Origin of the sequence: Gilvimarinus polysaccharolyticus, assembly GCF_001187555.1 — a bacterium.
In the GTDB taxonomy this organism is placed as follows: domain Bacteria; phylum Pseudomonadota; class Gammaproteobacteria; order Pseudomonadales; family Cellvibrionaceae; genus Gilvimarinus; species Gilvimarinus polysaccharolyticus.
Window position 1 is genome coordinate 624,526 of record NZ_LFIJ01000001.1, and the last position, 115,343, is coordinate 739,868.

At 49.1% G+C, this 115,343-nt stretch carries 105 protein-coding genes and 1 riboswitch (2 of these 106 only partly in view); of the genes, 78 read left to right on the top strand and 27 right to left on the bottom strand.

Features of this window, described 5'->3' with window-relative positions:
* The 15 genes from sbcB to GILYN3_RS02585 form a co-directional block, all read left to right on the top strand.
* Positions 1 to 894, top strand: partial view of an exodeoxyribonuclease I gene (gene sbcB / locus GILYN3_RS02515; protein WP_049721392.1) — the 3' portion only. The gene continues 585 nt to the left of window position 1, outside the view; only the last 894 of its 1,479 coding nucleotides appear in the window; the start codon falls outside the window, past its left edge; its stop codon occupies positions 892 to 894.
* A gap of 113 nt (positions 895 to 1,007) precedes the next feature.
* Positions 1,008 to 2,900, top strand: a complete 1,893-nt coding sequence (locus GILYN3_RS02520; RefSeq protein WP_049721393.1) for a methyl-accepting chemotaxis protein — start codon at positions 1,008 to 1,010, stop codon at positions 2,898 to 2,900.
* Between the two features lie 194 nt (positions 2,901 to 3,094).
* Positions 3,095 to 4,315, top strand: coding sequence for an argininosuccinate synthase (locus GILYN3_RS02525; RefSeq protein ID WP_049721394.1), 1,221 nt, complete (start codon positions 3,095 to 3,097; stop codon positions 4,313 to 4,315).
* Between the two features lie 276 nt (positions 4,316 to 4,591).
* Positions 4,592 to 6,040 carry a cytochrome-c oxidase, cbb3-type subunit I gene (ccoN, locus tag GILYN3_RS02530; RefSeq protein WP_049721395.1) on the top strand — a complete coding sequence of 483 codons (1,449 nt, stop codon included), beginning with the start codon at positions 4,592 to 4,594 and terminating at the stop codon, positions 6,038 to 6,040.
* A gap of 12 nt (positions 6,041 to 6,052) precedes the next feature.
* Positions 6,053 to 6,664 carry a cytochrome-c oxidase, cbb3-type subunit II gene (ccoO, locus tag GILYN3_RS02535; RefSeq protein WP_049721396.1) on the top strand — a complete coding sequence of 204 codons (612 nt, stop codon included), beginning with the start codon at positions 6,053 to 6,055 and terminating at the stop codon, positions 6,662 to 6,664.
* Between the two features lie 4 nt (positions 6,665 to 6,668).
* A complete protein-coding gene (locus GILYN3_RS02540; protein ID WP_049721397.1) occupies positions 6,669 to 6,839 on the top strand; it encodes a CcoQ/FixQ family Cbb3-type cytochrome c oxidase assembly chaperone in 171 nt (56 codons plus the stop codon).
* A gap of 38 nt (positions 6,840 to 6,877) precedes the next feature.
* Positions 6,878 to 7,783, top strand: coding sequence for a cytochrome-c oxidase, cbb3-type subunit III (gene ccoP / locus GILYN3_RS02545; protein WP_157484839.1), 906 nt, complete (start codon positions 6,878 to 6,880; stop codon positions 7,781 to 7,783).
* Positions 7,784 to 7,915: 132 nt separating this feature from the next.
* Positions 7,916 to 9,337 carry a cytochrome c oxidase accessory protein CcoG gene (gene ccoG / locus GILYN3_RS02550; RefSeq protein ID WP_049721398.1) on the top strand — a complete coding sequence of 474 codons (1,422 nt, stop codon included), beginning with the start codon at positions 7,916 to 7,918 and terminating at the stop codon, positions 9,335 to 9,337.
* Between the two features lie 58 nt (positions 9,338 to 9,395).
* A complete protein-coding gene (locus tag GILYN3_RS02555) occupies positions 9,396 to 9,926 on the top strand; it encodes a FixH family protein (protein ID WP_049721399.1) in 531 nt (176 codons plus the stop codon).
* Positions 9,927 to 9,935: 9 nt separating this feature from the next.
* Positions 9,936 to 12,329 carry a heavy metal translocating P-type ATPase gene (locus tag GILYN3_RS02560; RefSeq protein ID WP_049721400.1) on the top strand — a complete coding sequence of 798 codons (2,394 nt, stop codon included), beginning with the start codon at positions 9,936 to 9,938 and terminating at the stop codon, positions 12,327 to 12,329.
* A gap of 19 nt (positions 12,330 to 12,348) precedes the next feature.
* Positions 12,349 to 12,594, top strand: coding sequence for a cbb3-type cytochrome oxidase assembly protein CcoS (gene ccoS / locus GILYN3_RS02565; RefSeq protein ID WP_049721401.1), 246 nt, complete (start codon positions 12,349 to 12,351; stop codon positions 12,592 to 12,594).
* Entirely contained in the window at positions 12,587 to 13,324 is a 738-nt protein-coding gene (locus tag GILYN3_RS02570; protein WP_049721402.1) for a sulfite exporter TauE/SafE family protein, read from the top strand. The genes ccoS and GILYN3_RS02570 overlap by 8 nt, the downstream gene beginning before the upstream one ends.
* Before the next feature lie 289 nt (positions 13,325 to 13,613).
* A complete protein-coding gene (locus GILYN3_RS02575; RefSeq protein WP_157484840.1) occupies positions 13,614 to 15,314 on the top strand; it encodes a BamA/TamA family outer membrane protein in 1,701 nt (566 codons plus the stop codon).
* 93 nt (positions 15,315 to 15,407) lie between these two features.
* On the top strand, positions 15,408 to 16,724 hold the full coding sequence (locus GILYN3_RS02580) for a DUF945 family protein (protein WP_049721404.1): 1,317 nt from the start codon (positions 15,408 to 15,410) through the stop codon (positions 16,722 to 16,724).
* A gap of 113 nt (positions 16,725 to 16,837) precedes the next feature.
* Positions 16,838 to 17,308 (top strand): Spy/CpxP family protein refolding chaperone, encoded by a 471-nt coding sequence (locus GILYN3_RS02585; protein WP_049721405.1) that lies wholly within the window; start codon positions 16,838 to 16,840, stop codon positions 17,306 to 17,308.
* A gap of 345 nt (positions 17,309 to 17,653) precedes the next feature.
* Here GILYN3_RS02585 and GILYN3_RS02590 read toward each other — a convergent pair whose 3' ends face one another.
* The 10 genes from GILYN3_RS02590 to metG all read right to left on the bottom strand — a co-directional run bounded on the left by GILYN3_RS02590 (position 17,654) and on the right by metG (position 29,032).
* On the bottom strand, positions 17,654 to 18,967 hold the full coding sequence (locus GILYN3_RS02590; RefSeq protein WP_049721406.1) for an ATP-binding protein: 1,314 nt from the start codon (positions 18,965 to 18,967) through the stop codon (positions 17,654 to 17,656).
* Complete coding sequence (locus GILYN3_RS02595) at positions 18,964 to 19,635, bottom strand: response regulator transcription factor (protein WP_049721407.1); 672 nt, start codon at positions 19,633 to 19,635, stop codon at positions 18,964 to 18,966. Before GILYN3_RS02595 ends, GILYN3_RS02590 begins: the two co-directional genes overlap by 4 nt.
* A gap of 106 nt (positions 19,636 to 19,741) precedes the next feature.
* Positions 19,742 to 20,587, bottom strand: a complete 846-nt coding sequence (locus GILYN3_RS02600; protein WP_049721408.1) for a mechanosensitive ion channel family protein — start codon at positions 20,585 to 20,587, stop codon at positions 19,742 to 19,744.
* A gap of 188 nt (positions 20,588 to 20,775) precedes the next feature.
* Positions 20,776 to 21,492, bottom strand: coding sequence for an electron transport complex subunit E (locus GILYN3_RS02605; RefSeq protein WP_049721409.1), 717 nt, complete (start codon positions 21,490 to 21,492; stop codon positions 20,776 to 20,778).
* Positions 21,485 to 22,156 (bottom strand): electron transport complex subunit RsxG, encoded by a 672-nt coding sequence (gene rsxG, locus GILYN3_RS02610; protein WP_049721410.1) that lies wholly within the window; start codon positions 22,154 to 22,156, stop codon positions 21,485 to 21,487. The genes GILYN3_RS02605 and rsxG overlap by 8 nt, the downstream gene beginning before the upstream one ends.
* Positions 22,156 to 23,208, bottom strand: coding sequence for an electron transport complex subunit RsxD (rsxD, locus tag GILYN3_RS02615; protein WP_049721411.1), 1,053 nt, complete (start codon positions 23,206 to 23,208; stop codon positions 22,156 to 22,158). Before rsxD ends, rsxG begins: the two co-directional genes overlap by 1 nt.
* A 28-nt stretch (positions 23,209 to 23,236) precedes the next feature.
* Complete coding sequence (rsxC, locus tag GILYN3_RS02620) at positions 23,237 to 25,540, bottom strand: electron transport complex subunit RsxC (protein WP_049721412.1); 2,304 nt, start codon at positions 25,538 to 25,540, stop codon at positions 23,237 to 23,239.
* Positions 25,540 to 26,178: an electron transport complex subunit RsxB gene (gene rsxB, locus GILYN3_RS02625; RefSeq protein ID WP_049721413.1), complete on the bottom strand. Its 639-nt coding sequence runs from the start codon at positions 26,176 to 26,178 to the stop codon at positions 25,540 to 25,542. Before rsxB ends, rsxC begins: the two co-directional genes overlap by 1 nt.
* 84 nt (positions 26,179 to 26,262) lie before the next feature.
* Entirely contained in the window at positions 26,263 to 26,838 is a 576-nt protein-coding gene (rsxA, locus tag GILYN3_RS02630) for an electron transport complex subunit RsxA (RefSeq protein WP_049721414.1), read from the bottom strand.
* A gap of 184 nt (positions 26,839 to 27,022) precedes the next feature.
* A complete protein-coding gene (metG, locus tag GILYN3_RS02635) occupies positions 27,023 to 29,032 on the bottom strand; it encodes a methionine--tRNA ligase (RefSeq protein WP_049721415.1) in 2,010 nt (669 codons plus the stop codon).
* Positions 29,033 to 29,275: 243 nt separating this feature from the next.
* Here metG and apbC point away from each other — a divergent pair, with 243 nt between their 5' ends.
* Entirely contained in the window at positions 29,276 to 30,367 is a 1,092-nt protein-coding gene (apbC, locus tag GILYN3_RS02640; protein ID WP_049722528.1) for an iron-sulfur cluster carrier protein ApbC, read from the top strand.
* Between the two features lie 87 nt (positions 30,368 to 30,454).
* Here the strand turns inward: apbC and GILYN3_RS02645 are convergent, their stop codons facing one another.
* Complete coding sequence (locus GILYN3_RS02645) at positions 30,455 to 31,345, bottom strand: ChbG/HpnK family deacetylase (protein WP_084005058.1); 891 nt, start codon at positions 31,343 to 31,345, stop codon at positions 30,455 to 30,457.
* Positions 31,346 to 31,593: 248 nt separating this feature from the next.
* On the opposite strand from GILYN3_RS02645, the gene dcd reads away from it, so the two are divergent.
* The 3 genes from dcd (at position 31,594) to GILYN3_RS02660 (ending at position 34,283) form a co-directional block, all read left to right on the top strand.
* A complete protein-coding gene (gene dcd, locus GILYN3_RS02650) occupies positions 31,594 to 32,163 on the top strand; it encodes a dCTP deaminase (protein WP_049721416.1) in 570 nt (189 codons plus the stop codon).
* A 290-nt stretch (positions 32,164 to 32,453) separates the two neighbouring features.
* Positions 32,454 to 33,305: a putative porin gene (locus GILYN3_RS02655; protein ID WP_049721417.1), complete on the top strand. Its 852-nt coding sequence runs from the start codon at positions 32,454 to 32,456 to the stop codon at positions 33,303 to 33,305.
* A 165-nt stretch (positions 33,306 to 33,470) separates the two neighbouring features.
* Positions 33,471 to 34,283 (top strand): putative porin, encoded by an 813-nt coding sequence (locus tag GILYN3_RS02660; RefSeq protein WP_157484841.1) that lies wholly within the window; start codon positions 33,471 to 33,473, stop codon positions 34,281 to 34,283.
* A 100-nt stretch (positions 34,284 to 34,383) separates the two neighbouring features.
* On the opposite strand, the gene aroA is transcribed toward GILYN3_RS02660, so the two are convergent.
* Both aroA and GILYN3_RS02670 read right to left on the bottom strand, forming a co-directional pair.
* Entirely contained in the window at positions 34,384 to 35,667 is a 1,284-nt protein-coding gene (aroA, locus tag GILYN3_RS02665; RefSeq protein WP_049722530.1) for a 3-phosphoshikimate 1-carboxyvinyltransferase, read from the bottom strand.
* A 91-nt stretch (positions 35,668 to 35,758) separates the two neighbouring features.
* Complete coding sequence (locus GILYN3_RS02670) at positions 35,759 to 36,751, bottom strand: Gfo/Idh/MocA family protein (protein ID WP_049721419.1); 993 nt, start codon at positions 36,749 to 36,751, stop codon at positions 35,759 to 35,761.
* 250 nt (positions 36,752 to 37,001) lie between these two features.
* Here GILYN3_RS02670 and GILYN3_RS02675 point away from each other — a divergent pair, with 250 nt between their 5' ends.
* Both GILYN3_RS02675 and GILYN3_RS02680 read left to right on the top strand, forming a co-directional pair.
* Positions 37,002 to 37,712: a ZIP family metal transporter gene (locus GILYN3_RS02675; protein WP_049721420.1), complete on the top strand. Its 711-nt coding sequence runs from the start codon at positions 37,002 to 37,004 to the stop codon at positions 37,710 to 37,712.
* 102 nt (positions 37,713 to 37,814) lie between these two features.
* A complete protein-coding gene (locus GILYN3_RS02680; RefSeq protein WP_049721421.1) occupies positions 37,815 to 38,717 on the top strand; it encodes a Gfo/Idh/MocA family protein in 903 nt (300 codons plus the stop codon).
* A 16-nt stretch (positions 38,718 to 38,733) separates the two neighbouring features.
* Here the strand turns inward: GILYN3_RS02680 and gltS are convergent, their stop codons facing one another.
* Together gltS and GILYN3_RS02690 are read right to left on the bottom strand one after the other, a co-directional pair.
* Entirely contained in the window at positions 38,734 to 39,942 is a 1,209-nt protein-coding gene (gltS, locus tag GILYN3_RS02685; RefSeq protein ID WP_049721422.1) for a sodium/glutamate symporter, read from the bottom strand.
* Positions 39,943 to 40,024: 82 nt separating this feature from the next.
* Positions 40,025 to 42,106 (bottom strand): TonB-dependent receptor domain-containing protein, encoded by a 2,082-nt coding sequence (locus GILYN3_RS02690; RefSeq protein ID WP_049721423.1) that lies wholly within the window; start codon positions 42,104 to 42,106, stop codon positions 40,025 to 40,027.
* A 185-nt stretch (positions 42,107 to 42,291) separates the two neighbouring features.
* Here GILYN3_RS02690 and GILYN3_RS02695 point away from each other — a divergent pair, with 185 nt between their 5' ends.
* From GILYN3_RS02695 to GILYN3_RS02750, 11 genes are all read left to right on the top strand, one after another.
* A complete protein-coding gene (locus GILYN3_RS02695; RefSeq protein WP_049721424.1) occupies positions 42,292 to 43,281 on the top strand; it encodes a helix-turn-helix transcriptional regulator in 990 nt (329 codons plus the stop codon).
* A gap of 128 nt (positions 43,282 to 43,409) precedes the next feature.
* On the top strand, positions 43,410 to 45,317 hold the full coding sequence (locus tag GILYN3_RS02700; protein WP_049721425.1) for a metallophosphoesterase: 1,908 nt from the start codon (positions 43,410 to 43,412) through the stop codon (positions 45,315 to 45,317).
* A 439-nt stretch (positions 45,318 to 45,756) separates the two neighbouring features.
* Positions 45,757 to 47,157, top strand: a complete 1,401-nt coding sequence (locus tag GILYN3_RS02705) for a coiled-coil domain-containing protein (protein WP_049721426.1) — start codon at positions 45,757 to 45,759, stop codon at positions 47,155 to 47,157.
* A gap of 293 nt (positions 47,158 to 47,450) precedes the next feature.
* Positions 47,451 to 48,086 (top strand): YceK/YidQ family lipoprotein, encoded by a 636-nt coding sequence (locus GILYN3_RS02710; RefSeq protein WP_049721427.1) that lies wholly within the window; start codon positions 47,451 to 47,453, stop codon positions 48,084 to 48,086.
* Between the two features lie 118 nt (positions 48,087 to 48,204).
* Positions 48,205 to 48,660, top strand: a complete 456-nt coding sequence (locus tag GILYN3_RS02715) for a hypothetical protein (RefSeq protein ID WP_049721428.1) — start codon at positions 48,205 to 48,207, stop codon at positions 48,658 to 48,660.
* 92 nt (positions 48,661 to 48,752) lie between these two features.
* On the top strand, positions 48,753 to 49,223 hold the full coding sequence (locus tag GILYN3_RS02720; protein ID WP_049721429.1) for a GNAT family N-acetyltransferase: 471 nt from the start codon (positions 48,753 to 48,755) through the stop codon (positions 49,221 to 49,223).
* A 104-nt stretch (positions 49,224 to 49,327) separates the two neighbouring features.
* Positions 49,328 to 50,539: a hypothetical protein gene (locus tag GILYN3_RS16695; RefSeq protein WP_198147264.1), complete on the top strand. Its 1,212-nt coding sequence runs from the start codon at positions 49,328 to 49,330 to the stop codon at positions 50,537 to 50,539.
* Positions 50,540 to 50,713: 174 nt separating this feature from the next.
* A complete protein-coding gene (locus GILYN3_RS02735; RefSeq protein ID WP_049721432.1) occupies positions 50,714 to 51,193 on the top strand; it encodes an SEL1-like repeat protein in 480 nt (159 codons plus the stop codon).
* Positions 51,194 to 51,347: 154 nt separating this feature from the next.
* Positions 51,348 to 51,821 (top strand): hypothetical protein, encoded by a 474-nt coding sequence (locus tag GILYN3_RS02740; protein WP_049721433.1) that lies wholly within the window; start codon positions 51,348 to 51,350, stop codon positions 51,819 to 51,821.
* 1,207 nt (positions 51,822 to 53,028) lie between these two features.
* A complete protein-coding gene (locus GILYN3_RS02745; RefSeq protein ID WP_049721434.1) occupies positions 53,029 to 53,931 on the top strand; it encodes a dienelactone hydrolase family protein in 903 nt (300 codons plus the stop codon).
* Between the two features lie 47 nt (positions 53,932 to 53,978).
* On the top strand, positions 53,979 to 54,581 hold the full coding sequence (locus GILYN3_RS02750) for an SAM-dependent methyltransferase (RefSeq protein WP_049721435.1): 603 nt from the start codon (positions 53,979 to 53,981) through the stop codon (positions 54,579 to 54,581).
* Between the two features lie 78 nt (positions 54,582 to 54,659).
* Here GILYN3_RS02750 and GILYN3_RS02755 read toward each other — a convergent pair whose 3' ends face one another.
* Complete coding sequence (locus GILYN3_RS02755) at positions 54,660 to 55,751, bottom strand: Gfo/Idh/MocA family protein (RefSeq protein ID WP_049721436.1); 1,092 nt, start codon at positions 55,749 to 55,751, stop codon at positions 54,660 to 54,662.
* Between the two features lie 140 nt (positions 55,752 to 55,891).
* Positions 55,892 to 56,062: riboswitch (cobalamin riboswitch) on the top strand.
* Positions 56,063 to 56,165: 103 nt separating this feature from the next.
* On the opposite strand from GILYN3_RS02755, the gene GILYN3_RS02760 reads away from it, so the two are divergent.
* The 12 genes from GILYN3_RS02760 to GILYN3_RS02820 all read left to right on the top strand — a co-directional run bounded on the left by GILYN3_RS02760 (position 56,166) and on the right by GILYN3_RS02820 (position 68,559).
* On the top strand, positions 56,166 to 58,007 hold the full coding sequence (locus GILYN3_RS02760; protein ID WP_049721437.1) for a TonB-dependent receptor plug domain-containing protein: 1,842 nt from the start codon (positions 56,166 to 56,168) through the stop codon (positions 58,005 to 58,007).
* 54 nt (positions 58,008 to 58,061) lie between these two features.
* Positions 58,062 to 58,664 carry a cob(I)yrinic acid a,c-diamide adenosyltransferase gene (gene cobO / locus GILYN3_RS02765; RefSeq protein WP_049721438.1) on the top strand — a complete coding sequence of 201 codons (603 nt, stop codon included), beginning with the start codon at positions 58,062 to 58,064 and terminating at the stop codon, positions 58,662 to 58,664.
* A 30-nt stretch (positions 58,665 to 58,694) separates the two neighbouring features.
* Entirely contained in the window at positions 58,695 to 60,224 is a 1,530-nt protein-coding gene (locus GILYN3_RS02770) for a cobyric acid synthase (protein ID WP_049721439.1), read from the top strand.
* Positions 60,221 to 61,249: a FecCD family ABC transporter permease gene (locus tag GILYN3_RS02775; RefSeq protein ID WP_049721440.1), complete on the top strand. Its 1,029-nt coding sequence runs from the start codon at positions 60,221 to 60,223 to the stop codon at positions 61,247 to 61,249. The genes GILYN3_RS02770 and GILYN3_RS02775 overlap by 4 nt, the downstream gene beginning before the upstream one ends.
* Before the next feature lie 22 nt (positions 61,250 to 61,271).
* Complete coding sequence (locus GILYN3_RS02780) at positions 61,272 to 62,060, top strand: heme ABC transporter ATP-binding protein (RefSeq protein WP_049721441.1); 789 nt, start codon at positions 61,272 to 61,274, stop codon at positions 62,058 to 62,060.
* Between the two features lie 8 nt (positions 62,061 to 62,068).
* Positions 62,069 to 62,596 carry a bifunctional adenosylcobinamide kinase/adenosylcobinamide-phosphate guanylyltransferase gene (gene cobU / locus GILYN3_RS02785; RefSeq protein ID WP_049722531.1) on the top strand — a complete coding sequence of 176 codons (528 nt, stop codon included), beginning with the start codon at positions 62,069 to 62,071 and terminating at the stop codon, positions 62,594 to 62,596.
* 598 nt (positions 62,597 to 63,194) lie between these two features.
* Positions 63,195 to 64,250 carry a nicotinate-nucleotide--dimethylbenzimidazole phosphoribosyltransferase gene (cobT, locus tag GILYN3_RS02795; protein ID WP_049721443.1) on the top strand — a complete coding sequence of 352 codons (1,056 nt, stop codon included), beginning with the start codon at positions 63,195 to 63,197 and terminating at the stop codon, positions 64,248 to 64,250.
* On the top strand, positions 64,240 to 64,839 hold the full coding sequence (locus GILYN3_RS02800) for a histidine phosphatase family protein (RefSeq protein ID WP_049721444.1): 600 nt from the start codon (positions 64,240 to 64,242) through the stop codon (positions 64,837 to 64,839). The genes cobT and GILYN3_RS02800 overlap by 11 nt, the downstream gene beginning before the upstream one ends.
* Entirely contained in the window at positions 64,836 to 65,666 is an 831-nt protein-coding gene (locus tag GILYN3_RS02805) for an adenosylcobinamide-GDP ribazoletransferase (RefSeq protein WP_049721445.1), read from the top strand. Before GILYN3_RS02800 ends, GILYN3_RS02805 begins: the two co-directional genes overlap by 4 nt.
* Positions 65,660 to 66,592, top strand: coding sequence for an adenosylcobinamide-phosphate synthase CbiB (gene cbiB, locus GILYN3_RS02810; protein ID WP_049721446.1), 933 nt, complete (start codon positions 65,660 to 65,662; stop codon positions 66,590 to 66,592). The genes GILYN3_RS02805 and cbiB overlap by 7 nt, the downstream gene beginning before the upstream one ends.
* Positions 66,592 to 67,641, top strand: coding sequence for a threonine-phosphate decarboxylase (locus tag GILYN3_RS02815; protein WP_049721447.1), 1,050 nt, complete (start codon positions 66,592 to 66,594; stop codon positions 67,639 to 67,641). Before cbiB ends, GILYN3_RS02815 begins: the two co-directional genes overlap by 1 nt.
* A gap of 72 nt (positions 67,642 to 67,713) precedes the next feature.
* Positions 67,714 to 68,559, top strand: a complete 846-nt coding sequence (locus tag GILYN3_RS02820) for a cobalamin-binding protein (protein ID WP_084005252.1) — start codon at positions 67,714 to 67,716, stop codon at positions 68,557 to 68,559.
* 620 nt (positions 68,560 to 69,179) lie between these two features.
* Here GILYN3_RS02820 and GILYN3_RS02825 read toward each other — a convergent pair.
* The 6 genes from GILYN3_RS02825 to GILYN3_RS02850 form a co-directional block, all read right to left on the bottom strand.
* Positions 69,180 to 69,914, bottom strand: coding sequence for a UDP-2,3-diacylglucosamine diphosphatase (locus tag GILYN3_RS02825; protein ID WP_049721449.1), 735 nt, complete (start codon positions 69,912 to 69,914; stop codon positions 69,180 to 69,182).
* A 2-nt stretch (positions 69,915 to 69,916) separates the two neighbouring features.
* Positions 69,917 to 70,411 (bottom strand): peptidylprolyl isomerase, encoded by a 495-nt coding sequence (locus tag GILYN3_RS02830; RefSeq protein WP_049721450.1) that lies wholly within the window; start codon positions 70,409 to 70,411, stop codon positions 69,917 to 69,919.
* A gap of 69 nt (positions 70,412 to 70,480) precedes the next feature.
* A complete protein-coding gene (locus GILYN3_RS02835; RefSeq protein ID WP_049721451.1) occupies positions 70,481 to 71,194 on the bottom strand; it encodes a TetR/AcrR family transcriptional regulator in 714 nt (237 codons plus the stop codon).
* An 86-nt stretch (positions 71,195 to 71,280) separates the two neighbouring features.
* Entirely contained in the window at positions 71,281 to 72,657 is a 1,377-nt protein-coding gene (locus tag GILYN3_RS02840; RefSeq protein WP_049721452.1) for a DUF1302 family protein, read from the bottom strand.
* Entirely contained in the window at positions 72,657 to 73,481 is an 825-nt protein-coding gene (locus tag GILYN3_RS02845) for an outer membrane lipoprotein-sorting protein (protein ID WP_232305495.1), read from the bottom strand. The genes GILYN3_RS02840 and GILYN3_RS02845 overlap by 1 nt, the downstream gene beginning before the upstream one ends.
* Complete coding sequence (locus GILYN3_RS02850) at positions 73,474 to 75,822, bottom strand: efflux RND transporter permease subunit (protein ID WP_049721453.1); 2,349 nt, start codon at positions 75,820 to 75,822, stop codon at positions 73,474 to 73,476. Before GILYN3_RS02850 ends, GILYN3_RS02845 begins: the two co-directional genes overlap by 8 nt.
* 269 nt (positions 75,823 to 76,091) lie before the next feature.
* On the opposite strand from GILYN3_RS02850, the gene tmk reads away from it, so the two are divergent.
* Positions 76,092 to 76,718, top strand: coding sequence for a dTMP kinase (gene tmk / locus GILYN3_RS02855; RefSeq protein WP_049722533.1), 627 nt, complete (start codon positions 76,092 to 76,094; stop codon positions 76,716 to 76,718).
* A gap of 24 nt (positions 76,719 to 76,742) precedes the next feature.
* Here tmk and GILYN3_RS02860 read toward each other — a convergent pair whose 3' ends face one another.
* Complete coding sequence (locus tag GILYN3_RS02860) at positions 76,743 to 77,393, bottom strand: RluA family pseudouridine synthase (protein WP_049721454.1); 651 nt, start codon at positions 77,391 to 77,393, stop codon at positions 76,743 to 76,745.
* Between the two features lie 140 nt (positions 77,394 to 77,533).
* On the opposite strand from GILYN3_RS02860, the gene GILYN3_RS02865 reads away from it, so the two are divergent.
* The 17 genes from GILYN3_RS02865 (at position 77,534) to GILYN3_RS02955 (ending at position 94,220) form a co-directional block, all read left to right on the top strand.
* Complete coding sequence (locus GILYN3_RS02865) at positions 77,534 to 78,535, top strand: DNA polymerase III subunit delta' (protein ID WP_049721455.1); 1,002 nt, start codon at positions 77,534 to 77,536, stop codon at positions 78,533 to 78,535.
* Between the two features lie 137 nt (positions 78,536 to 78,672).
* On the top strand, positions 78,673 to 79,722 hold the full coding sequence (locus GILYN3_RS02870; protein ID WP_157484842.1) for a lytic murein transglycosylase: 1,050 nt from the start codon (positions 78,673 to 78,675) through the stop codon (positions 79,720 to 79,722).
* Positions 79,723 to 79,929: 207 nt separating this feature from the next.
* Complete coding sequence (locus tag GILYN3_RS02875; protein WP_049721457.1) at positions 79,930 to 80,280, top strand: PilZ domain-containing protein; 351 nt, start codon at positions 79,930 to 79,932, stop codon at positions 80,278 to 80,280.
* Positions 80,281 to 80,347: 67 nt separating this feature from the next.
* Positions 80,348 to 81,139 carry a TatD family hydrolase gene (locus GILYN3_RS02880; protein ID WP_049721458.1) on the top strand — a complete coding sequence of 264 codons (792 nt, stop codon included), beginning with the start codon at positions 80,348 to 80,350 and terminating at the stop codon, positions 81,137 to 81,139.
* Between the two features lie 435 nt (positions 81,140 to 81,574).
* Positions 81,575 to 82,189: a dUTP diphosphatase gene (locus GILYN3_RS02885; RefSeq protein ID WP_198147311.1), complete on the top strand. Its 615-nt coding sequence runs from the start codon at positions 81,575 to 81,577 to the stop codon at positions 82,187 to 82,189.
* A gap of 841 nt (positions 82,190 to 83,030) precedes the next feature.
* Positions 83,031 to 84,806 carry an ATP-dependent nuclease gene (locus GILYN3_RS02890; protein ID WP_049721459.1) on the top strand — a complete coding sequence of 592 codons (1,776 nt, stop codon included), beginning with the start codon at positions 83,031 to 83,033 and terminating at the stop codon, positions 84,804 to 84,806.
* A 521-nt stretch (positions 84,807 to 85,327) separates the two neighbouring features.
* Positions 85,328 to 86,884, top strand: a complete 1,557-nt coding sequence (locus GILYN3_RS02900; protein ID WP_049721461.1) for a transposase — start codon at positions 85,328 to 85,330, stop codon at positions 86,882 to 86,884.
* Between the two features lie 488 nt (positions 86,885 to 87,372).
* Positions 87,373 to 87,852: a tetratricopeptide repeat protein gene (locus GILYN3_RS02910; protein WP_049721463.1), complete on the top strand. Its 480-nt coding sequence runs from the start codon at positions 87,373 to 87,375 to the stop codon at positions 87,850 to 87,852.
* A gap of 117 nt (positions 87,853 to 87,969) precedes the next feature.
* A complete protein-coding gene (locus GILYN3_RS02915) occupies positions 87,970 to 88,713 on the top strand; it encodes a hypothetical protein (RefSeq protein ID WP_157484843.1) in 744 nt (247 codons plus the stop codon).
* A gap of 130 nt (positions 88,714 to 88,843) precedes the next feature.
* A complete protein-coding gene (locus tag GILYN3_RS02920; protein WP_049721465.1) occupies positions 88,844 to 89,101 on the top strand; it encodes a hypothetical protein in 258 nt (85 codons plus the stop codon).
* A gap of 469 nt (positions 89,102 to 89,570) precedes the next feature.
* Positions 89,571 to 89,879 (top strand): transposase, encoded by a 309-nt coding sequence (locus GILYN3_RS02925; protein WP_049721466.1) that lies wholly within the window; start codon positions 89,571 to 89,573, stop codon positions 89,877 to 89,879.
* A complete protein-coding gene (locus GILYN3_RS02930) occupies positions 89,876 to 90,742 on the top strand; it encodes an IS3 family transposase (RefSeq protein WP_049721467.1) in 867 nt (288 codons plus the stop codon). Before GILYN3_RS02925 ends, GILYN3_RS02930 begins: the two co-directional genes overlap by 4 nt.
* Positions 90,743 to 90,788: 46 nt before the next feature.
* Positions 90,789 to 91,325 (top strand): hypothetical protein, encoded by a 537-nt coding sequence (locus tag GILYN3_RS02935; protein WP_049721468.1) that lies wholly within the window; start codon positions 90,789 to 90,791, stop codon positions 91,323 to 91,325.
* 123 nt (positions 91,326 to 91,448) lie between these two features.
* Positions 91,449 to 91,937 (top strand): nucleotidyltransferase family protein, encoded by a 489-nt coding sequence (locus tag GILYN3_RS02940; RefSeq protein WP_232305496.1) that lies wholly within the window; start codon positions 91,449 to 91,451, stop codon positions 91,935 to 91,937.
* 126 nt (positions 91,938 to 92,063) lie between these two features.
* Positions 92,064 to 92,198, top strand: a complete 135-nt coding sequence (locus tag GILYN3_RS16980) for a hypothetical protein (RefSeq protein WP_269745918.1) — start codon at positions 92,064 to 92,066, stop codon at positions 92,196 to 92,198.
* 271 nt (positions 92,199 to 92,469) lie between these two features.
* Positions 92,470 to 93,411, top strand: a complete 942-nt coding sequence (locus GILYN3_RS02945; RefSeq protein ID WP_049721470.1) for a gluzincin family metallopeptidase — start codon at positions 92,470 to 92,472, stop codon at positions 93,409 to 93,411.
* A gap of 431 nt (positions 93,412 to 93,842) precedes the next feature.
* On the top strand, positions 93,843 to 94,220 hold the full coding sequence (locus GILYN3_RS02955; RefSeq protein WP_157484844.1) for a hypothetical protein: 378 nt from the start codon (positions 93,843 to 93,845) through the stop codon (positions 94,218 to 94,220).
* Between the two features lie 140 nt (positions 94,221 to 94,360).
* Here GILYN3_RS02955 and tnpC read toward each other — a convergent pair whose 3' ends face one another.
* Genes tnpC through tnpA form a run of 3 tightly spaced genes read right to left on the bottom strand, consistent with a single transcriptional unit; the run spans position 94,361 to position 96,577 of the window.
* Positions 94,361 to 95,911: an IS66 family transposase gene (tnpC, locus tag GILYN3_RS02960; protein ID WP_049721473.1), complete on the bottom strand. Its 1,551-nt coding sequence runs from the start codon at positions 95,909 to 95,911 to the stop codon at positions 94,361 to 94,363.
* Positions 95,912 to 95,933: 22 nt separating this feature from the next.
* A complete protein-coding gene (gene tnpB / locus GILYN3_RS02965; RefSeq protein WP_049721474.1) occupies positions 95,934 to 96,290 on the bottom strand; it encodes an IS66 family insertion sequence element accessory protein TnpB in 357 nt (118 codons plus the stop codon).
* A complete protein-coding gene (gene tnpA / locus GILYN3_RS02970; protein WP_049721475.1) occupies positions 96,287 to 96,577 on the bottom strand; it encodes an IS66 family insertion sequence element accessory protein TnpA in 291 nt (96 codons plus the stop codon). The genes tnpB and tnpA overlap by 4 nt, the downstream gene beginning before the upstream one ends.
* Before the next feature lie 107 nt (positions 96,578 to 96,684).
* On the opposite strand from tnpA, the gene GILYN3_RS02975 reads away from it, so the two are divergent.
* From GILYN3_RS02975 to GILYN3_RS03020, 10 genes are all read left to right on the top strand, one after another.
* The gene (locus tag GILYN3_RS02975) at positions 96,685 to 97,182 is read left to right on the top strand and encodes a GrpB family protein (RefSeq protein ID WP_198147265.1); all 498 of its coding nucleotides are present in this window, start codon (positions 96,685 to 96,687) and stop codon (positions 97,180 to 97,182) included.
* Positions 97,183 to 97,402: 220 nt separating this feature from the next.
* Positions 97,403 to 98,359 (top strand): DUF4862 family protein, encoded by a 957-nt coding sequence (locus GILYN3_RS02980; RefSeq protein WP_049721477.1) that lies wholly within the window; start codon positions 97,403 to 97,405, stop codon positions 98,357 to 98,359.
* A 66-nt stretch (positions 98,360 to 98,425) separates the two neighbouring features.
* A complete protein-coding gene (locus GILYN3_RS02985) occupies positions 98,426 to 99,667 on the top strand; it encodes a bifunctional alpha/beta hydrolase/OsmC family protein (protein WP_049721478.1) in 1,242 nt (413 codons plus the stop codon).
* A 114-nt stretch (positions 99,668 to 99,781) separates the two neighbouring features.
* Positions 99,782 to 100,975: a M48 family metallopeptidase gene (locus GILYN3_RS02990; RefSeq protein ID WP_157484845.1), complete on the top strand. Its 1,194-nt coding sequence runs from the start codon at positions 99,782 to 99,784 to the stop codon at positions 100,973 to 100,975.
* Entirely contained in the window at positions 100,965 to 101,624 is a 660-nt protein-coding gene (locus GILYN3_RS02995; protein ID WP_049721480.1) for a TIGR00266 family protein, read from the top strand. The genes GILYN3_RS02990 and GILYN3_RS02995 overlap by 11 nt, the downstream gene beginning before the upstream one ends.
* A gap of 14 nt (positions 101,625 to 101,638) precedes the next feature.
* Complete coding sequence (locus tag GILYN3_RS03000; protein ID WP_049721481.1) at positions 101,639 to 102,316, top strand: TIGR00266 family protein; 678 nt, start codon at positions 101,639 to 101,641, stop codon at positions 102,314 to 102,316.
* Between the two features lie 11 nt (positions 102,317 to 102,327).
* Positions 102,328 to 103,329, top strand: a complete 1,002-nt coding sequence (locus tag GILYN3_RS03005) for a TIGR00266 family protein (RefSeq protein WP_049721482.1) — start codon at positions 102,328 to 102,330, stop codon at positions 103,327 to 103,329.
* 470 nt (positions 103,330 to 103,799) lie between these two features.
* Positions 103,800 to 105,785 (top strand): carbohydrate-binding domain-containing protein, encoded by a 1,986-nt coding sequence (locus GILYN3_RS03010; protein ID WP_049721483.1) that lies wholly within the window; start codon positions 103,800 to 103,802, stop codon positions 105,783 to 105,785.
* Between the two features lie 498 nt (positions 105,786 to 106,283).
* Entirely contained in the window at positions 106,284 to 107,894 is a 1,611-nt protein-coding gene (locus GILYN3_RS03015; protein ID WP_049721484.1) for a glycoside hydrolase family 16 protein, read from the top strand.
* 384 nt (positions 107,895 to 108,278) lie between these two features.
* Positions 108,279 to 109,259, top strand: coding sequence for a malate dehydrogenase (locus GILYN3_RS03020; protein ID WP_049721485.1), 981 nt, complete (start codon positions 108,279 to 108,281; stop codon positions 109,257 to 109,259).
* 94 nt (positions 109,260 to 109,353) lie between these two features.
* On the opposite strand, the gene GILYN3_RS03025 is transcribed toward GILYN3_RS03020, so the two are convergent.
* The gene (locus GILYN3_RS03025; RefSeq protein ID WP_049721486.1) at positions 109,354 to 110,445 is read right to left on the bottom strand and encodes a CvpA family protein; all 1,092 of its coding nucleotides are present in this window, start codon (positions 110,443 to 110,445) and stop codon (positions 109,354 to 109,356) included.
* A gap of 137 nt (positions 110,446 to 110,582) precedes the next feature.
* On the opposite strand from GILYN3_RS03025, the gene GILYN3_RS03030 reads away from it, so the two are divergent.
* The 6 genes from GILYN3_RS03030 to GILYN3_RS03055 form a co-directional block, all read left to right on the top strand.
* Positions 110,583 to 111,407, top strand: coding sequence for a putative RNA methyltransferase (locus GILYN3_RS03030; RefSeq protein WP_198147266.1), 825 nt, complete (start codon positions 110,583 to 110,585; stop codon positions 111,405 to 111,407).
* A gap of 203 nt (positions 111,408 to 111,610) precedes the next feature.
* Positions 111,611 to 112,060 carry a type IV pilin protein gene (locus GILYN3_RS03035; protein WP_049721488.1) on the top strand — a complete coding sequence of 150 codons (450 nt, stop codon included), beginning with the start codon at positions 111,611 to 111,613 and terminating at the stop codon, positions 112,058 to 112,060.
* Positions 112,061 to 112,236: 176 nt separating this feature from the next.
* Positions 112,237 to 112,596, top strand: a complete 360-nt coding sequence (locus tag GILYN3_RS03040) for a hypothetical protein (protein ID WP_049721489.1) — start codon at positions 112,237 to 112,239, stop codon at positions 112,594 to 112,596.
* Positions 112,597 to 112,668: 72 nt separating this feature from the next.
* A complete protein-coding gene (locus tag GILYN3_RS03045; RefSeq protein WP_049721490.1) occupies positions 112,669 to 113,952 on the top strand; it encodes a TolC family protein in 1,284 nt (427 codons plus the stop codon).
* Positions 113,949 to 114,860: an efflux RND transporter periplasmic adaptor subunit gene (locus tag GILYN3_RS03050; RefSeq protein WP_049721491.1), complete on the top strand. Its 912-nt coding sequence runs from the start codon at positions 113,949 to 113,951 to the stop codon at positions 114,858 to 114,860. Before GILYN3_RS03045 ends, GILYN3_RS03050 begins: the two co-directional genes overlap by 4 nt.
* A gap of 14 nt (positions 114,861 to 114,874) precedes the next feature.
* Positions 114,875 to 115,343, top strand: partial view of an efflux RND transporter permease subunit gene (locus GILYN3_RS03055; protein WP_049721492.1) — the 5' portion only. It continues 2,627 nt past the right edge of the window; 469 of the gene's 3,096 nt are visible here — the first part of the coding sequence; its start codon is at positions 114,875 to 114,877; its stop codon lies beyond the right edge, outside the window.

The following is a 115,343-nucleotide window of genomic DNA, read 5'->3' on the forward strand; positions in this document are numbered from 1 at the left end:
CTGGTTAAACGTCGTCAGCCGAAGTTATTTGATTATGCTTATCGCTTACGCAATAAACGCTTTGCCGCTGGCATGATTGATATTGACAGCTTTAAGCCGCTGCTGCATATATCTTCGATGTTTCCCTCGAGTCAGGGTAATTGCGCGCTGGTATTGCCGTTGGCATTTCACCCACACAACAAAAATAGCGTGATTGCCTACAACTTAAGCGTTGCCCCCGATGATTTATTGACTCTTGAAGCTGAGGCCTTGGCCGAGCGTCTATTTGTGCGCCGCGATGAGTTATCCGAGGGGGTAGAGCGGTTAGCATTAAAAGAAATACACCTTAATAAATCGCCCATGTTAATGCCCACTGCAATGCTGGATGATGCTAGCGCTGCTCGCCTTGGCATAGACCGCGCCCGCGCCGAGGCCTATTGGCAGCGATTTTCTGCAATGACATTGGTTGAATCTACCGCGTTGCGGGCCAAATTGACTAAACTGTATCAGAGTAACCAGTTTGCGCCGCGCACCGATCCAGAGCAGCAATTGTATGACGGCTTTTTAAATGACCATGACAAGAAGTTGTTGGCGGTGGTGCGCCGCAGTAGTGGTGCCGAACTTGCGGTCAAGCCATTGGAGTTTCACGACTCGCGCTTGCCAGAAATACTCTGGCGCTATCGGGCGCGTAATTTTCCAGAGACGCTGACCCCCGCAGAGCAGCAACGCTGGCGAGCCTTTTGTTTTGCGCGCCTTACCGATCCCGCCGCTGGGGCAGGGCTGGTGAAGTCAGATTTTGATCAAAGAATGGCTGCGTTATTAGCCAGTGGTGAGTTGTCAGCCGCGCAACAGCAGCTGTTGGCGCAGCTGCAAGAGTACGCCGACACTCTGTTAATGCAGGCATCTCAAACCTAAAGAAGAGGCGATATTGGGCGCTATATACAATAACGGGGTTGATGTTTTGTACTGGCGCTTCAAGGCGGCCCCATTCTTTAATAAAAGTCATCGCGAGCTAAGGTTGGGTGTTTATGCGTCTGTCCCTCAGAAAAAAAATCAGCGGCTCGGCCGCAGTGGCGTTAATTGTGGTTGGTTCTGTGGTCGCGTGGTTGGCGTATTCGGCGGCTATGGGGCAAATGGAAAGCCGTATTCAGAGTCAGGTTCAAGGGATTTCCAACACTTTCTCGCAGTATGTTAGCGATTGGTTTATCAGCAAAGGGCGTGCACTGGAAAGTTTTCCGGGGGAGTCTTTACCGGCAAGTTATATTACCCACCTAAATCAAGTAAAGCGCGCAGCCGATGTCGACAATGTGTTTCTTGGCTTTGAAGATGGCGGTTTGGTCAATGCTAAAGAGTTGGTGTTGCCCGATGATAATAATGATCCGCGTGTTTGGAGTTGGTATATTCATGCTAAAGAGCGGCCCAATCAAACGGTAGTAGAAGATCCCTCGGTTGCCTCGGCCACAGGAAAAAACGTTGTCTCTCTTGGGCGAGTGGTAAACGGTGCCGATGGCCAAGTGCTTGGCGTTATAGGTGCTGATGTGGTGCTCGATAGCATCGTCGAGCAGTTGCGTCGTATCAACCTTCCGGGCAATGGCTCAATGTTTATTGCCAAACGTAAAGGCACCGTGTTTGCCCACAGTAATCAAACGCTGCTAAACGCAGAACTTACATCCATTGCCCCGGCATTGACCAACTCTTATATCGGCAAGCTGCTGCAAGGCGGTGACAGCATTGATCTGGTTGACGTTGAAGGTGAGGCGTTTCAGGTTTTTGCCGCGCAAGTGCCTAACTCCGAATTGATTTTGCTTATGATGCTCAATCGCGATGCCTTGGTGGCACCGGTGGTCGGTAGTTTAGCGCAGCAGTTAATGGTGATTTTACTGCTTGTGGCTATTAGCATTGTGGCGCTTAACTGGTTGATAGCGCGCTTGTTTATACCGCTGCACCGAGTGTCTGATGCGCTGCGTGAGATCGCCTCGGGTGGCGGTGATTTGACGCGACGATTACCAGAAACATCAAAAGATGAAGTGGGCTCGCTGGCTCATAGCTTTAATCAGTTTGTTGAGCATATGCACGATTTGGTTGAGCATATCCGCCTGCAAGCTACCGAGTTAGATGCAAATGCGACCGCGACAGCGGGGCGAGCGTCGGGCTCGGTGCGTGAAATGCTGCATCAGCGCGAGCAAATCGATAGCGTTACGGGTGCTATGAGCGAGATGACCAGTGCCATTGGAGAGATCGCACACCATGCCGAAAATACCGCCAACTCGGTGCAAGAGGTGGTTAGTAGTGCCGGCGATGGTAAAACACAGGTGGATACCACCACTGACTCCATCAACACATTGGCGCAAAAGTTGGAGCAGGCCGGCGATGTTGTCGGCTCGCTCAATGATCGAGTGCAAGAGATTAACGGTATTCTGGCGACCATTCAGGGGATTGCCGAGCAGACTAACCTGTTGGCATTAAATGCGGCGATTGAGGCGGCCAGAGCTGGTGAACAAGGGCGCGGGTTTGCCGTTGTGGCCGATGAAGTACGGGTGTTGTCGCAGCGCACTCATGCTAGTACCGAAGAAATTCAGGGCATGATCAGTGCGTTGCATGACACCTCGAAAAATGCCGTAACTATTATGGCCAGCAGTCGCGAGTTGGCTGCTGGCAGCGTGACCAATGCTCAAAGCGCATCGAAATCGTTGATCACCATTAATGATGCCGTTGCGGTTATTAGTGCGATGGCGACTCAAATTGCCACGGCCGCCGAACAGCAAAGTCATACGGTGCAAGAGGTGATGCAAAACATGCAAACCATCTCCGATGTGGCCGAGCGGTCGCTGGGTGAGGCTGAGCAGGGTCAATCGCGGGCCAAGGTTTTAAAGGAACACTCAGAGGCGTTGACTGACAGGGTGGCTACCTTCCGCCTTTAGTTTTGATGTGTTGTTGGGCAGACAAAATGAGATGCATTCTCAGTGGTGTTACCTGTGGGTTTATCTGTGTAAATAGGTGACATTGGAGTGGGTTTTTATCCGTTTTTCGGGTACAATTTCGCCGCGCTAAGTTAAGGCGTTTTGTCACTGGACTGTTTAGCCAATACGGCTAACCAACTGCGGAGCTCTCTAATATGTCGTCCATCAAAAAAGTTGTATTGGCCTACTCTGGAGGTTTAGATACCTCGGTTATTGTTAAGTGGCTGCAAGAAACCTACAACTGTGAGGTGGTGACTTTCACGGCCGACATCGGTCAAGGTGAAGAGGTGGCTCCAGCTCGTGCCAAGGCCGAGGCTCTGGGTGTTAAAGAAATCTATATCGATGACTTGCGTGAAGAGTTTGTGCGCGACTTCGTTTTTCCAATGTTTCGCGCCAATGCTATTTACGAGGGCGAATATCTACTGGGTACATCGATTGCCCGCCCATTAATTTCTAAGCGCTTGATCGAGATCGCTAACGAGACCGGCGCCGATGCCATCTCGCATGGTGCGACCGGTAAAGGTAATGATCAGGTGCGCTTTGAGCTGGGCGCTTATGCGCTTAAGCCAGGCATCCATGTTATCGCCCCTTGGCGCGAATGGGATCTAACCTCTCGCGAAACCTTGATGGACTACTGCGAGAAACACAATATCCCCGTTGATTTTTCCAACAAAAAGAAAAAATCACCGTATTCCATGGATGCCAACTTGCTGCATATCTCTTATGAGGGCGGCGTGTTAGAAGATCCTTGGACCGAAGCTGAAGACGATATGTGGCGCTGGAGTGTCTCACCCGAGAACGCCCCAGATACCCCAACCTATATAGATCTAACCTTTGAGAAGGGCGATATTGTTGCCATCGACGGTGAACCTTTGTCTCCGGCGACTGTGTTAGAGCGGCTTAATAAGCTGGGCGGCGATAACGGTATTGGCCGTTTAGATATCGTAGAAAACCGCTACGTCGGTATGAAATCGCGCGGCTGTTATGAAACCCCCGGCGGCAGTATTATTCTCAAAGCTCACCGTGCAATAGAGTCCATCACCCTAGATCGTGAAGTGGCTCATTTGAAAGATAGCTTAATGCCCAAATACGCCGAGATGATTTATAACGGTTACTGGTGGAGCCCTGAGCGTAAAATGCTGCAAACCGCTATCGATGAATCGCAAGACCCGGTTAACGGTGATGTGCGCGTTAAATTGTACAAAGGCGGTGTTCACGTTGTTGGGCGTCGTTCAAACGACAGCTTATTTGATGAGAAAGTCGCTACCTTTGAAGACGATGCCGGCGCTTACGATCAGAAAGATGCTGAAGGCTTTATTAAGCTCAATGCATTGCGTATGCGTATCGCTGCAAGCAAAGGCCGTAAGTTACTATAAGCTGAAAATGCCGGTGGTTTTACACCGCCGGTATTTGGCGTATTGCTCCAGAACCTTGTTTTTTAACTCGGTAATGTGTGCCCTGGAATTTCTACTGTAAGCGTTGGTGTGTCTACTATAGTTGATTGATATTAACCGAGGCGTTGATTGATATTGCTGTAGGCTTTGCTCCAGTGCCATGCTTTTGTCGTATCAAGAGTGTCAGTAGATAGCTACAGCACCTCTAAATAATACAACTTTAATTAACTGTGTTTTGCCAAATATAGGGAAACTCCTATGAGTAGTAATCTTGTGAAGGCCGGCGATCACCCGATCTACGACTATAGGGTCGTGCGTCAATTTTCTATTATGACGATTGTTTGGGGTATTGTTGGCATGGGTGTCGGTGTTCTAATCGCCGCTCAATTGTGTTGGCCTGAGTTAAACAACCTTTTTCAGCCATTTACCCATTTTGGACGTCTGCGTCCGTTGCACACCAATGCGGTGATTTTTGCCTTTGGTGGTTGTGCTTTGATGGGGACAAGCTTCTACGTGGTGCAGCGCACTTGTCAGGCCAAGCTTTGGGGCGGATGGTTGGTGCCATTTACCTTTTGGGGTTGGCAGTTAGTTATTGTTTTGGCCGCCATCACTCTACCGCTAGGGCTTACTTCTAGTAAAGAGTATGCCGAGCTTGAGTGGCCCATCGATATCTTGATTACTCTGGTATGGGTGGCGTATGCACTGGTGTTTTTTGGCACAATCGTCAAACGTAAAACATCGCATATTTATGTTGCCAACTGGTTTTACGGTGGTTTTATTTTAACCATCGCGGTACTGCATATTGTTAATAGTGCAGCCATTCCGGTGAATTTATTTAAATCATACTCTGCCTACGCCGGTGCCGCCGACGCTATGGTGCAGTGGTGGTATGGGCACAACGCGGTAGGCTTCTTCTTAACCGCGGGCTTCTTGGGCATGATGTACTACTTTGTGCCTAAGCAAGCCGATCGCCCAGTTTACTCTTACCAGCTGTCTATTGTGCATTTCTGGGCTCTAATCTCTATTTACATTTGGGCCGGTGCTCACCACTTACATTATTCTGCACTGCCAGATTGGGCTCAGAGCTTAGGTATGGTGATGTCTTTGATTCTGCTGGCACCGTCTTGGGGCGGTATGATCAACGGTATTATGACGCTCTCGGGCGCATGGCATAAGCTGCGCACCGATCCCACCTTGCGCTTTTTGGTTGTGTCGCTGTCGTTTTACGGCATGTCGACCTTTGAGGGGCCAATGATGTCCATCAAAACCGTTAACGCCTTAAGCCACAATACTGACTGGACGATTGGTCACGTACACTCCGGCGCTCTGGGTTGGGTGGCAATGATTTCTATTGGTGCCATTTATCACTTGCTGCCCATTTTGTTTGGTCGTAAAGAGATGTACAGCATTAAGTGGATCAACGTGCACTTTTGGCTGGCAACCATCGGTACCGTACTTTATATCGCGGCGCTGTGGGTTAACGGCATTATGCAGGGCTTGATGTGGCGTGCGTTTAACGATGATGGCACTTTAACTTACAGCTTTGTAGAAACAGTTCAAGCGAGTCATCACGGTTATGTAGTGCGCTTTGTTGGTGGTGTGTTCTTCCTCTCGGGTATGATTTTGATGGCTTATAACGCCTATCGTACTGCGCAAGTAGCGCGCGAAGAAAACGCAGATACCAGTTCAACTGCGCCAGCGATTTAAGGAGACCAGTCGATGAAAGGTCATGATTTAGTAGAAAAAAACATTGGTTTGATGACCATCCTGATAATTGTTGCGATCAGCTTTGGTGGTTTGGTAGAAATTGTGCCTCAGTTCTTTTTAAAAGAAACAACAGAGCCAATTGCTGGGCTTAAGCCACTTGGTGCCGTTGAACTGGAAGGCCGTGATATTTACATCCGTGAGGGTTGCCATGTGTGTCATACACAAATGGTGCGTCCGCTGCGTGCCGAGGTTGAACGTTATGGGCACTACTCAGTGGCCGGTGAAAGCGTTTATGAGCATCCTTTTTTGTGGGGTTCTAAACGTACCGGGCCCGATCTTGCTCGCGTAGGTGGCCGCTATTCGGATGACTGGCATAAAGTACATTTATTTAATCCGCGCCTCGTTGTGCCCGAGTCAAATATGCCCGAGTTTCCGTGGCTTTATGACAACAAGCTCGATGGCAAATATACCGCAGCTAAAATGCGTGCGTTGCGTAAAGTGGGCGTTCCTTATACTGATGAAATCATCGAGGGTGCTGGCGACAAAGTGCGTGGCATGACTGAGATGGATGCGTTAGTTGCTTATTTACAGCAGTTGGGAACGCTGCTGAAGGAAAAGCGGTAAGGTTATGGATAAAGGTACTTGGGGCGCCATTAGTACGGTATTAGTCGCAATTGCATTTGTCGGCGTGTGTTGGTGGGCATTTGCCCCCAGCCGCCGGAAACGCTTTGAAGATGACGCTAATTTACCTTTTGCTGATGAGCAAGATGACGCGACAACAACAAAAAGCAAAAGATAACACCCATCGACCGGTGATGTAGCAAGGCGGAATTGACTATGAGCATTTTTTGGAATTTTTGGATTATTGGCCTTACCCTAACAAACCTAGCACTATTGCTTTGGGTGTTGTTGGCTAATCGTAAGGTTGCAGTAAGTGACGATGACGCGCCTGAAAACCGCACCACCGGCCACATTTACGACGGCATTGAAGAGTATGACAACCCGCTGCCAAGCTGGTGGTTTAAGATGTTTCTTGCCAGTTTTGTTTTTGCTGCGGCGTATTTAGCTATTTATCCCGGACTGGGTTCTTTTAAGGGCCTTGCCGGATGGACGCAGGTTAATCAGCTAGAAGGCGAGCAACAAAAAGCTGATGAACTCTACTCTGAGCAGTTTGGCATGTACAACGCCATGCCTATCGAAGAGCTGGCGCGCGACTCAGATGCCATGAAAATGGGGCTGCGTTTGTTTGCCAATAACTGTGCGGTTTGTCATGGCGCTGATGGTGGTGGTAACTACGGGTTTCCTAATTTGACCGACCACGATTGGCTGTACGGTGGTGAGCCCGCTGCGATTAAACAAACCATTAACGCCGGGCGCACAGGTGCCATGCCGGGGTGGGCTGCAATATTAGGTGAAGACGGTATTCGTGAAACAACTGAATACGTGTTGAGCTTAAGTGATCGTGACCACGATGCCGAGCTTGCTGTTGCCGGCGCTAAACACTTTGCACAAAACTGTGTGGCATGTCATTCGGCCGACGGTAAGGGCAATCAAATGATGGGTGCGCCTAACCTGACCGACGATATCTGGTTGTATGGTGGTGAGCCGCAAGATATTCGACAATCTTTGCGTGAGGGCCGTAACGGCGTAATGCCGGCGCAACAAGAGCTACTAAAAGAAAGTCGTATTCATTTGTTGGCCGCTTATGTGTTTAGTTTGTCGTTACCCTTAGACGAACAGTAACTATAAGGCATGCAAGTAATCATTCCGGCCGAGCAGGTCTCGGCCGAATACCTGCCCGGTGTGGCACAGTGCATTTGCCACAGGAATATGTCGCCGGCGCTTGGGTAAACCCCACTCGCAAGAGGTGTAGCTGTGAGTAAAGATCCATCCTCGCCAGAGCAATCCAGCGGCGAACCTAGTATCCGTTACGTCAATCTGTATGAATCTGAAAACAAGGTTTATACCCGTCGTATTACCGGTTTTTATCAAAAGTTGCGCCGTTACACAGGCTTGCCGTTAATCGTCGGTTTTGTGCTAATGCCTTGGCTGTCGATTAACGGACGTCCGGCTATCCTGTTTGATTTGGCCAATCGAAAATTTCATATCTTCTGGACTACCTTTTGGCCTCAAGACGGGATCTACCTTGCCTGGCTGTTGATTATTGCAGCGTTCTTACTGTTTACCGTGACCGTATTAGTAGGGCGGGTGTGGTGCGGTTTTACCTGTCCACAAACCGTGTGGACACAGATGTTTGTTTGGGCTGAATTTCTCTGCCAAGGCGACAGAAATAAACGCATAAAACTCGATGCTGCGCCTTGGAGTGTTAATAAGCTGTTGCGCATTGGTGCTACGCACGCAATTTGGTTGCTGATTGCGTTGGTGACGGCGTTAACCTTTGTCGGTTATTTTGTTCCAGTACGCGAGCTGATCAACAGCCTAATTAATATCGACAGTACCGTACCTGTCGTTTTTTGGGTGGGGTTCTTTACCTTTGCAACCTACACCAACGCCGGCTTTATGCGTCAGCAGGTGTGCAAGTACATGTGTCCGTACGCTCGTTTTCAGTCGGTGATGTACGATGCTGATACTTTAACGGTTTTTTATAACAACCTTCGGGGCGAAAAACGTGGCCCACGTAAAATGGGTGATGATTATAAAGCCGAAGGTAAGGGCGATTGCATTGATTGCTCTTGGTGTGTGCAGGTGTGTCCGGTCGATATTGATATTCGCGATGGAATGCAGGCCGAGTGTATCGACTGCGGTTTGTGCGTGGATGCCTGCAATACCGTGATGGATAAAATGGAATATCCGCGAGGGCTAATTAGCTTCACCACGGAGGACGCTATTAAAGAAGGCAAAACCCGAGTGTTGCGGCCGCGCCTAATAGGCTACTTGACGGTGCTGCTGGTTATGGTCAGCGTGTTTGTTGGCAGTCTTGCCCAGCGTACTCCTCTTGGGCTAGAGGTATTACGCGACCGTGGTGTGCGGATGTATCGCATTAGCGGTAAAGATGTACAAAACGTCTATACCCTTAAAATTAATAATATGGATAACTATCCGCATCGTTACAACATTAGCTTGGATGGAGATTTTGATTATCAGCTGCAGGGTTATCGGCCGTTAGAACTTGAGCCGGGCGAGCTGTTAACGGTTCCGGTGCGAGTGGCGGTTAAGCGCAAAGATTTAGACGAGGTTAAATCCGTGATTGTGTTTACCATAACCGCGCAAGATAACCCGGAGCTAACCACCCGTAACACTTCATCGTTTATCGGGCCGCAGCAGCGCAGTTATTAAACGCTGTAACAGTGCGTAATTTTGGCCGCAAAGCGGCTCACAGGTTATAGAGAATTTTATGAGCATAGCGCAAAAAGAAGCAGGCCCTTGGTACCGAGAACCCTGGTTATGGTTTATTTTATCGCCCTTGATTGTGGTCGTTTTGGTCTCGTCAGTGACCGTCACCTTAGCGCTTAAATACGCAGATGATACGGTTATCGACAACTACTACAAAGAGGGGCGCATGATTAACCAGAGCCTCGGGCAAGACCAGCGCGCACGGCAATGGGGTTTGTCGGCAGATGTTAATTGGCAGGCTGCTGCGCAACAATTAACGGTGAGCTTGGACTCGGGACAAATTCCAATGCCGGCGAGCTTATCGCTGTGGCTGGATCACCCGTTTGATGAAACACAAGATGTCTTCTTGGTGTTAGAGCGCCATGGAGAAAACCAATTTAGCGCGACTTTGGCCTCGTTAGATAGCATTTGGTACGTAACGCTAACGCCCGAGCAAGATCGCGCCGAGCGCAGTGCCGCCCCTTGGCGACTGCGTACCGAAGTTAATTTTATCCAGCATCCGAACGTAACGCTTACGCCACCTGTTCAGTAGTATTACTGTATGTCTTTTGCTTCTGCCGGCGTGGCTAATGTTCTCTGCTATCATTGCGCAGAGCCTGTGGCTACAGGTTCTGACTATACTGTAGAGATCAACGGCGAATTGCAGCCTATGTGCTGTCCCGGCTGTCAGGCTGTCGCCAGTGCGATAGTCGATGGCGGTCTCACCCGTTTTTATCAATACCGCACCGAGGCCAGCGAGCGACCTCAAGATGAAACCCCTCCGAGCTGGCAAATTTACGATCTACCCGATCTGCAACAAGATTTTGTCGTCGAGCTGAGCAATGGTCGAGTACAGGCTCACTTACTGCTCGAAGGCATCAGTTGCGCTGCCTGTAGTTGGCTGATCGAGACACACCTACAGCAGTTTGATGGAGTCGAGCAGGTGCAAGTTAATGTCACCAGCTTTCGCACCCAAGTAAGCTACAACCCCGACCTGATTCCGCTAAGTCGAATACTTGCCGAGTTGCACGCTATTGGCTATCGGCCGCGTCCCGCCACAGATGATCAGCAGCGCGCGCTCGAGCTGCAGGACAATCGTATGGCGCTAATGCGACTTGGGGTGGCCGGCTTTGGCATGATGCAAGCGGGGATGGTGGCCGTTGGTTTGTACATGGGCGCCAGCGATGAGTGGCAAACACTGTTGCGTGTTTTAAGTATGGTGCTCTCGACCCCGGTAGTACTTTTTAGCGCCTGGCCGTTTTTTCGCGCCGCTTGGCATAGCTTAAAAGCTAAACAGTTAATTATGGATGTGCCAGTGGCTCTGGCAGTGGGGTTGGGGTATAGCGCTAGCTGTTGGGCTACCTTTACCGGCACCGGTGAGGTGTATTTTGAATCCATCTCAATGTTTGTATTCTTCTTGCTGGTGGGGCGTTATCTCGAGATGCGTGCTCGGTACCGTCATCGAATTGGCGGGGCTAATATTGCCCAGTTGTTACCAGCTGTGGCTAGCCGCTGGGAAGATGACCGCTGGCAGCAAGTTGCGGCTAAAATGCTGCGCGCCAATGACCGTATTCGTGTTGCGGCGGGCGATACTTTTCCCGCTGATGGCCAAGTACTTGCCGGTGCCTCGGGGGTAAACGAGGCGCTGTTGACCGGTGAGTCAGTCCCAGTTGCCAAGCGCGTTGGTAGCTGGGTGATTGCCGGGAGCCAAAATAACGAAAGCCCGTTGGAGGTGCGTGTTAGCGCCACGGGTGGAGAAACCCAGCTGTCAGCTATCGAGCAATTAATTGCCCGCGCCCAAGCCGAAAAGCCACCGCAAATGGCACTGGCCGATAAAGTCGCACGATATTTTATTGGCGCAGTGCTTGTGGTGTGTAGTGCGGTGTTTACCGTGTGGCAGTTAGTGGCGCCGGAACGGGCGCTGTGGGTGGCACTGTCAGTCTTAGTGGTGACTTGCCCTTGCGCTTTGGCCTTGGCAATGCCGACTGCGGTGACCGCAGCTACAGAGTATCTGCGCCGTACCGGGGTGCTGTTAACCCGCGGTCATGTGCTGGAGACTTTAACCAAAGTTAATCGGGTTATTTTTGATAAAACCGGCACCTTAACTCAGGGGCAATTGTACGTTGCCGAGGTGCAACCGTTGGCTTCAGGGGTGACCGGTGAGCATTTGTTGGCACTGTGCGCGGCGTTAGAGCAGGGCAGTAATCATCCCATCGCGCGAGCTTTTTCTGAGTATGATGCGGGATTTGAGGTTGAGTCGTTGCGGCAGGTAACCGGCGGTGGTGTTAGCGGTTGTATTGAGGCGGCTAACTATCGGTTAGGCAACACAATGTTCGCCGCGGCCGAGCAACCACCCGAGCTTCCGCCCGGACCATATTTGTGGCTACTGTTAACTCGCAACGATGTGCCTTATGGCTTTATTGGCTTGGCTGACAAAGTCCGCGATGAAGCGGCCGAGGTGGTTGCGGCACTGCTGCAAAAGGGGCTGGCGGTAGAGTTGCTGAGCGGCGACACCCACGACAACACCGCGCGTTTAGCGCAAGAGGTTGGTATAGCTTGCTACCAAGGTGGTGCATCACCAGCGGATAAACTGGCGCGACTGCAGCACTGCCAAGCACAGGGCGATGTGATTTTGATGGTCGGGGATGGCATTAATGATGTGCCCACTTTATCGGGTGCTGATGTCTCCATTGCCATGGCCGGTGCTACCGATCTGGCGCGCACCCATGCCGATTGCTTACTGCTGCAGCATAGCTTACAGCCATTGCTGCTGTGTTTGAGTCGAGCTCACGCTACTCGTCGGGTTATTCGGCAAAACCTAACGCTATCGCTTGTGTACAATAGTTTAGCGTTGCCGCTGGCAGCTCTGGGTTTAATACCGCCTTGGGCGGCGGCCTTGGGCATGACGGCCAGCTCGCTGCTGGTGGTGCTAAATGCGCTGCGCTTAACACGCTGATGACCTTAGAGGTTTTGCTGTGAACATTTTGTATTTACTGATACCTATTGCTTTGGTTTTTGTGGCAATTGCCGTGCGGGTATTGTTTTGGGCAATCAACTCTGGGCAGTACGACAACCTAGATACCGAAGCGCACCGTATTTTATTTGATAGTGACGAGCCAGCTGACTCGGCTGACACGCTTAAGCATTCCCCAAGCGCGGGCGCCAAGCCAGCAGTGGTGAGTGGGCCTAACAACAACCCTAGTGAGTCTGACAATGATTGACCTTTCTGCGCTAACCACCGGTTTATTACTGGGTTTTTTTAGTAGTACTCACTGCTTGGGAATGTGTGGCGGTATTATGGGGGCGCTGACGATGGCGGTCGAAAGCCCATCCAAGCTGCGCTCGGGGGCGATTGTGGTGTGTTATAACCTAGGTCGTTTATCCAGTTATGCGCTTTTAGGGGCAGTGTTTGGCGCTTTTGGTGAAACAATCTACGCTTTAGGCGCGGCTACCGTGCTGCGAGTAGTTGCGGCGTTGCTGTTGTTTGCGATGGCATTGTATTTGGCCGGCTGGTGGCGTGGTTTATTAAAACTAGAGGCTCTCGGTCAGTATTTGTGGCGTTATATCCAGCCCTTTGGTCGCGCTTTAATGCCAGTGCGTGGCCCATTGCCTGCATTAGGGCTTGGTTTTATTTGGGGATGGCTGCCTTGCGGGTTGGTTTACAGTGCGCTTGGTTATGCCATGACACAGCCGGCGGCCTCGGCTGGGGCTTTGTTTATGTTGGCCTTTGGCGTGGGTACATTACCCGCTATTTTATTGGCCGCTTTTGCCACTGCGCGGGTGCGTAGTTGGGCTCAGCGGCGCAGTTTGCGTTTAGCCGGCGCGCTATTGTTGGTGGTTTTTGCGGCTTGGACCCTTTATGGCGCACTCGCTCCAGGTCACGCTCATCACAATCACGCCCCTGCAGCTCCGGCGAGTGAGGCTGTGGACCATTCACATCATCACCACTAAAATGACAAGAAGTGATCGAGGTCACAACGGCTCAGTTGTTTTGTGATCGTTGTTACACTTTTATATGGCGCGAAATCACTATCGTGGTAATCTTCATCTGCGATTAAAGAATGATTAACAAAAGTGCCTGAGGTTAAGCCAAAACTTGGGATCTGAAAGCTGTTTGTACCGGTGTTGATGTAATTTCTATATGCTAAAACCTAAAGCTTTCAATGGCTTGAGTTTGTTTCAGATATGCCTGCAAGGCTCTAAACAAGCGCGCAGGCACAGCCTAAGCCGACGCTCACTTATGGCGTGTCTATTATTTTCTTGTATTTTACCGGTACTGGCGCAGGCTAGTGAGTCTGAGTTAGAGCAACAGCTTCGCCATATTGAAGAGTCCTTACCCGAAGGTTGCCAGCAGCTGGATATTCGTCAGACGATACGCAGCCGCTTTACCGGCAACCGTTTAAGCTCGGCCGACATTGAAGAGCTAGAGGGGATGACAATTCGAGCGATTGGATTTTTGCAGGTCGGGGTTTTTGATGAAGAAAATCCAGACGAAAACAATAGCTTGTACCGATTTTTAAATAAAATTCATATCAACACAAAAGAATATGTGGTTGCCCCTCAGTTGCTGTTTGAGGAAGGCGATAGTCTCAACGCTAATATCATTTTAGAAACCGAACGTTTACTGCGTACTCGGGGGTATTTTTATACCGCGTTTATTGTGCCCCATGTGATTTGTAATGGGCAAGTAGATTTGGTCGTCGTTACTCGCGACAGCTGGTCCTTGGAAGTTGAAGCCTCATTTAGTCACAGTGGTGGTGATTCATCATCGGGCTTTGGCTTTAGCGATGGCAATATATTTGGTTCGGGCAATAGCTTTTCTATTGGTTACGAGCAAGAGAATGAAAGCAAAGGTATGAATTACACCTTTCGCAGTGACCACTTTCTAAACTCTCGTGTTGCAACGCGAATTTCCTACGCCGATAAATCAGACGGCGAAGACACGGTGGTCGAGGCTAAGCTACCTTTTTATTCCCGCTCTACGGTATGGGCCGGTGGTGCGGCTTATCGCGATACGGGTGAGAATGAAATTATTCGTGCAAAAGGCGAAGAAATAAGCCGATTTAGACATGAAAAGGTTTATCAAGAAGCCTATGTTGGCCGTTTACTACACACAAATAAAAATTCAACTCAGCGTATTTTGCTAGGTTTAGCCAGTGAAGACGATACTTTTTACGAAAATGACGGAACATTTTTGGGAATACCCGATGCCCGTGGCGCGCAATATCCATGGGTAGAATACCGTTACCTCGAAGATCACTACGCGGTGTACCGCAACCTGAATCAGATTCAGCGGACCGAAGATGTGGCAATGGGTATCACCTTTGATTTTAGATTGGGTTATGGCAAAGCTTCACCAGCAGAACACGGCGATTTGATACGTTACATTGGTAACTATCAACAAATAATCGGCGTTGGAGATGACCATTTATTAATTCTTAATGTGAGTGTGGACGGCCGCGATCATTTAGATTCCGATGGCCATGATAGTGCTATTTGGCGCACTAAAGCCGCCTACAACATCATGCAAGATGTGAATAATCGTTGGTATGCCAGTATCGGTTATGATGCGGGCCAAGATTTAGAACAATATGAAGAGCTAACCGTGGGCGGCAGCGCAGGTATGCGTGGTTACCCAGCAGATTTTCAACGTGGTAAAAAGCGCATGATCGCGACAGTTGAGCGTCGTTATTATTCTGACTGGCATTTATTTAACCTTGTGAGAGTTGGCGCGGTTGGCTTTGTCGAGGCGGGTAAGGCATGGGATGGCCCGATCCAAGATAACAATAAAGTGCTTGCTGATGTGGGGTTTGGTTTACGGTTTAGCTCCAGTAAAGCCCGTGTCGGAAGTGTTGTGCACGTCGATATTTCGACTCCTTTAGTTGCCAAAGACGGCATTGATAAGTACCAGCTTATTATTGAAGCCAAAAGACAATTTTAGTCGGTGACATAAAACCAATGATTAATGTGATTGGCGATTATTCTGTTTTTATATAAATGAACATATCTAAAAATTAACAAATAGGGACGCACGATGAAAAAGATTTTAGGGTTACTGCTATTGGTTGTGGCTTATGTTGGCTTAAGTTATTACTCGGGGGTGGTGGGTGAACAATACATCAAACAGCAGGTCGAGCTTAATCGTGTACAAGCAAGTAATGCTAATTTAATATTGGATGTGTCTCATTATGAGCGCGGCGTATTTCAAAGCACCTTTGATTTTAGTGCGCAAACAAATGCCCAGCAGTTTGATATAGAGTCAGTCACGGTTAACTCAAAAGCACAAGTTTTTCATGGCCCGATTATTTTTGCCGGCGGTTTGAAGTTTGGTTGGTTTTACGCTCGCACAGAGAACTCGTTAAGCACCAGCGATGCTGAAATAAATGTCCTAACAGCAAAGTTTCTACCTGAAGGGCTTGGCCGCTTAAGTATGTTAGGTGAATACGGCGGTGGTTATGATGCCAATTGGCGCACCGAGGTTATTACCTATCAAGATACTGACGGTCAGTTTAACGTTGCAGGTTTAGATGTTCACAGTAAAGGTGCTTTTGATACTTTAGATTCCAACAGTACGATCACGACTGGCGAGATTACCGCGCGCACTAGCGATGGCACTCAGTTGCAGATAACGCCGCTACACGGCGAGCTTGATGTGACCTTTATTGCGCCAAAAGTGCCTCTTAGCTCGGGCAGTTTTAAGACCGACACATTTACCATTACCTCGGCCAACGGCCAGAAGAGTGTCATTAACAATATTAATTTTGAGCAGCGCCAACGTTTAGAGCACGCCAACGTAGATTCTAAAGTACGTATCAGTGTTCAAGATGTTGAAGGCTCGCTGGCTATGAGCAACTTGTACTATGAGGTGGAGCTTAATCAAGTCACCCAGGCGGCTATCGTTGCGTGGACCGAGTTGTCACCTAAGCTGCAAGTCAGTGAAGACTTTAGTGCGCACGAGCAAGAGCTGCGCGATGCTTTGAGCTTACTGCTACATAAAGATTTGGCGTTGCTGATGGCAAGTGGCGTTGAAACAATGGGTGGTTACGCCAGCGTTAAGTTTGACTTGAATTATGTGCCTCCTGTTGCAGGGCAGACCTTGGCAGGCTTGAATACCGCAGATGAGTATTTAAGTTTGGTTAAAGGCAGTGGCCAAATTATTATCTCTAAAGAGATTATGACCGGCACGCCGCTGTTGATGCTGTTATCCCCTTATATGGATACTTACATTGTGCAACAGGGTGATGAGTATATCGTTAATGCTCGAATCAGTGATGGTAAATTATGGTTGGCTGACACCCCGATTGACCTGGCCCCCTATGTCGCGGCTTACTTAGGGGCGTTAACCCAGTAGTAACACCTATGCTTTTCAGTAGTTTACATAAACGCAACAAGGTTTTTCATAGCAGGGGGTACTCTGTAAGGGTAGTAATTAGTTCATTACTGTTTAACTCTTGGAGATACCCAATGAAAAAGACATTGACTACTTTGGCTTTAGCCTCGGCACTGGTGCTAACTACCGCAGCATTTGCTGGTAACGGTCCGCGCGGTGATATGAACGGCCCAAGCATGTTGCTTAACGAGCGTGTTATTGAACGTTTAGCGTTGACGGATGATCAGCAGGATCGTATTGGTGAGCTGATCGCGGTACATCGCAGTCAGCACCAGCAAGGCGAGCGTAAAACAGTTGCTAAGCAAGAGCGTGAAGCTATGGATGCGCTCATGGCCGAGCCCGAATTTGACGAGGCTGCTGCTCGGGCATTGTTAAGCGCCGGTACCGAGCGCCGTTTAGAAGGTATTAAACTGCAGCATGAGCTTGCCCAGGTGCTAACCTCAGAGCAACGTGAGCAACTTGAAAAAATGCGTAAACGTCACAAAGGTAAACGTCGTCAAGACGGTGATCGTCGCGATGAGCGTCGCAATAGTAACGACGAATAACACTAGCTGATGATTTGTAATATCCAACAAGCGGCGCCTTAGGGCGCCGCTTTTTTTTGCGTGGATTGTATTGTTGGAGCAATTTTTTTGTTATCACTTTAGCAGTTTTGATTTGCCAGACACTACCGTATTAAAGTGACGTCCGAAGTATTGGGTGACGTGCAGGGATGCACTAATGTCGGCAAGAGCCAAGGAGGGCGGAGCCGATGACGTGCAGGGATGCACTAATGTCGGCAAGAGCCAAGGAGGGCGGAGCCGATGACGTGCAGGGATGCACTAATGTCGGCAAGAGCCTGTGAAACTAACGGCTACCTCAAGGCTCACAGGTTTTGGCCTGGGGCAACCTTAACCGTTGTAACTAAGCGTAAAACACAGTCCGCCGGTCGCGGCATGGGCTACTGTTAAGTTAGCCCCTTGTGTTTGCGCCGCCGCCTGGGCAATTGCAAGACCTAAACCAATGTTGCCCTGATGGCCGCGCGCCGGATCACCACGATAGAAAGGTTTAAACAAATGCTCCAAACGCTCATCGCTTACTCCTGGGCCATTATCGGTAATGGTTAGCTGCCAACTGCCGGCTTGTGGGCTGTCGAGTGTGACATTAATAGTTTGAGCGTAACGGCAGGCGTTAGACAACAAGTTATCTAACACTCGTTGCAGTAATTGTGGTTTGGTATCAACAATCAATTGCGTTGGGCCATCGTAGGTGAACTGTTTGCCTTCGGTTTGAAAACGCCAGTCCTCGATCGCCTGCTGTACTTGTTGAGCGATATCGGTGCTTTCATCTTGCTCTTGATAAATAGAGCCTTCTAAGCGCGATAAGGTTAATACTTGATCAACCAAATGTTCCAGCGTGTCACACTCTTTTTCAATTCGTTGGATATAAGAGTTGCTGCCTTGGTCGGCTAATAGATCGGCGGCCAATTTAAGCCGTGTTAACGGAGAGCGTAACTCGTGAGAGACATCGGCGAGCAAGCGCTGCTGTGTGGCGGTGGCAGTTTGCAGTTTTTCGGCCATTAGGTTGAAGTCGTGCCCGAGTTGGCCCAGCTCACCTTTACCCGGTTTAACGCGGGTTGCAAGCTGGCCGTCGCCCAGTTGTTTAGTGGCGTGCGATAACTGCCGAATTGGGCGGCTTAACCAGCGCGCTAAAATAGCCGATAACAATAATACTAAGGTCATAGACGCCATTAAGCGCCAGTGTGGGGAGTCTCGTAGAGCTTGCCGCCAGATAGGTGTAGGCTGCGGCGGCATGAGCCAGACGGCCAGTAGCGGGCGATCTGAGGTGGTGATCGGAAACGGCCCTATAGCAACCAAGCCTCTATCGAGCGCTAGGGTTTGCAAGGTGTCTTGACCTGCAAGCTCGGCCAATCGCCAGTGCTGACGATCTTTCATGAGTGGTTCGCGAGTGACTGGATCGTAAAAGGTTAAGCCATGACGATTGCGGCCTTGCAGTAGCCGCTCGGACGGCCGACTAGTGTAACGCTGTAATAAGTGCTGGTACTTTTTTAAGGCGTTGATTTGCTCTGCGTTAGGTGGGTGTAGCTCGTCGGACTGATCTAAATATCGGCCAAGAAAAAAGTTGGCGACTAATAACAGTGTTAGTGACAACCAAAACCATAAAAATAATCGCCCAGTAAAGCCGTTAAAAATAGTTGGTTTCATGAGCTTTGGGTCAGTAACTGATAGCCCGAGCCACGCACCGTTTTAATGCAGTTGGTGGGGTTAATAACGGCCATTTTTTTGCGGATATGTGAGATATGAATATCGATATGGCGATCAAACTGTTGCAGTCTACGGCCAAATGCCTCACGTGAGATTAGGTCTTTATCCACCAGTTCTCCGGCGCGTTCAAACAAAATGTTTAATACTCGAAACTCAGCGGCGGTAAGGTCCAAAGGTTGATCATAATAGCGCGCTTCAAAAGACTCGGACTTCATGCTCAGCGCTCCCACATTGGTTTTAGTTTGTGGTTGTAGGCGGCGCAAAATGGCTTGGATGCGCGCCACCAGCTCACGGTGCGAGAAAGGTTTGCCAACATAATCATCGGCCCCTAGCTCTAGACCTAGGACTCGGTCTATTTCATCGCCTCGGGCGGTTAGCATTAATACTGGCACATGGCTTGTTTGGCGCAGCCCGCGCAGCACATCAAAGCCACTTTGGCCGGGCAACATGACATCGAGCAGCACAAGATCAGGCTGCTCACGTAGAGTGGTTGCGAGTCCGCTGGTGCCGTCGTGACTGGTGATAACAGTAAAACCGTTATCTCGTAAGTAATCGCCTAATAGCTCACACAGGGCTTCGTCGTCATCGATGATATGTACAGTAGTCATAGCTCTATTGTAGCTCCAGCGAGTTTAAGGTCGCAGCAATTTACGTTAGTTTACCTCATAAAAAAACGGGGCCTAAGCCCCGTTTTTTAAATTCGCTAATGTTAACTTAAGCCGCGTTGGACTCTTGGGTAACAGGCGCGTTGGTATGTAAATCCATTTGTGGGAAAGGGATGGTAATACCGTTTTCATCAAAGGCGAGTTTAATGTTTTCGATTAGATCGAACTTAACAGGCCAGAAATCGCCGGTGTTAACCCAAGGGCGTACGACAAAGTTAACACTGCTATCGGCTAACTCAGAAACTGCGATAGTCGGTGCAGGCTCAGCCAATACTCGTGGATCCGCTTTAACTACACGCTCCATGATCTCTTTGGCTTTCTTGATGTCGTCATCGTAGCTGATGCCAAATACCATATCTACGCGGCGGGTAGGCAGCTTAGAGTAGTTGGTGATGTTGCCGTTATAGATCTGGCCATTAGGTACAATAATTTCTTTGTTGTCCGGGCTGGTTAAGGTAGTGGTGAAAATGCTGATGGTTTTTACCACACCGGAGGTGCCGCCAGCTTCGACGTAGTCGCCTGTGGTAAACGGACGAAACACCAACAATAAAAAGCCCGAGGCAAAGTTTTGCAGTGAGCCCTGTAGTGCTAAGCCAATGGCTAAGCCTGCAGCACCGATAAGGGCAATCATGGAGGTGGTGTCGACGCCTAATTGATCAAGCGCGGCGATAATAACAATCAATAGCAGCAGCGCATTGGCAATGGCTTTTACAAAATCGATTAGAATATTATCCAATTTGGTGCGGCCCAATACTTTACCCAGTAGCCCCACTAAAATTTTGACGACGATTTTACCAATGATAAAGATCAATAGTGCGGTGATGATATTGATTCCCCATGGAATTACATGGGTGTGGACCAAAGTCATGGCATCGTCTTGATTAAAGTCAAACATAAAGCATCCTTTAGTATTAAGTAGCTCGCTTCGCACAAGTATGTGCTGACAAGCTTTATTATGAAAATGTGTTCAATCACGGCAAGTTGTGGTTTTTGCCGCTGATAGGAGATTATTGCCACTAATTAATGTGGGTGCAACCCGCAAATGAATTAGTGGCGTATAAAGATAGAAATAATCGTCTAGGGTTAGGCGATTGTGCCGGTGGTACGAACACGTTTGTTGCCTTTTACGGGCTTTTCTTTCATCGCGGCAAGACGCTGCGCTTGTTTTGCATCAATGATGTTTTTCAGGGCGATCAAAAACCCCGTCACAATAAACGCGCCGGGTGGCAAAATTGCCACTAAAAAGCCTGGATAGTTGGCAAACAACGTTATGGTCCAGTCTTGTGCCAGCTCGCCAAACAGCAGGTGCATATTGGCAAATAGAGTGCCGCTGCCTAATATTTCACGAATTGCCCCCACGGTAACTAGCACTAGAGTGAAGCCGAGGCCCATCATCAGGCCATCGATGGCCGAGGGCAGTACTGGGTTCTTACTGGCAAAGGCATCAGCCCGGCCTAAAATAGCGCAGTTGGTGACAATCAGAGGAATAAAAATCCCTAAAATTGTATACAGCTCGTAGGTGTAAGCCTGCATTAATAGCTCAATACAGGTGGTAAGTGAGGCGATAATCATTACAAATGCTGGCAGGCGTACTGCGTCGCTCACTGTTTTACGAATCAGTGATACTGCTATGTTAGAGCTGGTTAATACCATCATCGTGGCCAACCCCAAGCCCAGCGCGTTTACCACCGAGCCGGATACGGCCAGCAACGGGCACAAGCCTAGTAGCTGCACTAGGGCCGGGTTGTTACTCCAAAGTCCCTTTTTACTGATTTCTTGCCATTCGGCGGTATTACTCATTGCTGTCACCCACATTGCGCGGTGTATTTATGTCGGCTTGTTCAGAGATTTCAAATAATAGGTTGTGATTGATTTGCACCTGTTGCAAAACTCGTTTGATTTGCCTTGTGACGGCACGCGGAGTAATGGTTGCTCCGGTAAATTGATCAAAAGCGCCGCCGTCCTTTTTTACGGCCCAACGCTCGGGGGTAGGGTCGGTTAACGATTTTCCATTAAAACCTAATATCCAATCGCTTTTGTTGGTGTCGACTTTATCGCCGAGTCCCGGTGTCTCTTTGTGGGTTAGTGCCCGCGCACCGGCGACACTGCCATCGCGATTGACCCCGACCAACAAACGAATGGCGCCACTGTACCCGTCGGGGGCGATAGCGGGCACGATCACGGCAATGACTTTACCATTTTTACGTGCGCGGTAAATGGGCTCCGATTGGCTGAAGCCTAACTCGGCCATCATCTCCGCTGGGGTTGCAAGGGTGTCGTTTAATAGGTCGTTATCGACACGATCGGCCGCGACTAACTCAAACAGGGCGCGCTCGGCGGCTTGGCGTTCGGCCTCGGCAATACGGTCGCGAGTCCCGACATTAGTGACGGCCAATATGCCGGCGGTCACCAAGGCGAATAATCCGAGTAACAGACTGTTTTTACTGATTGATGCACCCAACATTAGAGGTCGCCCTTTTTCGTTGCGCGTTGACTTTTTTTATGGCCGTAAGTGCGCGGCACCGTGTAGTAGTCGATAAACGGAGCGGCAAAGTTCATTAGCAGTACGGCAAAAGCGATAGCGTCTGGGTAATTGCCCCAGATGCGAATAACGTATATCAGTACGCCGATGGCAGCGCCGTAAATCATTCGGCCGCGATTGCTTACGGCTGAGCTTACTGGATCGGTAACAATAAAAAATGCACCGAGCATAGTGGCGCCCGAAAACCAATGAAACAACACCGAGCCGCCACTGCTTGAGCTGCCGCTGTCGTAAAAGATAACAGCCATTAACGCCAGCGCTGCGAGCATACTAACCGGTGCGTGCCAGGTAAAAATACGGCGGTATAACAAATAGGCACCGCCGGCTAAAAACGCGAGATTGACCCACTCCCAGCCTGCACCGGCAAAACTACCGGCCGCCAGTACCGGATCTTGCAGGTAAACGCTGTCGAGCATCAGCGAGCTGTTTTGTTTTACAGTATCCAGCGGTGTCGCGGCGGTGTAGCCATCAATGCTGGTGCCAGTCCAAATTTGCTTGAGTGCTTCAATCAATGTTGGCGTGTGACCACCTACATCCATGGGTGCCGCCCATTGGCTCATCTGCAGCGGGAATGAAATCAACAAAATGACATAGGCCACCATAGCGGGGTTGAAGGGGTTAAACCCCATGCCGCCGTAGAGTTGTTTGGCCAACACAATAGCGCAAAAGCTACCGAGGATAACCAGCCACCAGGGGCAATAGGGCGGTAGCGCCAAGCCCAGTAGCACACCGGTGACCAGTGCGCTGCAATCGCGTAAATAAAATAGTACTGGCCGGCCGCGCAGCGCCATAATGGCCGCTTCAAAACCCATGCATGCAGCGCTGGCTAGCAGCACATTATGCAGCGAGCCAATACCAAAAAAATACGTCAGTACCGCAAGCCCCGGCAGTGTTGCCATAACCACGATACGCATAACCTGACTGGTGCCAAGAGCACGGTGTGTATGCGGTGATGTGATGCGTGTCAGTGCCATGCTGTATTCCGTTAGTTAAAAATCAGACTTACTCGTTGTGTTCGGCCAGTTGCTCGCGAGTCGCGGCCAATTTAACTTCTAGTTTTTCTACGCCGGTTTTAAACGCATCTAGGTTAGCATCGTTGTCGGCTTGGGCTTTGAGCAAGCGCGCCTGCGATTTTTCTAATCGTGCCTCCAGCGACTCCACTTGGTTGCGCAGCTTATCGGCAACGCTCATGGTGCCCATTGCGGCGGCGCGGGCTTTGGCCTTTTCAATAGCTTGGCTCGCAGCATCGTTGGCAACGTTTACTTCGGCCTCGGGGGTGGCCGAGTTTCGCGGTGTTGGCTCGGCTACACTTGTGGGCGCTAATTCGCTCAGCTCTTTTTGGTTGCTGGCGATCTTCTCTTTCAGTTTGGCAACGCCTTGCTCTAAGGCCTCGGCGTTATCCGAGGCTTGTTCGCGTGCCTCGCGGGCTTTTTGTTCGGCCTTGGTTAAGCGTTTATACAACGACTCTAGTGTTGTGCGCAGTTTTTCCTCGGGTGCCATCGCCATTTTAGCTTTGGCGCGCTCAATCGCGGCGCTTACTGGATCGTCGGCAACGGGTTTGCTGGCAGCGGGCGGCACTGTGCTCGCAGGCGCTAAAGCGGCTAGCTTGTCGCGCGCAGCGGCAAGTTTTAGCTCGGCCTGTTTAATACGGGCTTGCTGTTTTTCTAACTGCTCTTCAGTGGCATCGTCTTGCGGTTTTTGTGCTTGCTTTAAGCTGTCTTGAGCGGCGGCCAACAGTCGTTCAAGCTTGGCGCGCTGCTTGTCGTCATCTGCAGCCGTGGTAGCCGGTTGTGCCGCTGGGGCGTTTTGCTCGGTGGCAGGCGCTGCCGCTTTTTGTTCGGCGAGTTTCTTTTTGGCCAGCTCAGCGGCTTTTTTACGGGCTAAACGCTTGGCTTCTTTCTCGGCTTCTTCTTTGTCGATTCGCTCTTGGCGAAACTCAAAGCGGCGGCGCGAGCGATCGGATTTTTCTTTGTCGCTGCGATGTTGGCGAATCTCACCTTTGGCCGCGCGGTAGTATTGCACCAATGGAATATGACTGGGGCAAACAAACGAACAGGCACCGCATTCGATGCAGTCAAATAAGTTATGCGCTTCGAGCTTTTCCAGGTCTTCACTTTGAGCGTACCAAAACAGTTGTTGCGGCAGTAAATCGGCCGGACACGCCTCGGCGCACATACCGCAACGAATACACGCTTGGGCCGGCTCGGGTGGCGGTAACTCTTTGCGCGATGGCGCCAAGATGCAGTTGGTGGTTTTAATTAATGGCACCGAGGTGTCGGGCAATGAGAAGCCCATCATCGGCCCCCCCATCACTAGGCGCGAGGCTTTTTTCTCGCTATAGCCATGTTGTTCTAAAATAAATTCAATTGGGGTGCCCAGTAGCACTTCGATATTGCGTTGGCGCTCGAGTGCTTCACCGACTACCGTGGTAATGCGCTTAACCAATGGCTCGCCAAACCGCACCGCGCGATACACGGCGGCGGTGGTGCCGACATTTTGGCAGACAATCCCAATGCTTGCGGGGATCTGGCCTGCAGGTACTTCTTGGCCGGTTAAAATTTGAATGAGCTGTTTCTCACCACCTGATGGGTACTTGGTGGGAAAGCTCACCACTTCTATCGTTGTGCCGGCAGCCGCATCGCGCATAGTGGCAATGGCTGCAGGTTTGTTGTCTTCGATACCAATAACGACTCGGCTGGGATTGCCCAGCAGCGTGCTTAAAATTTGTGTGCCCGCAATGACCTCTTGAGCGCGGTTTTGCATCAGTATATCGTCGGCGGTGATATAGGGTTCACACTCGGTGCCGTTAATAATCAGCGTATCAATGGTTTGATTGGCGCGCGGATTTAATTTTACGGCGGTAGGAAACCCCGCGCCGCCAAGACCTGTAATACCGGCAGCACGCACACGTTCAAGCAGCGCGGTCTTATCAATATCTTGATAGTTGGGCGCTTCATCAAGTGCCAGCCAGCGGTCTTCACCGTCGGTGTCTAAAATAATACAGGTGTCAGTCATACCCGAGGGGTGCGGTACTACATGATCGGTAATGGCTGTGACAGTACCCGAGGTGGGGGCGTGTACATGGGCACTAAAAACGCCATCGGCCTCGGCCAGTAGTTGTCCGCCCAGAACCTGTTGACCAACCTCTACCAGCACTTTAGCGGGGGCACCAATGTGCTGGTTGAGTGGCAACACCAATTGCGGTGGTATGGCCAGTGTTGCTAACGGCTCTAGCAGCGACTGAGCTTTGTTTTCGGGCGGGTGTATACCACCGGAAATATCCCAAACTTTAATCAACTGCGTCATTAGGAAGCGTCACTTGTGTTGCGTTGTGTATGACCGCGACCGCTGTCGGTTGCGATTAAATTGGCGACCTGTTTATGGCTTGCCGCTGGTAGCTCCCAGCTCCATTGGCGAATTCCCGATGCCACCGGGATCATGTCGATACAGTCTACCGGGCACGGCTCTACGCACAGGTCGCAGCCGGTACATTCATCGGCGATAACCGTGTGCATTTGTTTGGCGGCGCCTAAAATGGCGTCCATTGGGCAGGCCTGAATACATTTGGTGCAGCCGATGCATTCGTCTTCGCGAATAAATGCCACGGTGGGTATGTCGGATTCTTCACCGTGTTCTTCATCTAGCGTTGGAGCCTCTACATCCAATAGCGCGGCCAACTCATTAATGGTAGTTTGGCCACCGGGTGGGCACTTGTTAATGGCATCGCCGTTGGCAATGGCTTGGGCGTAAGGTTTGCAGCCGGGGTAGCCACATTGGCCGCACTGGGTTTGAGGTAATAAGGTGTCAATTTGTTCAACCAGCGGGTCGCCTTCGACTTTAAACCGAACGGCGGCGTAGCCCAGCAGGGCGCCAAATACGAGCGCCAAACCGATCAGGGCAATCAACGCCGAGGCGATGGGATGTTGTGCGATGGTTTCTAGCATAGAGTACGTTCTAACATAGAGTGCTTTTAAACATAGGGTGCGTTCATATTGGGTGCTGTTAAATCAAATGCGGCGCGGCGGCGCTTAAACCAAACCGCCGAACCCCATAAAGGCGAGCGACATTAAGCCTGCAGTGATCATCCCGATTGCAGCACCTTTAAACGGTGTGGGCACATCGGCGACCGCGAGGCGCTCGCGCATAGCAGAAAACAGTATGAGTACCAATGAAAAGCCCAGCGCAGCACCAAACCCAAACAGGGTCGATTGCATAAAGTTGTGGGCCTTTTGGGTGTTTTGTAACGCCACTCCCAATACCGCGCAGTTGGTGGTGATAAGCGGTAAAAATACACCCAAGACGCGATACAACAGCGGGCTGGTTTTTTCGATAAACATCTTGGCTAGCTGCACTACCACGGCAATCACCAAAATAAAGCTGATGGTGCGCATGTACTCAAGGCCGAGCGGTTGCAGCACCCAAGTGGCGACTAAATAACTGCAAATAGAGGCTAGGGTAAGTACAAACGTGGTGGCACTGGCCATACCAATGGCAGTTTCTAACTTGTTAGAAACACCCATAAACGGACACAACCCTAGAAACTGAACCAACACAAAGTTGTTCACTAGGATTGCGCTGAGCAAGATAACCGCAAGTTCGGTCACACTGTTCACCTCAAGTCGTCCGCAGGCCGGTGGCTACCGGCACTAAAGGCGCATTATCAGTGATGCGGCCCTTGCGGTTCAATATAAAACCCACTCTTAATTAGGCTGATTGGGTATATGCTTATAAACGACAGTACGCAGGCTTAACGACCCATTCGCCGTGTTATTCCCCGCTGAACTGTCGTTACATGACCCGTTGGCCGGGCTCTGAGCCACTGTCTGGCTCTAGCAAATAAATATCGCTGCCACCGGGGCCGGCGGCCAGCACCATCCCTTCTGACATGCCAAATTTCATTTTGCGTGGCTTGAGGTTGGCGACCATTACCGTCAGGCGGCCTTCTAGGTCTTCGGGCTGGTAAGCGGCTTTAATGCCGGAGAACACATTGCGCGTCTCGCCGCCCAAGTCCAGAGTTAGCTGGAGCAACTTGTCGGCGCCTTCTACGTGTTGTGCTTTAACAATACGCGCCACGCGCATATCCACTTTGGCAAAATCGTTAAACTCAATTTCTGCCGCGATCGGCTCATCGGCTAACGGGCCGGTGGCGGCGGGCTGGGCGGCTTCTTCTTTACTCGCTTCAATCATGGCGTCAACTTGGTCCTTATCGATACGCTGCAACAATGGCTTAAAGGTGTTAATGGCACCACTGCGATAGTTGGGGGCGCTGTTCCAATCGAGGGTTTCGCCTAAAAAGGCTTCGGCGCGCTTGGCAAGTTCGGGCAATACTGGCTTAAGGTAAATCATCAGCGCGCGGAACATGTTGATGCCTAAGCTACAAACCTCCAGCACCTCTTGCTCGCGGCCCGCTTCTTTGGCTAACGCCCAAGGTGCGGCGGCTGCGATGTATTCATTGGCGGCATCGGCCAGTGCCATAATTTCGCGCATGGCTTTAGAGAAACTGCGTGCCTCGTAAAGCTGAGCAATACTCTCGCTGGCGACTACAAAGCGCTGCCACAGCTCGGGGTCAACCGGTGTTGGGGCAAGCTCGCCACCGGCTTTGCTGACAAATTTAGCTGTGCGGCTGGCGATGTTCACCACTTTACCGACTAGGTCGGAGTTAACGCGCTGCACAAAGTCGTCGAGGTTTAAGTCTAAATCGTCGACGTTGGCGGTGAGCTTGGCGGCAAAGTAGTAGCGTAAGTACTCGGGGTCTAGGTACTTTAAGTAGGTTTGGCCATTGATAAACGTGCCGCGGGACTTGGACATCTTCTTGCCATTGACCGTAACAAAGCCATGCACGTTAACTTTGGTGGGTGTGCGCATGCCGGCCGAGTGCAGCATGGCGGGCCAAAACAGGGCGTGAAAGTTGATAATATCTTTACCGATAAAGTGATGCACCTCGGCGGTAGAGTCGGGGCTCCAGTATTCCTGCCAGTCGAGCCCGTTGCGCTCGGCAAAGTTCTTTAAGCTGGCGATATACCCGATGGGTGCGTCGAGCCAAACATAAAAGTATTTGTTCGGGTGGCCGGGAATTTCAAATCCAAAGTAGGGCGCATCGCGGGAGATATCCCACTCTTGTAAGTCGGTGTCGAGCCACTCGGCGACTTTGTTGGCGACCTCATCTTGCAGGTGTCCGGCGCGGGTCCAGCCTTTTAAAAAATCGCTAAACTCAGGGAGCTTAAAGAAAAAGTGCTCGGATTCTTTGGGTACGGGGGTAGCGCCGGTAAGAACCGAGACCGGATTGATTAAATCCATCGGGGAGTAAGTGGCACCACAGGCTTCACAGTTATCGCCGTACTGGTCGTCGGTTTTACACTTGGGGCAGGTGCCCTTGATGTAGCGATCGGCCAAAAACAGTTGTTTTTCTGGGTCAAACGCCTGGACAATCGAGCGCTGGGCAATATGGCCATTGGCCTCAAGCTTGGTGTAGATCTGCTCGGCCAGCTCGCGGTTTTCGCTCGAGTGGGTGGTGTAGTAGTTGTCGTGCTGCACCAAAAAGCCCTGCGACACCTCGAGGTGGGCCGCGTGCATTTTTTTAATGTGCTCTTCGGGGCTAATGCCTTGCTCTTCAGCCTTAAGGGTAATGGCGGTGCCGTGAGCGTCATCGGCGCAAAAGTAATGGCACTCGTGACCGCGTAGGTTTTGAAACCTAACCCAAATGTCGGTTTGAATCTGTTCCATAATGTGGCCCAGATGCAGCTCGCCATTGGCGTAGGGCAGCGCGCTGGTAACCATAATTTTGCGGCGTGTGCTCATAGCGTCGATGTTTACTCTTGTTAGTGGCTGAAGTCGGCTCTGCCGTTTGCTCGATAACGGTTGATCATAGCGCGGCGGCCGAGACAAAAATGGAGCGGCACTATACCATTTTCATGCCTTTTTTGTGCAGCGTTTCAGGGCTTTAACGCTGTTTCAGATCCCCAGCGCTTGGATTTTGCAGGCGCGCCCCCACCAATAGGGGTTAGTTACTTATTAGAGCGCTTGCCAGAGGTTACCAACGTCATGACAGATCAGACCGAAATTGCACATGTACTCGGCGCTATTGCCGACCCTTATAATGGTGCCAGCCTCGAGAGTTTAGGTGCAATTAAGGCGTTAACCGTTGCCGGTAGCAAGGTACAGGTGAGTCTAGAGCTGGGCTACCCCGCCGCCAAAGATGAACGATTGGCGGGGCAAGTACAGCAGGCGTTGATGGCGCTGGACGGTATAGACGAGGTGGATTTAGATTTAAGCTGGCGCGTAGTGGCACATCCGGCTGCTAACAGCGCCCAAGCGGTGCCAGGGGTTAAAAATATTATTGCAGTTGCCTCGGGTAAAGGCGGGGTGGGTAAATCCACTACGGCGGCTAACTTAGCCTTGGCGCTGGCGGCTGAAGGTGCCCGAGTGGGGATGTTGGATGCCGACATTTATGGCCCTAGTCAGCCACAAATACTGGGTGTGGGGCAGCGTCGGCCAAACATTGTGGGCGAGGGCAAAGCCCAGCAAATGGTGCCTATCGAGGCGCACGGCTTGCAGACCATCTCGATGGGGTACTTAGTCACCGAGCAAACCCCGATGGTGTGGCGCGGGCCAATGGTCAGCGGCGCGCTAAAACAGTTGTTAAGCCAAACTCGCTGGGACGAGCTGGATTATTTAATTATTGATATGCCGCCAGGCACCGGAGACATTGCCTTAACACTGTCGCAAAGCGTACCGGTGACCGGCTCGGTTATTGTCACCACGCCACAAGATATCGCACTGCTGGATGCGGTCAAAGGCATTGAAATGTTCCGCAAAGTACATGTACCGGTGTTGGGTGTTATCGAAAATATGGCGACTCATGTGTGCAGCGATTGCGGCCATAAAGAGGCGATATTTGGTGCCGGTGGTGGCGAACGTATTGCGCGAGACTACAACACCGAGCTGCTGGGGCAACTGCCTTTGACCATGGCGGTACGCGAACAGGCCGATAGCGGCCGGCCATCGGTGGTGGCCGACCCCGACAGCGATGTGGCGCAGACCTATCGCACCATTGCGTTAAAAATGGCCGCGTGTTTGTGGCGTGAAAACCAAGCGGCGGCGCCGACAACAATATTGACCAGTGTTGACGATTAAGCCGGTGAGGCGGAGCTAAGGCTCTGCCATAGCGCGTCTGAAGGATTAAAGCCGCCCGTAACAGCGGCTTTTTTTGTGCCGCTAAGACTAATGCTTAGCAAATGGGTTGGGGGTGTCGGCGTAATTAATAAGTTGCAGGTTATCGAAGCGTCCACTTGCGGCGGCCTCAAGCAGCATCTCCAGCTCAGTTGAACGGTGCAACGCTACCAGTGGCTGCATATCGCTGGTGTTCATTATCGGGTTGTTTAGGTCAATCAGTGCCTGTATCTCTGGTTGATTACGGGCGGCGTGAATGATCACTACGTTTACTTTATCGGCTTGCAGTTGGTTGTCGATATGGTCTAAGAACACAGATTTTTTGGTTTCTATTGGCACATCAAACATAGTGATAAAAGCCTCGCCCATGCGCATCGACATACGCAATTGGTACTGCTTGGCAAGATCTGTGACAACGGCAATCATGGCGTCAGTCGCCAGTGCGGTACGCATATGGTAGTCGACATATTCAATCGGCAGACCGGTGGCCAGTGCGCGTTTGATTTGCGCCTCAAGCTCCAACCTTACTTCATCAAGGTTGATATCTTGCTGTAAAAACTCGTCAGTGGATGGATAAAAGTATCCATTTTCATTGATTAAGCTTGGCACCTCTTTACGTCCGGCGATTGGCCCCCAGCGGTAATGGCGCCATTCGGCGTTAAGCGTTAAGTGCACACCTACCGAGATCTGCGGATTAGCGCGCAGGATTTCTACCGCCTCTTGATGCCAAGGGGTGGTAAACATCACTGATGCGGCAAAAGGAATCTTAAGTGCGGCCAAGTCTTGTAAGCCTTGGTTAGTGGCGTGAGTCATGCCTATGTCATCGACTCGAATAATTAATTGGTCTGGCTGGGCTACTGCTTGTGTGCCACTAAAGGTGAGTGACGCAAACAGTAATACGCTTAAAACGTGTAGTCGGCGAATGATGTGCAGAGTGTTCATAAGATCTCCTTTTAATTTGGCTTTAGCTTGGTGGGATTGGACAACGTTGTCAATTTGTTGTTGGTAAAGTAATGTTGGGGTTTGGGTGTCGCTCGGGGCGGGCTTGCAGGGTGAATGTTATAAGCCAGGTTACGTGAGTTGTAGCTAGTGCGCGGTCGATTGCGCAGCTATGAGTTTAGCCACTCCCAAAAACCGCAAAAAAACGCTATCATGCGCGCCGGAATCTACCGTTACCTAAGGGGAGCACAATGAGTATTAAATCCGATAAATGGATGCGCCGTATGGCTGCCGAGCAAGGTATGATCGAGCCGTTTGAGCCAGAGCAGGTGCGCTACGGTGCCGATCAACAGCGCATTGTGTCTTATGGCACCTCTAGTTACGGTTACGATGTACGTTGTGCTGATGAGTTTAAGATTTTTACCAATGTCTATTCGTCGGTGGTGGATCCCAAGAACTTTGATGAAAACAGCTTTGTCGATATCAAAAGCGATGTATGCATTATTCCGCCAAATTCTTTTGCACTGGCCCGCACGGTCGAATACTTTAAGATTCCGCGTTCAGTGCTAACTGTGTGTCTGGGTAAATCTACTTACGCCCGCTGCGGTATTATTGTTAACGTAACGCCGCTTGAGCCCGAGTGGGAAGGACATGTGACGCTGGAGTTTTCTAACACCACGCCATTGCCTGCCAAAATTTACGCCAATGAAGGTGTGGCGCAAATGCTGTTTTTTGAATCAGACGAAGAGTGCGAAACTAGCTATCGCGATCGCGGTGGTAAATATCAAGGTCAGCGTGGTGTAACCTTACCAAGAACATAAGTTCTTGGTGGGCCTTATGGCTGGAAAAAATTAACAAATATAAACCTTCGTGAAACTTTTCGTTTTACTCGACGTCCTAAACCTGCTTACAAAACATGCACCTGTTGTGTGTTTTGTCGGGAGGTTTTACTACAGGACGTATCTGTTTAGCCCCTCCATTTTTTAATTGTCACTATGTTAATGTCCGCGTTTGTCTGAGCGCGGAGCGCTTTTGGCTGGCCAAAAAACGTGGCTGCCGTGTAAGCAATTAACTGTACCAATAGTGGGTCGTTATTGTTAATGGAGTTTTTATGCGTTTTAAATTAGGGTTGATTGCATCGGTTGGTTTTTTGGGTTCCATGCATGCATTGGCGGAGCCGTACCAGTGGGAAGTCGAGGGTAGTTATCGCAGTGGCGAAGACACATTACCGTCTTATTTTGGCCAGGATCGTGATGCCTATAGCGTTTCGGGGAAGTACTATTTTTCGCCAGTATCTAGCGCTGGTCGGCCACTGGCTGAGGCTGCGTTTTTAGCCCGAGCCAGCAGTGTTAATATCTTGATGGATCACCATACGGACGTGGTCGATCAAAGCTATTGTTCCAGTGAGGACGATTGTACAACTAATAAGAGTGACGAGTCTGAAAGTGGTTTGGGGGTGGGGCTTGAGTATTACGTCCCCAATAGTATTTTTTATCTTGCGGGGCAGGTTAAGCAAAGTCAGCGTGAGGTAAATAGTTATTATTCTGGCGCTGGAAGCGAATGGTATCACTCTGAGGATAGTAGTCGTACATCGTGGGCAGCTACTGTTGGTGTGATGCCCATTGATGGATGGTTAATTGCCGCAAAGATCGGAGAGCAAAACGACTTTAATGGTAGCGAACAGAGCATTGAAACCAAGTATGTTTTACCCATGGGGCAGCAAGCACTTAAATTAACGGGTGCTTATTATTTGGATGGTTACGACTACCTCCAGCGTGATTGGCAGGTCGGCGCTGATTATTTCTTTACGCCCTCGCTCAGTATTGGTGGTACGTACGCCGATGGCGATAGCTACGGCGTGCGAGCCGAGAAGTTCTTTACCGAATCTTTTAGTTTATCTGCTGACTATCAGGATGGTGATTACGAAGAGTCCTTTGGGGTTTCGTTAAAAGCACGCTTTTAATCACGCTTTTTGAGACTCATGCTTTAGTAAACAGCGCCAAGTGGTTACACTGGCGCTGTTTTTCGGGTTGCCCATGCCCGAGGTGCGTAGTTGAATATCAAATACAATAAAGTAGAGGTTGATAAAGTCTCTATCGAGAGCGCTTATTTATTACAAGGAGTTTATATGAAACGAATTTTTTATGGCGCATTACTAAGTGCTGTTAGCTTTTCAGCGATGGCAGACCCCTATAGTTATCAAGCCGAAATAGGTGGTCGTTATAACTACACGGACGGCGTTTTTGATGATGATGATAGCTATAGTGTGTATGGCAGCTATTATTTTTCACCGGTACAACTAAAGAACCATGCGTATGCAGAGGCTGCTTTTCTTGAGCGGGCAAGCTCGGTTACCTTGGGTGGAACCTTTGCAGATAACTCCTTCACTGCCTATAACGTGTGTGCGGCCAGCAGTTGTTCAACTGTGCCGAAAAATCTGCAGTCGCAAAACTACAGCCTGAGCACGCGGGGCTATGTTCTTGATTCTATAATTTATGCATCGGCAACATATAATTATCACGACCATAAAATTGAGTATTCCAATGGTCAAAGCCACTCAGGTTCAGATACACACTGGTCTGCTCAATTGGGTGTGGCACCCTTGGAAGGTTGGTTGTTAACCACCGGTTTTTCAGAAGATTCTGCATTGTTTGAAGATGGCTGGAATGTGCACAGTAAATACGTCGGCGAGTTGACCAATGGTCGCGCTTACAACCTAGAAGCTGGTTATGCTGATTGGGATAATGGCGATAGCAGCTGGACTGTGGGTGGGGATTTTTACTTTACCCGTGCAGTTAGCGTAGGTGGTACTGTAGGCGAAGACGATGTTTACTCATTGCGTGCACAGAGCTTTTTTACACCAAATGTGAGCCTTTCTGTTAATTTGATGAACAGTGAGTATGCTGATTCTTACTCGGTAGGTTTAACCGCAAGATTTTAATGTTTAAGGTGGCCGCCCGTTGCGGCTGACACAAAAAAAGCCGACGTGTTAGCGTCGGCTTTTTTTGTGTCGTTTATTTTTTAGGCTCTAATAAAAGCAGTTACTGAGTAACCCGCGCAAACTCATCAAAGTAGCTGGGGAAGGTCTTAGAGGTGCACTTAGGGTCGTTAATCACAATCTCGGCCTCGCCAAAACTTGCCAGTGAAAAACACATAGCCATGCGGTGGTCGTTGTAAGTGTCAATGGCGGCAGCCTGCATCTGCTCGGGCGGCTCGATGTAAATATAATCTTTGCCTTCGTCGACAACCGCACCCAACTTGCGTAGCTCGATGGCCATGGCCGCTAGGCGGTCGGTCTCTTTAACACGCCAGTTATAAATATTGCGAATGCGGGTTGGTCCATCGGCAAACAGTGCGGCAGTGGCAATGGTCATTGCCGCGTCGGGGATATGGTTTAAATCCACATCAACGCCTTGTAGCTTGCCAGTGCCTTTTACTTCAATCCACATGTCCGAATAGGTGACCTCGGCGCCCATTTGCTTTAATACATCGGCAAATTTTGCGTCGCCTTGAATGCTGGCGCTGCCGGTACCGTGTACTTTTATTGGGCCGCCGCCAATGGCCGCTGCCGCTAAAAAGTACGAGGCCGACGAAGCATCGCCTTCGACCATAATCTCGCCCGGCGATTGATAAGTCTGATTACCGGTAACGTTAAAGCTTTGATAGTTGTTGTTGGCAACGCTCACGCCAAATTTGGCCATGGTGTCGAGGGTAATATCGATGTAAGGCTTAGAAACTAGCTCCCCCTCGACTTTAATGGTTGTGTCTCCGCCCAGCAGCGGGGCCACCATTAACAGCGCGGTCAGGTATTGGCTTGAGATGTTGCCTTTGATGCTGACTTCACCGCCGGCTAGGGTTTTACCGGTAATCAGTAGCGGCGGAAAACCGTCGTCTTGTTGGTACTGGATATCGGCACCCAGCTGGCGCAAAGCATCAATCAAGTCACCAATGGGGCGCTCGTACATGCGTGGCTCGCCAGTAATGGTGAACTCGCCAGCGCTAACCGCTAGTGCGGCAGTCAGTGGGCGTACGGCTGTGCCGGCATTGCCAAGGTACAAAGTGGCGGCGGCATCGATTGCAAACGTGCCGCCTAAGCCTTCAAGAGTACAAGTCTGTTTGTCATCGCTCAGCTGGTAATTCACGCCTAAAGCGGTTAACGCGCCAAGCATATAACTCACGTCATCACTGTCGAGCAAGTTGGTGATGGTGGTTTTGCCTTTGGCCAATGCCGCCAACAGCAAAATGCGGTTAGAAAGGCTTTTTGAGCCGGGCAGAGTCACTTCGCCCCGAGCACTGGTGATAGGTTTTAGGGTTAAAGTTTCCATAAATTGCCAGCTCATTATATAAAAGGCGGCATTTTACCAAAAACTGGCACCACTGCGCTATGGGCAGTGGTGCTGTGGATGACAGGTGGGGTTATTCAAAGCTGTATTTAAGTGGTAGTTGCTCTCGAATTTTGTCCAGCACCTGCATAATGCCGAGTGTTTCGGCAAGCGGGATGATCGGACTTTCAAGTTCACCGGCACGAATACAGCGGGCGGCCTCACGCACCTGAAAGATAAAACCGTTGTCGGCGTTGGTTGCGCTAAGTGATTCGGCCTCAGCCCATTCGCGGCCATTTAGTTCGCGCAAAGTGAATGAATCGGCCGACTGAAAGTCGGGGTAATCGATGCGCCCGGCGCTGCCAAATAAGCTCACGTCTTGCCCCAGCAGTAAGTTAAAGCTGGTGTTAACGGTTGCAATGCAGCCTGATGGAAAAACCAACTGATACGATGCGATCTCATCGACTCCAGTCTTACTAAAGTGGCAATGGCTATGAGTAATACGGGGTAACTCTCCCAGCCAATAGCACAACATACTAATCGGATAGATGCCCATATCTAGGGTGACGCCACCGGCCAGCGCGGGGTCGATTAACCGTGGCAGGTAGTGATCGGGGGCAATGCCGCCAAAATTGATATTGGCAATTTTAACCGCGCCAATACGGCCACTTTTAATGGTATCGCGCAGCTTAACCATCGATGGCAAAAAACGTGTCCAGATGGCCTCCATTAAAAACACCCCATGGCGCTGGGCGCAATCTATTAATACCTGTGCCTGAGGGGCGTTTACGGTAAAGGGTTTTTCAATCACCACATGTTTGCCGTGGGCTAGGGCCAGCAGAGCGTTATCGGCGTGAAAATTGTGAGTGGTGGCAATGTAAACAACATCAATATCATCCCGGGATACTAATCGGGCGTAGGTTTCACTGTCGATTTGGTGTTGATTGGCAAAGGTTTGCGCCCGCTCGGGTGATTTAGATGCAATAGCGATAAGTGTGTTGTCGGGCTCTAAAGCGATAGCCTCGGCCATTTTATGAGCAATAATGCCGGCTCCGATAATGCCCCAACGAATTGTATGATTGGCCATAACGCCTCCTGTTATGATATGAACTGGCGAATAAACGTGTTGCCAGTAAGAACGTGCTCCAATACTACACCGTTGTAAATGGCAGTGATGTAAAAATGGCCAGCGCCGGCAGTAAAGAAATGTATAAAAACACCAATGTCATATTAAGCTATTGTGTACTTTTTGCGCTCGTCGCCGTGGCACTTATTAGCGTCGCAGATACGCTATTGATCTTTCGCTGACAGATTTAAAGGATAAAAAGGGGTAAATCGTGCAACAGGAAGTCGTTATTATCTTAATTACATGGGCGGCCGGTGTTACCGCGTTGCTTGGTGGCTTTGTCGCTCGTATCGAAACATTTAAAGAGGGTGTGGCGAAACAAGAATTTGTACATGGCATTATCGCTTTTGGTGGCGGCGCACTGCTTGCCGCTGTGGCGTTTGCATTAACGCCCCACGCAATGGCGGCGTTATCGCCGCTAACCTTAGCCCTAAGTTTTTGTGCCGGAGCGTTGTTGTTTTTTGCACTGGATGGATACCTTGCTAAGCGCGGCGGTGCATTTTCGCAGTTTTTAGCCATGCTAATGGACTTTGTTCCCGAGGCCATTTCGCTCGGCGCTATTTTCACCCATAACCGTAAAATGGGTTTGGTCTTGGCCGCCTTTATTGGCCTGCAAAATTTTCCCGAAGGGTTTAACGCGTTTCGCGAGTTAAAAAAGAGCGGTGTGCGCGCAGGCACTATTTTATGGGTGTTTTTAGGGGTGAGTTTTTTGGGGCCATTGGCGGCGTTAACGGGGTACTATTTTCTTCAGGGGCAGGAGCAAATAACCGCTATTATTATGTCGTTTGCCGCTGGGGGAATTTTGTATCTCATTTTTCAAGATATAGCGCCACAAGCGGTAATGCGGCGTCATTGGTCGCCGCCGTTGGGTGCTGTGCTCGGGTTTTTGATCGGCATGCTCGGCACGGCTGCTATTTCTTAAACTATTATTTTTTAAACCGTTATCGGTTAAACCCAGAGCGATTGCTTTGCCGCGCGGTTAACACGCCGCACCAACCTAAACCTTTTGTGCGAGACATAGCTTATGCGTATTGCCTTAGTCGGGCTGGGCGATATTGCCCAAAAAGCTTACCTTCCTGTTGTTGCCCGCCACGGTGATATCACCCCTATTTTGTGCACTCGTAACCACGCAGTGTTGCAATCGTTATCGGCGCGTTACCGAATTGCCGAAACTTACCCAAGTTACGATGAGCTGCTGGCTGCGCGTCCCGCTGCAGTCATGATTCACTCTGCCACCGATAGTCACTATCGGCTTGCCCGTACAGCGCTAGAGCAGGGCATAGCTGTGTTTGTCGATAAACCCATCAGCTACCAATTGGCTGAAGTGGAAGCGTTGATTACGCTTGCACAAAATAACAACACGGTATTGTTTTGTGGTTTTAATCGGCGTTACGCCCCCCTGTATCAAGCACCCTTGGCGGTGCAGCCCATTAACGTGCACTATCAAAAAAATCGGCATAACCTCGCGGACGATGCACGTATTTTTATTTATGATGATTTTATTCACGTATTAGATTTTGTTCGGCATTGCGCTAAGGTAGAAAAGGTTGACGCGATTAAACCGTGGGTGAGTGCTTATAGCGAGCAGGGCAAACTGGGTAGTGTGCAGGTAAGTTTTAGCGTTGCGGGCGGCTCTTTTACGGCAGCCATGAACCGTTTAAGTGGTCAGGCTCGCGAGCGGTTAGAGTACAGCGGATACAATCAAAGCTGGCAGGTCGATAACGTCGCATCGGGCATTCACTACAAAGATAATAAAGCAATTGCTATGGGCTTTAGCGACTGGGATGACACCCTGTATAAACGCGGATTTGTCGATATGATTGATGCGTTTTTCGCTATGTTGCAACAAGGCAACGCCGATACAGAGTATTTGGCGGGCGTGTTAGCCAGCCATCGCTTATGTGAGCGAGTGCTGCAAGAAATCTAAGGCGGTGAGGTTAATGTTACCAGTTGCCCATCAAGCTTAAGCAGAGCTTGATGGTGGAGGCGTTAAGGATATCGATAAAAAACGCTCCCACCAAAGGCACAATTAAAAATGCTTTAGGCGAGGGGCCATAGCGCCCAGTGGTCGAATCCATATTGGCAATCGCCACCGGTGTAGCGCCAAGTCCCAGCCCAGCAAAGCCTGCCGATATGACCGCTGCATCATAGTCCCGGCCCATGACTTTAAACACAATATAAATTGCAAATAACGTCATGGTTAAAGTTTGCAGTAATAGCGCAATAATAATAGGGGTAAAGTTACTGGCCAGTGACCATAACTGTAAGCTCATTAGGCTTATGCCTAAAAATAAGCTTAATGACACTTCACCAAATTTAGCAATTGCGCTATGGCTTACTGGTAGCTTCAATCGGTCGGCAGCATTGGTGAGTACAATACCTGCGAACATAGCGGTGAGAAACCCCGGCAACAAAATGTTGCGCTTAAACAATAACTGGTTAGCCAGCTCGCCTAACTGCACACACAGTGCAAGCAGCACAATAACAGTCAAGATAGCGCTAAGGTCCCAAGGGTCTTGTTCTACATCGACTGTTGCTGTTTCTATGTCGTGTGGCTCGGTTGCCTCAATTAAATTTGGCGATAACTGATTTTTTTCAATCAACCACTTGGCGATGGGCGCGCCAATAATCCCCCCAGCCACCAAACCAAAGGTGGCAAAGGTGATGCCTATAGTGCCGGCCTCATACAAGCCCGCCGCCTCGGCCTCGGCGCCCCAAGCAATGGCCGTACCGTGGCCACCAGCCAGCGAAATACTGCCCGCCATTAAACCGTAACCAGGGTGTACGCCATAAAAAACGGCGATAGCGACACCAATAATATCTTGTAGGATTAAAAATACGGCTGCTACGGCCACTAATTTAACTAATGCCCGCCCGCCACTGGATAAGATGCTGAGCTTGGCGGCAAGACCAATAGTAGAGAAAAACACCAACAGTAAAAAATCGCGTACCTGCATATCAAACAGCAGTTGCACACCACCGATAAAATATAAGGCGGCGGTCAACACACTAAATAATATACCGCCGGTAACAGAAGGGGGGATGTTGCTATTGCCTAAGAGCTTAAGGCGTTGGTTAACATAGATACCGACAAACAGCACAAAGATGCACAGAATTAACGTGGGGATGGGCGGTAGGGATAGGGTAATCATGACGAGCCTTGCGTAGCTTGAGCAATTGGCCCTGATTATAACCTATTGACAAAAAAAGCCCCGGCATTGCCGGGGCTAGGGGTTAAAACTGATAAGCCACTGTGGCTTTTATATTGCGGCCTGGCTCGTAGTCGGTTAGGTACAGCTCGCCAAAGCGCGGGTGAAAACTGGTGCCGGTGCGCGATGATTGCGAGGCGTAAAACTCGTCAAACACATTGTCGATGCCGGCGGTAAATTGTAACCGTTGCAGCGGCTGCCATTGCAAAGAAACATTATGGATGGTGAAACTATCTTTAGAGTTTTCAAGCGAGGCGCCGTCTAAGTCTGGGCCGGCGGCCACATCGCCTACCATTTGCACATCGTAATGCAGCGCTAAATCTACATTGCTAAAGCTGTAGTCAAGGTTAACGCTCCAGGTGTCGCCTTGCTGACGGTCGATGCGGGCACCGTCAAATTGGCTGTACTGCTCATAAGCGTCCAGCTCACTTTCGGCATCCGAATAGGTAACTAACGCACGTAAGCCGCCAATGTCGTAACCGATGTAAGCTTCAACCCCTTCGATCTCCATATCGCCGACGTTGTCCAGCGACGGGCCTGCGTATTGATAGGTGTAACCATCAATATTGGTGCGAAACATGGTTGCCCCCACGCTAAAGCGATCGGCACCTAAAATAGCGTCGCCGTAAGCAAAGGCCAGCTCGGTGTTGTTGCCAGTTTCGGCTTTAAGGTCTGGGTTGGCGGTTTCAAATAAGCCCGCGCCGGTAAACACCTCAGACAGTTCTGGGCCTTTAAACAGCTCTGTGGTCGAGGCTTTAAATACCAGCGTGTTAATGGGCTGGAATTCTGCGGCGAGTGAGGTGGTTACGTCGTCGTAAGATTTATCCACCACGGCCGAGTTAACATCGTACTCGTCAAAGCGTACACCGGGAATAATCGCAAACATGCCAAGCTCGATGCGGTCTTGTAAAAATATCGCGCTGTTAGTGGCGTCTTCACCCGCAGCGTCAATGCCGCCTTCTAGGTAGCTTGCCTGATAATCAGTTTCGTACTTAATAACATCCAACCCGTAGGTTAGGGTGTGGGTAATTTTGTCGCCCAGTAGCGTTTCGGCTATAACATTAAAGCCGGTGTTTTTTGCTTCGCCATCAACAACCGCCGCCCAAGTGGTGTAGTCGGGGTTTTCGGCGTAGCCGGTTTCGTCACGCCACAAGTTACTCTCGTTTTGAAATAACGCCGCTTTAATCTCGGTGTGCGAGCCAATAATAAGATCGTAATTAACGGTAAGAGTATCGCGGGTAAACTCGGTGGGCCACAATAACGGCACACCTAGCGAGTTAGTAATGGCGGTGTCGGTGGCTAAGCCCATGTCGGGGCGGTAGCTGTAATTGCCCTCATCTTTGTAAGATTCGTAACCAACCTCTAAGCGTTGGTTTGGGGTAATATCAAAGCCTGCTTTAATTAAGGCATCGTTAACTTCGCCTTCAAGTCCGCGCACGGTGCCATCGGTGCCAGCTAATTCCGAGCCATCGCTGATTAGAATTTTACCGCCGCCTACTTCGTAGTTCTCACGCTCTACGTGGTTGTAATAGGCCAGTAAATCTACGCTATTGCTTAACTGGGCAAAGGCCGCAATCGAGTAATTGTGGCCCGAGTTATCGCTGGCGGTGCCTTGCAGGCGTGCACCAAAGCTTTCGCCTGCGGCCAACATATCTTTGGCTTCTTTGGTTTCAAAACGCACTGCGCCGCCCAAGCCGCCGTTAATAACCGAGTTGGTGCCCACATCAATATCCACCGATTTTAAAATGTCGGCGTGAATTTGCAGGTTGCCCATGTGGTGGTACATGTAAGTGTTTTGATTGGCGCCATCAATGCTAATGCGCAGATCTTTGTCATCCATGCTGCGAATAGTAATGCGCTGGTTCATGGAGTGAGCGCCGCCTACATCTACCCCAGGAATCGTGCGCAGTAAGTCACTCACGTGGTCGGCTTGGCGCATGGTGATGTCGGTGGTATCCATATACACAGACGAGGCTTTAACCTCGGTGCCCCAAACAACAACTTGCTCGATCTCGTCAGAAGTGTCGACGGCTGAATGATTGTTTTGGGCGAAGGTAGTGCCAGAAACGGTCAGTAAAACAGCCGCGGCGCAGGTTGATTTAAGCATGCATATTCCTCTGGATGGGATTCGGTATCCCTTGCTAATCTTGATGATAATCATTTTTATTTATGATACATTTGCCGGAATGATTATGCAGGCTGAAAAATCGTCAAATAGTGATTAAAAATCGTCAAACATTAACAGGGTCCTTATTTCTCGGGGCCTAGGCCAAGCCAATAAAGGTTGTCGTTGTGCAAAAAACCAACAGCTATGCCGCAACTGGCGGCTCAGTCGATAGCGTTCAATTGCGTCAGCATATAGCGCCCATTGCTCGGGAACACCGGTTACAAGGGGAGTCTCACGGCACTTTATTGCAGGGGCATATTTTTAGCTGGCGCTTTGGTGCGGGCATGACGATGCATTGCGTGGATGCCCACGAACGGCAAGATTGCGTTAGCAGCAGTGAATGTCCGGCGGGTATTAGCATTAATATTTTATTGGCTGGCCGTGTGCGATTTAGCTTGGGGCCACACCAGTACGATTGCGCTGCAGATGACCAGGCACAAGGCTTAGGCTTGCGCCTGGCCGAGTGCGAGGTGTTTACGCGTCAGCTGCGTCGCGATGCCTACACTTGCAAAGTCAATGTGAGTTTATCCGCAGCTTGGTTGCGCGACCGGTTTGCTGGCAGCTTGCCTTATATTAATGCTCCTACCCCAGAGCCGCAGGCGGTGGTCAGCTGGCAGCCGAGCGATGCGCAAGTGCAGCTAGCCCATCGGATGCTAGATTTGAGTGTGCAAGCCAAGCTTGACGGCAATCATCGGGCGTTGCTGGCGCTTGAGGCCGCCGCCATAGAGCTGACCGCGTTAGTCTTAAATGGTAATGCTGAGGCAACACCATTAACAAGAAGCGTTACCGACACCGCCGCCGAATCGCTGCGGCAATTGCTTGAGCGCGATATTGCCGGCACCTTTGATTTGCCGGTGCTGGCCCGCCGTGCCGGTATGAGTGTTAGCACCTTACAGCGCCGTTTTAAATCTGAGAGCGGCATGACGGTAATGGAGTATGTACGCCGCCGTAAGCTCGAAATAGCGCGCAACGCGCTGGTGCTAGAAGGGCGCTCAATCCAAGAGGCCGCTTATTTGGCAGGCTATGAACATTCATCTAATTTTATTAAAGCGTTTAAACAGCGCTTTGGTATAACGCCGGCCAATTTGGTACGCCAGCACGGGGCAGGGGCATAGCCTAGTGCCTGTCTGGTTGTTGTATACTTCCTCTAACAATCGCTTTTGCTGTTATCGCAAAGCCCCGCGCTAGACTTTGTAATATTTATTCGCATAAGCTCTGGATTTTACCGTTTCAAGGATCGATTATGATTGTTTTCTCTGTTGGCGCACGTCGTTTACTTGCCTTACTGTTGCCGTTTATCGTGTGTGCTGCACCCACTTGGGTTTGGGCGCACAGCTCGGGCGAGCACCAGCACCTTGCGGGCGATAATAACAGTGCCGAGTTTGTGCAAATTCGCGCGAGTGACATGGTAAACCCCTGGACTCATCTGCAATTTAATAACGACCCTAACGCCTTTCAGTTTGCCATTGTCACTGACCGTACCGGTGGTTTACGCCCCGGCGTGTTCTCGCAGGCGGTAGATAAACTGAATTTACTGCAGCCCGAATTTGTTGTCAGCGTGGGCGACTTAATTGAAGGCTACACCGAGGATCGCGCGCAACTGGCTACCGAGTGGAACGAGTTTGACTCGATGGTTAAGCGCCTAGCCATGCCATTTTTTTACTTGCCCGGCAACCACGATTACACCAACCCCGTAATGGCCGATGTGTGGCGCGAGCGCTATGGCGCCAGCTACTATCACTTTGTCTACCGCGATGTGTTGTTTGTAATGCTCAACTCCAACGATGGTGGCAGCACACATACCATGTCGGGTGAGCAGGTCGATTGGTTAAAAGGCGTATTACAAGCTAACCCCGAGCCTAAATGGACTTTGGTGTTCACTCACTCGCCGCTGTGGGACAGAGACGAGCAAGACCGCTGGGGCGAGGTTGAGGCGCTATTAGAGTCGCGCCAGTACACGGTATTTGCCGGGCATCATCACCGCTACGTAAAAACCCAGCGCAAAGGCCATAAGTATTTCACTCTGGCCACCACCGGCGGCATTAGCAGTATGCGCGGCACCCGCTTTGGCGAGTTTGACCACGTAGTGTGGGTGACGATGAGCGATGACGGGCCGATTATTGCCAACTTATTGCTCGACGGTATTTGGGATGAAAATGTACGCACCGCACAAATGCGCGACAACCAAAACAACATGATCGATAAAGGCCGTTTATCGGCCCCGGCATTACTGCATCGCGGTAACTTTACCGAGGGCGTCGCCGAGCTGCGTTTTACCAACGACTCAGACATTCCCTATACAGTAACCACAACCGCTCGTGCCAATCAGGGTTTTAGTGTGCTAAGCGAATCACCACAAACACTGACCGTGCCGCCCAACGAGGTACGCACCTTGCCGGTAGCAATCAAAAGTATCCAGCCCGCTAGCGGCAACCACAACGCCGCCCATGTAGATTGGCAGCTTGAGTATCAAGACGGCGACACTCCCATCAGCTATAAGGGCAGCCGTACTATTGCGGTAAGTCGTGAGTATCCTATTGCCGCTATTAACGATATCGAGCTCGACGGCAAGCTCACCGAGTGGCAGGGCCGCGATTTTTTTAACGCAGCCGATAATCAGTATTTTCAAGCAGAGAACTGGAGTGGTTTAAGCGATGCCGACTTTAGTTGGTCGGTGGCCGAAAGCGGCAAGTTTTTGGTGCTCGCGCTAAAAGTTACAGATGACGCTCTGGTGCGCAACGACAGCGAAAACATCTGGAGCCAAGACGCCATGCTTATCACCCTAGACGCACGACCCAAAAGCCGCCGCTTACTAAAACAAAGCTACGACAACCGCGTGCCGGGCGAGCGCTACATCGTATTGCAGCCAACCGCCAATGGTTTTGTCAGTGCTTTAAAAGGCAACCCCAAAGTGCCGGGTTTGGTACTGCACAAAGTGGCGTTAACAGATACGGGCTATACCGCCGAAATTGCGATCCCTTTTAGTTTGCTCGATGCCGATCACGGCAGCGAGTGGAATGGCGTGCGGCTGAATGTGTTGCTACGCGATGTCGACCCCAACGAGCCGGGAATGGTAGGGCGCGAGTGGTTGTCGGCGTGGGGGTACGAGAGTACGGTTGCGGGAAGTGGCAGTTTTTATCGGGTGGAGTAAGATCGCTCGCCAATGCCGATCTTAGTGGGCCGCATCGTCACGCCAGCATTGTTCTTAAGTTGGATGCTGGCGGTACCAGGAGCGGTAACGGCAATATAACCAACTATTAGCCCATACACCGTTGTTCAGGGGGAAACCCTTGAACAACGTGGGCTTAAAACCTGTAAGTAACAATATATTAAACAACAATTTCAATGGGTTAGCCGACACTTGCGCTTGGTTCTGAAAAAGCTTACATTGCCTTTCTAATAAAATTCTGTCGCACTTTCCCCAGACAAGGAGCTGTCAAAATATGTCTATTTCCCTTTTTTCAATGCCTTCTATGTCTATCCTCATCCAATCTCTACGGGGGATAGGGTGCCGGGGTAAAGTGCGACTTAGTCGTATGAATTAGCTGTTAGCCCTCAAATTAGCTTTATCACGTAAATTGGATTTATAGATGATTTCAAAAGATTTTTTAGATGAAGAGCGAAAAAAGCTCTGGAAGGAAGTCCTTTCTCTAAAGGATGAGATCGCATCTCTTCGAGAGGACGTAAATAAAGCTACGCCAGATTATGAAGCTGAAGCTAAGCAGTCGTCAAAGAAGGCATCTGAATATCGCAATAGGAGCAGGGAGGCAAAAGAATCAGCTGATTCAGCATTGGCATCAACGCTTTCCGTAAAAAAATCTATCGAAGACTTTCATTCTGACCTCAGCACGAAAAAAGAAGAGGTCCAATCTGCCTTAACTGTATGTGGTGAAGCTACTGAAAATGTTGAGGAATTCTATAAAAAGATCGTTAAGCTAGATGATCTATTATTAAAATATGATGAGTATTCTTCTCAAGTTGAAGAAATAAAATCCTATCATGATAAAGGTGAAGAAACTTCGACAAAGATCAATCTCCTATATAGCACCATTTCAAAGAAAAAGAAGGAGGTTGATGAAGTATATGTCAATATATTTGGCTATGAAGAAGAGGATGAAGAAACCGGAGAGGTTAAGCCTGTTGCAGGCTTAAAGAAAGATCTCGAAAAAGCATACTCGGATCTAAGTAGTAGTATAGAACAGGCTCATGTAGCACTTAATACGCTAGAGGAAACCACCTCTGAAAAAAATGATAAGTTTTTAATTTCGCAAGAAGAAAAGGTTGTTGAAAAAATCGGTGAATGGGAGTCAGAGCATGCAGCGACTTCAAAAAAAGTAAAAGATCTACTTCCTGATGCTCTGACTGCTGGACTAAGTCATGCGTTTTCGGAAAAGCGAACATCGGAAATAGAGTCTGGGGAAAAATTAAACAAAGTCTTTAATTGGTCTATATTTGGCTTAGTTCTTGTGTCGTTAGTACCTTTTGCTGTTAATGCCTACCTTCTCAATCACGGAAAAGGCCTGGAAGATGTAATTCGTGATCTGCCAAGATTGCTGACGTCGATAATACCGCTTTATATTCCTTTGGTTTGGTTGGCTTATTCGTCAAATAAGAAGGCCAATCTTTCAAAACGTTTAGTTGAGGAATACACACATAAAGAGGTTCTAAGTAAAACTTTCGAAGGGCTTTCCAGCCAAATAGAATCAATTGAAGAAGATAGTATTTCGGCTGAGTTAAGAATCAAATTACTATACAATCTTTTAGATGTAAGCGCTGAAAACCCTGGAAAATTGATATCAAACTACGACACATCTGACCACCCGTTAATCGATGCCCTAGAAGCTAGCTCCAAGCTAGGCGAAAGCGTGAAAAAGCTAGATAAAATTCCTGGGCTAGCTAAAATATCTGGCCTTTTAGACAAAAGAGCAAAGCGTCTAATTAAAGAACAAACAGATAATATTACCGATGCACTGGAGTCCGTTGATGGGTAATCCCGCTAGAAATTACGGGGATCAGGCCTTACATTTTACATTTACACTAATTAGCTCTAGTGCATGTAAATTGTAAGGCCTGACCGTGATACTTGAATATGTTATGAAGACTGCAAGGTTCTTGGAGGTTCTTGGAGGTTCTTGGGGTGGTATTAGTGGGCTCACTTGAAGTTATTGAGTTTGATTTAGGTCAAAGAATTAGTGCAGCCAAAGCTAATAAAGCCAGCTAGTAGGACGCAGCAAAGCTGCGCCTCTGCTGGCGGGGTTAAACTTACAAAAAAATCGGAATAAAAATGAAAGTTATCATTACCCTATTTCTAATAGTTTCAGTGTTAAGTTCATCAGGTTGCGGAACTATTACGAGATTCGATCAGAAATCTGAAGGTAGAAGATTGCATGATGGGCATTATTACCTTTCAACAAAATTTGATATCTCTATTTTCGAAGCCCCATTTACAGATGCTTGGTTTGGAGGGATGGCCTTTTTCTTTTATCCATTTACCATCATTGATTTCCCCATTTCTCTAACGACAGATACTTTACTTTTACCTTTTGATGCATACAAAGATGCAAAATGGAAAAGAGACGAAAAGTTCTGGAAGTCTGTGCATAGCATGGAAATACAAACACCCTCATTAAAGGCTGCCAATAAACACTATAGTCTAAGAGGTGGGTTTGTTATATCTACATCCAATACTAACTTCAATGATGATATTCTAAAGTTACATTTTGATGTGGAATTAGAAAATATTAAAAATGGTTTTAGTCAGCGAATAATCGATGGAGTAGCATATCAGTCAAAGCAACGCCCTGAGCTCAATAAATATATTTGCAATGCATTGCTCACTCAAAACAAAAATATGCCATATCAAGAAGCGTTAAGCGTAACGTATAGCAATAACTGCTTAACAGAAGAACATTTGCAGTGATGAGTTTAACAATTACTGGAGGCAGGCCTTACATTTACACTAATTAGCTCTAGTGCATGTAAACTGTAAGGTCTGACCCTGACACTCTTGAATTAGCTGTTATATTTCGGAGGGAACCATGAAGCACATTCTAATATTAATCGGTATCTTATTTTCCGCACTGGCTTATTCCTCAATGCCACTTGAGGTTTCACTGGAGGAGCTAGTGGAAAATTCTGACCACTTATTGGTCGGTCATGTTGTTGGTGTTGATATGATTGACAGTAAAGGAGAGGAAATTACGAATCTAAGTGCTAGAACAGGCCCAGGCGGTAAGAATTTAATACGGCTTATCATCAAAGTCGATGAGGTTGTTGTATCAAGTGTGGAGACGGTACCGGATACCCTGAAAGTACCTCTTGATCCATTTATGCATTACAGTCTAGGCCAAATAAAAGAAGCGCACAGCATTGAAGGTGAAAAAACTCTATTGCTTTTAAAAGGAGCCAACTTCCAGCCTCCATTTGCAGGTATATTTCGGCGAAATCTGTCAGAGAGACAAAAAATTATCGAGCTAATAAAATCTAATAAATAAAATCATGCGGACTTGGTAAAGCTGTCATCTTTTTTTTCCAAAAAATCCGCCAACTTCATCAAGCCGGTGTTTGAGGCGTTAGGCAATTAGTCATGGACATCGAATTTAAATCAATAGACTTAGGTGAAGCCTTAGCGTTATGTGTAAAGTTTCGAAGAGATACTCACAAAATTAGCTACGGAAACCTCGCGACATATAACGAAGAGGAAGTTGTAAATTGGTTTCATCGAAACAAAGCAGAGAATGATCAGGGTTTTAAGCATATTTTCGTTAATGGAAAAATTGCCGGTCAACTTGAGTTTAGATCTCCAATTAAAGAAGACGAGGTTACGTTCGGGTACATATATCTTATTTATTTGGCGGGGATGTTTCGGAATAAAGGGGTTGGTAAGTTGGCGCAGGAATATATGTTCGACCAATTTAAGGTGGACGGTTGTAGTGAGGCGAGACTTAGGTACATTCCTGGGAATGTCGTGGCTGAACCTTTCTATTTATACACTGGCTGGGAAAAGTCTGGGGAGGTAGGTCCGCGTGGTCAACTATTGGTGCGGAAACTTGCCTAACAATCGCAGTCTGTCGGAATGCCTTTCCGCTCCTTCGTCACTACAAGGCGTCCGCACTGCGGGTGTTAGGCAAATAAGCATTATGTCTAATTAAGGAGTTTTTTGTGTCAAAGGTATTTATGTTGATCGTGTTATTGGGACTTCTCGGCTGTGGTAGTGGTGGCACTCCTCCTTCGGAAAGTGAATCACTTAGTTCTAGCTCTAGCTCTAGCTCTAGCTCTAGCTCTAGCTCTAGTTCGGGTGCAGCTTCAGAATCAATTGATTGCGAAAGGTTAAATCCAGATAAGGTGTACATATTCGGAACTCTTCAGGAAGATGAGCACTTATATGCTATTGCCGATATTGAAGATCCTACAAACTTCTGCGTTGGCTTTGACAACGAATGGACTTACAAAGGGGTTATTAATAGCTCCGGTAATTATATTTATGCCGTTAGTGGGGTTGAGAGCGAACCGCTTCTATCAATGATTCCTGATGACCTTATTAAGGACGTAGATAATAGATGGATTTATCCTTCATTTGCTTCATCAGATGACACAGTATTATTTATTCCGCCCAATGAAGGCTGCGGCCTATTAACGATAGAAATACAACCAGTTTCTGATGAAATTTATTACTCATGCCCGAATAAACTAATCAATACAAGGAATGCTCAGCCGCTTTACGATATTGGAAGCAATTCGGAAAACAAACTCTTAACTGTGCTGCCTGACGGAGGAATGTTGGTGGTTAACGATCCTGAGGGTATTAAATATGTTGATCCAAATCAGAATGAGATGGCATTAACAATGCCTTCTGATTCGAGATATATTTTTGGTAATGCAAAACAGTTCATTGATTCAAGCTCCGGTAATTTAAGTGTATGGGTTGCTGTAGCTACTAATTTATCGGAATTTTACGGCGCTTCTGGGGCGCGTCGCGAAGAGTTATTTCGCAGGTTGAAGCTTGATATCACAACTATGGAGGTAGTTGATGAAGGGGGGTTTATGCCATTGCCTAGCGGGTTTGTTGCTTCTTACTTTGAGGGTGAATTTGATGGAGATGGCAACTTATACCAACCAGGAAGAGCTATAGAAGACCTTGATGATGACTGGGTAGTCAAGCGAGGGATTAAAGCGGGAGATACAATAAGCACCACTGTATATAAGGAAAGTGATCTTTATTTACAGGAGGTTTACGCCGGCCCAGAAGATCTGTGCACAGAGCAAGAATTATTGTTTGGTGACACGGATAATTGTAACGATGGGGTTTATGATTGGAGAGAGCAGGATAATTTGTTTATTAAATATAACAGAATATTAATCACTGGAATGTAACTTATATTTTTAACCAGCATCAAGTATGTGGGATCGCAATTCAAGTAAATTACGAGGCCTTACATTTTACATTTACACTAATTAGCTCTAGTGCATGTAAATTGTAATGCCTGACCCTGATGCTTAAAACGCTCTCCGCAATATTTGCGGGTGAGTTTAACGTTAGTTACTACTATGATCAGAGCACTTTTATTTTTAGTATTAATAATATTGGCTTCTTGTGCAGAGGAAACCGAGCACGTAAGAGCAAGTAAATTACTTTTTAATAGTGATGACAAGAACGATCACGCAGAAGGGTTTGCTATTCTACACTCTGAATATGAAAAAGGTTCTGCCTATTCTGCAGGTAAAATTGGTTGGGCATACCAAAAAGGTTTAAGTGTAGACGCCGATCTAGATAAAGCTTTAGAGCTTTATGATTTTGCTGCTCGTAGAGGTATGACGTATTGGCAGTATATGCTAGCTCATGCGTATGAAATGGGCTATCTAGGCTTGGAGAAAAGTGATGAGCAGCGGGATTATTGGCTCAGCTACAAGCCAAAAGTACATATTGATATCTATGAGTGTTGGGTTGAATATTATTATTCAAAAGGCTTTTATCCGGAAAATTCTGATCTAGAAATTCTTTACTATGAAAAGTGTAAAAATACTTAATATCAAGTTTGAAGTGCGACAATAGTCATTAAATTCCATAGTATATTTCCTCTGGTGTTTTATAGTTGGAATTACGGGGTCGGGCCTTACATTTACACTAATTAGCTCTAGTGCATGTGAATTGTAAGGCCTGATGTTTTATAAAAGGAGAAGCATGAAAGGAACATCAATAACAGCAGCTCTTGTTATGTTGCTCGCTGGGGTATCGGTAGTATTTGCTTCTGGCTCAGGCGAACATGTTGATCTCGGTAAGCTTGGTCATGGCATGATGGGGATTGATGTTCCAGGAGGCCCGTATTACATAATTCGTCGTTCTTCTGAAGAGCAAGAAATGCTTATTAAGAAGTACGGTCAAGAGAATTTAAGATCAGGGCACAAGAACTTCATCCTTATTAAAGCAAAAAGCCCTGATAGTGAATGTGCGCTATTACATGTAGTAAGTGGCAACAAAGAATATTCGCATCATCCAATCTCATCTACAGGTGGATTTCTAGATCTGTGTTCTTGTGCTTGGTTCGATCTAACTGGAAGGCGTCAATCAACTAGCTGTCTTGGTAAAGATATTGAAATCGCACCACATAAATTTATACATGATGAGGTAGTAATCGTTGGTGGAAAAGAGGCATAACAAGAAAATCATGTCGCTCACTATCGTTCGCTAGAAGCAGGAATAAAGCTTAACTACTTGCGCGGCTGAGTCGTAGATCCTCCGTGAGTACAGATTGCAGTTTTAGGCTGGTGCAGGATTGTGCTACTGTCAAGTTTTTGGGTGTTCTATAATTGTTTAATCGGGGGCATCGATAAAATCTACTAAGCTGAAAACGGTTACGCTAGAATGGAGCCGCTCACATGATTCTTATTGCGTTATATTAATGGATGCTTAACTTGAAAAAACCACTTCTGTATTTTATTAGCTTTATAGTCTCAGGAATCACTTGTCTGTTATCAGGCATTTATTACGCTGTGAAGTGTCAGTGGGGATGTGACTATTTGGCTGCTCCGGCTATCTATCCATATTTTTCATTCTGGATTTTTCTTATTCTTTCATTCTATCTTCTGGTCAAGCTCGTCATGCTGGTTTTATCCAGAAAATAAGATTCGAGAAGCAGAGCGCAGAAGGCTCGGATACCCAATGCATATGCCTCATAGGTTATACGATGTTCAATATAGAAACTAAGAGGAAGCAGAAGTGGAAGACTTACAAACAATCACTACTTTTTTAGGTTGATGTACTGTTGTCAATTTGGGTATATGTTGACTGTTTTGGCGTTGGTGGGATTTAGATATTCTATTAAAAATATACACTAAAAATTTCTTCTGTCCCAAGTGGAAAACTAAATGATATTTATTTTAGCTGTTTAGTCGGATTTAAAATTTTTTCCATCATTCTTAGTGTCGAGGTCAGGCCTTATCGTTCGAATGAATTATAACCTGAAACCTAAGTGTGGAACGTAAGGCCTGATCCCCATGTTTTTTTACCGGCAGTAAACGTGACTTAGGTTTGCCGGGGAAAGATCACCTTTTGGCTCGGCTTTTGAGAGAAATTCTGAAGGTAAATTGATTGAGGTTGAAGAATAAAAAAATTAAATTCCGAACGAAGCAGAAGTGCTAAAAGTTATAACCTCTTTATAGTTCGTTAAGTCTGTAAATCATCCTGCCAAAGCTGGTGTATGTCTACTTTAAAGGGCGCTAATCACATTTTTTAATGCTATCAATGTTTGGCCTTTCTATACGGCATGATTTCCTTTATGTTATGGATGCATTAACGGTATTTACGCCTTTGGTTGCATAAACTGTTAGACGACACATGACCTGATAACCTTGCGAGGGTAAGCATGAGTAACTCCGAAGAAAATGCAAAAACGTCTAGTATCCCCCAAGAAGCTTTTGACTGGTATGACGAATATGCTCATGGTGGGATGGATCGGCGTGCCTTTATGGGCAAGCTGGCCACCTTGGTTGCTGTGGGTTATTCGATGACGGTGTTAACCTCGGCGTTATTGCCCAATTACGCTTTGGCAGAGCAGGTGTCTTTTAACGATTCTGACATAGTGGCCAACTACCAGAGGTTTGATTCACCCAAAGGCCACGGTACGGGCCAAGGTTATTTGGTTAAGCCTACCAGCGGAAATGCGCATTACCCTGTGGTTTTAGTGATTCATGAAAACCGAGGTTTAAACCCTTACGTTAAAGATGTTGCCCGCCGCTTAGCTAAAGAGGGGTTTGTGGCTTTTGCGCCAGATGCGTTGTTTCCGTTGGGCGGCTACCCAGGTAATGATGATGAAGGCCGAGCGATGCAGAAATCGTTGGATAAAGAGAAAATCCAACACGATTTTGTGGCTGCCGCACAATATTTAAAAGCGTTGCCCGAGAGTAATGGCAAGCTTGGCGCGGTAGGTTTTTGTTTTGGTGGTTATATGGTGAACTACTTGGCGGCAATCGATAGTGAGTTGTTGGCTGCCGGTGTGCCTTTTTACGGAACGCCTGCCAGTAAAGAGCTGCGTAATAATATTAAAGCGCCGCTGCTGATTCAACTTGGCGAGCTTGATGAGCGGGTGAATAACACTTGGCCTGATTATGAGAAAGACCTAAAAGCCAATAAGGTCGACTACAAAATGTTTATGTATAAAGGCGCTCATCACGGCTTTCATAATGATTCAACAGGCCGCTTTGATAAGCTAAACGCTGAGCTTGCTTGGCAGCGTACGGTAGCGTTTTTTGCTAAACACTTGAAATAGTATGGTTGTTTGGGTTTTGCATTTACTAGGCTACAAGGGGTCTGCTTGTGTGGGATGAAAGATACGATGAAGAGGGCTTTGCCTACGGAGCTGCACCTAATGATTTTTTAAGGTCTGAATGTGTGCGAATCCCCAGCGCTGGCAAAGTGCTTTGCTTGGCCGAAGGCGAGGGTAGAAATGCTGTTTTTTTAGCTCAGCAGGGCTATGCCGTTACGGCGGTAGATCAGTCGGCGGTAGGCCTTAAAAAAGCTCAGCGCTTTGCGGCGCAATGCGGTGTAGAGATAACAACCCAAGTGGCCGACTTGGCTCATTATGATTTTGGTTGTGAGCAGTGGGATGGCATTGTTTCTATATCGGCCCATGTGCCTGCGTTGTTGCGCAAAAGGCTTCATGCCGAGGTTGTGCAGGCTTTAAAACCAGGTGGGGTTTTTATTTTAGAGGCCTACACAGCGCACCAGCTGGATATGCCGGGAGTGGGCGGGCCACCTGCGGCGCAACAAGATTTGTTTATGTCGTTAGCTGAATTGCGAGTCGAGCTTGACGGCCTTGATATGCTGGTTGGTGCTGAAGTAGAGCGGTATATTTCTGAGGGTAAGTATCATCTGGGTGAGAGTGCCGTTGTGCAAGTAATCGCCGCTAAAACAGTCTAAAAAGTATTTGTCTTATTAAGCGCCGCCATCATGTCCATGCCGTCGTGCTATGTGCGGCGCTTGCCAACCCTAAGGTCGCTACAGGGTAATTCTTTTGCCCTTATCCGATGATTTTATCGCCGCCTGGACAATGGCAATATCCCGCATTGCCTCTTCACCCGGCACCAGTATGGGTGAGTCGTTAATAATGCTTAGGGCGTCATCGTCCATTTGTTTGGCTTGCTGGTTGGCGAGAAATTTATCGAGTTTTTTGCCGTCGCTGGTGCTGCCTTGTACGCCGCTGTATTCCGACAAGGGTTGCAGTTGATACCAGCCTTTTTCGCACTCTACACGCATTTGGTTGCCGGGCAGCACTACCGATGTCATGCATTCGGCGACTATATCGTGGGGAAACTCCAGTGTTAAATGAGTGGTGTTGTCCACCTCGGTAAATTTGGGGTGGTCGAACAAGCGTTTGGCGGTAACGGCAATAGGCTCGAGGCCGGTGGCGTAGCGCGCGCCGTTAATGGCGTACACACCCATATCGTACAGTGCGCCGCCGCCCATATGCTTTTGCATGCGCCAGTAATCGGCTGCTGCGCCGTTGCCGGCGTAGGCCGCTTGAGCATTAACGCTGCGAATGGCGCCATAGGGCTGGGTGCGGGCGTATTGCATAACGGTTTGGGTGTTGGGCTCGTGTTGCATACGATAACCCACCGATAGCTTCACTTTATTTTTGCGGCAGGCGTCGATAATGCTTTGGCATTCTTCGGCAGTTAGTGCCATAGGTTTTTCACACCACACATGCTTACCGGTGTTGGCGGCGATAACAGCATATTTTTTATGTAAACCGGTGGGTACAACGATATACACCACATCTATATCGGGGTTGTTGGCAATGGTGTGCATGTTGTCGTAGTTGTAGATGTTGGCGTCTTTAATGCCGTACTTTTGTTGCCACAGTGGAATTTTATCGGGGCTGCCGGTCACGATGCCTTTCAGTTCGCAGTGCTCGGTTAGTTGCAGCGCCGGAGCTAATAAGTCACGGCTGTAATAACCAAGCCCTACCAGCGCGACCCCGAGTTTTTTACCGCTGCTGGCAGCCAGTGTCTGACGGCCGGCACCAACGCTGAGTAAAGTAGCGCCTAAGCCTGCGTGTCGTAGTAGTTGCCTGCGGGTGTAATGACTCATAAACACTTCCTAAGTTGCGGCTGCAAGTTCGATAATGGTTATTTAATAGCCTTGATGCCAACTAATCAATAGCGGGGGTATCACCAGCAGAATCCTCTTACCCCTATTGGGTAATTGACAAACCTCGGCCTGCACCGTAAATTGCCGCCACGATAACAGGTGCCTACTGCTAGCTTTTAACGTTAAGAGTCAGTCGAGTAGGTTAAACGGGAAGTCCGGTAATCCGGCGCTGCCCCCGCAACGGTGATCAGTGGTAAGTCGCGCAAGCGCCTCTGCTGTAAGCCCGATACCGGCCTGGATCGAACCGTGATGGAGCGGAGGGCTACCATCTGGCAATACGATCTCTCACGCTTAGCGTGCCGCGTTGCTATTCCTCCCTCGATCCCAAGCCAATATCGACTTAGGGGTTGAACCTTGAAAAAAACCATTATTGCGACGGCCATTGCCGCCGCTGTCAGTACACCTGTGCTGGCGCAATCTAACGATTCAAACAGTGATTTACTGCCATCGCTCGAGACCATTGTCGTGGTCAGTTCGCGCCAGGATACGCCATTACGCGAGGTTGCCACCTCGGTTGCGGTGATGGATGAGGCACAAATTAAGGCCCGTGGTTTTACCGCACTGGCCGATGTGCTGCGCACCATGCCGTCGGTTTCGGTCACCAACTCGGGTGGGATGGGTAAAGCCAGCTCGATTCGTGTGCGCGGCGAGGCGGGTTTTCGCACGCTAGTGCGGGTAGATGGTGTTGACGTAACGGACCCAACCGGCACTCAAGCGAGCAGCCAAATTCAGCATGTGTTGAGCACTAACGTGGGCAAGGTTGAGCTGCTGCGCGGGCCGCAGGGCATGATGTACGGTGCCGATGCCGGCGGTGTGTTAAATATTACCACTCGCGGTGTAGATCAAGGCACGCAGGTTGATTTGTCGGCCGAAGGCGGCAGTTTTGGTAGCCAGCGTTATAACGCCAGTGTTGGCGGCGCCAATGACAGCGTCGATTACTATGTGTCGGCCGCTTACGCCGAGACCGATGGTTTTAACACCAGCCTAAACGATACCGAGCTGCAAGACGATGACGGCTACGAGAACACCACCTTGCACGGTCGCATCGGCTGGAACATAAGCGACAGTCTACGGCTAGAGGCCGTGGCTCGTGATACCGATGCGACCAATGAGTTTGATCGCTGCGGTTACCCTTATATTGATGCCTGTGTGGGTGAGTTTGATCAAACCAACACCCGCGTGAGTATTGCTCACAGTGTTGCCGGTTTTGATAACCAGCTGGCTTACTCTAATACCGATATTACCCGTAAGAATTTTGCCGATGGCGTTAACTCGTACGATACCGAAGGCGACATTCAAAAGCTGGAGTGGATCGGTCGCGCGGCACTGAGCGATACCCATACGGTGGCTTATGGCCTAGAGCAGCGCCAAGACACCGTACGGGATATGAGCCGCGACCAGTGGGGCGCCTATGCTGAGTATCAAGGTAATTATGCCGATCGGTTTTATCTTACCGCCGGTGTCCGCCGCGATGACAACGACGATTTTGGTGAATACGACAGCTACCGTGTAAGCGCCGCTTATGTGATTGATGCACTAAGCTCGGGCACTGTTAAGTTAAAAACCAGCTACGGCACCGGCTTCCGTGCGCCTAGCTTGTTTGAGATAGACTACAACCATTCGCAAAACAACCCAACGCTACTGCCGTTAGAGCCAGAAGAGAGTGAAGGCTTTGATGTGGGTATCGAATACTTTGGTCATAGCGGTTTGCACTTAGAAGCGGTAGTGTTCGATCAGACCATTGATCGCGAGATTGGCTTTGATCTGGTTGGCTACACAGGCTACATTCAAGGTTCTGGTGAAAGCCAGTCTGAGGGTGTCGAGCTGATTGTGGATGCGCCACTGGGCGATTCACTGGTGCTAAACGCTAATTACACCTACACCGATGCCAGTGATAACGACGATTCACCGCGCGCTCGTCAGCCTAAAAATATGCTGAACTTAGGTTTAACGTATCTGCCGACAGATGCGTTAACCGTATCGTTCAATGCACGTGCTGCCGATGGTACGGTCGATAATGGTGATGTCCAGTTGGCCGATTACGAAGTGTTAGATGCTAGCGTGCGTTACCGCTTAAACTCGGCACTGACTTTTTATGTAAGAGCCGAAAACCTTACCGATGAAGACTATGTCGAAGTGTCAGGTTATCGCACTGCTGGAGCCTCGGGTTACGCCGGTGTTGAAGTTACTTTTTAAAATCTAAACTATTAAAGCCCGGAGTTTCCGGGCTTTTTAACGTTGGAGAGCCTTATGACTGAGAGCAAAGACGAACGTCACAAAAAAGCCATGCAAAAGCAAAAGACTAAAGTCGATGCCAATATTGCAGCAGCCGCAGAAGAGCGCGGCGTGTCGATTTTGCTCACCGGCAATGGCAAAGGAAAATCCAGCTCGGCGTTTGGCATGGTTATGCGCGCCCTAGGTTACGATCACAAAGTCGGGATTGTACAGTTTATTAAGGGTGTGCAACTGTCGGGTGAAGAGTTGTTTGCAAAAAAATGCCCAGCAATAACTTTGTATCAAATGGGCACCGGCTTTACCTGGAACACGCAAGATCGCAGTGGCGATATAGCCGCCGCTGAAAGAACGTGGGAACAAGCCGAGGCGATGCTAAAAGATGACAGTTACAACTTAGTGGTATTGGACGAGCTGACCTATATGATCGGCTACAAATATTTAGATGAACAAAAAATTCTAACTGCTATTGCCAATCGCCCGCGCGAACAAAGCGTTGTGGTTACCGGCCGTGGCGGCGGTAGCGCACTGCAAGAGCTAATGGATACCGTAGCCGAGGTGAAAGACGTTAAGCACGCGTTTCGCGCTGGGGTTAAAGCGCGTCAAGGCGTTGATTATTAATCACTAGGCAGTTTAGGCAGTGGCTTTACTATGCGCGCATTAATGGTTCAAGGCACCACCTCCGACGCCGGTAAAAGTACCCTGGTGGCAGGTTTGGCGCGGCTATTAAAACGTCGTGGTGTGTCTGTGGTGCCTTTTAAACCGCAAAACATGGCGCTTAATAGTGCGGTAACGGCTAATGGCGGCGAGATTGGCCGCGCCCAAGCATTACAGGCCCAAGCGGCAGGGCTGGTGCCCCACACGGATATGAACCCAGTGCTGTTAAAGCCGTCATCCGATACTGGGGCGCAAGTTATTATTCACGGTAAGGCGCTGGGCAATATGCAGGCGCTGGATTACCACGCCTATAAAACTACTGCTAAAGCGGCGGTGTTAGAATCTTTTGCTCGCTTATCCGAGCAGTACCCATGTGTATTAGTCGAGGGGGCCGGCAGCCCCGCCGAAATTAATTTACGCGCTAACGACATCGCCAATATGGGTTTTGCCGAGGCGGTCGATTGTCCGGTCATTATTGTTGCCGATATCGACAAAGGTGGCGTGTTTGCGCACTTGGTGGGCACGCTAGAGTTACTCTCGCCCAGCGAGCAAGCCTTGGTGAAAGGTTTTGTAATTAATCGCTTTCGCGGCGATATTGCCTTGCTGCAACCGGGCCTCGATTGGTTAGAGCAGCGCACCGGTAAACCTGTGTTAGGGGTTATTCCGTATTTGCACGATTTATACTTGGATGCCGAAGACGCGATTAGCACCGCTCAAGTCACCGGCGATCAGCAATTAAATGTTGTGGTGCCGGTGTTATCGCGCATTAGTAATCACACCGATTTTGATCCGCTGCGTTTGCATCCGGCGGTGAATTTACAGTTTGTTTCCATGCGCGATGAATTGCCGCCGTGCGATTTAATTATTCTGCCTGGCAGTAAAAATGTGCGCGCCGATTTACAGCAACTGCAACTGAATAACTGGCAAGCCAAGCTGGATAAACACTTGCGCTACGGCGGTAAATTATTAGGTGTTTGCGGCGGCTTGCAAATGCTGGGCAACAGGATTGATGATCCGGCGGGTATAGAAGACACTCCAGGCAGCATTAACGGATTTGGTTATTTGGATTTTAATACCGAGCTAACGGCCCATAAAGCGCTGTTAAATGTCAGCGGTACGCTTTGTTTAAATAGCGAAGCCAGTAATCAGGCTTGCAGCGGCGAGTTTACCGGCTACGAGATTCACTGTGGCGCAAGCCGTGGTCCCGCGTTTGATGCCGCGACACACAAGGGTGCGCCTTTTACGATTGCCGCCACCGGTGCAGAGCAAGTCCGCACCGAGGGAGTTGCCAGTGCCGATGGGCAAATCTTAGCCACTTATATTCACGGTTTATTCGATGCCCCCAGTGCTTTAAATGCGTTACTAAATTGGGCCGGGCTCGCGTGCGACGCTAATACCGCGTTTGATTTGCAAGCGCATCGCGAGGCGCAACTGAACCGTTTAGCCGATACCCTAGAGCAACATCTGAGCCGCGATTGGCTGGCGCAGTTGGCTGCAACCTCTAACGCTAAGGCAAACCTATGAGTCAGCCATGTAAGCGCTTTGCCCCACGTTTAGCTTGGTTGGCACTGTTGTTGTTATTGCTTTTAAGCTTTATGGCCGCCGTGGCATTTGGCTCGGTCGATTTATCAATCACCCAAGTGTTGGGCGCGCTGACCGGGCAGCCACTAGAGGGTTACGGCGCCGCCATTGTGCAATCGATTCGTCTTCCTCGGGCGCTGTTGGCTGCCGTTGTTGGGGCGATTCTCGCCATCAGCGGTGCTTACCTACAAGGCTTGTTTCGCAACCCATTGGCCGACCCTTCATTAATTGGCGTTACCGCTGGCGCCTCGGTGGGGGCCAGCTTGGCTATCGTGTTTGGCGCCGCCGGATTGGGTTTTGTTAGCGGGTTGTCGCTGGTGTCGCTGGGAGCTTTTGCCGGCGGGTTACTGGCGGTGTGGCTGGTGTACAAAGTGTCGTCATCGGTTAACGGCACCTCGGTGGCCACGATGTTGTTAATGGGCATTGCCGTTAGCGCACTGGCCGCCAGCTTAACCGGGTTAATGGATTACTTTGCCGATAACGAAATGCTGCGCCGTTTAAGTTTATGGCGGATGGGCGGGCTTGATGGGGCCGATTATTGGCGCGCCAGTATGGCCGCCGCGATACTCGTTATTATGTTGTTGAGCATGGCTGGTTTTTCTCGCGGCTTAAATACCTTGTTGCTGGGTGAGTCGCAGGCGCGACATTTGGGTATAGACGTCGAGCGGTTAAAAACTCGATTGATTATTTTAGTCGCCGCCGGTGTGGGTGTGTCGGTGGCCATGGCCGGCAGCATTGCGTTTGTCGGGTTAGTCGTGCCGCATATGGTGCGTTTATGGGTGGGCCCCGATCACCGTTTATTGCTGCCGCTGTCGGCGCTGGGCGGTGCCAGCTTGTTATTGTTGGCCGATACTGCGGCGCGGGTTGTGGTGGCGCCTACCGAGTTGCCTGTGGGTTTGGTTACCGCCATTTTAGGTGCGCCGTTTTTTATCTCATTATTGCGCAGTCGCCGAGACACGCTGCGATGAGTAACAGTGCCGAGGCCGCGTTATGAACATATTATACGTTGATGACTTAAGCGTTAGCATTGCTGGGCGCAAGTTATTAAGCAACATTAACTTAGCGGTTAATGTGGGTGAGGTGGTATGCATTATTGGCCCCAATGGCGCAGGTAAAACCACACTGCTGCGAACAATTAGCCAAGACTTAACCCCCGATAACGGCAGCATTATTTTTAATCACCGCTTATTGTTTGAGATGCCACCGCAAGTGCGCGCACGCCACATTGCGGTGCTCACCCAGCACAACCCACTGGGTTTTGCTTTTACCGGTTTAGAGGTGGTGGCGTTGGGGCGCACACCGCACAGCACCGGCGTGGCGATTGATACAGAAATTTGCCACGCGGCTATGGCGGCACTGGATGTTACCCACTTGACCGAGCGCTTGTACCCGTCGTTATCCGGTGGCGAGCAACAGCGCATTCAACTGGCCCGAGTGCTGGCACAAATTTGGCGCGCCGATGACGCCCAAGCGCGGTTGTTATTGTTAGATGAGCCGGTCACCAGTTTGGATATCGGTCATCAATATCAACTGATGCAAGCGGTACGCGCGTTTGCTAAATCTGGCGTGGCGGTGGTAATGACAGTACACGACATGACCTTAGCGGGCGCTTTTGCCGATCGGCTTATCGCCCTAAAACAAGGTGCGTGTATTGCCGAGGGTGATCCGCAGCAAGTGTTAACCGAAGCGCTGATTAACGACGTTTTTGCCACCAAGGTTACGGTGATTAACCACCCGCAAACCGGCAAGCCTGTGGTGTTAGGGGCAAACACTTTATGAGTAATGCCATGCAGCAACTTATTTTAGGCGGCGCGCGCAGTGGCAAAAGCCGTTTAGCCCAACAGCGCGCCGAGACTTGGCGCGAGCAAACCGGCGGTGCTTTGTACTACTTGGCCACAGCAGGTATTGGCGATGATGAAATGCGTGCGCGTATTGCCCAGCACCGCGCCGACCGTGATGGCCAATGGCAAACTCTTGAAGAACCGGTTGCCTTAGCCGCCACTCTTAAACAGTTTCGCGGTCAGCCGGTGTGCATTTTGGTTGATTGTTTAACCCTTTGGATCAGCAACTGTTTGCATCAAGGGCTATGGTTAACAGAGCGGGATGCGCTGTTGGCCGAACTCGATATACAAAGTGAACAAGCGGCAGGCCCCGAGTTGATTTTTGTCAGCAATGAAGTCGGCTCGGGCATTGTGCCTTTAGGTCAGTTGTCGCGAGATTTTGTCGATGCCTCGGGCTGGTTGCATCAGGCCTTGGCGGCACGCTTTAGTTCCGTCACGCTGGTGGTGGCAGGGTTGCCGTTAGCGCTTAAATAAGGTTTATCGTAGATTTTTGTGGAGCAGTTAATCTGACAGGCTCATATTTTACGGGATAGATTTTAACTGGCTAGTGAACCATATGTATTGAAAGCGCATAGGCAGAAGCCAGAAAGGTAGTATGCGAAACTGGGCTCCGCTAACGCGGACTTTATTTATATGCTCGTATCGCCGAGCGTGGCGAGTGACTTTTCTTTGTTTGGCCAAAGCAAAGTAACCAAAAGGCAGCTCCTGCGCTCCATGCGCTCGCGGCATTAGTGCATCCGTGCACGTCAAAGGCCACCCCGGCATCTCAGCCCTTCGGGTGCCCTCGCTCCGGCCGATTTTAGAAGGCCGCATCGACAGGCCGTCCATGGCCTGACGATGCTTGCGCAAATGTCCTATTTGCTTACCCCCTAAAATAGGCCTACGTTCGGCTGGTTGCAGGGGGCCTAAAGACGACACTTCGTAGCTGGATGTGAACGTTTTAATAATGGTAGATTGCCATCGCCATTTTGTGCTGTGTATAGCAACGATATAATAAACAGTGACACTGATTTTTACACGGACCTACTAAGAACCTTAAATAAAAGCAGAGTAATTATATGGAAGCACTCTTATGACGCTACCCAGCTGGATTACCCACACCATTACGGCCCCCGATGTCGCCGCCGAAACGGCTGCGCGCGAGCATCAAGCGCAACTGACTAAACCTGCGGGTTCGCTCGGGCGCTTAGAGCAATTGGCGGTTGCGTTTGCCGGTTTTCAAGGGTGTGTTAAGCCCCAGCTTAAGCGCATTAAAATTCGTGTGTTTGCGGCCGATCACGGCATTGCCGCGCAGGGCACCTCGCTTTACCCGCAAGAAGTTACCGCGCAAATGCTGGCCAATTTTTGCCGTGGCGGCGCCGCCATCTCGGTGTTGGCAAACTTGCTGCAGGCCGATTTTTGTGTGGTTAATTTAGGTTGCGTGGGTGAAGTGGCAGCCCATAAAAAACTGATTGATAAAACCATTGCGCCATCTACCGCCGATTTTTCTTGTGCACCAGCGATGACTGCCGAGCAATTAAACGCCGCACTTAATGGCGGTTACAGTGAAACTAATGATCTCGACATAAAAAATAACCAGCTGTTTATTGGCGGCGAGATGGGCATAGGTAACACCACTTCAGCGGCGGCGTTGCTCGCGGCGTTGTTGCAGTTGTCGCCTGCGGATATCACCGGTAAAGGAACGGGCATTGATGATGCTACCTTAACCCGTAAAACGCAGCTGATTAGTAAAGCGCTAGAGTTACACCGCGATCAGCTAACAAACCCCGCTGCACTGTTGCGCTGTTTGGGCGGGTTTGAAATTGCAGCTTTGGTGGGCGCTTATATTGGCAGTGCTCAGCAGGGGGTACCGGTGCTGGTCGATGGGTTTATCAGCACCGCAGCGGCGGCCATTGCCGTGGCCTTGCAGCCAACGCTTGCGCCTTGGTTGTTATACGCGCATTTATCCAATGAGTCTGGCCATAAGTTGGCTTTAAATAAACTTAATGTTCAACCTATTTTAGCGTTAGATATGCGCTTAGGTGAGGGCAGTGGTGCGGCGTTGGCGGCTGGTGTTATTGCTCAGGCGCTGGCGCTCCACAACAAGATGGCGACCTTCGCCGATGCCGGTGTGACAGATGCAGATTGATTTACTGCGCCATGGCGAATGCGAAGGCGGGGCGATTTTTCGCGGCTCGTTAGATGTCGCCTTAACCGCTAACGGTTGGCAACAAATGCAAAACGGTTTGGCCGAGTTAAATAGCGGCTGGAGCCGTATTGTCAGCTCGCCATTGCTGCGCTGCGCTCGGTTTGCCGAAGTGCAAGCTGACAATACCGGCCTGCCGCTTGAGTGGCAGCGCGATTTGCGCGAGATTTGTTTTGGCGACTGGGAAGGGCAATCGGTGGAGCGAATTTGGCGCGAGCAATCGCCCCTATGTAATGCCTGGAGCCGCGCCCCCGATACCACAACACCGCCTAATGGCGAACCGTTTAAGCAGTTTCGCGCCCGTGTACTTAAGGCTTTAGCCACACTTGCGCAACACTACCCCGGCGAGCGGTTGCTGGTTATTACCCACGGCGGCGTCATTAAGCTGTTGTTAACCGAGGCCTTAGGCACTGGTGCCGCCGGCATGATGCAATTAAATGTCGGTTACGGCTTTAGTACATCGATGTCGGTGATTAACGGCAAGTTAACACTGTTACAGCCGCTTAATAACGCGCTAGAGGTTAATCTATGACGCCGCCTAAGCTTGCCTTAAACAAACCCGTTGCGAGCGCACTGCAAGCGCTTTTGTACGCACTGATGTTTTTAACGCGTTTGCCAGTGGGGAGCTGGCTCCACGAAGTCGATGAGCAAACCGCTAAACGCGCGGTGTTTTTTTATCCTCTGGTGGGTTTGGTCATTGGGTGTTTACTAACCGTAGCCGCCTTGTTGTTAATGCCATTAGGCCCGCCGTTGGCTGCCGCTTTAGTGTTGATGTTGTGGGTGGCGGTGACAGGCGCCTTGCACCTAGATGGCTTAGCTGATTGTATGGATGCCTACTACGCGGGCCACAAATGCAGCGATGCCAAGCAGCGCCGCGAGCGAATTTTAACCGTAATGCATGACCCAGCTTGTGGGGCGGTGGCGCTGGTATCGTTGGTGTTATTGTTGTTGGTTAAGTGGGCGGCATTGGCGGCGCTGTTTACGCTTGCGGCAAGCTCATCGCGGTTTTTGATGGTTTTTGTTTTGTTGACTCTGAGTCTCGCCCCAGTATTGGCGCGCACTATTATTTTACCTTTTATGACGCTCAATAATTATGCCCGTCACGATGGTGCCGCAGCGGTTAATGCCGCCGAGCACCACTCACTTTATTGGGTTATTACGTTGGTTGTTTTTGCGCTGTGTGGGCTATGGCTGGGGCTGCTAACGGCGTTGGCCTTGTTGTTGGCGCTAACGCTATTGATGTTGTATTGGGCGCAGTTGTGGCGCCGTCAAATTGGTGGCTACACCGGAGACTGCTTAGGCGCATTGGTAGAGCTTGCCGAAGCGCTAACGTTAATTGTCTTGGTGGCCTTGTGGTAACGGCTATTGCTTTGTTACTTGCTGTATTGCTCGATTACCGTTTAGGAGAGCCGGCGCGTTTTCATCCGCTAGTTGGTTTTGGTTTTTGCGCCGATAAAATAGAACAACGTTTGAATCGTAGCGCTATTAACGGGCGGCTAATGGGTGTGTTGGCATTGTTGCTGTGTCTGGTGCCGGCGCTGTTGGTCAGTAGTTGGCTGTGGTGGTGGCTGTTAAAAAATTACCCGTTGTTGGCCATTGTTGTGGGCGCTATAGGTTTGTATTTCACAGTGGGCTGGCGCAGTTTGTTACAGCATGTAATGGCGGTGCAAGTTGCACTGGAAACGCCAGATTTACCCAAGGCTCGCGCTGCCGTGGGGCGTATTGTTAGCCGTGATTGCGAACAGGCCGATAGCTTGCAGGTACGCCGCGCGGCGCTCGAGTCGCTGCTTGAAAATAGCGCCGATGCAGTGGTTGCGCCGCTGTTTTGGTTTGCCGTGGCGGGTTTGCCGGGCGCAATTGTGTACCGCTTAAGCAACACCTTAGATGCCATGTGGGGCTATAAAAACAATCGCTTTTGGCATTTTGGTTGGGCGGCAGCGCGCTGGGATGATGTGTTAAATTTTTTACCGGCACGCTTAACCGCGTTAGCCTTTGCTGCCGTGGGCGATGCCGCCGGGGCTTTGCAAAGCTGGCGTAACAGCGCGGGCAACTGGGCGAGCCCTAATGCCGGCCCGGTTATTAGTGCCGGTGCCGGAGCCTTGCAGCTAAGCTTGGGCGGCGGCGCTTTTTATCATAAACGTTGGCAAGATAAACCCGCGACAGCTGGCGCACAACCGGCCGCAGATGCAATACCGCGCGCCGTGGCATTGGTTAATCGTGCGTTGGTGTTGTTAGTGGTTGTATTTATGTTGGCGGCGCTCTTTATTAATGGCGCGATACACTAATGCCTAATAAGTTTGCTTGCGAGCTACCGCACGGCGGCGATTTAACCTACGCCAGTGCTGTTTTTGGCGAGCCGAGCGAGCCTTGGCAAGACTTGTCGACCGGGATTAGTCCTTGGGGTTATCAGTCAGAGAATATTCCCGCGCATGTTTGGCGCGACTTACCCGCCAGCAATACGATGTTGTGCCGCGCGGCGGCCGAATATTACCAATCGGCCCCAGAGTTTATTGTACCGGTGCCAGGCAGTCAGTTTGCTATTAGCCAATTACCGCAACTTGTGCCGTGCGGCTGCGTGGCATTACCGGCGATTGGTTACGCCGAGCATGGCAAAGCTTGGCAGCAGGCCGGGCACCAAATTGTGTTTTACTCATCGGTGGCGCAGTTGTGTAAGCTGGCCGAGCAGGGCGAGCTTTTGCATGCGGTGCTGATCAACCCAAACAACCCTACAGGTGATGTTTACGCGCTTAATAGCCTAGAGTCTTTACACGGTGCGCTGCAGGGCGTGGTGGTGGTGGACGAAGCTTTTATTGATGCTCTGGCACTGCCCAGCGCGGTTACTTTACTGCCCAGTTTGCCGCGTTTGTGTGTGTTGCGCTCGGTGGGTAAGTTTTTTGGTTTGGCAGGTGTTAGGTTGGGTTTTTTTCTTAATGGCGGAGCGTTTTCCGAGCCGTTGCGACAAACTCTGCAGCCTTGGTCTGTTAGTCACCCAGCGCAGTGGATAGGCAAGCGCGCGCTTAACGATCGCGCTTGGCAAGACGCCCAAAGGTTGCGCATACACCGCGCGCAGCAACAATTATCAACCCTATTACAACGTTCTTTAGGCGATGAGTGTAGCGTGGCCAGCGGTGGTTTATTTGTTACCTTGCGTGGGCCGTGGCACAGGCTAATGTTTTTTTACCAAGGCTTAGCCGAGCAGGGTATTTATACCCGTTGGTGTCATTGGCCCGAGCCTACCGCCGGCAATACCAAGGGTGATGCTTGGTTGCGCTTGGGCTTGCCCATTGATGGCGGCGTTCGTTTAGCGCGGGCGTTAAAGACCCTTACTTTATAGGAGTAGTTTGTGAGCACTATTGTGAATCGTGGTGGTAAATATCTTAGCCTGTTGGCGTTACTACTTTGTCTGATGGCTGTTAGCCATAAGGCCACCGCCGAGCCGATTAATGTGGTCGATGCGCGCGGCAAATCGATTCAATTAAAGGCTCCCGCGAAACGTATTATTGCCTTGGCTCCACACTTGGTGGAAAACGTTTATAGCGCCGGGGCCGGCAACAACTTAGTCGCGGCGGTAAGTTACAGTGATTACCCGCCCGAGGCACAAAACTTACCTCAAGTGGGCAGTTACAAAACGGTAAGCTTAGAATCTATTTTGGCGCTTAAGCCCGACTTAGTATTGGTTTGGTCGTCGGGTAATGGTTTGGCTACCGCCAATCAGTTAGAGCGCTTAGGTATTACGGTGTACGTTGATGAGCCGCGCACACTGGACGATATCGCCCACGAGGTGCGTACTATTGGGCTGTTAGCGGGTACCACAACCGTGGCCAATAAAATTACCGACGCTTGGTTGGCGCGGTTACAGATGTTGCGTCAAACACATCTCGATAGCGCCGTTGTGTCGGTGTTTTATCAAGTTTGGAACCAACCGTTGCAAACCTTAAATGGCGAGCATTTGGTGAGCGATGTAATACGGTTATGTGGTGGGCGCAACGCTTTTGCCGATGCGTTATCTTTGGCTCCTAAAATTAATGTTGAATCGGTACTGGGGCGCAACCCAGATACCATTGTCGCCAGCGGTATGGGAGAAGAGCGCCCCGAGTGGTTAGACGAGTGGCGCCAATACCCAGCATTAGCGGCGGTGACAAACAATCATCTGTTTTTTGTGCCGCCCGATCTTATTCAGCGCCATACTTTGCGAATTTTAGACGGCGCGGAACTGATGTGTGAATATTTAGATGTGGCGCGCGGCCATTAATGGGTGGCGTGTGGTTGTGCTGGCGGGAATAGAAAAGGTTTTTCTTAGAGTTTTGTGGAGCTATATTCTAGTTTCTACATGCCGAACCGTAATCTGGCAGTTTGAAACAAATAATTAAATTTGAAAATTAATCCGCAAATAAAGACTGTATAGAGCTACCGCTACCGCGGATTTTTTGTTTGCTCGTGTCGCCGAGCGTGGCGAGTGACTTTTCTTTGCGTGGCCAAAGCAAAGTAACCAAAAGAAAGGCCACCCCGGCGTCTGGCCCTACGGGTTCCCTCACTCCGGCCGATTTTAGGGGGCCGTATCGACATGCCGTCCATGGCCTGACGATACTTGCGTGAGCGTCCTGCTCACTTACCCCCTAAAATAGGCCTCCGTTCGGCTCAGTCGCAGGGGACCCAAAAGCGGTACTTCGTAGCAACACTGGCAGCGTTCATTGCTTGGCTGACAAGGTTTTAAAGTCTAAAAAAACTACAATAAAAACATGCGTCTCGCGAATAGTATATGTTCGTGTAGATTTCGCGGTAACGCCTTATTTGCACTAGGTTTCCATAGGAATCTACGAAGAACCATAACAAAACACTTGTCACTAACGAGCAAGCATGCCTAGAACGCGGTTAAGCGTTATGGGTAATAGGCCAATGCTCTAGGGTTAGCGAATCTTTATTCGCCACTAAACACCAAGCGTTGTCATGCCAGTCGCCCAGCACAATGCGTTCGGCGGCTGCGCCATCGACTGTTAGCGGGTGACGCTGGGGCCGGTGGGTATGGCCGTGAATCATTAAACTGGCGTTGTTTGCTTGCAATAGCTCAATCACCGCCTCGGGGGTGACATCCATGATGTCCTCGGGCTTTGAGCTGTTCATGGTTTTGCTTTTGCTACGCAATTGCTCGGCCAGTGCGCGACGCACCGGTAACGGTTGCGCTAATGCTTGCGCTTGCCACTCGGGTGATCGCAGTTGCGCACGCAAAGCCATATAAGGTTGGTCGCGGGTGCACAAGCTATCACCGTGCAATAACACCGTAGTGCGGCCGTATAGGTCGATCACGGTTGGATCGGCCAGTAAGGTTGCACCGGCGCGCTCGGCAAACACATGCCCCAGCACAAAATCGCGGTTACCCGGCATTAGATAGATGCTAACACCACTGTCGGCCAGTGCGCGCAATTGCGCCGCCACTTCATGGCCTAAGGGTTCGTCGTCATCGTCGCCGATCCAGGCGTCAAAAAAGTCACCTAAAATATACAGCGCGCGGGCGCCGCGTGCGCGTTGACTTAAAAAGTCGTAAAACGCCTGCACCGCTGCCGGTTGGGCAGGGTGCAAGTGTAGGTCTGATATGAAAAGAGTATTCATGCTCAGTCTTTAACAGTAACGCTTTCGATTAATACGTTCTCTAGCGGTACGTCTTGATGCATGCCTTTGTTACCGGTTTTAACTTTGCGAATTTTCTCAACCACGTCCATACCTTCGGTCACTTTACCGAATACGCAGTAGCCCCAACCTTGAGCATTTTTGCCCGAGTGGTTTAAAAAGTCGTTGTCTTGGACGTTAATAAAAAACTGTGAGCTGGCGCTGTGCGGATCGTTGGTGCGAGCCATAGCGACTGTGCCGGCCAAGTTTTTTAGGCCGTTGTCAGCTTCGTTCTCGATCACGGGGCGGGTTTCTTTTTGTTGCATGTTTTCATCCATGCCGCCGCCTTGCACCATAAAGCCATCGATGACACGGTGAAAAATAGTGCCAGTGTAAAAGCCGTCCTCGGCGTATTGCTTAAAGTTGGCGGCGCTTTTAGGCGCTTTGTCAAAATCCAGCTCTAAAGTGATATCGCCGTAGTTGGTGTGCAGGGTAATCATAATGAATCCTTAAGGTCTTTCAGAAAAAGGCGCCATGATACGACGCTGGGGCCAGTTACGGAACCCACATCAGTGCTCGTTAATAGAATTGATGCAAGCTTTTAAGCCTGCCAGCTCAATACTGATTAGGTGATTAAACATTTTTGTCTGTTGTTCGGGCTGGCTTGCCGAGAAGGACACGGGCCAATGGCCGCAGTGTACCGCGCCTTCTATAGCGCCCGAGCGCACTAGCATGGTCATGCCGTGTACCAGCGACCACGTGCTCATAGAGGCAACGCTGGCACGGTAGTCTCCAGCCGTGACGCCGTATTCTGCCAACATGTCACACAGAGTGTCATGAAGGGTTCCCTCGCAGTTGGCGCCGGCTTCAATGCAGTCTGGCTTAATGCGTTCCAGCTCGGGAGTCCAGGTAAACAGCGTGTCAAACAAATTGGGGTACTGCCGGCCAAATTGCATGTAGGTATGCCCCAGTAACCGCACCTTTTGCTCGGCGGTCTCGTTACTGGCGTGGGCTAGGGTGTCGAGTAACGCGTTATTGAGCAGGTGAAAACCCTGAGTCCGCAGATCAATCAGTAGGTCGGTTTTATCGGTAAAGTGGCTGTATACCGCCGTCGCACTTACCCCTAAGTCTTTGGCCAGCGCGCGTAAGCTAAGGTTGTCGATACTCTCGTGTTGCAGTATTTGCATGGCCCGCTCAAGCAGTGCCTCGCGCAGGTTGCCATGGTGATAACCGGCTTTTTTGTCGCTGGCCGGCTTGCGGCCGGTGGGGGTTTTACTGCTCATATGCGCTATCGGTTCGCGTTATCGTAAAACCCCCAGTTTATCAGATACGTTAGTTGCTGTCGGGTGCAAAACTAACGGCACTAAAACTACAGTGCCCAGCGCAGGTTTAGCAGTAAGCTGTCGTTGTGGCGATAGGCATAAAGCGTGTCCTCTGGCTGCTGCGCATCGTACTCGACTACGGTGAGCTCGGTTTGCAGCCGGTCACTCCATACCCATTTAGCACTTAGACGCCACACCGCGCCTGCATTGCCCGGTAACACTAGGGCGTAGGCCTGCAGTGTTAATCGCTCGTTGATGGCGCTATAGGTGGCGCGGGCCGAGGCGCCATTTTGCCAGCGATCTGTGTCTGTCGCACAATTACAGGTTTGGCTGCGCTGCCAGGTTAGTTCGCCAGTAAGCACTAAGTTGTGGATGCCGCTGTAATCGGCGCCCACCATGCCGCGCCATTGATCGCCCGGTGGTGCGGAAGCTGTGGCCTCATTTTCTACCCATGTCAGCGTGCTGGACGATAGGTTGTGATACCAAGCCTGTTCGCTGCGCACTAAAAAATTGCCGTACACCGTTTGCAAGCTAACGCCGGCGATCTGTTGCCGAGTGGTAGCCAGCGTGATCTGTGGCTGCAGGTTGGCATTTAGCTCAAAGGCGTTGGGTGCCAGCTCGTAACTGTCTACCTCGGCCAGCAGTACTTGGGTGTCTATACCGCCCCAGTGCTCGCGCCAGCGCAGGGCAAAGCCGGGTTTGTTGGTAGGTTGCTCAATCAAGAGCGGGTCGTTTGCCAGGTTACCTGTGCGCAGGGCGAGGTAGGGGTCAAACTCCTCGTAGGCGGCGGGTAAACGATCTGGCAGCGGCTCAATTAACGCGACAAAGTCCAGTCGGTTTTGCCATGTGGCGCGCACCGCTGGTACAGGTAGGCGAGTTTGCTCTAAATCTTGCTGGCCGGGCCAACGCTGATCGCGCCTAGCTAACACATCGGTTACTTTGAGTGATTCGGCCTCGCCCCAAGCAAAGGTCTGGTAGCCCGCTTTGAGCCACCAGTCGCCTTGCTCCCACGATATATAAGTGTCAGATAAATCTAAGCGCCAGCGTCTTTGCTGGCGTTGCTCGGGGGTGAATTCGTAACCATTCCACAGGCCTGCCTGTTCTAGCTCTGGTAGCCAGTCTTGGGTTAACGAGCCCGATACGCGCGCCTTAAGCGGCCCCGAGCGCCATTCCAGCGCGCTGTATAGCTGAGTTTCTGCGCGGGTTAAATCGGCCGATTGGCGGTTTACGTTGGCCGCTGGGCTGCGGTAGCCAAAGCCTGCGTTTTGTTGCAGCCAAGCTTTGTGCTGCCACGGGCTGTCGGCATCTACGTTGCTGGTTTGAGAGGCAGTTTCTACGGTCGCAAAAAAGTCTTGAGCGTACGCTGGCAGTTGTAGGCCCAGCGTTAGAATGCTGGCGTAGGTAATGGTGTTAAAGATCTGCATTAGTCGAGGCCGCGCTGCATTTGTTGGGTGGTAAACAGCGATTCATCGGTGCTTTCGTTGTACACGGTATTGCTAAAACGAAACACACTGGCGTGCTCGCGCTCTTCGTTGCGGGTGGTGATCATTTGTAAGCGCATCGGCGTCCAGATATCACTGATCAATTGCAGTTGGTCGGCGCGAAAGAATTTGATTCGGCCGGCGCGGTTCATCCAAATTTTGCCTTGCACCTGAACAAAATTGTCTTTGCGTATCCACAGGTGAGATTTTTCGTAGCCGGTCTCGCTGGCGACTTTGTCGGCAAACTCGGGTTTTGGCGTGGACTCGATCAACCAAGCTTCGGCGTCATCGACGGTTTCGTTAGCGCTTAATATTTTATAATCGTACCAATCGATATTAACGCCGTTGATGTCTGAGTAAGTAAAATCGCTGCCCATAAAAGCGCCCGATTTATCGCCCGCAGCAACCCTCCGCACTTGCTTTAGTGCGGGTAAGTACAACCACGAGTCATCGTCGCGGGCGTCTTGGTAGTCGTAATTCATATAAGTGGTGCCGGCGACATCGGTAGGGCTTAAAAAGAACGAAATCGATTTTTCGACCTCGGGCTTATCGAGCGTATACAGGCGAATATCGCGGATGCGCTCGCGGCCTTTGCGGTCGATCAATACCAATTGTGCATCGGCGCGCGATGAGTCACCGGTGTAGCGAGTATCGACTTTTTGCATAATCTCGCGCGCCGACAGTGGCGCGTCGGGCTCGGTTGCGCCGTGGCTTACGGTTGCGCTCATTAACAGCGCGGCGGCCAGCGTGGTGAGTGATTTAATCATGAGTGTGGATCTCCTGTGGCGTGACAAGGTGCTGGGCCGCGCGCTCGTGGCGGCCATCGATGCAGTGCAAAAGTGCTGGTAAAAACAATAAATCGCCCAGTAGTGCTAACGCCATAATGGTGGCGGCAAATAGGCCGGTGTAAATATAGGGGATAAACGAACCCAGTAGCATGACACTAAAGCCACTGACCAACACGATTGAGGTAAATATCACCGCGCGGCCGGATTCGTTCATCGCCTGGGTGATGGATTCGTGAGTGCTGGCGCCGGCACGCTTAGCCTTTAAGTAACGGGTCATCACATGGATGGCATCATCCACGGCAATACCCATCGTCATGGCGCCGACAATCATGGTGCCTAAGTTGAGCGGTATACCCAACACCACCAGTAACGCGCCGGTCATTAAGATGGGTACGATACTTGGCACCAAGGCAATTAAACCGTATTTAACCGAGCGAAACAGCGCCACAAAACTCAACCCGATAACCGCTAAGGCAATCATAAATGAGCGCGACATACCCTGGTTGATGTAAGTGTCCTGGGCGTTGTACATCACCAATGAACCGGAGGCTTGTACCGATAAATCGGCAAACTGCTGGGCCAGTTGGGTTTCAATCCGATCGAGCAGGGCGCGAGTATCACTGGCCGGTAAGTTAGTAGCCGGCACCGCTAAACGCAGGTAACGCTCGTAAAAATCTTTGGCGTCTTCTAGATCTTCTTTGGGGCCGGTGTTATCAAACAGTAATAAAAATTGCGCGGCCATTTGGCGTGAGCCGGGCAGTACATACCAAGCGTTATCGTCATAGTGCAATGCGCGGTTAATTTGCTTGTGAAAATCCACCAGCGAATTAATTGGCCCTGTTTCGGGCTGTGCTTCGAGCCACTGTTGCAGCTCATCGACGCGCTGTAAAAAATCGGGCTCGTGGATACCGCCCTCGGCGCCGCTATCAATCATTAAATCGATATTTTGCACGCCGCGATAGGTGTTATCAAAATACTCCAGCGCCTGGCGGGTGGGGTTGTCCTGTTTAAAGTAGGTAATAAAGTTGGAGTCGACCGAAAGCTTTGGAATTAGCATGACACTAACCACCAGCAATACACCGCCAATCAGCAATAGCTCGCGGCGCCTGCGGTAGGTAAAGCTCGGCAGTGCTTGAGTGATGCGAGCAATAACGCCGGTGGTAACCGAGCGCTGGGTGCGCGGCGTGAACGCACTGATAAAACTCAGTAGCGCTGGCAGTACGGTAATGGCTATAAAAAACAGCATCATCGCGCCAATGGCGCCGAGCCAGGCAAACTGTTTAACCGGCAGTAGCTCGGTAATGCCTAAGGCTAAAAATCCAGCGGCGGTGGTCAGAGCCGTGTAAAACGCTGGCGACCAAAGGTGAATAATGGCATCGCGGGCAGCCTGTTGCGGTGTTTGGCCGCGAGCTCGGGCGTGGTAAAACTCGACAATCACATGCACCGAGATACCAATGCCGATAATAATCAGCGCCGGCACCAGTGCCGATTCCACTACCGAATGAGGCCAGTGGGCCAAACCTTGAATGCCGGTAACCAGCACAATCGAGGTGCCAATAACCACCCAGGGCAACAGCATACCGGCCCATGAGCGAAAGCTAAAAAACAAAATCACAATCATCACCACCGCCATGGTGGGGTTAATCCAGCTTTGATCGCGTTTGGTTAACACCTCAAATTGTTCGTTAAACACCGGCTGACCACTGAGCTCAAGCGGGTAGCCTTGGGCGGCAAAGTTCTCTTGGGCGATAAATTCCCGCAGTGCGGCCATTAGCTCCATCTTGTATTCGTTACTGCCGGCCTGATAGCGCACCCGTGCGACCACGCGGGTGTGGTGCAAATCATCGGTTACTAACGAACCCATGGCCATCGGCTCGTTGCGGATAATCTCGCGTGCGGTGTTAAGCGCCGCTGGGGTAAAAGGCGCCTCGATCAGCGGGTCGGTGGCCATCATCGCGCCGTCCGAGTGGGTGTACTCGTACTGACTTAACGAGCGCACCTGAGTGACTTGCGGCTGCTCTTCTAAAAAGCGTGAGAGTGACTCAATAACGGTTAGAGTCTGGGGAGTAAAGACATCACTGTCCGCGCTGGGTGATTTGATGCCGATAGACAGATACTCGATATCGCCAAACAGCTCTAGCAACTGGTTAAACGCACTGAGGTTAGGGTCGTGCTCGACAAAAAAGCGCTCGTTGGCATTGTCGTAGTACAGGTTTTTCATGGGGATAAACGCCAAAGCGCTTAACACTAGGGTCATCATAAGCAGCGACACACGGCCGCCAATCACGATGTTGGCCCAGCGAGTAATAAATGTTTTCACCTCGATACCTCCAAATGTATTCGGGTCTTACTATAAAAGCACAGGGCGCAGCCGAATGCTCAATGGATGTTGATAAAGTGCGTAGTTAACACTGTAAAGTTTACGGTGTAAAGATATTGTTGTAAAAAAAGTTTGATCCGAGCTCTTGCCGGGTTTGATCTCGCCTCGGGCCAATGCAGTGTGTAAACTGCACAGCCATGTGGCGGTTGCGATTTCGTAGCCAAGCACGCAATACAAAATTCACAACAAAAACTGAGGTGGGTAGGCCTTTGGCGACGGGAAAATTTATCACCATCGAAGGCACCGAAGGTGTTGGCAAAAGCACTAACTTGGCCTTTGTGCGCGATTGGTTAAGCGCGCGGGGGATTGATGTTTTAGTGACCCGTGAGCCGGGCGGCACGCCGTTGGCCGAGCAATTGCGCGAGCTGTTACTGGCGACTCGCGATGAGCCGGTGGCCGATAAAGCCGAGCTGCTAATGATTTTTGCCGCACGCGCGCAACATCTAGAGCATGTTATAAAACCGGCGTTAGCCGAGGGCAAGTGGGTGCTGTGTGATCGTTTTACCGATGCCACATACGCCTACCAAGGCGGTGGCCGAGGGTTAGATAAAACCGTTATTGGCGAGTTAGAGCAGTTGGTGCAAGGCGCCTTGCGCCCAGATTTAACGTTGATACTGGATATTGAGCCCGAGCTGGGGTTACAGCGCGCCGCCGCACGCGCCGAGCTAGACCGCTTTGAGCGCGAAGATATTGCGTTTTTTAATCGGGTGCGGGCCGCGTATCGCGAGCGCGCCAGTGCTAACCCTGCACATTACCAACTGATTAACGCCGGCCAAAGCTTAGCCGATGTACAGCGGGATATTCACCAAGTTTTACAGGCGTTAGCACTGGCATAAGGTAACCGCTAAGGGCGGCCGAGACTAAAACGGCGCTAGTGATTCAATGCTCAGTGGCGCGGCGGTAATAGGGTGCTCAAAACCAATATACTCGGCGTGTAACAGTAAGCGCGGACTTGCGGCTATAACCGCCTCGGGGGCGTAAAGCGTATCGCCTAATATAGGGTGGCCCAGTGCAAGCATATGCACCCGCAATTGGTGTGAGCGACCCGTTACCGGTGTTAGCGCTACTCGGGTTTGTTGTGTGTTGCTATCACGGGACAACACTTGGTAGTGGGTAAGGGCGGCTTTGCCGTTATCCCAGTCGACCATTTGTCGTGGGCGGTTGGGCCAGTCGCAAATTAATGGTAGCTCTACCGAGCCCTCATCTTGCTCGACAATGCCCGCCACCACGGCAATGTAACGTTTGCTCACTTGGCGGGTTTCAAACTGGCGGCCAATGTGGCGCAGCGCTTCGTAGCTTTGCGGCACAATCACGATCCCCGAGGTAGGCTGGTCTAGCCTATGCACAATACGGCTGTTGGGGTGGCTGGTAAGCAGTCGGTTAATTAAGCAATCTTGTTTTTCTGGGCCGCGCCCGGGCACTGTCAGCAATCCCGAAGGCTTATTGGCGATAATAAAGGCACTATCTTCGTACACTAAAGGTACAGATGTCGTAGGTGAGGACGTAGTCATAACGATGTGGCCATAGTAAAGCTCGGCAGCGGTTGGGGCCGGCCATTATCCCAGACATCGCCGTTCACACAAGGGCGATTATCGCCAAATGTGTCGCCGCTTGGTAAGCTGCGCTCTTGCAACTTTGGACGAAACAAGACATGAGTGATTTCCCTGCGCTGCCGTACCCTTGGCAACAAGAGTTGTGGCAGGGTTTTATACAACAGTTTAGCGACCGCCACTTACCCCATGCCCTAATGTTGGTAGGCCCAGAGGGATTGGGCAAACGGCACTTGGCGCGCGCCATGGCGCACTACGCACTGTGCTCGCAGCCGGTGTCTGAATCGGCCTGTGGCAAGTGTAAGTCGTGTGAGCTAAACCGCGCCGGCACTCACCCTGACTTTTTTCAGTTGGCGCCCGACGAACCGGGTAAGATGATTAAGGTCGATAACGTTAGGGCCTTAACCGAGGCGCAAAACAAAACAGCGCAACAATCGGGTTATAAAGTTGTTACGTTAATGCCCGCCGAAGCCATGAACAGCAATGCCGCTAACGCCTTGTTAAAAACACTAGAAGAACCGGCTGCCGATACCTTGCTGATTTTGGTGGCCGATTCGCCCAGCCGTGTCCTGCCGACTATTCGCAGTCGCTGTCAGTTGCGCACCTTACCAATTCCGCCTCGCGAGCAAAGCCTGCATTGGTTAACCCCGTTAATGTCGGGCACTGGCCGCGATGCCGCCGAGCTATTAACGCTGGCCCGAGGTGCGCCCCTAGCGGCGCGCGATTTACTGCAAGGCGATACACTGGATCAGCAGGAGCGTTGGCTGAGTGATTTGTACCAGTTAAGCTTGGGCCAAACCGATACCTTAACTGTTGCTGCCGGTTGGCAAAAAGGCGATGGTAAAGCAGCGGTGGCGTGGTTTAGTGGCTGGCTGCACGATTTAGCTTGTTGGCAGGTTGGGGCCGAGCGCGCGCGCTTTGCCGATCTAGATGCCGAACTAAGTGCGGCCCTTAAAGCGATATCGCCTGCGTTGCTGCATCGCTTTCAAGAAAAGCTACTACACAGCAAAAAGCTGTTGGCCGGTGGCGCTAACCCCAATGTACATTTATTGCTAGAGGAGCTGTTAATGGATTGGGGGGTACTGTTAAAGGCTCGCCGTTAAAAACTTTATTGGCCTATTGTTACCGGTTTAACAAATGTTGCCAATTTACCGCGCTGTGACCCACAAAAAATCTACCGGCTATGATAATGTTGTGGTTACACCCTTTGCCTTGTCTGTTGGTTAATGAGTAACCCATTATGATCAAAATCGCCAAACGCTTGCTGCAGCTGTCGCTGTTAGGTTTGTCGTTAAGTGTAATCACCAGCCCAGCTTTGGCCGCCGAGCCGGCCGCGCCAGACCCCGAGTTTCAGCAGTGGCTAGAAGCGCTGTACGCCGAGGCCCAAGAGCGCGGCATTAGCGAGCAAACCCTAACCCAAGCGTTTGCCGATATTACCCCGCCGATCAAACGCATTATTAAAACCGATCGCAACCAAGCTGAGGTGGTGCAAACCTATAACAGCTACCTAAGTGCTCGCTTAACCGATTGGAAGTTTGCCACTGGCCGTAAACTAATGGCCGAAAACACCGAAGTACTAAACCAAGTTGCGCAAAAATACGGTGTACAGCCGCGCTTTTTAGTGGCTATTTGGGGCATGGAAACCAATTACGGCACTTACCCTATCAAAGAACCCATCTTTAATGTGTTGGCGACTCTTGCCTACGATAAACGCCGTGGGCCGTATTTTCGCGCACAGTTTTTAGCCGCCCTCGATATTCTCGACAGCGGCTTTCCCACTTACGAGCAATTTAAAAGCTCGTGGGCCGGCGCCATGGGGCAATCGCAGTTTATGCCCGAAAGCTACCAGCAGTACGCGGTAGATTTTGACGGCGATGGCAAGCGCGATATCTGGAACACCAAAGCCGATGTGTTTGCCTCTATCGCCAATTACTTTAAGCCCAGAGGTTGGCGCGATGATCAAACCTGGGGCCGGCCAGTACAGTTACCCAAAGGTGGCGAGCAAAGCTTAGTCGCCGAGCAAGCCGCTGGTTTAAGCCCCGATGCCGACTGCAAACGTTTTAAAAGTTTAGGGGTGTGGCGCGACTTACGCGATTGGCAAAAATTGGGGGTGCGCCGTGCCGATGGCTCGGATCTACCCGACGTATCGATTCCCGCAGCGCTGGTGTTGGCCGATAAAGGCGATAACCGTGGTTATATCGTCTACCGTAACTTTTGCACCATCATGAGTTTTAACCCGTCGTTTAAGTACGCGTTATCTATTGGTTTACTGTCTGACCAATTAAAATAACGGCCTGCGGCAAGCTTGTGTGGCACATGCCAAACCACCGGCATTTGCCGCAGCAGGTGGTAAAGTTATACTAAGCCGGTATTAGAGCCGTGCCAGTAGGGCCAACGCTGGACACCGTGCGGCTTATCTATTACCTTAAAGACATATAAATTATCGTATAAATAGTTAGGGCAGTAGCGTATTGCCCTTATTGATCGGATCGATTCTATGCAAGCACTTGGCGGCGCCCGCAACGGCATTCTCTCGTTAACCATCAAAGACAAAGCCGTACTTTATGCCGCGTATATGCCCTATGTGTTAAATGGCGGGTTGTTTATCCCCACCAATAAGGCTTATAAACTGGGCGATGAAGTCTTTATGTTGCTTAATTTAATGGACGAGCCAGAAAAAATCCCCGTCGCCGGCAAGGTTGTATGGGTAACACCTAAAGGCGCGCAGGGTAATCGCGCCGCTGGTATTGGCGTACAGTTTACCGATGAAGACAATACCGCCGTTACTAAAATAGAGAACTACTTGGCCGGCTCGCTCGAATCTGACCGGCCCACCCATACCATGTAAATAGCGTTGTTCGACCCCGTAACAGCCCAACTACCGCTCAACACTCACAGCCAACAATGGTGACAATATGCTAGTGGACTCCCATTGCCACCTGGATAGAATTAACCTCGACCCCTACGACGGCCAACTGGCACAAGCATTGGCTGCCGCCCACGCGCGCGACATTAAGCAAATGCTGTGTATCAGTATTAGCCTAGATAACGTCGAAAAAATCATCGAAATCGCGCAACAACACCCCTCGGTACTCGCTTCTGTGGGGGTGCATCCGTGCGATGTATCGGCCGGCACCGCCAGTCGCGAGCAACTAACCGAATGGGCCGGGCGCGATAAAGTCGTCGCTATTGGCGAGACCGGGCTCGATTACTATCACGACACCGACAGCGTAGAAACGCAGCAACAAAGCTTTGCCTTGCATCTAGAAGTAGCGGGCGAGGTGGGCTTACCCGTTGTGGTACACACCCGCAGTGCGCGCCAAGACACCCTCGATTTAATTAAACGTCACGGCAACCCCGAGCACGCTGGTGTGCTGCACTGCTTTACCGAAAGCTGGGAAATGGCCCAAGCCGCTATGGAGATGAACTATTACATCTCACTGTCGGGTATTGTCACCTTTAAAAACGCCAAAGAGCTGCAAGAGGTCGCGCGTAAAATGCCTCTCGATCGCTTGCTGGTCGAAACCGATTCGCCGTACCTAGCGCCAGTGCCGTATCGCGGCAAACCCAACGAGCCACAATACGTGCGCGAAGTGGCCGAGTTTGTCGCCGACCTTAAAGGCATTAGCTACGCCGAGCTGGCCGAGATTACCACCGAGAATTTTTATTGTTTGTTTAATAGGGCGCAAGCGCACCGGCCGGCTTAAGAACACCGCTAACGCGGACTTTTTTATAAGCTCGCATCGCCGAGCGTGGCGAGTGACTTTTCTTTGTTTGGCCAAAGCAAAGTAACCAAAAGAAAGGCCACCCCGGCACCTCAGCCCTAGCGGGTCTCCTCGCTCCAGCCGATTTTAGAGGGCCGCATCGACAGGGCGTCCATGCCCTGACGATGCTTGCGCAAATGTCCTATTTGCTTACCCCCTAAAATAGGCTTCCGCTCGGCTGGTTGCAGGGGACTTAAAGACGGCACTTTGCCGCGGGTTATTAATGGCGTTGTCAAAAATTCAATGCTATATCGTCACCTTATGCTGGGCGAAGCAGTGATATAGTGATAATTATATTGGGTTTTCACACAAATCTACGAAGATCCAAAAATACTAAATTTAAAAACATTGAGGAACACACCCGTGTCACTGGAAACCATCAAACAACAAACCCGCGCCATGCTGCAATTGCAAGACGATATGAACAGCAAAGTTCACCCCGCGTGGCGCGAGCAGGGCAACGCTTGGTATCGAGCTATTTGGATCGAATGCGGCGAGCTGATGGACCATTACGGTTGGAAGTGGTGGAAGCACCAAACCCCAGACACCGAGCAAGTGGCGCTAGAGCTGATCGATATTTGGCACTTTGGTTTAAGCATCCTGTTAGAAAGTGGTGCCAGTGTTGAAGAAATTGCCGATAAAGTTGCAAGTGAGCTTGATATCAACACAGATCAAGCGGACTTTCGTTTAGATGTAGAAGCCTTTACCGCTGCCACACTTAATGACCAAGCGTTTCATCTAGAGTTGTTTGGTTGTTTAATGGCCGGCGTTAATATGAGCTACGCCGAACTTTACCGCCGTTATGTGGGTAAAAACGTGCTTAACTTTTTCCGTCAAGACCACGGTTATAAAGATGGCAGTTACCGTAAAATTTGGGCCGATGGCCGGGAAGATAACGAGCACTTGGTTGAGGTGGTTGAGGCTTTAGATTCCTCGGCGGAGGGTTTTTCTAAGTTGGTTTATAAGGCTTTGGAAGGGCGCTACGCTAAATAGTTGAGGCTGGCTTCGCCAACTTTTTTATAGGCCCGCGTCGCCGGGTGTGGCGAGTGTCTTTTCTTATTTGGTCAAATCAAAGTAACCACTGTTGTGAATCTGAAAGCCCGCAGTCAAACGATTGACGTTCTATCCGTTACTCAGGGGAAACCCTTGAGTAACGTGGGCTAATAAATGTTGGCGAGATAATATATTTCTAAATAATTCAATGGCTTGAGCAGGGCTTGCGCGGTGAGATAAAAAAGATTAGATTAAGCCCTCAATTAAAGTTAGTCGCACTTTCCCCAGACAAGGAACTGTCAAAACATGTCTAATTCCCTTTTGTTTTCAACAATCTCCATGTCTATCCTCATCCAATCTCTACCGGGGATAGGGTGCCGGGGCAAAGTGCGACTGAGTCGCATGAATTAGCTGTTATTTGCCAGATAAAACGCGGTTGGTAAACTAAGCTTAGCACAAGATTTTAATAGTGCTGTATATAATAACAGCATAAGTGTGCTAATCAACATTAGGAAAAAATATTGGAAATTGAATTGACAGCCTATTACTCTGTTTTAGACCTTAAGACTAAGTGCCTGCCGCTGTGCAAGTCCGTGGTTTGCATCAGAGGACAGGCACTTAGTCTTAAGGTAAAGAAAGAGTCATCAATACTCCTTTCATTCCGCGTTTTCTCCAGTTCCGTTCACGGATTAATGCAGCTTCTTCGTGACCTCAGAAGCGCTTTATTTTCCGTGCCCGCAAATAACAAGGCCAAGCATTGCGACAACTTTTTCGTTACGGCTTCGCCTTCACAAAAAAGCTGCGCATGTTGGCAGCGTTAGGCTCCCCACAAGGATGAATCGTGAAAATTGAAAATATTATAATTAAGAATTGGAGATCGATAAAAGATCAAGAACTCCAAGCCCAAGATTTGATGGTGATAATTGGACAAAATAATCATGGCAAATCAAACCTTTTATCATCGGTACTATTCTTCTTCGGCGAGATAAAACACCAAGACCTTGATTTCTATCACGGCTCGACAGAATTGTTTGTAGAACTCCAGTTCGGAGGGCTAGATGACAGCGACAAGATAACCTTTAAAAAATACTTAACTTCTGAGGATAAGATTGTAGTCCGAAAATCTGCATTCTTAGGAGGTAGCTTTGAGTATCGGGGTTATATTGAAAACCCTGATGAGGAATGGCTTCAAGAAGAAAATGCATCTGCATACACAAAAAGAGAGTTGGCTAGCAGCCTGCCATTTCATCCGTTTCTTCCTGATTCAGGCAGAATCACAAAGCAAAATATTGTTGACGCACAAGCCTCTTATATTGAACAAAACAGAGAAGAAATTGAGTTTAGCTTTGAGCTTGAAACCACCAACTTTTTGGGGCTTAAATCTGTTGCTAAAGGTATTTTTGGCGAGGTCTACTTTATTCCAGCCGTCAAAGAAGCTTCCGACGATTTTACGTCAAAAGACTCCAGCGTTTTTGGGAAAATGTATTCCGATGTCGTAGAGTTAATGTCAGAGAAAAATAATGACTGGAAAGAAACGAAGGAAAAACTCGGAAAGCTGTTCTCGACTCTTAATAAAAATGATGATGATGGCAATGAGAACGAAGACCGCCCCCAGCAATTGATTGATTTTGAAGAGGAGCTAACCAATGAGCTAGTTTCTTGGGGTGCAGAAATAGATATCGAAGTTAGTCCACCAGATATCGAGAGCGTATTTAAAGCAAACACACAGGTTTGGGTTAATGATGGTGTAAGAACCGATATAAAACGAAAGGGGCATGGCTTACAAAGAGCATTAACTGTTGCACTAATTCAAGTAGTAGCAAAAAGGTCAATGGCTGCCGCGGAAGACGAAGACCCCGAAAATGCTGGAAACCGTAAGGTGTCAAATTCTAGATACTTTATTTTTGAAGAACCAGAGCTTTATCTTCACCCTCAAGCTCAGAGGTCTCTTTTTGACTCTTTCGTTAGTTTATCAGAATCGGGTAGCCAAGTTATTCTGTGCACACATTCAAGCGGTCTGATTGATGTAGAGAGATATAAATCAATATATATCGCTACCAAGGAAAATAATTCGGACGAGACCAAGGTTAAGCAATGCACTGAGGATTTGTTTGAAGGTGATTCAAAGAAAGATTTCAACTTATCTTATTGGATCAACCCTGATAGAGGCGAGCTGTTTTTTGCAAGTAAAGTAGTATTATTGGAAGGGGCCACGGAGAAAACGGTACTTCCTTTGCTAGCCAAGGAATTGGGTGTATTCAAATACGAATACACTCTGATAGGCTGTGGTTCGAAAGATAATATTCCGCTATACGTCAAGCTCTTGAATAAATTTTTGATTCCTTATGTAGCTGTTTATGACCAAGATCATCAGGCACATAAAGGCGAAGATGCCATTGCCTCAGCCGATATTTCTACACAAAAAATTGAAGACGAGATAGACAATAATGTTGGCACCTCAATTATATTAATTAACGATATTGAAGAAGAGCTTGGGTTGCCAAATGGAAGCAACAGTAAACCTTTTGTGGCGCTAAATCATATAAACACTGAAGGATTTACTATTAGCGAACCCATGATTTCAAAGATTCGAGATATCTATGATTCCCAAGCCTAACAAGGCGCTGCTGCCGGACAAATTTTCCGCTGCGCTCCAAATTTTCCGCAGAGCGCGGCGTTAAATTTCAAGGATAGAATGGATACTATTTTTCTAGCAGAAAGATCAATTTGGTTTCTAATGCCATTGTTGTTGGTGCTAACTTCCAATATTTTCACGAGAGGAGCTCCCTGGGTTCCAAAGAAAAGGCTGTACATCGGAGCAATTGTTTTAGGCTTAATAAGTGTTGTGCTTGGCCCACAATGCATGTGTGTGGATTTGAAGGATGCCATAATCGGCACACTATTATTTTCTGCTGTATTCAATATCATAGCATTGGTTATTGCATTAACAGTATTTAGAATGAATTCGAGTGCAAGTAGAATTTAACAAGCTGCTTAAACATCGTTCCGGCCGAAAAAATAACGGCCTCCACTGGACTCGCCATTGCTCGCCGTTTAGAAAGGCGTTGAGGCTGTAGAAAAACTCCAAAAATTAGGAGGACTTTGATAAAATAAGGCATCGTAAATGGAGCTTCCGTTATGCCAAACTTCAAAAAATATAATTACAACCAAGATGCCATGGTGGTGATTAACTTCGAAGAGAAAATCCAGCCAGGAACCTTTGAATTTACCCTCCATAATCTGATCGATAATCACATTGATCTTTCCGAGTTCTATAAAAACTACAGTAACGATGCTGGTGGGCGCTCTGCATACGACCCTGCCATACTGCTTAAAATTATTCTTTTTGCCTACGCGAAGGGAATCACCTCTAGCCGTGAAATTCAGTGGCAGTGTGAACACAATATAATATTTAAAGCCTTGTCTTGTGATGCGGTACCTCACTTTACCAGTATTGCCAGCTTTGTAAGCAGCTACCCCGACGCTATCGAATCTGTATTTGAGCAAGTACTCTTGGTGTGTGATCAGCAAGGGCTTCTGGGGAATGAACTGTTTGCCATTGATGGTTGTAAAATGTCATCGAATGCAGCTAAAGAACACTCAGGCACCTTACCTGAATTGGAAGCCAAGCGTGACAAAATACAGCGGAGGCTTCGCGCGTGTATTAAAGAGCATAAAAAGTTAGACGGACGTAAGCCGAATGAACGAGAAAGAAAACAGCAGTTGACGAGCGCCACGGAAACCTTAGGAAAAGAGTTTGAACGGATTAATAAATTCCTAAAGACGGCAACCCCACGGATGGGGCAGGGTAAAAAGCCGACAGAGGTTAAAAGTAATATAACCGACAATGAATCGGCTAAAATTACCACCAGTAAAGGCACCATTCAAGGCTACAACGGTGTAGCGGCTGTCGATAAAAAGCATCAAATTATTGTTGAAGCTCAGGCCTTCGGTGAGGGCCAAGAGCACCATACGCTAGAGCCTATACTGGCCGGTATCAAGCAGCGCTACGCCCGTACGGGAATCAGCCCTGACATACTCAAAGCACAGGCCATTATTACCGCTGACACCGGATTTTCAAATGACGCCAATAATCATTACCTGCGCCGCGAAGGCATTAATGCTTATATCCCCGACAACCAATTTCGCTCGCGTGATAAAACCTTCGCCAAACAAAAAGAAAAATACGGTAAGCGTCACCGAGACACGGTGAAAGGTGTAAAGGCTGTGATTCCTTCCAGCGAATTTATCATCAATAAAAAGAAGAAAACTTGTCGCTGTCCGGCCGGCAAAGAGATGTGGCTAAAAAACGACATCATCGTCAACGATGGCAAGCGGAAACTCTTCTTTGAAGGTAAGTTGACAGACTGCCGACAGTGCGACCTTAAGCATCAGTGCATGCGCAACCCGAGTTCAGCCGATACGCGTGAAGGCCATGGTCGACAAGTCTCCATAACCTACACCAATGGCCGTACGGCGACCGACTGGATGAAACGTCGTGTTGATAGCCAGTACGGAAAAGCGATTTACGGTCACCGCATCTCCACTGTTGAGCCTGTGTTCGGCAATATAGGCACTAATAAACGGTTGAACCGTTTCTCTCTACGTGGAAAAACGAAAGTACAGGGTCAGTGGCGTTTGTTTTGCTTGGTGCATAACATTGAAAAGCTAATGAATTATGGAGCGATTGCTTAACCACAGTCTTATCCACAATTACCTCTGCGTTACCGCGCAGAATAAGTGATTATGTTAAGCGAATGTGATTGAATGGTGATCAATATAAAACTAAAGGGCAGGCTGATGGGCACGTTTGTTATAAAACGTTTTTCTACAGCCTCGTTAGGTGTCAGTAATGTTCCGAGCTATTAAGAGGTGGTACCAGGGTGAGAGTAAAGTGACAAAAGGCCATGTAGGAGATGGGCTAGTTATTTTTCCTGCTCCGTACACCGAATATCATTGGACTGCTCGGTGCGCTCGATATTTGGTCGGCTTTTATTTGGCGCACTGGAAGTGGCTATGGGGCACCACTATTGCGCTTCTAGGGTTATATGTTGCCTACTTAGGTATCTCAGTAAAGTAATGCGTGTAAAACACCTAACAAGGCCGGGCACACCGCGCACTTTGTGCGCTGGACTCGCTACACTGCGTTTCGCTCGCCCGTGCCGGCAGCGTTAGCTACTACTATGAATCGAACACTATTATTTTTAATATTTTTTACGCTGGTTTCTTGTTCACAGGATTCCGATCATGAGAGAGCAAGTAAATTGCTGTTTGGGAGTAGTAACCCGGATGATCATTCCGAAGGGTTTAGTGTTTTATACAAAGAATATGAAAATGGATCTGCGTATTCTGCCGGTAAAATCGGGTGGGCGTACCAAAAAGGGTTGAGTGTAGAAGCCAATCTCAGTAAAGCGTTAGAGCTTTACCATTTTGCTGCTCGAAAAGGCATGACGTATTGGCAGTATATGTTAGCTCACGCGTATGAAATGGGCTACCTTGGCTTGGAGAAAAGTAGTGAACAACGGGATTATTGGCTCAACTACAAGTCAAAAGTACATATTGATATCTATGAGTGCTGGGTTGAATACTATTATTCAAAAGGGTTTTATCCTGAAAACCCTGAAATGGAAAAGTTGTACCGTGAAAAGTGCAAAAATAGCTAACAAAAGTTTCCAGCAGTCAGTTTTTTCATTACGTTTTTTGTGTTGTTTAACACAAAAATCTTCATTACAAAACTGCTGCTGAAACAGGCGTTAGCCTCAAAAAGGAGTACTCGTACATTGAAGTATTTTGTTCCAGATATTCGAATTAATGAGGATCTAGATCAACAGGCTTCCTACCAAGATAAATTTGGCGGATTACCTTGGGGGTTAGAAGAATCTCGTTGGCCGACTTGCTCAGAATGTAAAAAACCTCAGAGCTTTCTTGCGCAATTTCAGAATGATTCTAGCAGGATCAATTTAGGAAGAGAGGGGAGAGTTGTTTATATATTTCAGTGCAATCATGACCCCGGTATGTGTTCGACTTGGGAAGGCGGCTCTGGTGCTAATGCTTGCTTTATCCTCGAACCTGAAGAGCTAGTAGAGAGGCTATGCAAATCACCAGAAGAGAATACAATAATTGAGAATGAAGTTCGTGTAGTTGATTGGCTAGAGCGTGATGATGGTATTTCTGATTCCAATACTCCGGCTTTCTTCGATGAAGAATTATTCTATGACCTTCCCGATAATATCATTGAGAGAGTCACCTCTGGCACTAAATTAGGTAGCGTCCCTGAATGGATACAAAGCCCATCGGAGGCTCCAGCGGACGATTGGGAGTTCATCGGCCAGTTGGATAGTACTCATAGTTTTATTTATCCACCCCAGCATAACGTAGGCTGGGTATCCGAGGATGGAGAGCGCTGGGAGGGGCGTACGCATTACGGCGAGGGGCCAAATTACGGTGGCGGAGGTATCGCCTATCTATTTATTAAAAAAACGGAAGCGTTGCCAGAAGGTTGGTTTTTCTGGCAGTGTGGCTAGGGCTAACAAGCGCTTCCAGTCTGATGCCAAAACCTCCGCGTTTTTGTGTTACTCGCTGCGCTCAAACATTAACACAAAAACACTCCAGTTTTGGCGCAGCTGAAGCGGGCGTTAGAAGGTCAGTCAGATAATGAAGTTAACTCTAGGCGCAATTCTGACAATTTCTGTCCTGTTTGGCCTTGTGGTTGTCTTTTGGCTGGGTGCATTCTCAGCCTCATTCACTACCAACTTATGTTACTCAGAAGTCATTGGAAAAATTTCCGAGCAAATTAAGAAGCAAGAAAGCCTGGGAAGTCTTGCAGAGCTTTCTAGAAAATTGGAAAGTCTTCCATTGGCGGGCTATGAGTCAAGCTGTGAGGAAATTAAGAGTGAGGTGCAAAACCTATAACAAGGCGAGGCATTTCGTTCCGGCCCTGCGGGCCTCCACCGGACAGCTTGCGGCGTTAAGTGAGTAAAGAAAATGACAAATACATCGATATTTTTGCTTGCTACAGTTCCATTCGGATTCTACTGTTTGGTGTTTCCGTCCCATGCTGGAAGGATGATTGCGCTGTTAATGAAGACTACAGCGAGACTTCAATTTACTAGCTTCTCTGACTCCGACACGAAGGCTCGGCCAATTTTCATACGGATCATCGGAGTGATGAATTTATTAATGGCTGGACTTATATATTTAAAGGGTTCTGGCGGCTAATGAGAATTCCATTACTTAACAAGGTGGTTTTGTCGCCTTCGGCTGGGACCTTCGTTCCGCTAAGGCTACACTACGGCCTCAAACCACGGCGTTAAAAATCCGTGTTACCCATAATTAGTAGACACCCTGTATAGTTAGATTCACTACTACGGAGGTGCTCGAAATGGCACGTAAGAAGACGCAAGCATACACTGAAGAATTTCGCCGAGAGGCGGTCAAACGCGCAGAAAAGGACGGCAATACAACGGCATCGGTCGCCAAGGAATTAGGTGTTAGCGCTCAACAAATATACAACTGGCGTCGTCAGTTTAATCGCCTTTCCGATAAGCAGTTTAATACAGCGGCGGGCGTAGATTATTCAAAGTCAGAAAGCGAAGAGGTTCGAAAACTAAAGCGGGAAAATAAGCGCTTACAGGAGGAGCTCGCTTTTCTAAAAAAGGCAGCTGCGTACTTCGCGAACAACCCCGAGTGAAGTACGCCCTTATTGCTGAGCACGTTGGTTGGTTTACGATTGCTCTAATGTGCCGGGTATTGAGTGTTTCTAGGAGTGGTTATTATCGCTGGTTAGAACGAGGGATACCGGTTCAAGAGAAGCGCCGAGTAGGAATGGAGATGCTTGTTAAGGATACCTACGAGGAGTTCGAGGCAGCTTATGGCGCACCGCGTATAACCAAAGAATTGAACGAACTGGGTTACCCTTGTTCGCTGAATTACGTGGCTCAAATCATGGCTGAGCAGGGTATCAAGGCTAGAAATGGCAAGGGCTTCAAGTATTCTCGAAATAGTCTCACTATGTTGAACGTCTCTGATAATGTTTTGTGGCGTGATTTCTCTGCGAGCAAACCTAATGAAAAATGGACGACTGACATCACTTATATTTGGGTTGAGGATAAGTGGATATATTTGGCGACCGTAATGGATCTGTATTCTCGTCGGATTGTAGGTTGGTCGTTAGATGAGTCTATGACGGAGGCTTTGGTCAAGGGTGCCATGGCGATGGCGTTTAGTCGTAGAGAAACGGCTCCGGGTTTAATTGTGCATTCCGATCGTGGTACGCAGTACCGAGCGCAAGGTTATGTGGATTACCTTGTCTCAAGTGGATGTCGTCTTAGCATGAGCCGGAAAGGTAATTGTTGGGATAACGCGCCAATGGAATCATTCTTTAGCCGTTTGAAGGTTGAGCTTATATATGCGAAGAACTATCGCTCGATTGACGAGGCGAAATCCGGTATCTTTGCCTATATTGAAATATTTTATAATCGAAAAAGAAGGCATTCTGCAAACGACGGTATGAGCCCGGTAACGTTTGAAGAAAAGGCAGCATTGGCTGCATAGTTAGAGTGTCTACTTTTTGTGGGGAACACCAAAATACAAGGAAGCTATGAAGAGTATCGAACTATTATCAACAGGAATCAGATTGCTAGGCATATACGCTTTCATCTATGCCTTCCGCACAGGGATTTATCAATATCAGGCTGTCATGCAGTATAGGTCTACCTTGCAAGATGACATGGTAGCTTTTACCTACTTGTCACTAATTCAGGTAGGGATATTATTTGTTGCATCTCTTATAATGTTTAAATTTCCCGTCAGCTTTGCCAAGTGGCTATTGCCAAAAACCAAAGAAAATGAAGTGGTCTTTGATGGTACAGCCCAAGATATAGAAATTTCAATCTTTACTATCATTGGCGTCTACATTCTCTCATGGGCAATACCCGACCTATTTAATAACGGAATCTGGTGGTGGTATTCCACACACAGCGAATTTAGTGGCATGTGGGAGCAAGGTGGCGGCACTGAATACATAATTAACCAAATAGTTACCGCTCTAGAAATAGCCATTGGCTTGTATTTATGCTTACGTGCGCAAGGTCTTAGTAATCTGTTGCGTAGACTGCGTGAAGCTGGTGTCAGGTAACTTTTAACAAGTGCAGGAATTGTGGGCGTCAACCCTTCGGTTTGCCGCCCATGCTGCAAGCGTTATAACACTTAATCACTTATGTGCGAACTCATAGAATTAATACAGAAAGATCCTGAACGGATGAATGTCCTCTCGATAACTCGCTCTCTAAACCTTCCTGATTGTTATGTTGCTGCGGGTTTTCTAAGAAATCTCGTCTGGGATTCTATGCATTTATGTGAAACGGAATTAAATGACATTGATATCGTATTTTTTGATAAGTCTGATTTGGACAATTTTTCTTCAAATAATCTAACTGAACAACTAAATAAAGAATATCCTGGCATCAATTGGGAAGTTAAGAATCAAGCTTTCATGCATATCAAAAATGGCGATTTACCATATAAAAACACATTAGATGCAATGAGTTATTGGCCTGAGAAAGAGACAGCTATCGGGGCTTCTTTAAATGAAGATGACACAATATCAATTGTTAGTGTTTTTGGCCTAGAGAGCTTGTTTAGTGGTAATATCTCTTACAATGGTAAGCGATCAAAAGAAGTTTTCTTAAATAGGGTTGCTTCTAAACAATGGTTAAAAAGATGGCCGAAATTGCGTGTCGTGTTATAACAAGTGCCGACAACCGACTGCAAAACAACCGCCAGTCTTTGCAGTAAATGCGGCAGACGTTATATTGCCGAAAAAGTTTAGAGTTTTATCATCAATAGTATTCATTAATTTAAAAGGAGTTACATTATGGAAGACTTAGGTTTTATTTTTGGAATAATAGGTATGTCGATGGGGGTCTCAGGTTTTGTCTTCGCCATAATATCAATGAGTAAAATAGAAAAGCTTGAGAAAAAACTGAAAGCTCAGGATGTTTTAAAGTAAGGTTTAAATCTAGCTATTATCACTTTTATTGCTCATAAGCTCAGTAGTGTTACCCACAATTAGTAGACACCCTGCATAGTTATATTAACTGATATTGAGGTTCTCCATGTGGCGCGTAAAAAGGCCAAGCATATAGTGAAGAATTCCGCCAGGAGGTAGCCAAGCGCGCAGTGTCAAGTTTTTGGGTGTCCTTTAATTATTGACTCAAAATAATAAACTCCGTACCGGCGGCTTAGTTGAACGTTAAATACCCCAATAAATAGAGATGTCGATGAGTATTAAGCCAGATTGGAATGCAGTAACTTTAAGGATTGGAGGAGATCTAAGTCATGATGACTTGCATTCTGAGTGGTCCAAAGAATGCACAAAATGGTTAGAGTCAATCGCCAATGAGTTTGGTAATGATTATCGAATTGAAGAGTCGCAAAATTTCTCGATTATGTCGAATGAAAGTGAGCGATACATTCACGTATTTTCACGCTTCTTGGAAAGAACATTAAAACGAATTTTAAATACTCTTGATGGAGTTGCTTCTGATGATGGCTATGGAAAACACGTGGCTTTGATCTTTCAAGATGTTGATCAATATTACGAATATATTGGTATGTTCTTTCCCGATGAGGGGGAGTTTGGTCTTAGCTCAGGCATGTATATAAATGAAGGCTATGGACATTTTGTGTTTCCATCTCAAGATATAGATTATGCCGAGCCAATTGCTGTACACGAACTCACCCATGCTTGCTTGGCACATCTTCCAATTCCGTTATGGCTAAATGAAGGTATAGCGGTTCTTATGGAGGATGTGCTTGCAGGTAATCACCTGTTTCTTGATAAAGAAATAGTTGGTCGCCACCATAAGTATTGGAATGAAGAAACTATTCAAGGCTTCTGGTCTGGAGAAAGCTTTTTTGCAATTGATGAAGGTCAGGAGCTTAGTTATAACTTAGCTCACATTTTAGCTCGTAATATTTCTCAGGATTATGCGGCTTTTGCAAAGTTTAGTAACAGTGCAAACTATGCAGATGCAGGAGAATTGGCAGCACAAGAATTTTTAGGGTTATCACTCACACAAATAGTTGGGTCGTTTCTTGGTGAGGGGAGTTGGCAGCCAGACGGTAGAATTGACATGGATAAGCGCAATAGTGCAATGCGAAAAGACATTGTACTTGACGGCTTCGATTCGGCCGGCTGTTTTATCAATATTAGTACTTAATATGGTCAAGAGAAGTAGAAATAATGGAGATAAGACTTAAAAATGCTATTTTTTAGGTATATAAAGCATCTTAATCCGGCGTTTGTTGTCATTTTTTTAGTGATATGGCCAGTGTTGCTTGTTCCTGGGTTGATTTTTGGTGGCCATGTTAAGCCCATTACGAGCGTACCTGCACTTATTTACTTGTCTGTTTTGTGGGGGCTATTATCTAGTGTTTTTATTTCTCCATTCTTCTCGATAAAAATGAGGGCGCTTATTTTAAACAAACAAAGCAGTCTGTCCGATGCTAAACCTTTATTGATATTTATCAGTGGTATTTTTGGAGTTTTTAATCTTTCATACTTGTATGAGTTGTTCTTGCTGATATAGATAATTGAGAAATATTTACTGTTATCTGTGAAACTTTATGTTCTCAGCCTGAGTGCTTTAAAATGGATTTTGAAATTATGAAAAATATACTATTCTTTTTGTTTTATTTGCTTTTGGTCGGTTGTTCTTCGGTGGATGTTCCTGAACTTTCTGCCCCTGAAGTTGTAATGAGGCCTGTTGAGGCATTTGTGCCAAGAATGCCTGAAGTTGAGCCTAATTATGCAGCGGCGGCTTCAATGCAGAGTATGAGTACGTCGATTGAGGAGCCAACTTTTCCACATGGTTTTTGGGGATGTGGCTTTGTAGATTATGATCATCAAGCTGAAATCCGAGAGATTTTAAGAAATGCTGACCTTGTTATGGAGTTAACCACTGTTTATGAAAAATGGATTCCTATAAATGGAACGCCGGAAAAATACTATGTGTTTAAAATAAGGTAATTCGGTTGGTTAATTAAAAAAGGTCGCTAAGGGTGCAGTTTTATGTTTCACGGACTGATTATTTTTAGGATCTGAATGTCATTTTTAAATTCTTCCCCCGATATGCTACTTGGCCTGTAAGCGCCAAACCAACCACCCGGTTATGATTGGTTTAACTTGATGCTAGCGTTCCATGGCAGTAGCGCCTCGATCGACTCAACACTTTGCGCATTGGGCAGCTCTTTAAAAACCACTTTCAAGTAATCATACGGATTCAGGCCGTTGGCCTTGGCCGTTTCGATTAAGCTATAAAGATTGGCGCTGGCATTGGCACCGGCCTGGCTATTAGAGAACAACCAGTTCTTCCGCCCCACGGTAAACGGACGTATGGCATTCTCTGCCCGGTTGTTATCGATCGGGTAAGCACCGCCGTCCAGATAGCGGACAAGCCTATCCCACTGATTATGCAGGTAGAGTAATGCCTTGCCGATCGCGCTTTGCGGCGGCACATTAGGCAGGCTTTTTTCCAGCCAGGCTCGCAGTTTGTTGATGACGGGTTTCGCCTCTTGTTGCCGCCTTCGGTAGCGCTCATCTGGCGGCTGATCCTTTATGGATTTTTCTAAGGCGTACAGTTTTTGGATGAGCGCCAAGCCCTGATCGGCTTTGCCAGCTTTGCCTTTTTTCTGGACGGTTTTGGCGTCCATGAATTTGCGCCGGGCGTGAGCCCAGCACCCTAAGCGGGTGATGCGGTAGTCTGTACACGCTTTTCCATAGCCTTCGTAACCATCGACCATGATGGCACCCACACTCGCATCGAGTAAATCCAGCGGCACCGACTGACGCCGGGAGTCGGCGTAGTGGAACAGCACGGTGGGACTGGCAGCGAAGCTGCCCATCACCCACATGTAGCTTTGGCTCTCAGCGGTTTTCCCTGGCTCGTTGAGAACCTGTACGGTGGTTTCGTCCAAGTGGATGACAGGCTGCGCTAACAGCTTGTCATGCAAGAGATTAATCAGCGGCTGCACCAGCTGCCCCGAACGGATCATCCAGTTGGCAAGGTTGGTTCGGTCCAGGGCTAACCCGGCGCGTTTAAAGATCTCACTCTGGCGGTACAGTGGCAGTGCATCGCAGTATTTCTGGGTAGCCACATAAGCGAGCAGCCCTGCACTGGCGATACTTTTTTCAATGGGCTGTTTGGGTTTGGTGGCGGTGACGTGGTGCTTTTCGCAGCAAGGGCACACGTACTTCTGGCGCCGATGGACGATCACCTTGGCCTGGGCGGGGATGATATCCAGTTGCTCGTGGTCTTCAGTGCCGATAGCCTTTAGCTCGGCGCCATCGTGCGGGCACACCCGCTCGGATTCAGGCAACTCATACAACACCTCTTCACGCGGAAGGTTCGCCGGTAGGCTGACCCGTGGTTGCTTACGGCGAGTATGAGACGGGACATCAATGGTGTCTTCTTGTGTGGCTTCAGCGGGTTCGCTCGCCTCGCCTTTCTCTGCCGATTCGGCTTCATTGAACAGCCCTAGATCGAGCTGATCCTTAGAGAGCTTTTCACTGCTGGCAGAGAACTGCTTGCGTTGAAATTGTTTAATGAGTTCTTCGAGGGTGCTGATGCGACTCGCACGGCTTTTTAAAAGCGTTTCTTGTTCTTCAAGTTGCGCTTCAAGCTCTTTGATTTTGTGTTCAAGCGGTGCGATTTCTGACATGCCGCTATTTTACCAAAACTCATCAACGAACGTCTCGGTAAAACAGCGTTTCATGCGGTTTTAATTGAGCGATATCAAACCCGCGCAAGAGCCATTGCCACTGTTCGTGATCCAGTACCACAGGATCTTCCGGCAAGCGCTTGGGCCACTTAAACTTATCGCGCTCTAAGCGCTTTTGCCACAGAGCAAAACCCGTCTCATCCCAGTACAACACCTTAAGTTGACTGCGCTTTTTGTTGCAGAAGACAAACAGCGCAGGATCAAAAGGCGAAATCGCCATCTCATCCTGAACGATAACGCTTAATCCGTTAATCGCTTTGCGAAAGTCTACCGGCTCGCGGTGTAGGTAGACCTTAATATCTGCCGGCCACTGGATCATGCAGCCAAAGCCTTGACCAGTTGTGCGATAGTGTCCACATCGCCGGCGGGAAGCTTCACCGCGACAGAGCCGTAGTGTATCGTTGCCTCACCGGACGGCTTAGGCTCGGCCAGTACGGTTCGGGAAAACCTACTTGGTTCAGGACGAGCTTTAAGCTTTGTCCGTCGCAGGCTGAAGTATTTAGCGTTGAGCCCACGTTCGGCACAGAACTTGGCTTGAGTTAATCCGCTTTGCTCGAACTCCTCGATCAGAGTCAGCCAGTCGGATTGGCTGCGATGCTTTTTCATGTGAACCTCCTATTGATGAAAGCTGGGAGGTTACTGGCCTAGGATTGATTCGTATAGTGGGTGGTTGGTTTGGCGCTTACCTTGGCCTTCCCAGAGGGACTGTAGCCTTGAAGAGCTATGCCGCAGAGTGGGCGAGCATGTTCGAAAGTGAGGCTCGAAATATACGTAATAATCTCGGCAGAAGAATTCTCGCAGTCGAGCATATCGGTAGTACATCTATTAAAGGAATGGAAGCTAAGCCTATTTTAGACATAATGGTTGGTGTCGAAGCTGTGCCACATACTGACTTGATTTTAGATGATCTTATTAGGGTGGGATATCAGCGTAGAGTTAGTGGAGATCTGCACGATCGTGTGTTTTTGGTCAAAGGCCCAGAGAGTTTTAGAACTCACCATTTATCGATAACCTATATGGGTAGTTCGTTTTGGGCGGAGCATATTTTATTTCGGGATACTTTAAGGCAACATACTTCCTTGGCTCGTGAATATCTTGATCTTAAACGAAAGCTGGCAGAAAGGTTCAGCACGGACCGATATAGCTACACCGCAGGGAAAGAGGAGTTTGTCTTGAAGGTGCTGGCCATGATTGGGCTCACTCAAACCTAAGTGTCACTTAAAACTATAAGAATCTCAGGCACTCAATTTTGTCTTTAGTATTTAATTAAACGTTAAATCGCTCTCCGCATTTCATCTTGTATCGGCCTTACATCAGTTGCTGCCAATTTATCGATGATGTTTCTAGTGCTAGTATAGCCGTCTAAATATCAGCTTCATCATTCTAGCTGAATGGTGCTTAAATTATCGTCTGATCATCAGGAGTACATCCGTGTCATATTACGTAGGCGCTTACGCTTCATCCCCTTGCACAGCGGGTTGGGACCCGCAACTTGAAACGTCTTTTTATGGTGAATTAAAGTCTTTTGGCAATATTAAAGGCTTAGAGCACCCTTTTTTAGGTGAGAAGTTACACGCCCACGATGATGAGTGGTTTTTAAGCAATATTGCCCCTGAATGGTCGTTTGTTTTTACCTGTGTGCCCGGCACTATGGCGGCGATTGGTAAAACCCCTGAGTTTGGTATTGCCTCGGATGATGCGGCGGGCCGTGAGCAGGCGTTGGCCTTTATGGCAAAAGCGCGTGATGCGATTGCCAAATTAAATGCCCACGCAGGGCGTCAGGTTGTTACCGCGATTGAGATGCAAACGGCCCCAAACCAAGGTAAGGCCCGCTCGTCAGCGGCATCGCTTAAAGCGTCACTAGAGGCGATGTTAAGCTGGGATTGGCAGGGTGCGCGCATTGTTATCGAGCACTGCGATAGCTACATTGATGGGCAAGTGCCAGCTAAAGGGTTTCTTACTTTGGCAGATGAAATTCAAGCGATACAAGCGGTGAATAAACAGCTCGATGCAAATGTCGGTATTGTGATCAACTGGGGCCGCTCGGTTATAGAGGCGCGCTCGGTGACAGGTGCGCTTGATCATATCAAGCAGGCAAAAGCGGCGGGCTTGTTGGCGGGGTTAATGTTCTCGGGTGTGTCCGATCAAGATACGCCTTATGGCGCTTGGTCCGATACTCATATGCCCGCCGCTCAGTCGGCAAGCTCTAGCGTGGGTGCCACAGGTTCATTAATGAGCGAGGCGCAGATGCATCAATGTATGCAGGCGGCGGATGCCAAAAGTTTGGATATATTAGGTATTAAGCTGGGGGTTCGGCCCAAAGAGGCGAGTGTTGCAGAACGGTTGGCGTATAACCGTGAAGCGTTAGCGATTATGGATCGGGCTTAGCCGAGTTTGTGTAAAATTGCAGGTTTGGTCTAATAGCTTTTGTTGGTTTGTTTACTTGGAGGCAATATGCCACGTCAGAAGGTTGAATTTACCAATACTAAAGGCCATACCTTAGCCGGTGCCTTGGAGTTGCCCGATAGTGGCAGCCCTAAGGCCTTTGCTTTGTTTGCCCATTGTTTTACCTGCGGTAAAGATGTGGTTGCTGCGACACGTATTGCTCGCACTTTGGCCGATCAGGGCATCGCCGTGTTACGTTTTGATTTTACCGGATTGGGCGGCAGCGAAGGCGATTTTGCCAACACTACCTTTAGCAGTAATGTATCGGATTTAGAGGCGGCGGCGACGTTTTTGGCCGAGCAGTATCAAGCGCCGGCTTTATTAATTGGCCACAGTTTAGGCGGCGTGGCGGTGTTGGCTGTCGCCCGGCGGATTCAATCTGTGCAAGCGGTGGTTACCATTGCCGCGCCGGCGTCACCTAAGCACGTTGAGCATTTATTTGCCGATCAAGCTTGTGATATTCGTCAAACGGGTCGGGCACCGGTGACCATTGCTGGGCGTACCTTTGAGCTGGGGGCCGAGCTGCTTGACGATTTAGACAAATGGCCACTAGAAGAAACCATTGGCGCGCTGCGCAAGCCGCTGCTGGTTTTTCACTCGCCAACCGATCAGGTGGTCGATGTGGCTGAGGCCACTAAAATTTTTAAAGCGGCGAAACATCCCAAAAGTTACATCTCGCTCGATGATGCCGACCACCTGCTGAGCAAGCAAGCAGATGCCGATTATGTCGCCGTAACGTTAACCGCTTGGGCCAGCCGTTATTTAAAGCTTGAGCCGTTACAAGCGCAAAGCCAAGATCGGCCCGCCGTGGCGAGCGACGAGGTGTTAGTGACAGAGCAAGATGCGCACTTTTTGCGCGGTCTGTACACCGCTCACCATCAATGGCAAGCCGACGAGCCTAAAGACAAAGGCGGCAGTCACTTAGGCCCCAATCCTTACGAGTTGTTATTAATGTCGCTGGGGGCTTGCACCTCTATGACGTTGCGCATGTACGCCAATCATAAAAAGCTGGCTATCGATAACCTTGAGGTGCGCCTAACCCATCGTCGCGTGAATGCTAAAGATGCTCCCAACGGTACCGCTCAAGAGGGCAGTATTAGCGTTATCGAGCGGCAACTAAGCTATGCCGGCGCGCTGAGCGATGAACAGCACCAGCGCTTGCTGGAGATAGCCGACCGCTGCCCGGTGCATAAAACATTGATGGGCGAGATTGATATCCAAACCCGTAGTCCCTTTGTGAATAATTCATAACCAGTTTGGCATGGATGTGTCGTTGTAGCTTAAGCCGTTTGTGGGGTGCTACTTTTCGTGGTTTACCCGATTAAGGTAATATGGCCGTTTAAAGGAAGAGGCTGAAGATTTATTGTGACGATCACAACAACATCCACCTATGATTGCATGGGTTTTAATGAAGCCCTGCCTAAGGGTAAGGCATCTGGCACTCTGTGTATCGATTACGGTGGCGTTCAGTGTCTTATCCGCGAGCAGTCCGTTCGTTTACCATTACAGAACCTTAAAGTCACACTTGGCGGTGCCAGTAATCGTTTGGTGTTTTTTGAGCATCCGGCGGTTAGCGGTTGGAGCTTTTACGTCAGCGACCGCCGTGTACTGCGCGATGCACACCTTAATAATCAGCCTAATGTTATAGCCATGCTTGCTCAGGCGCGCAAAAAGCAGTTTTTTGCCCGAGCTTGGATAACCGCTATTGTGCTGTTGATTGTGCTATTACCGCTGTTGCTGGTGTTTCGAATGGACATGGTGACGGGCGTTATTGCTAAAAAAATACCGGTCGAATGGGAGCAAAAATTAGGCGAGTCTAGTATCGCCCAGTACCAGATCGACAAAAATATAATGCCCGACGAAGAGGCCGAGGTATTGTTGCAGCCACTGGTGCAGCCGTTACTTGATGCTCTGCAACCAACGCCTTACCAATACCGCTTTCATATCGTCAATGAAGGTAGCCTCAACGCATTTGCATTGCCCGGCGGTCAGGTCATGCTGCACTCGGCACTTATTTTACGCGCCGACTCGGCCGAAGAATTACTGGGTGTTTTGGCGCACGAGATGATTCATGTCGAGCAGCAGCACGGTTTGCGCAATGTGATGGGAGCCGCTGGCATTTATGTTATGGCCAGCGCGGTATTAGGCGATGCCAGCGGCCTACTCGCGATGATCGGCACCGCAGCGCCATTGTTGCTTAATCAAAGTTATTCGCGTCGGTTTGAAACACAGTCTGACACTTTGGGCTTTAAGTTACTGACAAAGGCCAATATAAACCCAGCAGGCCTTGCTAGTTTTTTTAAAAAGCTAATCGATGAAGAGAAAAGCCTACTCGAAAATATAGAAGATGAAGACAATCGCGCTATGGCAAAAAAAGCGTTGCAGTTTTTATCTCCTCACCCCGCCAGCGAAAAACGCATTGAACAGCTTAACGAGCTTCAGGCGGGGACAAATAAAACCATTCATTATCTGGACTTAAGTGCAGAGTTTTTAGCGCTTCAAGTCGCAGTTAAGCAATTTATTACTGAAGATCAGGGAGAAAAAAATAATGAAGAGTGAGATAAAGGGTTCGCAGGCATTCTCTTATGTGGAGGTGGAGCTGGCGCCGGATGAAGTGATTGTCACCGAGTCAGATGCGATGTCCAGTATGGATGCGGATATAGAATTAAAGGCACGTTTGAATGGCGGCCTTTTTAAAGGCTTATTGCGCAAATATTTAGGTGGCGAATCGCTGTTTGTGAATCACTTTAGCAACCCCACCAATACGCCTAAAAAAATGACCATAGTACAGGGGACGCCCGGAGAGATTTGTCACCGTAAGTTAGATGATGAAGTCTATTATTTACAGCCTGGGGCATTTATTGCGTGTTCTCCCGGTATCACCTTGGGGTTAGAGTTTGCCGGTTTGGTTTCGTTTATCTCTCGTGAAGGCTTGTTTCGTTTAAAAATGAGCGGTAGCGGTGATCTGTATTTTGGTGCCTACGGGGCTTTATTAGAGCGCGAAGTTGACGGTGAATACATCGTCGATAGCAGCCATCTAGTGGCCTATGAGCCGGGTATAAAGCTTAAGCTGCAATTGGCGGGCGGAATTTTCTCTAGTCTGTTTGGCGGCGAAGGCTTGGTGACGCGGGTTGAGGGGAAGGGCAAAATTATTATTCAATCGCGCAGCATTACAGGTCTTGCGGGCTGGCTGAATCCAAAATTCTGATAGAGAATACACGTATGAAAATTGAACTGGTTAATCGTCCCGGCAACACCGCCGCCAAAGTTACCTTGGCCGCAGGTGAGACTTGTACCGCTGAAGCGGGTGCTATGATCGCTATGAGCGGTCACATGAATATCACCACCACAACCCATAAAAAAGGCGCTGGCGGTATTTTTAAAGCCGCTAAGCGTATGCTCTCGGGCGAATCATTTTTTCTTAACCACTTTGACCCAAAAGATAAAGAGGGTGAGTTGTGGTTGGGCTCAAGTTTAGCGGGCGACATGCTTGCGCTAACGCTAGATAACGAAAACTTAATTGTCCAAAGTGGTTCTTTTTTAGCGAGTGAAGAATCTGTCGATATGGACATGGGCTGGCAGGGCTTTAAATCCCTGTTGTCTGGCGAGAGTATGTTTTGGCTTAACCTGAAAGGGCGAGGGCAAGTAGTGCTTTCCTCTTTTGGTGCTATTTACCCTATAGAGGTAGACGGTGATTATATTGTCGATACCGGTCACATAGTGGCTTTTAACGAAACTCTTGATTTTACGATCACCAAGGCCGGCAGCAGCTGGTTGCAATCATTTTTAGGTGGCGAAGGTTTGGTGTGTAAGTTTAGCGGTAAAGGCACTGTTTGGTGTCAGTCGCATAATGCCAATAGTTTTGGCCATGCCTTAACACCCAAACTGCGCAAAGCCTAAGGAGCAATCAGATGCATACAACATACAATGTCGTTATTACTGGCAAGCTGGCCGCAGGCGCAGATAAAACCGCTGCAATTAATGCTTTTGGCGCGCTATTTAAGCTAAGCCCAGAGAAGTCGCAAAGTGTATTTAATAAAGCGCCGGTAGCGGTTAAATCTAATACAGATAAAACCACCGCCGAGAAATTTTATAGAGCGATTAGTAAAACCGGTTTGGAGTGCCGTGTGGTTGACGCCACCGCAGGCGATACGCCGGCCGTTAGTCAGGGACAAAAAGATACCCCCGCAAGCTCACCCGCGGCGCCTGCGGCTACTACTGACAATGACACGCCGGTTACTTTTAAAGGGTTTAGCTACAAAATAGAAGGTCGCCCAGACTACAGCTTTTTAACGGTAGAGATCCCCGCCAATGAGACGTTAAAAGTCGAAGCCTCGGCTATGGCCACTATGGATACGCACCTGGTCATGAAGACAAAGTTAAAAGGCGGGTTTGGTCGTTTCTTAACCGGCGAGAGTTTGTTTCTTAATGAGTTTAGCGCCGCTAACGGTGCCGCGGAAATTGGTATCGCGCCCGGTACCCCCGGCGATTTAGTGCACCAGCATTTAGATGGCCAAACGTTGTTTTTGCAAAACTCCGCGTTTGTCGCCGCCACCATGGACGTTAATTTAGACACTAAGTGGCAGGGTATGCTTAAAGGCTTTTTCTCTGGCGAGAGTTTCTTTTTAATTCGCGCCAGTGGCAAGGGCGATTTATGGTTTAACTCTTACGGCGCGATTATAGAAATCGATGTAGAAGATGACTATGTGGTCGATACCAGTAATATCGTCGCTTTTACCGAAGGGCTCGAGTACGAGATTACCAAAGTGGGTGGTTACAAGTCATTATTTCTGTCTGGCGAGGGTTTTGTCTGCCGCTTTAAAGGCAAAGGTAAGGTTTGGATTCAAACCCGCAATGCTCAAGCCTTTACTTCTTGGGCGCATTTCTTTCGGCCGGTAAAGTCAAAAAAATAAACCATTAGGTGCTTGACCGTTGTCTGGCAAGCGCCGTTAGTTCGTGGTCTTGGGTTGGAGTGTACCGCAAGGTATTTAGCTTTTATCTAAGGCCACTAGATCTCGCCTCTAGGTTTATCCCCGCTCATTAAGATTAGTCTTTTCTGTACTTAGCTCTGCTTTACTCGATTCCCTTGCAGGTCTACCAGTACCCGTTTGTAACTGTATCTATGGACTAAAAGTTATCAGTTAATAACCAAGTAGTATCAGCCTATCTGAAATAGACAGGTGGCAAGGTTGTATTACCAATTTTTATGGTGTATTTTTAGTTGCTAGGAAGTCGCTATAACGCAGCCAGGAGGCCAAGCCAATAACAGCTAAATAGCATTGCTATCGGGGTACTTTATAAATGCTTACAGCGGTAAGTGTTTTAGCGACTCCGTAAGCGGCCGTTTAGTACATAAAAATAATTAACGTATCTTGGAGGTAACATGCAACAAAAAGGCCTTTCTGTAGCCCTTAAAGCAATTGTGACCGGTGCAATTTTTTTACCTGTGCTTAGCTTTGCTGGCACCTATACGGTGAGTACGGTTACCGATTTAAAGCATCGCTTAGAGACTGCGCAAAATAACGATGTTATTAAGGTTGATGGCAACGGTGGTAACAACGGCATTTATAGCTACAGTAGCTCTAAATACAATATTTGGACGCCCGATGGCTACACCAATGTAGCAACTAACTATCTATTGCATGATGTGGAGAATGTCACAATTCAGGCATTAAACGCCGCCCAAAAGCCGGTTTTTAAAGGAACCTCTATAAATAATGGTTACGTATTTTATGGCCAAAATGTTAATGGTTTAACACTTAAAAATATCGAGTTTGAAAAGGGTTATAAAGGGGTCATTGTTGATCGCTCTGATAACGTCACTATGGATGGCATTAAGGTTTCAGAGATTGGTCAAGAGGGGATTCATATTCGAGATGGTAGCGATTACTTCGTCTTAAAAAATAGTACGGTTGCTGACACAGGTTTAGATCGTGCAGACCGCGGCGAAGCGGTTTACCTATGTAATGATCGAAAAATGTGGAATGCTCAATACCAGCCAAGTCCAGTAGAAGAGGATAAACTGCAAAACTGCGATTATGCTCATATTTACAATAACACCATTGGCCCAAACATTGGCAATAATAGTGTTGATGTGAAAGAGGGCACGGTTGGCGCTTATATTGAAAACAACACCTTTTTACTGGCTTGGACACGTTCTGAGCTGATTAACTTTAATGCGGCAGAGCACCCCAACACTGCAGTACACTTTAAAGGTGCAGAGGGGGTAGCGACAGGTAATACCTTTAACTTTGCCAATGCTCCTAGTGCCATGTATCGCGCGGTATCGGTTGATATGCAGTTAGATGATGATCCCGCGCTTGCTTTGATTCATGGGTTTGATAACTGGGCGGTTAATAACACCATTACTAATGCAGGCTCGGGTGTGTATGCTTTTCGAGCCAACAGTGATGGCGGTGCCACCTACGGTTGCAATATTGGCGCGCCAGATTACGCACCAAAAAGTAATGGTACAGATAGGCGTTACCTTAGTGTCACAGGTGGTGATTGTACGCCACCGCCGGCGCCAAGCTCGGGGGGTAGTTCTTCCTCCTCTAGTAGCTCGTCAAGTTCTTCTAATAGCAGTTCGTCAAGCTCTGTTGGCTCATCGGCAGGTTATACGGCTCGGGTCGCTCTTCCGGGGCGAATTGAAGCTGAACATTACTATCAGGCGCCGCTAGAGAATACCGCTGGCAATGCGAATAATAGTGCTGTCACCGCGTGTACTTATTATGGCTTGAATGTCGATGTACAAAATGCCTCGGAAGGCACCTGTAATGTTGGTTGGACACAGGCGGGCGAGCAGCTTACTTATAGAGTGGGCAGTGCCGGTGGTAATTATAACATTGCAGTGCGACATGCCAGCTTGCAAAACGGCCGCCGCATCCAGGTTGCTGTTAATGGCGTTATCGCAGGCACTGTTAGCACCAATGGTGATGGTTGGCAGAGCTGGACAACTTCTACTATTAATAATGTGAGTATTCCCACTAATGCGACTCTTACGGTTACTTTTCTAGATGGCTCGGCTAACTTTAATTACTTAAATGTGACTTCGGTTGGTGGTTCATCGAGCTCCTCATCTAGCTCTAGCAGCAGTGTCGGATCCTGTCAAAATATTGCTTTTGGGGTGACACAAGAAATAGATCTTAGAGATGGTCGTTGTATTAATTTTACTCAATCGTTAGTGGGTGAGGTACTGCAAATTAAAGACAGTGATGTGCAAGGTTGCGATTATCGCGGCAATGTAAGCGATGGTGTGAATACCGCTAACGTTAATGCTAATTATGTGAAGGTGACTAATATGAGTGGTTCGCAAGTGACATTCAACTCAAGTAATAGCTGTGATTTTGTGCTTATTAAAACCTATTAAGTCCACGTTTTTATAAACAACAAAAAAGGCAGCTTCGGCTGCCTTTTTTGTTGTTTATTTGCGTTATTTAAATGTTCCGTTAGCGCTGGCAAGGTTAAAGGTGTTAATGCTTTGCGGTGGGGCTTTGTATCTAATTCGTTGCGCATTTTGTCAAGTGTCACTTTATGCGTGGCCAGTGGGACGCCTGTTGGGCGTAGGCTAGGGCCTAAACGGTGATGTTCTGTTTGATATTCTTGTTTGCCGTTTCAGTGTAATAGGCTGCCGTGCAAAGCCCAATAACATTGCGGCGTTTATTAAGACTTCCCATATTGCGTTTTTGTACAAGGTGGGGCGCAGCTGGGCTGATTATTGGGTAATACTGGCGATATTCGCCGTGCCTAAGTGAGTTATTAGCTTGGGTCGGCAAATGAGCTAGTAAGCTTATTTAGGCCGTTTAGTTAGATCAGGGCTATTGCAGCAACAATATTGCAGTCACAATAATAATGAGGATTACCCAGCATGAAATATCAATTGAGTGTTGCCATCGGTTTGTTGGTTGCGTTGTCCGCTTGTGGCGGCAGCAGCGACAGTGGTTCATCATCCAGCACGCCTGTGGCGTCTAGCTCCAGCTCTTCTAGCTCTAGCGACAGCAGCTCTAGCAGCAGTGAGCCGGTTGCCAGCAGCGAATGGCAGCTAATCTGGGAAGACAATTTTGACGGCGATACAATTGACTCGGGCAAGTGGCAGTTTGAAACCAGTTGCTGGGGTGGCGGCAATAACGAGCAGCAGTGCTATACCGACCGGGCCGAAAATGCATACGTTGCCGATGGCATGCTTACGATAGTTGCCAAGCGTGAGGATTTTACCGGCTCAAACTCTCCGAGCGGTGAGGGTGGCGAGCAGACCACCTTGCCTTATACCTCGGCTCGCTTGCGGACTCGCGGTTTGGCCGAGTGGACATTTGGGCGTTTTGAAATTAGTGCTAAATTGCCCGCCGGGCAGGGTACTTGGCCGGCCATATGGATGCTACCCACCAATTCTCCCTACGGCACTTGGGCCTCTAGTGGTGAAATTGACATTATGGAAGCGGTTAACCTAAAAACTCAATCGGATGCGCCCGGTGCTGCCGAGGGTGATTTAGAAACCCGTGTACACGGCACGCTGCACTATGGTGGTAATTGGCCTAACAATGTTCACTCTGGGGCTTTTTATCAGTTGCCCGATGGCGCAAATCCGGCCGATGATTTTCACGAGTATGCGCTGGAGTGGGATGCTGGTGAAATACGCTGGTATGTCGATGACGTGCATTATGCCACTCACCGAGATACCGGTTGGTACTCACAGTACGAAGTTGGCGGAGAGCTGATCGACGCCCCTGCCGATGCTCCGTTTGATCGTCACTCCGCCTTCCATATGTTGCTTAATTTGGCTGTAGGCGGTAATTGGGCCGGTAACGTCAATGAAAAGGGCGTCGATGAGTCGGTATTTCCGCAGACCATGCAGGTAGATTATGTGCGGGTATACGAGTGTTCGGGTGAACCCTCTACCGGCCAAGGTTGTGCCACGCTGAGCGATGACGCCGAGATAATAGAGGGCAATACGCCGCCGCTACTGCAAGGTTCTGAATTTGCCATGCCGCCACTGTTTACGATGTTTGGCGATTCTCTGGCGGCCGGTTTAGCGGTTAACAGCTATAACCCTACCGGCCAAGTGACTTGGTCGGACGATACGGTTGATGAGGGCCGTGGTTTTGTTTTTAACTACAATAAGGCTGCGGTGGACGGCAATGTTTACTTTGAAGTCACCGCTGGTGCTGCAGATTTATCATCGTGGCAAGCATCGGGCGTATTGGCGTTTGATTACAAGGTTAATAGCGCCGCAAGTGGTAGTGAGCTGCTGGTTAAAATTGACAGCGGTTGGCCCAATGCCAGCGACACCACTGTTCCGGTTGAGCCACTAGGCGAGTGGCGCAGCTTTAGCATTGGCCTCGAGGCACTTCGGGCGAAGGGTAATTCACTGGCCGGCGGAGCTGCCAATATTGCTCTTATTACGAATGTTTTTGTGATTGAGGCGAGCGGCGCTATGGACGTATCGTTTGATAATATTCGTTTAGAGGTTGCAGAAGATTAAACCTGTGGCGCCGCCGCGTCCTTGCGAGCGGGGCCTGTTGGGGGCTGTCTTGGTGTGCTTTTAAAAAGCATTTACCGTGTCTAAGTCCCCATCAAACCCTCATTAAACCCAGCTTCAAGCTGCGTCTCTTTGCTATAGATGAAATTTTCTCTTAATAGCTTATAATACCGTCCCGTCCGGACGCGGTAGTGTGAGCCATAAGCGCTTACCCGTCTTGGTCGTCAGGTTAAAGCATACCTTGCAAGCTCTGCGAGAACACGGCTGGGCCCTCAACCGGGGCGCAGGTTAGGGGTTCTGCGAGGCTGGCAGCCTTAGCCCGATTAACTACCCATTGACAGGTGGCGCGGTAACCCCGGCTAAACCTGCAAACTACGGAGAAATAAAGTGAAAGCACCCGTTCGAGTTACCGTCACCGGCGCCGCTGGTCAAATCAGTTATTCCCTGTTGTTCCGCATCGCCTCTGGCGCCATGTTGGGCGAAGATCAGCCGGTTATTCTGCAATTGCTGGAAATTACTCCTGCGCTAGAGGCCCTTAAAGGCGTCGCTATGGAGCTGGACGACTGCGCTTTCCCGCTGCTGGCCGGTATGGTCTGCACCGACGATCCGAATGTCGCCTTTAAAGACACCGATTACGCTTTGCTGGTAGGCGCGCGTCCACGCGGCCCTGGTATGGAGCGTAAAGATCTGCTGTCTGCTAACGCCGCTATTTTCTCGGTACAGGGCAAGGCGATCAACGATCACGCCTCGCGCGATATTAAAGTGCTGGTAGTGGGCAACCCTGCTAACACCAACGCTCTGATCGCTCAGCGCAACGCGCCAGATATTAACCCCCGTCAATTCACCGCCATGATGCGTTTAGATCACAACCGCGCTCTGACTCAACTGGCACAAAAAACTGGCAAAACCATCTCAGACGTTAAAAATCTGGTGGTTTGGGGTAATCACTCAGCGACTCAGTACCCAGATGTTCACCACGCCACTGTTGCTGGTGAAGACGCTATGAGCCTGATCGATCAAAGCTGGTACGAAAACGACTTTATCCCGACGGTACAACAGCGCGGCGCGGCGATTATTAAAGCTCGCGGTGCGTCTTCTGCAGCGTCGGCGGCTAATGCTGCCATTGATCACATGCGCACTTGGGCGCTGGGTTCGGCTGCCGGTGATTGGGTTAGCATGGGTGTGTACAGCGATGGTAGTTACGGCATCGATAAAGGTCTGATTTACTCATTCCCGTGTGTATGTAAAAACGGTGATTGGGAAATCGTCCAAGGCGTAGAGAACAACGAGTTCTCGAAAGCGCGGATGCAAGCCACCGAGCAAGAGCTACGTGAAGAGCGCGACGCAGTGGCTGATTTACTGCCATAAGCGGCTCACGTTAGTTAAAAAGCCCGCCTAAGTTAACTTGGGCGGGCTTTTTTTGCGCTGTACTCTAGGTGATTTGAGTGTGGCTTGCCGTTAGTTATTTTTGTGGCCGATCTGAATAGTAGGTGCGGCCATTCTCATCGGTGTGACGATAAATGGTTTTGCCCGTCTCATCGACTTCATCATGATTATTGGCATCTTCAATGTGGTACTCGTTGTCGGCTTGTACTTGGTCGATGCTACTGACGCCTTCAACAAAAATAATCTCGGCTAACTCGTTTACTTTGGGGTTCATTAGCAGTGGTAATTTGTTCTCAGATCTAAGTTGGCTCTGAAACTCTGCATCTTGCAAAATCGCACGGACCCGTGGGTCATCTTTTTTAATTTGATACTGCTGGTAGCCAAGTGCGAACTTTTTGGCCGTGTCGCGAGCATCGTCGCGGTTGTCGATATCCATACCTGCGCTTTGCATTAATAGGCGTAAATCGTCGTCTTGCATCATGCGTTTAAACGCCGGAACCTGCATTAGCTCGTCTATTTTGCCTTGTTGCATTAGGCGCTGCGCGCGCGGATCTTCAATTAAAGTGTGCACATCTGGGTTGTTGCTGACGCGGGCTACGCGATCGAGACTCGCAACGGGATTGGCCAGTACCGATTCACTGATTCGTACCGCGTTATCGCTTTTACCCGAGAGTGTCATAAGGCCGCCGGCTGACTTGCTTATCAGTGTGCGTGCGGCAGAATCGATTGAGCTTAGATTTTGGGTCGGTTTAGGGGCATCTTGTTTAATGTTTTGCGCCGCAGTGTATACGCCAAAAAGATACACTAATAATAAGCCAATGAATGCACCGGCGGCGCCGCCTAGTACCGCGCCGCCAACTCGCGATAGCATGTCAGGGTCGGCCTCGCCTTGCGACGGGGTAAGCTTGATAAGCAGCCAAAATAGTAGGCGAATAGCGATAAGCACGATAGAAAATAACGCGAGTGAGCCGGCTATATAAGCGACGATACCGTCAATGGGTGTGTACTGTTTAATCAGTTCTGCGGCGTCTTTACTGTAAAAAAATGCTGCAGCGTAAGCGCCGATCAAGGCCGCTATGCGCGCCAGAGAACCCCAAAAACCATTAAAATAACCGCGAATAGCAAAAAATGCCGTAGCGATACCAAAGATAATTGCCGAAACACCCATAGATTCGTCTCGTTTGTTGTCATTATATGAGTAGGAATATTATCCTACAGGCGCGCTATGTTCCATACATCCGTGTTAAACCGGTGTATTGGTTGTGTGATTGGTCGGTTGTTGCTAAAGGTTGCTGCCGAGCATTAATGAAAATAGAGAGAGCCCCAATGATCAATTACCGCTGCCCCAGTTGTTATGGGCCGCTTAAGCGCGATGACACAACTTACCGCTGCGCGCAAAACCACAGCTTTGATATTGCTCGCAAAGGCTATGTGAATCTACTGTTAGCGCACCAGATGGGCTCAAAGCAGCCGGGCGATAACAAGATGATGATTGCCGCTCGGCGCGAGTTTTTATCGGCAGGCGCTTATCAACCGCTGGCCGATAAACTGGTGCAGTTGTGTCGCGAGCACAAGCTACAGCGCTTATTGGATGCCGGTTGTGGTGAGGGCTACTATGCTACTAATATTGCTAACGCCGGTGTAACCGTTGCCGGCTTGGATATTTCTAAAGAGGGCATCCAAGCCGCTTGCCGGCGCAGTAAAAGTATCGCTTGGTGTATTGCCAGCGTGGCAGATTTACCTTATTTAGATGGCACCTTCGATTCGGTGCTGTCGGTGTTTTGCCACCTTGATGAGGCCGAATTTACCCGCGTATTGCAACCTGGTGGCCTAGTGGTGTTTGTGGGCCCTGGAGAGAACCATCTGCCCAATCTACGCGCCGCGCTGTACAGTCAGGTTAGGCCTTACCGCAGTGCGAAACAGCAAGATTATTTTTCTGAGCTAAGTCTGGTTAGCCAAGAGACGCTAAGCTTTGATCTACAATTAAACAGCCCCGAGCAAATTGCTAACTTATTAAAGATGACTCCGCATTATTGGAGCACCAGCCCCGCTCAGCAGGCGCCGTTATTGGCGATGAAGCAACTACACGATACCGTCGATATGAGCATCCAAGTGTATCGCAAGGGCTGAGTGTTACTAATCTGAGCATTGCCAATAAAGGTGTTTGCAGCGCGTAACAGCACGCGTTTGTTAGAGGGCTATATTGTTAAGGTAAAGTTTACGTTAAGCAGTATACTTATAAAGGCTGTATGCCCCGCGTTTTTAACGCGATGCCTTTATCGGCTATGTGTACCCAAGGGCTGTGTGCCCCCTAATGATTGTGTGGAGATATTATGCAGCGTTCAACAAAGCAAAAAAATAGTGGTTTCACTTTAATCGAGCTCATTGTTGTTATCACAATTATTGGCATTTTGGCTGCCGTTGCTATCCCCAGGCTTAGCAATTTAGAGCGAGAAGCTCGTATCGCCTCGGTGCAGGGGCTGTTAGGTGCGGTAAAATCTGCGGCTATGCTTGCTCACGCAACCTCGTTAGTACAAGGTGCCCCCGCTACTATTAGCATGGAGGCACAAGTTGTTAATATGCTGAATGAATACCCAACTGCAGCGGCTAACGGCATTGCTCGGGCGATTGCTTTTGATGCGATCGACTACACTTTTAGTGCTGGCACGCCCTCGACTTTTACACTGAGTGGTTACAGCGGCAGTAATTGCGAGGTACGTTACAGCGCTGCCGATGGCAGTGGCGCGCCGCCGGCAATTGTTGCGGTAACAAGCGGCTGCTAAACACGTAAGCCGACGCTTTATATTTTATAGGCCGAGCTTGCTCGGCTTTTTTGTGTCTAGCATTTCAGGTTGTGCTTGGCTACTCACTTTGACATGGTCTAGGAGTTGGTAATCGGTAGGTGGGTTTGTTACAGTTGTCGCCCAGATTTAATGATGGTTAAGATTCCACCTTATCTATGTACCAATCATTTTTACGTTTATTGATGTTTGTTATTTTGCTGCAGTCAACCTTGGCGGCGGCCGATGCACATCTGTTGCACGAAGCATCTGGCGAATTGTCGCACCATCATTCGCTGATTGCCGATATGCACGACAATAATGCAGTGCAGCCTCTGGTGGCTGGGCAGTTTGACGACACTAATACCAATACCGATCAGTCATGCCATCATCATTGTTGCCACGGACACAATGCTAAATACCTTAATGGATCATTAGTTCAGCCCAATATCTCACTTAAAAACATCGCAGATTGGGCCTACGATACACATTACGTACCTCCTACCGCGACCGCTAAATACCGCCCTCCAATCGTTTAATTCACACATTGCGACATCGTAAATCTGTCTGCGCCATACCCGTGGCGCGTTCGTTGATCTGTGGATTTTATTATGAAGTTTTTTATTGTTCTACTGCAGCTGTCTTTGGCTGTTGCCAGTGTGGCGGTTAATGCCGAAACGTTAACATTTGAGCAAGCTTGGCTGCGGGTTGTAAAGCAACACCCGTTAGTGGCTGCCACCAATAACCGCTTAAATGCGGCTGAATCTAATCGGCAGCTTGCCAGTTACCGACCCAATCCGCGTTTAATATTTGAGGTCGAAAACCTCTACGGCTCGGGCGAGTACGAGCGCGCCGAGCAAGCAGAAACCGCATTTATGGCCGAGCAAACCTTTGAGCGCGGCGGTAAGCGTGCTGCACGACGTACAGTGTCGGAGCAAAAAATAACGGCGCAACAATTAATGGCGCAGCGGCAATTGCGGTTGTTGCGGCAAGAGGTGCGCGGCCAGTTTAACCAAGTATTACTGGCGCAAGAGCGTTTGCAGCTAAGCAAAAATCAACAGGAAATTGCCAGCGACAATATCAACACAGTGAAACGTTTACACAAAGCCGGCGCTGCTACTGTGGATGATTTAGCCCGCGCCCAAGTGCAGCTGCAAACCACCGAGCTGGAGTTAACTCGCGCACGGCAGCAGCAACTTAATAGTTCGCAACAGTTGGCCGTACTGTGGGGCGATATGTCTAGCAATAGTGTTATTACAGCGGTAGGCCCGTTATTGTTTATGACCGAGCGTTTAACCATAGAGAAAATTTTAAAACCGCTCGACTCGGGTATAGATAAAAAAATTGCCCAACAACAGGTTCGCGCGCAACAGGCCGAGGTGGAGCTCGCCAAAGCTAACGCCAAGGTAGACGTAACGTTGGCCGCGGGTGTGCGCCGCTTTAGTCTGACCGATGAGTACGCCTTTACGGTTGGTGCCAGTGTGCCGTTGCAGGTTTTCAATAACAACCAAGCCGGAATAGACAGTGCTTACGCCCAAGTACGCGCGGCCCAAAACGATGCCGATTATTTAACACGTAAAGTGAGTGCCGAGGTGTTGGCGGCGTTTCGCCGTTGGCAACAAGCCGATCAAGCGCTGCAGAGCTTGGAGGGTGGCATTCTTCCCGCGGCGCAAAAAGTACTGACCGCGACACGCCAAGCCTACGAGCGTGGCAGCTATAACTACTTGCAGGTGTTGGATGCACAAAACTCGTTGTTGCAAGCTCAACGTCAACGGCTTGAGTTACGTGCCGATGCCGCCGACGCTATGACTATTCTTGAGCGCTTTATCGCGCCGCTCGCACCAATAGAGTCTTTGTTTACAACGACTGTTGCCCAACAGGAGATAACCCCATGAATCGATTCATACTGACTAGTTTACTGCTGTTAAGCGCAATAAATGTTGTGGCGGCCGAAGGCCATGCCGATCATCACAGCGCGGCGCAAGAGCTAACACTCGCGCTCGATGTATTTAACGAGCTGGGTGGCGAGCTGGCAACCGCCGCGGCTGGACGTTTGCGCGATGAACGATTATTACCAGCCGAGGTGCGTTTAAACGCCGAGGCAGTCGCCCATGTAAACCCGCGCTTTGCAGCGCAAATTACACAGGTAAATGCCAACACTGGTGATCAAGTAAAAGCCGGGCAGGTGCTGGCCCGCGCCGAAAACTCCGATACTTTGGCGGCCTTTGAGCTTGTCTCATTAATCGATGGCGTGGTGATCAATCGTCATGTGACGTTAGGCGAGCATTTGCAGCCCACCGATACCGCTTTTGTGGTGGCCGATTTAACTCGTCTCTGGCTCGATATCGCGCTTTACCCCAAACAAGTGGCACAGGTGAAGCCCGGCATGGCGGTGCACATAAGCACCAGCTTTGGCCCCGCGCCGGTTGAGGCTGAGATTAACTATGTTGCGCCGGTGGTAGATAAAGCCACACGCACGGGTTTAGCGCGAGTGTTTTTAGCAAACCCCGAAGGGCAGTGGAAGCCGGGGATGTTTGTTGCGGCGCGTGTAGCGCTGACGGATTTTGTTGTACCAGTGCGAGTGCCGCAAACGGCCGTGATCGAACTTAAAGGAAAATCAGTGGTGTTTATTCGCGAGCAAAACCACTGGCGTGCTCAAGCGGTTGAGTTAGGTCGCCGTGATCATGCATACCAGGAGGTGATGTCGGGGCTTGTCGCTGGAGAGCAATACGCCGCCGCTGGTGGGTTCTTGTTAAAAGCTCAGCTGCAAAAAGATGAGCTTGAATCTGGTCATAATCACTAATAGACGGAGGTTGTATGCGATTAATACTACAAGGCGCGCTCAACAATCGTGTGTTGGTGATGATGTTGTCACTGGCGATTTTATTGAGTGGTTTCTTTGCCTACCGCAATTTAGCGGTAGATGCCTACCCGGATATTTCACCGGCGTTGGTACAAGTGTTTGTTGAAACCGATGGATTAGCACCGGAGGAGGTAGAAAAGTATGTAACTTATCCCATTGAAAGTGCTATGAATGGTTTGCCTGAGCTTGATCATGTGCGCTCGGTGTCCAATTTTGGTTTGTCGGTGGTGAACGTTTATTTTAACGATGGCACGGATATTTATTTTGCTCGGCAACTGGTGGCCGAACGTCTACAGCAAGCGCGCAATCAGATCCCCACGGGGTTTGGTGATCCGGTGATGGGGCCGATTAGTACCGGACTTGGGCAAATTTTATTTTATGTGTTGGAAGATGCCAGCGGTAACTACAGCGAGGTAGAGCTGC

Coding starts and splice junctions, on each gene's coding strand:
- GILYN3_RS02520 (WP_049721393.1), top strand. CDS start 1,008: ATGCGTCTGTCCCTCAGAAAAAAAATCAGCGGCTCGGCCGCAGTGGCG.
- GILYN3_RS02525 (WP_049721394.1), top strand. CDS start 3,095: ATGTCGTCCATCAAAAAAGTTGTATTGGCCTACTCTGGAGGTTTAGAT.
- ccoN (WP_049721395.1), top strand. CDS start 4,592: ATGAGTAGTAATCTTGTGAAGGCCGGCGATCACCCGATCTACGACTAT.
- ccoO (WP_049721396.1), top strand. CDS start 6,053: ATGAAAGGTCATGATTTAGTAGAAAAAAACATTGGTTTGATGACCATC.
- GILYN3_RS02540 (WP_049721397.1), top strand. CDS start 6,669: ATGGATAAAGGTACTTGGGGCGCCATTAGTACGGTATTAGTCGCAATT.
- ccoP (WP_157484839.1), top strand. CDS start 6,878: ATGAGCATTTTTTGGAATTTTTGGATTATTGGCCTTACCCTAACAAAC.
- GILYN3_RS02555 (WP_049721399.1), top strand. CDS start 9,396: ATGAGCATAGCGCAAAAAGAAGCAGGCCCTTGGTACCGAGAACCCTGG.
- GILYN3_RS02560 (WP_049721400.1), top strand. CDS start 9,936: ATGTCTTTTGCTTCTGCCGGCGTGGCTAATGTTCTCTGCTATCATTGC.
- GILYN3_RS02570 (WP_049721402.1), top strand. CDS start 12,587: ATGATTGACCTTTCTGCGCTAACCACCGGTTTATTACTGGGTTTTTTT.
- GILYN3_RS02575 (WP_157484840.1), top strand. CDS start 13,614: ATGGCGTGTCTATTATTTTCTTGTATTTTACCGGTACTGGCGCAGGCT.
- GILYN3_RS02580 (WP_049721404.1), top strand. CDS start 15,408: ATGAAAAAGATTTTAGGGTTACTGCTATTGGTTGTGGCTTATGTTGGC.
- GILYN3_RS02585 (WP_049721405.1), top strand. CDS start 16,838: ATGAAAAAGACATTGACTACTTTGGCTTTAGCCTCGGCACTGGTGCTA.
- GILYN3_RS02590 (WP_049721406.1), bottom strand. CDS start 18,967: ATGAAACCAACTATTTTTAACGGCTTTACTGGGCGATTATTTTTATGG.
- GILYN3_RS02595 (WP_049721407.1), bottom strand. CDS start 19,635: ATGACTACTGTACATATCATCGATGACGACGAAGCCCTGTGTGAGCTA.
- GILYN3_RS02600 (WP_049721408.1), bottom strand. CDS start 20,587: ATGTTTGACTTTAATCAAGACGATGCCATGACTTTGGTCCACACCCAT.
- GILYN3_RS02605 (WP_049721409.1), bottom strand. CDS start 21,492: ATGAGTAATACCGCCGAATGGCAAGAAATCAGTAAAAAGGGACTTTGG.
- rsxG (WP_049721410.1), bottom strand. CDS start 22,156: ATGTTGGGTGCATCAATCAGTAAAAACAGTCTGTTACTCGGATTATTC.
- rsxD (WP_049721411.1), bottom strand. CDS start 23,208: ATGGCACTGACACGCATCACATCACCGCATACACACCGTGCTCTTGGC.
- rsxC (WP_049721412.1), bottom strand. CDS start 25,540: ATGACGCAGTTGATTAAAGTTTGGGATATTTCCGGTGGTATACACCCG.
- rsxB (WP_049721413.1), bottom strand. CDS start 26,178: ATGCTAGAAACCATCGCACAACATCCCATCGCCTCGGCGTTGATTGCC.
- metG (WP_049721415.1), bottom strand. CDS start 29,032: ATGAGCACACGCCGCAAAATTATGGTTACCAGCGCGCTGCCCTACGCC.
- apbC (WP_049722528.1), top strand. CDS start 29,276: ATGACAGATCAGACCGAAATTGCACATGTACTCGGCGCTATTGCCGAC.
- GILYN3_RS02645 (WP_084005058.1), bottom strand. CDS start 31,345: ATGAACACTCTGCACATCATTCGCCGACTACACGTTTTAAGCGTATTA.
- dcd (WP_049721416.1), top strand. CDS start 31,594: ATGAGTATTAAATCCGATAAATGGATGCGCCGTATGGCTGCCGAGCAA.
- GILYN3_RS02655 (WP_049721417.1), top strand. CDS start 32,454: ATGCGTTTTAAATTAGGGTTGATTGCATCGGTTGGTTTTTTGGGTTCC.
- GILYN3_RS02660 (WP_157484841.1), top strand. CDS start 33,471: ATGAAACGAATTTTTTATGGCGCATTACTAAGTGCTGTTAGCTTTTCA.
- aroA (WP_049722530.1), bottom strand. CDS start 35,667: ATGGAAACTTTAACCCTAAAACCTATCACCAGTGCTCGGGGCGAAGTG.
- GILYN3_RS02670 (WP_049721419.1), bottom strand. CDS start 36,751: ATGGCCAATCATACAATTCGTTGGGGCATTATCGGAGCCGGCATTATT.
- GILYN3_RS02680 (WP_049721421.1), top strand. CDS start 37,815: ATGCGTATTGCCTTAGTCGGGCTGGGCGATATTGCCCAAAAAGCTTAC.
- gltS (WP_049721422.1), bottom strand. CDS start 39,942: ATGATTACCCTATCCCTACCGCCCATCCCCACGTTAATTCTGTGCATC.
- GILYN3_RS02690 (WP_049721423.1), bottom strand. CDS start 42,106: ATGCTTAAATCAACCTGCGCCGCGGCTGTTTTACTGACCGTTTCTGGC.
- GILYN3_RS02700 (WP_049721425.1), top strand. CDS start 43,410: ATGATTGTTTTCTCTGTTGGCGCACGTCGTTTACTTGCCTTACTGTTG.
- GILYN3_RS02705 (WP_049721426.1), top strand. CDS start 45,757: ATGATTTCAAAAGATTTTTTAGATGAAGAGCGAAAAAAGCTCTGGAAG.
- GILYN3_RS02710 (WP_049721427.1), top strand. CDS start 47,451: ATGAAAGTTATCATTACCCTATTTCTAATAGTTTCAGTGTTAAGTTCA.
- GILYN3_RS02715 (WP_049721428.1), top strand. CDS start 48,205: ATGAAGCACATTCTAATATTAATCGGTATCTTATTTTCCGCACTGGCT.
- GILYN3_RS02720 (WP_049721429.1), top strand. CDS start 48,753: ATGGACATCGAATTTAAATCAATAGACTTAGGTGAAGCCTTAGCGTTA.
- GILYN3_RS02735 (WP_049721432.1), top strand. CDS start 50,714: ATGATCAGAGCACTTTTATTTTTAGTATTAATAATATTGGCTTCTTGT.
- GILYN3_RS02740 (WP_049721433.1), top strand. CDS start 51,348: ATGAAAGGAACATCAATAACAGCAGCTCTTGTTATGTTGCTCGCTGGG.
- GILYN3_RS02745 (WP_049721434.1), top strand. CDS start 53,029: ATGAGTAACTCCGAAGAAAATGCAAAAACGTCTAGTATCCCCCAAGAA.
- GILYN3_RS02755 (WP_049721436.1), bottom strand. CDS start 55,751: ATGAGTCATTACACCCGCAGGCAACTACTACGACACGCAGGCTTAGGC.
- cobO (WP_049721438.1), top strand. CDS start 58,062: ATGACTGAGAGCAAAGACGAACGTCACAAAAAAGCCATGCAAAAGCAA.
- GILYN3_RS02770 (WP_049721439.1), top strand. CDS start 58,695: ATGCGCGCATTAATGGTTCAAGGCACCACCTCCGACGCCGGTAAAAGT.
- GILYN3_RS02775 (WP_049721440.1), top strand. CDS start 60,221: ATGAGTCAGCCATGTAAGCGCTTTGCCCCACGTTTAGCTTGGTTGGCA.
- GILYN3_RS02780 (WP_049721441.1), top strand. CDS start 61,272: ATGAACATATTATACGTTGATGACTTAAGCGTTAGCATTGCTGGGCGC.
- cobU (WP_049722531.1), top strand. CDS start 62,069: ATGCAGCAACTTATTTTAGGCGGCGCGCGCAGTGGCAAAAGCCGTTTA.
- cobT (WP_049721443.1), top strand. CDS start 63,195: ATGACGCTACCCAGCTGGATTACCCACACCATTACGGCCCCCGATGTC.
- GILYN3_RS02800 (WP_049721444.1), top strand. CDS start 64,240: ATGCAGATTGATTTACTGCGCCATGGCGAATGCGAAGGCGGGGCGATT.
- GILYN3_RS02805 (WP_049721445.1), top strand. CDS start 64,836: ATGACGCCGCCTAAGCTTGCCTTAAACAAACCCGTTGCGAGCGCACTG.
- GILYN3_RS02815 (WP_049721447.1), top strand. CDS start 66,592: ATGCCTAATAAGTTTGCTTGCGAGCTACCGCACGGCGGCGATTTAACC.
- GILYN3_RS02820 (WP_084005252.1), top strand. CDS start 67,714: ATGGCTGTTAGCCATAAGGCCACCGCCGAGCCGATTAATGTGGTCGAT.
- GILYN3_RS02825 (WP_049721449.1), bottom strand. CDS start 69,914: ATGAATACTCTTTTCATATCAGACCTACACTTGCACCCTGCCCAACCG.
- GILYN3_RS02830 (WP_049721450.1), bottom strand. CDS start 70,411: ATGATTACCCTGCACACCAACTACGGCGATATCACTTTAGAGCTGGAT.
- GILYN3_RS02835 (WP_049721451.1), bottom strand. CDS start 71,194: ATGAGCAGTAAAACCCCCACCGGCCGCAAGCCGGCCAGCGACAAAAAA.
- GILYN3_RS02840 (WP_049721452.1), bottom strand. CDS start 72,657: ATGCAGATCTTTAACACCATTACCTACGCCAGCATTCTAACGCTGGGC.
- GILYN3_RS02845 (WP_232305495.1), bottom strand. CDS start 73,481: ATGATTAAATCACTCACCACGCTGGCCGCCGCGCTGTTAATGAGCGCA.
- GILYN3_RS02860 (WP_049721454.1), bottom strand. CDS start 77,393: ATGACTACGTCCTCACCTACGACATCTGTACCTTTAGTGTACGAAGAT.
- GILYN3_RS02865 (WP_049721455.1), top strand. CDS start 77,534: ATGAGTGATTTCCCTGCGCTGCCGTACCCTTGGCAACAAGAGTTGTGG.
- GILYN3_RS02870 (WP_157484842.1), top strand. CDS start 78,673: ATGATCAAAATCGCCAAACGCTTGCTGCAGCTGTCGCTGTTAGGTTTG.
- GILYN3_RS02875 (WP_049721457.1), top strand. CDS start 79,930: ATGCAAGCACTTGGCGGCGCCCGCAACGGCATTCTCTCGTTAACCATC.
- GILYN3_RS02880 (WP_049721458.1), top strand. CDS start 80,348: ATGCTAGTGGACTCCCATTGCCACCTGGATAGAATTAACCTCGACCCC.
- GILYN3_RS02900 (WP_049721461.1), top strand. CDS start 85,328: ATGCCAAACTTCAAAAAATATAATTACAACCAAGATGCCATGGTGGTG.
- GILYN3_RS02910 (WP_049721463.1), top strand. CDS start 87,373: ATGAATCGAACACTATTATTTTTAATATTTTTTACGCTGGTTTCTTGT.
- GILYN3_RS02920 (WP_049721465.1), top strand. CDS start 88,844: ATGAAGTTAACTCTAGGCGCAATTCTGACAATTTCTGTCCTGTTTGGC.
- GILYN3_RS02925 (WP_049721466.1), top strand. CDS start 89,571: ATGGCACGTAAGAAGACGCAAGCATACACTGAAGAATTTCGCCGAGAG.
- GILYN3_RS02935 (WP_049721468.1), top strand. CDS start 90,789: ATGAAGAGTATCGAACTATTATCAACAGGAATCAGATTGCTAGGCATA.
- GILYN3_RS02940 (WP_232305496.1), top strand. CDS start 91,449: ATGAATGTCCTCTCGATAACTCGCTCTCTAAACCTTCCTGATTGTTAT.
- GILYN3_RS16980 (WP_269745918.1), top strand. CDS start 92,064: ATGGAAGACTTAGGTTTTATTTTTGGAATAATAGGTATGTCGATGGGG.
- GILYN3_RS02945 (WP_049721470.1), top strand. CDS start 92,470: ATGAGTATTAAGCCAGATTGGAATGCAGTAACTTTAAGGATTGGAGGA.
- GILYN3_RS02955 (WP_157484844.1), top strand. CDS start 93,843: ATGGATTTTGAAATTATGAAAAATATACTATTCTTTTTGTTTTATTTG.
- tnpC (WP_049721473.1), bottom strand. CDS start 95,911: ATGTCAGAAATCGCACCGCTTGAACACAAAATCAAAGAGCTTGAAGCG.
- tnpB (WP_049721474.1), bottom strand. CDS start 96,290: ATGATCCAGTGGCCGGCAGATATTAAGGTCTACCTACACCGCGAGCCG.
- tnpA (WP_049721475.1), bottom strand. CDS start 96,577: ATGAAAAAGCATCGCAGCCAATCCGACTGGCTGACTCTGATCGAGGAG.
- GILYN3_RS02985 (WP_049721478.1), top strand. CDS start 98,426: ATGCCACGTCAGAAGGTTGAATTTACCAATACTAAAGGCCATACCTTA.
- GILYN3_RS02995 (WP_049721480.1), top strand. CDS start 100,965: ATGAAGAGTGAGATAAAGGGTTCGCAGGCATTCTCTTATGTGGAGGTG.
- GILYN3_RS03000 (WP_049721481.1), top strand. CDS start 101,639: ATGAAAATTGAACTGGTTAATCGTCCCGGCAACACCGCCGCCAAAGTT.
- GILYN3_RS03005 (WP_049721482.1), top strand. CDS start 102,328: ATGCATACAACATACAATGTCGTTATTACTGGCAAGCTGGCCGCAGGC.
- GILYN3_RS03010 (WP_049721483.1), top strand. CDS start 103,800: ATGCAACAAAAAGGCCTTTCTGTAGCCCTTAAAGCAATTGTGACCGGT.
- GILYN3_RS03015 (WP_049721484.1), top strand. CDS start 106,284: ATGAAATATCAATTGAGTGTTGCCATCGGTTTGTTGGTTGCGTTGTCC.
- GILYN3_RS03025 (WP_049721486.1), bottom strand. CDS start 110,445: ATGGGTGTTTCGGCAATTATCTTTGGTATCGCTACGGCATTTTTTGCT.
- GILYN3_RS03030 (WP_198147266.1), top strand. CDS start 110,583: ATGAAAATAGAGAGAGCCCCAATGATCAATTACCGCTGCCCCAGTTGT.
- GILYN3_RS03035 (WP_049721488.1), top strand. CDS start 111,611: ATGCAGCGTTCAACAAAGCAAAAAAATAGTGGTTTCACTTTAATCGAG.
- GILYN3_RS03040 (WP_049721489.1), top strand. CDS start 112,237: ATGTACCAATCATTTTTACGTTTATTGATGTTTGTTATTTTGCTGCAG.
- GILYN3_RS03045 (WP_049721490.1), top strand. CDS start 112,669: ATGAAGTTTTTTATTGTTCTACTGCAGCTGTCTTTGGCTGTTGCCAGT.
- GILYN3_RS03050 (WP_049721491.1), top strand. CDS start 113,949: ATGAATCGATTCATACTGACTAGTTTACTGCTGTTAAGCGCAATAAAT.